A 115,343-nucleotide genomic window follows, 5' to 3' on the forward strand; every position below is an offset into this window, starting at 1 on the left:
ATTAAATGTGGTCCAATTGTCTCACCCATTGATTCAGAAGCTAGGTATGCGATGCTCTGCAACGTTTTCCCAAGCCCCATATCGTCAGCCAATATTCCGCCCAGATGATAATTGCTCAATGACTTGAACCATTGGAACCCTGTCAGTTGATAGTTGCGTAATGAGGCCTGAAGTGTTTCAGGGAGCTCATATATCTGTTCCTCCGGTGATTTAAGCTGATTCAGCAGCTGTCGAAAAGCTGGGTCATAGTTTTTCTTTGTATCGATTAGTTCATCAAGCTGTGTCCCCCTGAAAACTGGCATATGGACATTTCCGTTAAGGACGTCATCTTTATGAATTTCCATATCATCAAAAAACCGTTTCATGGAAGAAAACTCTTCCCCTTCCAATGACAGCAATTCACCACTGCCAAGGCGATAGTAACGTTTCTTTTCGATAACTGCATTAAGAATTTCATTGATTTCCGAATCATTGACACCGTTTATATCAAAGCCAATTTCCAACAGATTTGCTGAAGATTCAAGACGCACACTCGTCGTTGGCATTGGGGCATTTTCCACAATCATTCCACGAATATCCTGCGTCAGGAACAGTTCGACATAATCATCCAATAATGGCAGAACATAATATAGAAAATCATATAGCTCCTCTTCATCTGATTCAATATATAATTCCTTGCCGTTATAATGAAAGTTTGCATGTTCGATCAACTGCATAATCTGCTGTTCTTTATCTACATCACGAATAATGATGACATCATTATTCTCTTTTCGCCCTGTAAACGGGTCAATCAGCTGATCACCGTAATGATACTCCAGTTTCCCGGTAATCCAATCGGCTTTCATTTCAATATATAATTTTGCCCTTAACGGGAGTTGTACTATCTCAGCTTTAATCGTTTCCTCAACATCAACGTTGCCGATTTTTTTTAAGGAAGGCATGACTTCCGATAAAAAGGTGTCCGCCTGTGCCTTTCGAATTGGGAGCTCAAGGTCATTCATGCCAAATCGGGAAACTTCCTCGAGTATGTGTACCTGCTCTTTTGCAGGAAAATAAAATACTCCCTGCTGAAATAGAATTTCATATAACTGAAAATAGGTTGCCCCTTCGGCATCTCCTATTTTAAGCATCAAATCATCCCGTTCATTCTTCGTCAGTGAAAAGTTAAATGGCAAAGAATCCTTCTCAATCGAAACATCACGAAAACTTCTATTTTTTGCCTCAACTGTAAAATCCCTTTCGGACAGCTTTTCCAACAGCTCTTTGGCCGCGAGTGGTGGAATCGTTAAATATCGTTTGTCCCCATTATTTCCCTCCGCGTTAAAGGTATGGGAAAAATCATGATAAATTTCTTCATTTCGTTTGATGGCAAAAAGCATCTCAAATACTTCATAATCCTTTTGCAGAAAATAATGATTGTCAGGATTATATGCGAATTTTTTTGTGAAGTAATGATCACGCCCCTGAAGGACATCCCTCAAAAACCCGAAAGCATTCTTTACAACATAGCAATGCTTTTCACCAGTCCGTATTTCGAGCTGGAGGTTCTTATCGAATGTCCATTTACAATAATACTCCACATACATCGGAGTCTTGTCACTGAAGACTTCTGAAGTTCTATTCTGTTGCGGGACCTGACTTAAAGCTTGTATAAAGCTGTTTGTCAACTGATAATTCGGCTTCACCGGCAGACTAGGTGAATTTGTCTCCTTATTCACAATACTGATGAGTGTGGCAGCTATATGTTTGCATGATCCGAACGTTTCAAAGGCTGGACAGTCACAATAGGTATCGATGGAACCGTTGTTAAAATTCTTCATGTTGATTTCTACAAAGTAATCTTCCGAACCATGTACCGTTGCAGTCCAAACAAGGTAATTTATATCATATAAAAGATCGCTCACTTTATTTTGTTTGTAATAATCCAACCCACGCTTATAGATGATTCCAGGGAACAGTTTCTGGATGTTTATATCACTTAATTTTTTCAAAATACAAGGAACCCACCTTCTAGTATCTGATTTTATTATTGTATACGAGATTGGCATCTTTTAAAAATAATCTGAACTTACTTTTTCAGAACTTTCAAGACGAGAAATAAATATAGAATCATGGCTGTAAACACCGACCCAGCCGAGGCCATGTAAATAGCGGCATAGCTGTAAAAGGAAGCTACCTGCCCAAAGACTACTGCACCAATCCCTACTCCAAGATCAAAGGAGGAAAAGAACGTTGCATTTGCCATGCCTTTCCGATTGCCTGGTGCCCGATCAACCGCCCATGCTTGAAGTGCTGGCTGCACTCCGCCAAACCCTAGTCCAAATAAACTCCCTGCAATCAATAATGTCATCGTATTGGGCAACCAGGATAGAAGGAACATAGAGATTAGAATAAGAAGTGTGCCCGGCAAGAATATGTATATATGCCCCTTCCGATCATATAGTTTCCCTGCAAATGTTCTGGATAACATTAAAAATAAAGCAAAAACAAGAAAATATAACTGGATGCCGGAAACATTCTGTTCGATTGCATGCAATGGAAGAAATGTAGCTATTCCCCCGAATGCGATGGTGATAAAAAAGAGAAGGATGGAAGGCTGTAATGCTGTTTTTTCAAAAATATCGAATTTCATTGTTTTCGTTTTATGTGGTGATTCTTCCACTGCTTTATAACGTATCTTTGCAGCAAATATAAATGCAACGATTCCAAAAGCTGCACAAATTAGGAAAAGTTGTGAAAATGGAATGATCCCAACGAGAGTCAACCCGAGTGCCGGACCAAATGCCAGCGCAATATTACCGGAAAGACCGAAGTAGCCCATGCCTTCTCCCCGTTTTTTCGGTGGAATAAGATCGGTCGCAATGGTACCTCCTGCTGTAGTCGAAAGTCCCCAGCCGATTCCTTGCAGCATACGAATGATAATTAAAAGAAACATACTTGCTGTAAAAGAAAAGGCACCAATGGAGAGAACAAACATAGCAAGTCCGGTCATATAGACAAAGCCCCGCCCTTTGGATTCCAATGCATGACCAGCATATGGTCGGATGAGCAAAGCAGAAAACGTAAAAACACCTACAATGATTCCTATCATTTGATCACTTCCGCCGAGTTCCTTAACAAATAGCGGAATCGTTGGCAATGTCATTTGGAAGCCGAGGAATACAAAGAAGTTTGCAAAGCATATGAGCAAGAAATCACGTGTCCAAATTTTATTTTGTCCGGATAATTCCTGTGTCCTTGTCTTCTGTTTCATAAAAAGCTCCCTTTATCCATTAATAATAGAATATTATACAGGAGTCTTGGAGCAAATGAAATGAAACGAATGACATGGGTTGTTTATTTGTCTAATGATCTAGACTTGGCAAACTTGCATCTGTATGTGAAATTATTTTCTGAAGGACAGTAAATTTGTACACTGCGACGTAACTACCGCACTGCAGAGATGGGCTTCTGCAACCGCAGAGCCGTCGCCGAAGCTACATATCTTATGTTGGACTTAATATCAATTGGTAAATATAAAAAGCAATTAAACTTACCAAAATAGCTTATGATTCGGATAGTATGTACGTTTCCATATAATTGAAATATGGTATAATTTATTTAAATAGTAAATATACTAAATAGGCCCAGCTGTCACTGGGCCATTAGATAAGCGGTTCCCTAAAGCTGGAATCGGCTGTTTTTGTGCAGAAGGCCTCTCCCTAATAAACTTTAGACGGTTCATAGGGACGGCCTATTTTTTATTGACCAAGGTGGCGACCAATGCGAGCAATGCAATTAGAAATGTTCCAAAACTTCCAAGCACCATCATTACTTCATACATGCTCATAGGCATTCCCCCTCTCTCTTTGAAAACTGGTATTCGCCAGAAACTTAACAGCGAATGCCTTTGTTACCGAAAAAGGGTTAGCCGACCCATCCCTAACAGAACATTATCTCCGTCTATTATAGCATAATCGACCATAAAAACAGAACACATATTCTGTTTTGGATTAAATTGATTCGATTGGACTACTTGTCATTATTCGCCAATCACACCACAAGCAATTCTATCTCCTGCATCACCAGCTGGCTGGGAAACGTAATCGTCCGCTTCTGAATGAATCATCAATGATGTTCCCTCATCTGTATACAACGTGTTATCCTCATCCATTTGCGATGTAACCATATCTGCTGTAACTTCTACATCTACCGTACCATCTTCAGCGATTTCAATATTCTGCAAGTCTCCTGCGTGCGGTCCTTCCGGGTGATCAAATCCATGCTCTGCGTTCGTAGGGTTATAATGGCCGCCTGCAGATTCAAAATCAGGTGTTTCACACTTTCCAGCCTCATGAATATGGAAACCTTTTGTTCCAGGTGGAAGATTCTCGCCGACTAGATGAATATTAACTCCACTATCATCTTCTGTAATTGTTGCGGTAGCCACCATTTCTCCATCTTGATTCATCATAGAAACCAACACTTCTTCTTCAGCTGTGGCATTTCCTCCCTGTTCCTCTCCGGTATCCATATTATTTTCCGGTGAAGATTGTTCCTGATTTTCCGTCTCCTGATCTTCCTCATTACCAGTTCCACAAGCGCTTAAAAATAAAGCAATTACGATGATAAATAGAACAGTTGTCCAACGATTCATTTGCTTAAGCTCTCCCTTCAGAAGTTTTACTATGTATGTTTCACAAATTAATAGGATGTTAAACATATTTCAATGTACACGGTTTAGAAAAATAACGTCGCCAAGCCTTTGGGCATATGCCTTAGTTGCACTTATACAAGTAAGAAAGTTTACTTGCGAACAAAAAAACTGATCCAATAATCGGATCAGTTTTTTCCAAAATCTATTTATTATGCAACTGCTACTTCTTTTTTCACTTTATCTTTAATGATTGGCGTATGATTTCTTAAGAATGGAATGACCCATCTGTCCAAACCAAAGCGTCCTGCGTTATATCCAGCTGCTAGAAGGAATACTGTAATTAGTACCATTTGTGCATTTGTGCTTACTGTTCCACTGAATAGGAAGGCAAAGTTCATTGTAATACCCATTAACGCTGCAAAGTTTGTAAAAATTCCAAGAATAAGTGCGATACCTACTAATAATTCGCCCCACATAACCATAAAAGTGAAAAGTCCTGCGTTTGGCAATGCTGCTACTTCTAGGAAAGATCCCCACCAAGCTTGAACTGTTGCGCCTTCTCCTGTAGAGTTGGCAATTGCACCTTGAATGAATCCACTTGCGTCAAATTGTCCACCTGTTATTTTTCCTAAACCACCCATAAACCAAGCATATCCAATATATACTCTTAGAATAGTCCAAATTCCTGCTGCTACCTTGTTATTACGAATGAAGTCCATAATCATTACATCCATCTCCTTGTTTATATTAAATTTTTATTGACATGTTCATTGGTTCACAATATATTGTAAAGGTGTTCCTTGGTACATTAAAAGAATACCATGGTTTAATGCTCTTGCAAATAGAATTGTGAATTAGTTCACAATTTAGAAACAAATTTATGTCTATTATTTGAACATCGACACGTTAATTACAGTTGTTATGATGTTATCCCCTTATGCAATAAGCGTTCCGCGCTCTTTTTTATTTTAAGACAATCGACCCAAATAGCATAATAAATAGCTCTACTTTCGCACCAATAAAATAAGTTTAAACGTTTAACTGGGGCGAACTCAGTAAGCCACTCTTAATCACCTTGCTAGCATTAGTAAAGCTAAAGCATTTTCTAAAGGCTATTTTCATACTATTGGTTGCTTTAAAAGTCTCGCAGTTTCTGTAGACTACGACATAACTCCATCTATTCTAGATTTCTATCCTGTTAATGAAACTAGTTACAAAGATTTCCTCAACCGGTTTCGTAGAGCTGTATGATGCTATTTTCCGTAGCAATTTTCTAACAAGCTTTGGGAAATACACGGAGACTTCTGCGGGAGCAGAGGCATCGGTGAGACAGCGCAGCGCTTTAGCGCAAGTTGGCTCACCAGCCGCCCGCGAAAAGCGTAGTGTATTTCCCAGAGCGATAGCCGAAGTAACTTGCTTCCATTATCAGCTACAACGTAAATAGCAATTACGGCGCATTTTATATCAAATGCGAAAATTGAGTAACTTTATTGAAACCTATTGACAATTCAATCGTACTACTTGATGGGAACTTACAGATTTACTGAATAACTAGCAAAGGTGGGAAATACGAATGGAAAAGATGTTAACGATCCATGGACTGGAGAAATCCTTTAAAGAAAAGAAAGTGCTGAAAAACATTTCATTTGAAGTACACAAGGGAGAAATCATGGCTATCCTTGGACCAAATGGCGCCGGTAAATCAACTACGATTCGTAATATTATGGGGATTATGTACCCCGATTCCGGAACCATTACATTCCATAATTATAATGGCAGCGATATTCCAAGAAATAAGATTGGTTATCTACCAGAAGAGCGGGGCCTTTACAAAAATGTTAACGTGATGGATATTCTGCTGTATTTGGCCAATCTCAAAGATTATCCACTTGATAAAGCGAAGGAACGGATAATGATGTATTTGAAAAAGTTCGATCTGGAAGGGAAAGAAAAAGTCTCTGTTGAAGAACTTTCCAAAGGGATGGGGCAAAAGGTTCAATTCATCGGATCCATCATTCATGAACCCGAGCTTCTCATACTTGATGAACCATTCTCTGGACTCGATCCTGTCAGCCAGGAATTGTTCAAAGAAGAAATCCGCGGCCTCGCCGACAACGGAACTGCTATTTTACTTTCCTCGCACCAAATGAATCTCGTGGAAGAAATGTGTGATCGTCTGTTTATGATCCAGCGGGGAGAGAAGGTTATCTATGGCACTCTGGAAGATGTCAAAAGGAAGTATGCAAATTTCAAATGCACCATTCATGGGGAAAACAATATCGATGAGCTGCAGGGTATCCCTGGTGTACTTCGCGTAGAACAAAAAGATGAGGCTTCGATTTTGCATCTAAATAACCATGTGGAACCATCTGCATGGCTTAAAAATCTACCTGATCATCTTGTGATTCACGAATTAAAAATAAATCGGATTTCGTTGCATGAGATATTCATTGATATTGCAACAGATAAGAATTTATTAAAAGAAGAAGGTGTTATGTATGCGTAACTCGATGAAAGTTGCCAAATGGGAAATCAAGAGGAATATGAAGAACAAAACCTTTTTGATTGGATTATTCATATCCCCGATACTTTTCCTCGTTTTCATGTTTATCGGGAGTTTGTTTGGCTCTGAAAGCGAGGAAACAGAGACCACTCAAGTTTTTGTTCATGATCAAATAGGTGTTTATCCTGCACTGCAAGCGATCGTTGAACAAAGTGGCTTGAATTGGGAAATGCAAACAACGCAATTAAGTGAAACAGAAGTCGCAGCCATGGAGAAAAGTGAACATACCGCCTTTATCTTCATTGATAATCGTGCCTTGGAGGACGGTGTTGTTCCTGTTTATTTAAGTGAGGAGATCAATCCATTTTTCATGAATCAAGTTCAACTGTTTAGCGAACCCCTCCATGCATTGAAAATATCCGAGCTCGGGTTATCCGAGGAAGAAACAGCGACTGTTCTGCAAGGCATTTCCTTTATGGAAGCAATAGAAGATAATGCTTCTTTTGAGGAATCTGTTGAAGAAGCAGAAGGATTCGGTGGTGAGTCATTGGAGCGTCTCGTCCCGGGTATCTTTGCGGGAATCATTATGCTTTCAATCGTATTTACGGGGATGGCGATTTTTCAAAGCGCATCACAGGAAAAGAAAGACAAGATTGCAGAAATTATACTTTCATCCGTAACACCAAGCGATTTGATGCAGGGAAAAATCATTGGATACTTTGTATTGGGACTTATACAAGTGGTTGTCTTTCTGGGATTGATTTTTCCGTTTGTCCTATGGAGAACGGATATCCCGGTCATCGAATACCTATTTGTGCCTGAAACATTATTATTGGTCAGCATTGCCATCCTCAGCTATTTAATGTTTGCTGCCATCTTCGTTGGGATTGGTGCCACAATGTCTGACATCTCAACGGCCGGTAACTTTCAGGGCATGGTCATGATGCTTCCGTTCTTACCTTTTATTATGATTGGACCAGTACTGAACGACCCAAATGGTCTTGTTGCACAAGTCGGTACGTATATTCCATTTACAGCTCCAGGTGTATTGATTATGAGGCTTACGATGCTTGAGGAATGGCCATGGATCGAGATTATCATTTCGCTAGCTGTTATCCTCATCAGCATTCTCATTTTCATGAAACTTGCAGGTAAGATATTTAAAGTAGGGATTCTCATGTACGGGAAAAATGCCTCACCTGGTGAAATTTGGAAGTGGATTCGTGCTTAAAAATGGCAGAATGGAAATGGATCACATCGGACACTACTCATCTTTAATAGTTGAACGTTTTATAACATTCTCGATTTTTGAGGTAGAATAAGCCCTATTCGAAAATTTTGTCCTTTCCCTTCTTTACGAATATATACTATAATAAAATTAGAGTATGGTAGAATTTGCTTACGAATTAAGGGGGAATTGTTCATGCTAATCGCTGTAATTGCCGTTTGTATCAGTCTTTCTGTTAGTCTCATCATTGCAAGTGAGGTATGGGACTGAATTTTTTCATCTGACTAATTAATACTACTTATGTTTTGCTAATGAATGGCAGGCACCTAAAAGGTGCCTGCCATTACGTATGTTAGCCCATTTACATTACTTCCTGTTTTCGGGGTTAACCGCATCTGTTTTTCTTCTATGAATTATTTAGGTCACCTTTATTTTCATGTTATTGTGTTATTAATCATATACTTATATGAACGGTGATGATTTTAAAAATTATAAGTGCTCTCAGCTTGTAACCTTCAAGGAGGATGAATATGAAGATAATCGTCTTTCACGGCTCAACCCGTGTTAATGGGAATACAGAGTACTTAACTTACCAGGCGGTCCCTAAAGAAAAAGGGACACATATCTATTTACGTGATTACAATGTGCGCCCTATTATTGATCAACGTCATGATGAAACTGGATTTGCAGTCATTAAGGATGATCTTAAAGGACTTATTGATCAAATGCTTTCACATGATGTCATTGTTTTCTCAACACCGATTTACTGGTATAGCATGTCAGGCCCTATGAAAATTTTTATTGATCGGTGGTCTCAGATTTTAAGGGACTCCAGCTATACGCATTTTCGTGAAGAATTATCGAAAAAGAAAGTCTACCTTGTTGCTGTCGGGGGAGATACTCCAACAATCAAGGGATTGCCACTTGTCCAGCAGTTCAACTATATATGCCAGTTTTACAATATGGCTTTTGGCGGTTATGTCATCGGGAAGGCAAGCAAACCGGGCGAAATCATGAACGATAAAGCAGCTTTAAAGCAAGCTGCGATGCTGATTAGATAAACTGCTTCACTAGGTCTTTTGGATAATCATATGAAAAGCGTGCGTGGTGAGTGATGGTTTTCAGCACGCTTTTTTGTTGTGCAGTCTTTTATTGCTTTTTACACATGAAAGTCCCAATAGGTTTCCAACACTTTTACTTCAGAAATGGTTACCTCGTTGACCTGTTCTAAAATATTGTTCATTATTCTTTTACCGTTATGATTGTCAACATTTAATCTATCCATAACTTCGTTGGCAGAAACAGCTACGGTCATTATTTTTTGGTAATGTTTGGCCGACATCCTTCTTTTCTAATAGATAAATCAAATTATAATAACTATTTTGCTAGTCTATTAGAATGGTTTTTTATCATATATGTTTACTATCTACTTGTTAAGGATAATCATAACTATTATGATTAATTTAATAGTTATGATTTCATGATTAAAAGGAGGAAAAAATGAAAAATTTTCGCAATTCACTGATTGGTATCTGTTTCCTGCTCTTTTTATCTTTTTTACTACCGGCTACAGCACATGCCAATGAAGGACAAACCTATGAGGTCAGTACAAACATTTTAAATGTACGAAGTGAACCAGCTGCTGATGCAACAGTAGTAGGTTATCTGAGTAAAGGAAACAAAGTAACAGCATTCCAGGAAAAATACGGTTGGATTCAAACGTATTACGGCGGAAAAGAGGCATGGGTGGCGAAACATCATCTCGTTCCAGTTGGAAACATGAGCAATTTAAATCAGACCGTTACCCAAACATCCGAAAATTCGATTACCGTTACAGCTGGCAATGTCAATGTTCGTTCTGGCCCTAGTATGGATCATTCTATAATTGGATCTACAGGCACAGGAAATACATACAAATTAGTGGAAACAGCAGGAGATTGGCATAAAGTTGACATAGGGGACGGTTCATTCGGTTGGATTGCTGCATGGCTGACTGATGCAGCAACTCCTCAAGTGGCATCTACATCAGTCAATGCTAACGACAGCACGGTTAAGCCAGCAGCGAGCGGATCATTGGAAGGTTATACCATTGTACTTGATCCTGGTCATGGTGGGAGAGATCCGGGTGCAATAGGACTTGGGGGGATATATGAAAAAGATCTCGTTTATTCTACTGCAACGAAAGTAGCGGATCAATTAAGAAATGCAGGTGCAACTGTTATTGCAACAAGAACAGGTGACTATTATGTTTCACTTAATGAACGGGTTCATATAAGCAATGCTTCTCATACAGATGCATTCGTCAGTTTACACTATGATTCTTATCCAGCCCTTTCTGTAAAAGGAATCAGTACGTATTACACAACGAACTATGATCGCGATTTGGCGCAGCAGATTCAATCATCCCTAGCATCATCGGTAACGCTAAATAACCGGGGAATCATGCAAGGCAATTATCGTGTACTAAGAAATACAACTGCACCATCCGTATTGGTTGAGCTAGGGTTTATATCCAATCAAAGTGACCTTGCCATTATCCAAACAGCAGACTATCAACATAAAGTAGCAGAAGCAATAACAACCGGACTCATCAACTACTTTGATTAAGGTGCACTGTCACTCCCCGAATATTGTCAGATTTTGTCGTTTGGGGAGTGACGGTTTTTTATTTTTTCGCATAAATCATGCTCAAAATATCATTGAATTGATGGGTTTCTACCTGATAGCTATTTGCTTCAAGCCATTTTACTAATAATGATCTGTCACCATAAAATTCGTCTTCGATTGATTGAACTGCTTCTATATTTCCCTGACTGCGAAATGCATCTATCACCCGAGACCGGTGATCCTCATTTTGAAACATTAAATCTGCAATACATATCTGGCCGTTCTCCTTAAGAACACGATTCATCTCCTCTAATGCAAGTAATTTATCTTTATCTGGCAAATGATGGAGGGCATAGCTCGAAACAATGCCGTCCACACTATGATCAAGTAATGGTAAAGCAAGAAAATGACCTTTTCTAGTTTCAATTTCTGGGTACTTTCCGTTGCAGGTTTGAAGCATTTTTTCTGACTGATCAACACCAATTACATGAACTCCCCTTGCGATGAATTTTGAGCCAAGGTTCCCTGTCCCTATTCCTATATCCAAGCATACGGATTTATGTTTCAACTCCATGACTTCTGCCACTTTTTCCAGGGCATCATCGTAATCCTGATGAACATTGAACACATAGCCATCTTTTTTTATATAGTTCTCATACTCATCAGCCCAGTCATCAAATTCCCACTTATCCTCCCAATTTTTCCGGGAATCTTTCAATTTCTTCAATTGATTCGCCAATTTAAAAATGGCTTCCATATCATCTTTTTCATCCTCTGTACTTCCTATCATTTGATCGATTGTTGTAATCATATCCTTAAGCTCCAACCACTGCTCAAATAATGCCGAACGTTGGAGATTTAAATATTCATTGATACTCATCTCAGAGTTTTCAAGAAGATCTTTTATGCGTTCCAGTCCTAGTCCTACTTCTCTTAGGGCCAAAATGGTACTTAACCGCACGACATCGTTTTCAGTGAAATACCTGTAATCATTTTCCTTGTCTTTCTTTGGAAAGATCAATCCCTTTTCCTCATAAAACCGAATTGCTCTCGGTGTCGTATTTAATCTCACTGCCGCTTCCTTTATATACATCAAAATCAGCTCCCTCACCCATACTATAAACGTTAACGCAGCGTAAAAGTAAACAAGAAAATCATTCGACAAAATTCGGGGAGTGACAGGCACCCCTATGGTATACTATATGCAATTAATTTATAAGTGAGGTATTAGTATGGATGAGAAACTTCAAGTAATCATTGATGATACGGCTGATAAGTTTAAGCTTGAAAATCATACGCTCAAAAGGCATCATATCTTCCGGGAAGAAATCGAGTTGCATGAAACGTCGTATATTTTTAATATGGAATGGGTCCCAAATGATGCAGAGGAATTTGATGAAGATTATAATCCACCAGGCACAGTCAGCATTGATGTTGATCTCGAGTCCAAATTGGTGAAACGCATTATTTTCGTAGATGGTGTGAATAAGACAGAGGCTGAATTCCCACCTGCAGCAAGCACAGAACTTACTATCGAATGGATTGAGGAACAAACTGGTCTTGAGTTTGGCCGCCAGTTCAAGCTTGTACACGAAGAAGAAAAAGAATTGCTGTTTCAGGCAGCTGTGGATAATGTCGCTGTCTTTCCTTCAGGCTCCATTGAGGTGGAGTATAACGAAGAGGGCAAGCTTTCTTTATTCTCCATTGACGGTTTCTTCCCGAATGAAGACCAATTGAACTGGGAGCCATTTTCACTTACAGCTGAACTCGTAAAACCTATTGCAAAAAAACAATGCAAACTACTCGAAATCCCGTTGGAAGATAAAGAGAAATGGGAGAGTGTATATGGTACCGCAACTGTATTTGTATCAAACGATGGAAAGCGTACGTTATCTTTTGACGAGGTCGAACGTCCAAATTCCTATATAGATAAAGATACTGTCATCGAGTGGCAGGAGCCATTACGCGAAGGCTTTACAAAGCGCCCAGTTGATCTCTCTTTGGAAGCCACTCCAGAAGAAGTATTTTCAACAGAAAAAAGCACGAATAAAGTAGTTCTGACGGTTGATGATCAACAACAGGCAGAGGAAACGAGCAGGAATTTTCTTCGCAGTGAATTCCCTGAAGAAAGTGGACAATGGAAGCTATCTGGATTATGGCCTGAAAAAGGCTATATTTTTGCTGAGTTAAAACCCGCAGCTCCAGACGTTCGCGTGATTGACAGAAGGATCAAGTTAATTATCGACAAAAACACCTATCAACCAGTAGATTATATCGATAACAGTGTGATTGTGGATATGTTTGAGCACTTCGAAAAAGCTGCACAGCCAAAGTTAACATCTGAAGAGGCTTTTGAAAAATTACAGCAACATATTGAAATTACACCCGTATATGTTTTTGATAAAAAGCAAAATAAGTATATTCTATGCGGCAAGATTGACTGTGCTTATGGCGTAGATGCTGTCACAGGTGACGTTGTCATGTTGGATGAATTATAACAATTACATCAGGGGGGATTTAGTATCACATCACCCCTCCAATGATTCGTACAGCAAACAATCGCTAGTTGCGAACATCAGAATGTAGGCCTTATACGGCGAGAAAAATGGTTGGCGCCAAAAAAGAACCCACTCCCGGTCACAACAGCCCGGAAGTAGGTTCTTTTTCATATTACAAATCATCAAATCCATTCAAATCACTGGTCTTCGTATACTGCCTTGACTTCTGTTCAAAGAAGTCGGTCTTGGTTCCATCGAAATTATCCACATAGGCACGGATCCATTTCATCGGATTATCCACATGTTGTGGATAAATCTCACTCAATCCCATCATTCGTAGCATTTTATTGGCCCGATATTTGATATATCCAGCCATCTCATCTAGATCAATACCTTCGACTTCTGCTAGTACATAATTGGACCATTCTATTTCCAATTCAACGGACTCCTGAAAATGGTTATAAATCCAATCGGTAAATTCAGCAGTATTGTATTCCGGGTTTTCTGCCAAAGCAGCCCGGAACAGCTCTGCAATAAAACGTCCATGCTCCAACTCATCCCGATTAATATAGCTAATCATCGTTGACGTGCCGACCATTTTATTTTGTCGGGCCAAATTATAGAAAAAGGCGAATCCCGAATAGAAAAACATGCCTTCCAATAATGATGTGTAAACGAGTGTTTTTAAAATATTTTCCATTGTTGGGTTATCCACAAAGTTATTATACTGCTCCATAAGATTCGCATTCCGCGCTAGCAATACTGAATCTGTTCTGCCAAGCTGAAACGCCTTATTCTGCTCATCCAGCGACACAACCGATGATAAGACATAGGAATAGCTTTCATTATGAACGGCTTCCTGCTGAGCGATCACAGCCATGATTGATTGCACGGAAGGATCTGTTGCATATAAAGATAGTAACAGTGCTGTTCTTGTCTGTGGTGCATCCAATGTGGATAACAGGCCGATTATTTTGAGATATGCATCTTGTTCTTCCGCGGTCAGACTGGAAAATTGTTTGACATCACTGGACATGTTTACTTCATCCGCCTGCCAGTAATTCCCGACCAGGCGCTTATACATTTTATGCCAATGTGGATAGGCAATATCGTTCCAATTCAATATACCACTTGATTTCCCGCCAAATAGTGCGGTTGATTTATTTGGGTTTAATGGTTCCAATGTTTTAGCCTTTTCAAGCAAAGCTCTTGGCATGCTGCAGCACTCCTTCCACCCATGATTCAACTTTTGTTTCCTGACTTCCTCTTGGCGACTGTTCAATCTTCAGGCCGCTCCATTTACTTCTATAAAATTTCCTTAGTTTATCCACAGCTTTGCAAAATAGGTCGTCCCCGCCGAATTGGGTATCTCCCGTTCCAAATACTGCGATATTGTCCGGTTTGTAACCAATTTCGAGTACGAAATCCTTTACCTCATCCGGTGTTCTTCCCATTTCCCAGGTGAATGTTCCGATAAACAGATAATCATAGGATTTGGGATCAAATGGCGCGTCAATTCCAATCCGGTGGTTATCCACAGAAATACCTTCCTTTGTTAACTTGTCTTCCACTAATTCAGCAACTTCTTTTGTATTTCCACTGTATGATACATATGCAATGAGCGCCCTCAACTTTGACACCACTCACATTCTTCGACATCATTAGATGTTGAACGAACATAATACGTTGTTTTGAGTCCTTCCCGCCATGCTTGTAGGTGGAGATCAAGCAACACAGATGCCCGGATTGTATTTGGCACATAAAAGTTGAAGGATATACTTTGATCAATATGCTTCTGTCTGACGGCATTCTGTTTGACTGACCAGCGCTGGTCAACGATATAGGCCGAACGACGGTAAATATCATACGTACGGTGATTCAGTTCCGGTGCTGTTACAGGGATTTTAAAGTCTTTTTTCTCTTCATTGTAAAACACATTGAAAATCGGATCGATGCTTGCAGTTGAACCTGCGATCATTGCTGTTGTCGAGTTAGGTGCGACAGCCATTAAATAGCCATTACGCATGCCGTTGCGTACAACATCTGCCCAAAGTTCCACCCAAGATTCACCGCTATATCCCTTTTCCTCAAAATAAGCTCCTGTGCTCCATTTACTTCCTTCAAATGCTGGATAACTGCCCTTTTCCCTGCTCAGTTCCATACTATTTTTAATCGTTAAATAAGCAATCTTTTCATACAGGCTATCCGCATAATCAACCGCTTCCTGAGATTCCCATTTTATATTTTCAACTGCGAGCAGATGATGCCATCCAAACGTGCCAAGTCCAATTGCACGGTATTTTTTATTCGTTAGCTCCGCCTGTTTGATTGGCAATGTATTAATATCAATTACATTGTCCAGCATGCGCACCTGAATTTTTATGAGGCGTTCTAGGATATTATCAGGAACTGCCTTTCCGAGGTTAATCGAACTTAAATTACAGACGACATAATCACCGGACTTATATTTTTTTACAATTGTATTTTCGTTTTCCAGAAATTCCTCCACAAATTGTGTCGGGGACTGGTTTTGCGTAATCTCGGTACATAAATTGGAGCAATAAATCATTCCATTATGTGAATTGCTGTTCTGTCTGTTTACTTCATCCCTGTAAAACATAAACGGTGTTCCTGACTCAAGCTGTGACTTCATGATTCGTTTCATGATGTCGATAGCAGGTATTGTCTTTTTAGAAAGGCTGTCTGATTGCACACATGCTTCATATTTCTCGCGCCATTCGCCATTTCCCTTTTCTTCATCATAAAAATCCTCTAGTGAAAAGCCCATAACCTGGCGCACTTCATGGGGATCGAATAAATACCAGTCACCACGCTTGTCCACTTGTTCCATGAAGTAATCTGGCAAACACACCCCTGTAAAAATGTCGTGGGCACGCATACGATCGTCTCCATTATTCAGCTTCAAATCAAGGAAGGATTCAATATCCATATGCCACACATCAAGATAAATAGCGATGGCACCTTTTCTTGTCCCGAGTTGATCGACACTTACTGCTGTATTGTTTAACTGTTTTATCCAAGGGACAACACCACTGGACATTCCTTTAAACCCTTTAATCGAGCTTCCTCTGGCTCGGATTTTGCCCATATAGACGCCAATTCCTCCACCATTCTTCGATAGCTTAGCGATGTCGGTATTGCTGTCATAAATTGATTGCAGGCTGTCATCCACCGTATCGATGAAGCAACTAGACAGTTGTCCATGCGTTTTTCCCGCGTTTGTAAGGGTAGGTGTTGCGACTGTCATATACAAATTGCTCAAAGCCCAATATGCCTCTTCAACCAGCTTTGTCCGCTTCGATCGATCCTCATCCTGCATCAAATACATCGCAATGATCATCCATCGTTCCTGTGGCAGTTCATAAATACCTTTGTTGTGATCTGTTGCCAGATAACGTGTAGCAATAGTGTATATGCCTAAGTAGTTAAATAGGTAGTCTCTATCAGGATCAATCAGTTTCTCAAAATGTTCCATCTCTTGTTTCGTATATTTAGAGAGAATATTGGAAGCATAAATACCTTTATTTGTTAATACTTCCACTAATTCATAAAGTGATCCATATTTATTATCCGGATGATAGTTTCGATTGGCTGCTGCCTTGCGATACAGCTCCTGCATATAAATTCTCGCTGCTGCAAATGTCCAATCCGGGTTACCTTCATCGATATTTTCCAGTGCGATTTTAATCAGGATGTCAGCTGATTTTTCCAGCGTTGTCTCCGGCTTAATAGCTTTCACAGCCTTTTCTGATAGTTGCTCTGTTTCAATTGATAGACCCTTCGCTGCCTCATTGATAATCTGTTTAATCATATCCTCATTTGTTCCATTTACGGTAATCATGATTTCTGCCTCCCATTATGTTTATATGTAACACGAAAAAGCCGTTCTTCCCAACGGATGAACGGCTATAAAACGACAGAAATATTAAATCCCTATCGTTTCATAGACTCTCATCCCGGAGATATGAAACTTGAAGTAAAGGCAGGTCTCCTGACTTGTGCATCACTTTACTAGAGTCCTTCCCGTATTGCCTCATCACCTGAAACACACAATACAGTGGAATTCTCGTTCATCCACACTTACAGTTGCGGGGACAGTCCCGGCTTCTCACCGGGTTCCCTTTTAAGACATATGATGTAATGTCACCTTTGCTCATAACACAATATATAGTATTAAATTTTCATAAATATCCCAATATCTTGTATAAACACTACCATATACATTATACGAAAGCAACCATTTTATTCCGGTTATTGCTAAAGTAATCGTTTTGCTTTAGCTGTACTTATGCAGGCTGGTAGGTTTTATCCTTTTCCAATTTACTTAGAAAAAACATGGTATACCCCTTTGTTGCATAAAAAACACGCCATTCGTTTTACTAAATGACGTGTTTCAAAAAGAGAATGATAGAATAGATTATCCGAGCACTGCACGGTCATCACCAAACTGTTCGCCGCGAATACGCTGGAATTCCTGCATAAGACGCTCGACAGTTAACTCCTGTTTGGCTTCTCCTTGCGCTTCAAAAATAATTTGACCTTTATCCATCATAATCAGCCTGTTCCCAAGATCAAGGGCCTGCTGCATATTATGTGTCACCATTAATGTTGTAAGTCCTGATTCCCGAACCACTTTTTCAGTAAGGGATGTAATCAGTTCTGCACGTGATGGATCCAATGCTGCAGTATGTTCATCAAGCAGCAAGATATTTGGTTCGGTAAAAGTAGCCATTAGTAAGGAAAGGGCCTGTCTTTCACCACCGGAAAGCAATCCTACTTTAGCCGATAAACGATCCTCCAAACCAAGGTTGAGTGTTTTCAGGTGATTGCGGAACATTTCTTTCCGTTTCTTAGTTACACCCATTTTCAATTTTCTTCGCTTATTACGTGAATAGGCCATAGCCAGGTTTTCCTCAATTGTCATCGTTGGTGCGGTACCTGCCATTGGATCCTGGAAAACTCGGCCGATGAAAGCTGACCGTTTGTATTCCGGGAAATGAACGACTTGTTTGCCATCAATAAAAACATCTCCCACATCCGGGGGAATATTACCGGAGATAACATTCATCAGGGTGGATTTACCAGCTCCGTTACTTCCGATGACCGTAACAAAATCGCCTAGTTCCAGTTCGAGATTGATTCCATTTAACGCTTTTTTCTCGTCCAGGGTACCTTCATTAAAGGTGACGGAGATATTAGCTATCTTAAGCATGGTTTTTCCCTCCTGACTCGGCACTTAACTGCTGGCGCTTCAGCATTCTTCGCTTCTTTTCTTTTCTCATCTGGAGTATTCGTGGACCTACCAATGCAAAAATGACAATAATCGCAGTGATCATCTTCATATCTCCCGTTTCCAAAAAGTCTACACGAAGTGCCAATGTGACAATGATACGATATATAATTGCCCCACCAATAACTGCCAACGTTGCTCTGGCAATTGTCTTCGTACCGAACAGCGCTTCCCCGATAATAACGGATGCTAGCCCAATTACAATCATTCCGATACCCATGTTTACATCCGCAAAGCCACCAAGTTGGCCAATTAACGCACCAGAAAGGGCTACAAGTCCATTTGAGATACCGACACCGACGATCGTCAAATTATCAGTATTAGCAGACAAACTCCGTATCATTCTTTTATTGTCGCCAATCGCCCTTAATGCCAATCCTACTTCGGTTTTTAAATAGTAATCCGTTACGAACTTAATTACAATCGTTACAACAAGCATAACGAATACAATTCCCCATGTTTTAGGGAATCTTTCCAATCCAAGTGTACTGAGCAGTCCATTTAATGCCGTATCGATCCCTGTCATTGACCAAAAGGAGCTTAACTGCGTAAATACGGTAGATTCATTAAGCATCGATAACGTTGGCTGTCCCAGAATTCTTAGGTTAATAGAATAGAGTGCCGTCATCATCAAAATTCCTGAAAGTAGTGCATTTACCTTACCTTTCGTATGTAATAATCCAGTGATACATCCAGCTATAAACCCTGCAAGCAATGCAAATATTGTCGCAAGGACAGGCGGCACACCATTTACAATGGAGAGTGCGGCTACAGCTGCACCAGTAACAAAGCTCCCGTCAACTGTCAGATCAGGAAAATCCAATACACGGAAGGTTAAGTAAACGCCCAAAGCCATAATGGCATATATTACTCCTGATTCTACAGCACCGAACATTGATATAAACATAGGTCTTTCCTCCCGCTACATGAAGTAAAATCATTATAAAATCTGTTGGCAAATGGTAAAGGGTGAACAGGAAATAACAGCGCAAGTGCCTTGATCACCCACTCCATTAGCTGCAGTTATGAGAATATTTGTCTCTTAATCTATTAGAAAAAATTTGTTGTCACGAAGCCTTTCGATGACAGCCTCGTTGCACTTCACTTATATGCTTTCTTATCAACCAAGTAAAAGGGACCAGATAATCACCTGGCCCCCAGCAAAGCCTATTAGTCTATAAATTGTGCCATATCGTCCCAATCTGTATTCCACTCAATCCCTTGTTCTTCTGCAGCTTGCTTATTTAGAAACAACTGGATTTCTGGTGGGTATTCAGCTGGGATCTCATTTGGCGTCTTCTCACCAGTCAGGATTTCAGCGGCCATCTCGCCTGTACGGTAACCGATCGTATGGTAATCAATTCCGAATGTCGCGAATCCACCACCAGCCAATGAATCAGGTTCACCAACGATAAGCGGAATATCCTGATCATTTGCTACACCCACAACACTATCCAAAGCGGAAACTACTGTATTATCTGTAATAATGTAAAACACATCTACCTCTTCTACAAGAGTCGTAGCAGCTTGTTGAACTTCGGCTGAATTTGCTACCGTACGCTCAACTACTTTCAGACCATACGCATCTGCAGCTTCTTTGACAGATTCAACCTGGTTTACGGAATTCTGCTCACCAGCATTGTAAACCATACCTATTGCTGCACCTTCAAAATAAGTACTAATGAATTCAACAGTTGCTTCAATTTGATCTGGATGTAAATCAACTACCCCTGTAATGTTTTCACCTGCTTCATCCATCGAAGGAACAAGACCGGCATCTACAGCGTCTGTAACCGATGTGAAGACGATTGGAATATCACTTGTAGCTTGCAGAGCACCAAGTGCACTTGGAGTTGAGTTGGCAAAAATTAAGTCCACATCATCTGCAACAAAACCATCAGAAATCGGTTTTACATTGTTTTGGTCATTTTGTGCACTTTGAAAATTATACTCCACTTCAAGACCAGCATCTGCCAAAGCATCCTTAAACCCTTGGTAGGCTGCATCAAGTGATGGATGTTCCACTATTTGTGTCGCTCCGACTTTATATGTATCTTCACTCTCTGAAGATGACCCTTCAGCATCGTTATCATTGCCACAGGCAGCCAAGCTAATTAGTGCAATCATCAATACAGCTAGTAGTAATTTTTTCATATTCGTTTCCCCCATTCGACGTTTGTCGTTTTCTAAATATTTAAACGTGATTATATCATACTATTTAACCATTTGCGACAACTTTTTTACCGTTCTAAAAAGTTGTTTTTCCCTTTTACCAAAATCAAGCGTTATCATTCCTCCTTTCCTAAAGCATTTTAGAGACAACCTTGGAAAAGGCCGTCTCTAATATACTAATCGTTTCCTCTATTTGGATGCTCTACGTATTTTCCATAGTCCGGAACAGCCATCTCTTTAAAGTTATTCACAAGCTTCTTGAGACCAGCAGATAATTCCTTTCCAGACATAGGCCTTCCATGTCCCGTCACTGCAGTAGCAGGATTTAATCCAGCAAGCTTGGCGACCGATATTTCAGCCTGCTCCCAGTCCGGTGTGAAATAACGAGGTGGTCCGTTAACTTCTTTCGTTTGCATCATTACCTTTAATAATTCATCCTGCTTCACTGTTATAAATGCATCTCCTGCTATTAATGTATTATCAGCTTTTCGGTACAAAGACACATGGCCTGGCGTGTGCCCTGGCGTATGCATCCATTCCCAATCAGGCAACCCTGGTACCGAACCATCCTCTGGTAATAATGATATGTTATTCCCCAAATTGATTGGCTCTTCAGGGAATAACCCCGAAATTTTGGCAACCAATCCACCCTCTACAAGTGGATCAGGGTCTGGATAGCTTCTTTCTCCCGTTAAAAAAGGATGCTCTAATGGATGCGCAAAAACAGGAATATCCCATTTTTCTACAAGCTCATTCGCAGCGCCAACATGATCAAAATGTCCATGTGTTAAAATCAGCGCTTTTGGCTTTGCGTTTTTTCCGAATAATATTTCCGCCTGTTTTATTATTATGTTGGCTGACTTTGGCATACCTGCATCGATGAGGATCCAGTCATCCGCTTTCCCTATAAAGCACAGGTTTACAATCTGGTTTGTTAAACAATGTACATCTTTGGTCACTTGTGTGAGATTTCCACTTTCAACAGATGTCATTGGCATATATTTGTCATGATTTTTGTTGTCCGACAATTGAATGTTCCTCCTTGCAATCGCATCTTGTAAAAGTTATGCCACTAACATCCAATAACTTGTAGTTCATTTTAATGTTTTGGTAGCTTATTTTCATAATGGTTTCTCTTCACTTCGCCCTTCCCATGCCTGGTTGTTGCTAATTATATTAATTAGTATTGCAACAGAGGTATTTTTTATTCTGCCGGCAAAATACGATTCACCTGACACCTAATATTGAAAACGCATCTTAAGCCTAAACCTTTGAGCGAATATATGAGTTGCGCTTATTCAATTAAATTGCCACAATTGGTTTGGAGCGCTTCTTTTGGCAACTATGTGCAGTCTCTATTTAGATCGCACTGTTAGAATTAATGCCGTTATCGTTATCAACCGTTTCGCCAAATACATATACCTTTTCCACATATATTTGATGCCATAGCATGAACATTAAAACGTTCCATATCTTTCTGGAATAGTCCCTTTTACCTGCAGCATGGCGATCAAGCAGGTCGAGGATGACGGATTTTTCCAAAATATAATCTGTTTCACTTGTGAGAATAAGTTCTCTTGCCCAACTATATAGACTGCCTCGTAGCCAGTTTTTGATCGGTACCGGAAATCCGAGTTTTTTCTTGTTTTGAACATGTGCAGGCACAAATCCGTTTGCAGCCTTCCTCAGAATGGACTTTGTTGTTCCATTTGCTATTTTATACGCAACAGGAATCTTGCTTGCCACTTCAAAAACTTCCTTATCTAAAAAGGGGACACGAAGTTCCAGTGAGTGCGCCATCGTCATTTTATCGGCCTTCAGTAAAATATCTCCTGGAAGCCATGTATGCATATCAATATACTGCATCTTTTCCACAGGATCACTGTTTTTAACACGACTGTAGATATCTTTCGTCAGCGATTGATACGTATGCGTATGGCTATAATTTTTTAGCAGCTTCATCTTCTGTTCCTCTTCAAAGATCTTCGCATTTCCAATATATCTCGCGCTTAATGGAGTCGTACCTCTTTCGAGAAAGCTTTTTCCCTTCATCCCTTCTGGCAAGACAGCAGCAATCCGATTAATCGCTTGAAGTAGCCATTTTGGCATGTGATTAAAATACTTCAATGATTGTGGTTCACGGTAAATATTATATCCACCAAATAATTCATCCGCACCTTCTCCTGACAGAACGACGGAAACATGTTTGCTCGCCTCTCTTGCAACGAAATAAAGTGGGACACATGCTGGATCTGCCAAAGGATCGTCCATATGCCACATTATTTTTGGCAGATTCTGTACGAATTCTTCTGCGGAAATCACATATGAGATATTTTCTACACCAAGCTCGTCAGCACTTCTTTTTGCTGCATCAATTTCCGACCAGCCCAGTTCTTCAAATCCTACAGAGAATGTCTTAATCGTTGGATGAAATTGCTTTGCCATTCCTACAATTAGCGTGGAATCAATCCCCCCCGAAAGAAACGAACCTACAGGTACATCACTTTGCAGATGCATTTGTACGGAATCAAGCATCACTTCCCGTACCCTCCTAACGATTTGAGTTTCGTTTCCGTGCTCAGCATTCAATCTCGCATGGAAATACGGCTTGCTTTTTAACGGGGTTCCCCATTCTTTTATAAAATAATGTCCTGCAGGCAATTTTTTTACCGTTTCTGTCATTGTTAAAGGCTCCGGCACATATTGAAACGACATATAATGCTGAATAGCCACTAAATTGAGAGACTCCATTTGATTCAGACTGGACATGCTTTTCTTTTCGGAGGCAAACATCATTTCATTCTCATTTTCCACATAATAAAAGGGTTTAATGCCAAAACGATCACGCCCACCATACAGTTTTCTTTCCTGAACATCCCAAATTGCAATGGCAAACATGCCCCGAAGAAGTGAAAAGACCTCTGTACCTTTATCTAAAAACAAATTTGCAGCTACTTCCGTGTCCGAATTCGTATGAAAGGTATAGCCCTTTTCCATTAATTGTTCTTTGATTTGCATATAATTATAAATTTCGCCATTAAATACCATTCGATAACGATTATCGCCAAAGTTAAAAGGCTGGTGTCCCCCTTCCATATCAATAATGCTCAGTCTTCGGAATGTGAGCGCTATGTGTGAATCGTGATAGTAACCTTCGTCATCTGGACCTCGATGTTTTAATAAATTATTTGCTTCTCTAATAGCTTTTACGTGTTCCTCGCTAAATTTAGCCCCTTTATTCAGTAAAACTCCTAAAAATCCACACATATTGTTCACCTTCCATTTATTTATTTGACTACTTGAAAGCTTTCCAGCATATATTCAAATCTTGCGCCATGTCCCTCTGCAGCTTCAAGGAAGTATACCTGCTTCACGACAAATACCTGACCCTCATATTCATCGGTAATATAATATCTGTGGACAGGTGTATCCCATTGATGACCCGTCTTCCCAAATTCATTCGTATACGCTGGTCCTATCGCCTGAACGAGTACGGACTCAATTGGTTCTGTAATCTGTTCTTCTTTAACTAATTCCATATCACCGTCATTTTCAACTGTTTCTCTAATATATGCTACTACCTCTTCTGTTGTTGTATTTTCAACACGGGTTATTTCCATATATACATCTGGATACATATCCCCGAGCGTTTCTTTTGTTTCAATTCGATCACTTGTTTCCCCTTCGACCATCTTGTAACGATCTTCGTCGATATAGATGATATAGCGCAGTTCCTCATTGGTTTCCAATTGCAGATTTGTATCTTCCTTTTGTCCTTCCAGTTCGATTTCTTCTTCTTTTTCTTCCACAAACATCTCTTTTAGGTTCTGTATCATCGCCTGGCCTGTATCTGTCATGAAACCGAAAATCAGAATAGCAATTATAGCTGCCGTACTTAACCCAGCAATAACAAAGCCCTTCCCTCTGCCCTTTCTTTGGAAAGTCTTTGTGTCTGATACGGACGAAAACAGCTCCTGATCGATTCGATTCCAAGTTACTTCCTTTAGTTCTGCTGCATCATCCGTATGCTTTTTTAATAATCGTACTATTTTTCTGTCCCTATTATCTTTACTCATCAGCCGCACCCCCTATTACTGCTTTCAACTGTTGTCTCGCTTTATAAAGCCTAGACTTAACCGTATTCACATTCAGTTCAAGAACTTCTGCAATTTCTTTCTCTGAAAAGCCGTTTAAATATTTTAAAACAAGGACGGTTCGGTGATGTGGCCCCAATTGATCCATAGCTGATTCAAGCTGTTCAAAATCCTGTTCTTCCTCCAGTCGGTAATTCAAATGGTCGAGTAACTGTTCACTCCCACTATTTATTGCTTCCTTAGACTTTTTCTTCATATATCTTCTGCTTTCATTGATTAATATCTGATAAAACCATGGTTTGAAAGGCATGGCAGTATTATAGGAATCGATATTCCGGTAAACCTTGATAAAAGTTTCCTGTACAATATCAGATGCATCACTCGTATTATTTGTAATAGCATAGACCGTGCGCAATGAATAGTCAGCATAACGGTCATATAGTTTTTTAAAGGCCTGCTGGTTCCCTTTTTTTATCTTTTTGATGAGTTTAACTTCATGTTCAGCCAACAGCCATCCCCCCTTTTAAATCGTTCTATATTATATATACCTTTTCGACTCGCAAAAAGTTTTCATTTGAACAAAAAAAAATACCGAACACGACTTTTTATCGTATTCGGTATTGCTATATTATTTATTCATGCTGGAGAAGAAGTCAGATAAAGGATCTTCATCTTCTTCAATTGGTTCCTCTTCATGCAATTCGAGGCCATCCACATTAAAATCATCCAGGTCCATTTCCTGGCTTGGTGTTTTTTCAGACCCGTTAGTGGTGTCTTCCTGAAGGTACAAGGCTTCATCGATATTGCTTGTATTGCTGTTCAGCGCAGCAAGCAAGGTAGTTGCACGCATCGGATCGCTTAATAGATGAAACAGTATACTTCCGATAAGTGCCTCTGAATGCTCGTGCTTCAGCCAGCTTCTCTGTTCCTTCGTAAGCTGCTTTGGCAATGGAATCGTAACTGTTTCCTTTTCCTTTACGAAAGTCTCATTGACCCCTTTGAGAACAAAACCGGCAATTTTGCTTGAAAAATTTCTGCGTTCGGTTTCCTTCAGATTCTGCAATTGTTTTAATAGATAATCAGGTGTATCAGAGGGGACTCGAAAGGTAATCGACTGTCCACGCTCTATACTATTTTTCGACATGATCTCACCCTATTTATTTTGCTTTTGAAGTCACTTTTTCTTCTTTTTTCGAACCTTTTTCAGCTTTTTGAATAAAATCACATATTAATTTATAATAGGCATTTGCCATCATCCAAATACTTTCATTTTCATCTTCAAAGAATTCAATATTATAGCCGTCCAGTTTATTGTTCAGTGCTTTAATATAGTCTTTAAGAACTGCAGACCCTCCACCTACAAAATAGCAGATTTCGGATTGTGAATTTTTTGCCCATACATTTCTTAGGAAGCGGTATTCCTTTTTCGCGAGTTCAAGCAAGATATGGTCTGTAATATCATGTACATTCGTTCTGCTTCCTTTTACCATAATGTGATGTCTATCATTTTTTCTTGTAATGATATCCACTACGTCACGTCGGCTGTCCAATTCAACACCATGCTTCGAACGAATTTCTTCTCGAATAGCTTCCAATGACTCAGAAACTCCCAAATTAAATCCTTGGGCCTTATCATCATCCACATTCCTGTTTCGGATAACCGCGATATCTGTGGATAATCCACCAATATCCTGAATTAGAATTTGTTTATCAATTAATTCTTTATTTATTACTTTTAAATCATTGTCCATAATTAGATTTACATACGCAGCAAAGCCTTCTGGATATACTTTTACTTCATCAAATTTAATATTTACCTTTTTACCTTGGTGTTTAGGTGTAACAAGAAATTCAACCTGATGTACAGAACCAAGAAGCTGTGAGCGGTACCCTACATCTTTTCCTTCTTTCACTTCTCTTAATGGAAGTCCTGTTCCCAATGTATAGGTTGCATCTGTTACGCCATTTTTTTCCATGAAGTCATCTGTGCTGACAGCATCCAATGCCAATGCAGCAAATAACATGATTAATGTTTGATCTTCCTCAGATTTACTGCTTCCTGGATCAAGCTCCTCTGAATTGCTCGTTTTCGTTGCCAAGTTACCGACACGATAAATAATATTATTTTCATCCAAAGCAGGGGAGTGTACCCGAATGTGGATATTTTCCAATACATCTTTTTGATCCAATTCTTCAATTCCGATTACAGGACGATCTTCTAAATCTGGTGCAATAACATTGGGAATATACAGCTCATTTTCCAATTTACCAAAATTACCTTTTAAAGCATCATTTCCAACATCTACCGCCGCGATTCTCGATTTTACCATTTCTCAATACCCCTCTCTTATTTTACCTATACTGATAGAATAATTGTTTTTCATAAAATATACAATGAGCCTATGTATGTATTCTTATTTGTTTACATGTACACATTTTGCATTCGTTGATATAACAACATACATACGTGTTTGTATACATGTTTACTTATTTGAAAACAAGATTACTTTCAAAGTATACATGTTTACAATTTTGTAATCAACTATTATCATCTCTTAAAAAATACAACACCTCTCCCCTCCCCTATTTAAAACTATTAGATTAAAAATACTTTGGAGTACTAAAATGAGTGATTTATAAACCAGAATGCAAGTCCTTTGCGTAATGGTCGGTCCACGAGCTCCAGCATGAAGGAGATTCATCTGTCAATGGAAGATACTCACCTGTCCAATATAACCACAACTCTAGCTAATAGACTGATCGACTCTATTTACAATAATAGAAAATCGGCCTTCTATAAACACAAGAAACTATCAATTTAGAACTAAGACTTAAAATATTTATATTTTCTAACTATATTATTTAGAATTATGGTACTATTAGATAAGAATAGGAAATATTACCCAAATGCATGGCACGGGAAAGCAATTGCAAAATCGTTATGAAAGGATACCCTATTATGTATAAATTAAAAGCCTTTATAATTGGTATTTTTATATTTTCAATGATTGTTGCTATTGCAGCGGGTCCTATAGATATATCTATTCCATTCTATTTTCAGGTCTTTTTCGTGTACTTATTGTTCACCACACTCTATTCACATCTTAAAACGGTTGTAAAAACAGGTAATGTCAATTTAGACTATAGTATTTCGTATGGGCTTTCATTTGTATTGATCGCTGGTCCATTAGGCCTATTTTTATTTGAGATTGTTAATCGTTTTTACGTCTACTTTTACCGAAAAAAGACCGGTACGGCAGATGAAGATGAGTTTTTACATACCTTTTATAATATTGGAGGGCCGGCACTGCTCCATTCATTAGGGTATTTTATATTCTTTGGATTATATCCTTATGTTGAGGGGATACCTTTTGGTTACTGGGGACTGCTCGTTGCAATCGTCGCCTTTACAGACCTTTTATCTTCCCTATTGCTGCTGACCATTTTTCATATATCAGGGAATACGCATACAGGCCAGGAAGCATGGGATTTTATTAAAGGTAGAAGCATTTTGGATACGATGAAAAAAGCTGTTTCAAATGGATTATTGTTTATCTTCCTTTTGGAGCAACGATGGGAAGTATTATTTGCCTTGTTTATACTGAATTACCTCGTGAGCCGGTCGGCCGTGCTTCAGTCCAAAACCATCCAACATAAGATTGAGAGGGATCGTTTTGAACAAATGGCCTATACCGATTTCCTTACAAAGGTCCATAACCGTACCTATATGAATAAAATTATGAATGAGCTTGATGATTCCGATGAAGAAGTAGGCATCATTGTAAGTGATATTGATACGTTTAAACGCATCAATGATACATATAACCATGCAGTAGGTGATTGTGTTATACAGCATTTTGCAATGAGACTAAAAAGCTTTTTAAGGGATGATGATTACCTCTTTCGGAGTGGTGGCGAGGAATTTACCATCATACTCAGAAACAGGGATTATAAAGAATGCATGAACCTCGTGCAAGAGCTTCAAAAAGGCATTGAAAACACACCAGCAGTGGCTGAATTCCGTTCCAAACGGATCACCATCTCCTATACCGCTTCATTCGGATTGTACTATTATAAGTCCAATCCACAAACGGACATTAAGAAAGCATATATTCATGCTGATGACTTGCTTTTTAATGCAAAAAATGAAGGGAAAAATCAAGTTTCCGTTAAAAACGGCATTATCGATTTGCCATTATCAGCCAGATACTGTTCAACAACCCAAAAAGAGAAAGTTAATATATAACAAAGCGCGGGGCGCTGCAAAAATATACACTCCTTCACCTGAAAAAATCCCCTTACTTAGAAATCAGTAAGGGGATTTTTCCAATTAGACTACTTTTGTTTTTTTAATTTGTTTACTTCTTAACTGACCGCAGGCAGCATCGATATCGGCGCCGTTTTCCCAACGGACACCACAGTTAATGCCTCTTTCCTTAAGTGTTTCAAAGAAGGTCTGGATCGTTTCAGATTGACTGCGCTGATAATCAATATGTTCATCAACTGTATTATAAGGAATTAGATTAACATAGGCCAAATGACGATGGTCTTTAATTAGATTCGCCAGTTGAATTGCTTCTTCCTTATGATCATTGACATCCCTGAGCATAATATACTCATAGGTGATCCGCCTGTTTTTCTTCTCCAGATAGTAATCCACAGCTTTCATTAGCTTTTCTATCGGGAATGCTTTATTTATCTTCATAATACTTGTACGCAGCTCATTATTCGGTGCGTGAAGGGAAATCGCTAAGTTAACTTGGATATCCTTGTCAGCGAACTCATATATTTTATGAGCAAGTCCACTTGTTGAAACAGTAATATGTCTTGCACCGATATTAAGACCACGATCATCGTTAACAACGTACAGGAAGTCCATCAGATTTTCGAAGTTATCAAACGGTTCTCCAATACCCATGACAACGATATGACTTACGCGCTCATCATCACCTCTTGTATCCAGGTGTTTTTGAACATTCATGATTTGTTCCACGATTTCGCCACTGCTTAAGTCACGGCTTTTACGAAGTAGTCCACTTGCACAGAAGGTACATCCGATGTTACAGCCGACCTGTGTCGTTACACAGACAGATAGTCCATAGTGAAAACGCATCAGAACGGTTTCAATTAGATTCCCATCTTCTAGTTTAAATAGGAACTTTATCGTACCATCTTTTGACTCCTGTTTGACTTCTTCCCCCATTGTATGCAGGACAAAGTTATCTTCAAGCAGTTTGATGGTTTCCTTATTCACATTTCCCATTTCATTAAAATCTGAAATACGCTTTTTATATAGCCAGTTCCATACCTGATCTGCCCGGAAACGCTTTTCTCCGCGCTCTAAAAGCCATTCTGTAAGCTGTTCATATGTCAATCCATAAATGGATGATTTACTCATTGTTTACCCTCATTTCGATTCATTGCTGTTACTATATTACATATTACTCCATCTAACGACGTCTCGCAAATGGTTTTTGCGGGATTGTGTGTGTTAAACGTCCATATGTGTGTTGTAAAGCGTTCTAATTCAACACACTACTAGTTTTTTGGCAGAATACTTTTAATCGCATTCTAGGCAGGAATAGACTGTATTAAGCGAGACAGCTTATCATACGTAAAAAAGAAGACAGCAACAAGCCTTTGAAAGTAAAAAAATGTGCTGTGGAAGAAAATCCACAGCACATCTCTTTTCCTATTATGGCAGCTTTGTTTCACCCATTAAGAATAGGTCACACTCTCTCGCAGCTGCTCTTCCTTCGTTAATTGCCCATACAATTAGGCTTTGTCCTCGTCGGATATCTCCTGCTGCAAATATGCCCTCCACGTTTGTCGTGAATTTCCCGTATGCAGCCTTAACCGTAGTGCGTGAAGTAGTTTCCACATTCAGCTGTTGAATAAGGTCCTGGTCCGGTCCTTTAAAACCAATCGCAACGAGCACAAGATCAGCAGGCCAAACTTGCTCCGTCCCGGGAATCTCTTCACGAATCTTTTTGCCATGCTCATAGCGCGTTTTTACGTTAATGGTATGCACTTCTTTTACATGTCCATGTTCATCGCCGACAAACTTTGTTGTTTGCACGGCATATGCACGTGGGTCTTCTCCCTGAAATGCTTCAGCTTCTGCATGACCGTATTCCACCCGGTGGATTTTAGGATATTGTGGCCAAGGATTTGAATCTTCGTCACGAAGCAGGTTTTTTTTCTCATAAATATCGAATTGTGTTAGATTTTTACAATTATGTCTGACTGATGTGGCGAGACAGTCCGTACCAGTATCTCCACCACCGATTACGATAACATCTTTGTCAGCAGCAGAAATATAGTTTCCATCTTCTAAATTGGAATCTAGCAAGCTTTCTACATTCGCATGCAGGAAATCCATAGCACGGTGTATTCCTTTAAGATCACTGCCCTCGACTTCCATTTCACGATGTAGTGCTGCCCCACCGCAAAGAATCGTTGCATCAAATTCAAGCTTCAGATCTTCAATCGAAATATCTTTTCCAACTTCTGTATTGGTAATGAATTCAATACCTTCCTGCTCTAAAATGGTTACGCGCCTCAAAACGATATCATAAGAAAGCTTCATTTCCGGTATACCGTATGTCAAAAGGCCTCCAACACGTTTATCCCGCTCAAATACAGTAACAGAGTGGCCTGCTTTATTCAGCTGGGCAGCCGCCGCAAGTCCAGCTGGCCCTGAGCCGACCACTGCAACACGTTTTCCGGTACGGATTTCAGGAGGGTTAGGGAGTACCCAGCCTTCCTCAAATCCTTTTTCAATAATAGACCGTTCCACCGTTCGAATAGCAACAGCGGGTTCATTGATTCCGAGAACACAAGCACCTTCACATGGTGCCGGACAGGCAATACCAGTAAATTCCGGAAAGTTATTCATTTGATGTCCCCGATCAAGTGCTTCTTTCCACTTACCTTCATATACAAGTTGGTTCCACTCGGGAATAAGATGATAAACGGGACAACCTGATGTCACACCATTTATTTCCATACCGGTGTGACATGTTGGTACGCCACAGTCCATACAGCGTGCTCCTTGCTGTTTTACCTCTTCTTCTGTCATCGGAGCAGTATAGTCATTCCAATCTTGTATTCGCTCATTTAGATTCCTTCCCGGACGGGTTTTGCGATCATAATCCATAAATCCAGTTTGTTTCCCCATCAAAAGCCCCCTCTTCTTTATCATGTATTTCAATTATTTTAAAACAATCCCAGGATTGAGCCCTGTTTCTACTCTTCTTTCCTTCTCTTTGAATCTATGATTACTTTCTTCAAAAGCCTGCATTTCTGCGTCAAATTTGTTTAAGCCGCTTTTCAAAAGGAAATCAATCCGATCCCTCATGGTTACATATGCTTTTGGGATAACCCGTACAAATTGTTTTGAATATTTTTCCCAATAAGCAAGAATACGTTCAGCGTGCGAACTGTCTGTATACTTCATATGATTTTGAATCAGGCCATATACGGTTTCCAGCTCATCCGGGGCATCAACTGCTCCGATATGGACCATAGCCGGATTAATCATTTCCCGAAAACTGTTATCCTCATCGAATACATATGCAACACCGCCGGACATACCTGCTGCAAAATTTCTGCCTGTTGCCCCAAGAACTACTACGGTTCCACCGGTCATATACTCACAACCGTGATCACCGATCCCTTCCACAACAATCGTTGCACCACTGTTCCTCACCGCAAAACGTTCACCTGCCACACCGCGGATATATGCTTCTCCATCTGATGCTCCATAAAAAGCAACATTTCCGATAATCGTATTTTCCTCCGGACGGAACGTTACAACTGGAGCAGTCTTTACAATTATTTTACCTCCGGACAACCCTTTACCGACAAAGTCGTTGGCATCACCCGTAAGGTTCAATGTCATTCCCCTCGGTATAAAGGCCCCAAAGCTCTGTCCAGCCGATCCATTGAAATTCAATTTTATTGTATTTTCGGACAAGCCAGCAATCCCGTACCGTTTGGTGATTTCACTGCCGAGAAGTGTCCCAGTTACACGGTTAATGTTACGAATTGCCACTGTAAATTCAACCGGTGTCCCATCCACTATTGCACGCTCGCATATAGGAATGAGTTCCTGGTAATCCAATGTTTTTTCAATTTCATGATTCTGTGCTTTCGTAGCATATTGATCGATTTTAAATGGCAGCTCCGGACGATAAAGTAACGCTGACAAATCAAGTGTTCTGCCCTTCCAATGATCGATTTGCTTCGCTTCAAGGATATCTGACCTTCCAATCATTTCGTTAATCGTTCTGAATCCTAGCTGCGCCATAAGCTCTCTTGTTTCCGCTGCGATAAAACGCATAAAGTTAACGACATGCTCCGGATCACCAGTAAATTTCTTTCTTAATTCCGGATTCTGTGTAGCAATCCCAACCGGACATGTATCCAAATGGCAGACACGCATCATGACACATCCTAAAGCTACGAGTGGTGCAGTCGAGAAACCATATTCCTCAGCACCTAGCAATGCCGATACGACGACATCTCTGCCAGTCATCATCTTTCCATCTGTTTCAACGGTAATGCGGTCACGCAAACCATTTAATAAAAGGGTTTGATGTGTTTCAGCCAAACCGATTTCCCACGGCAGCCCAGTATGCTTCAAGCTCGTTCTGGCAGCTGCACCCGTTCCACCATCATAACCGCTAATCACGACATGATCGGCTCGTCCTTTTGCAACACCAGCTGCAATCGTCCCAACGCCTACAGCTGATACAAGTTTTACACTAATACGAGCATGGGGATTTGCGTTTTTCAAGTTATAGATAAGCTCGGCCAAATCCTCAATCGAATAGATATCATGATGTGGCGGTGGAGAAATTAATTCAACACCAGGAGTTGAACCACGAACTTCCGCTACCCATGGATACACTTTTTTGCCAGGCAATTGGCCACCTTCACCTGGCTTTGCCCCTTGAGCTACTTTTATTTGAATTTCATCCGCATTCACTAAGTAATTACTATTGACGCCAAATCGCCCCGAAGCAACCTGTTTGATAGAACTTCTTCTCAAATCGCCATTGTCATCACTTGTATACCGATCAGGCGATTCCCCGCCTTCTCCCGTATTACTGCGACCACCAAGACGGTTCATTGCAATGGCCAATGCTTCATGTGCCTCTTTACTTATCGATCCAAAGGACATGGCTCCTGTTTTGAATCTTCTAACAATTACTTCGACAGATTCTACTTCCTCAATCGGTATAGGACTACGTTTCTTAAATTTGATCAATCCACGAAGTGACTGCAGATTATTCGTTTCATCCGTCAGCATTTTTGAATACGTTTTAAAGAGATCATAATCATTGGTGCGAACCGAATGCTGCAACGTATAAATTGTCCGTGGGTTATACTGGTGATCCTCTCCATCTTCACGATATTGGAATTCATCACCTGCTGCTAACGCCCTGTCGCCACCGCGATTTTCAGTAAATGCATTCTCATGCCGCATCAATGTTTCTTTTTCAATTATATCGAGTCCTATTCCACCAAGACGTGATGCAGTTCCAGTGAAGTATTTTCCGATAACTTCTTCATTGATTCCGACAGCTTCAAAAATTTGGGCTCCACGATAACTCAAAATGGTAGAGATACCCATTTTTGATAATATTTTAATAATTCCTTCCGTCACAGCGATTACATATCTCTCCTGGGCCTGTCTTTCCGTCATGCCTTCCAGTTCTCCATTTTCCAATAAAGCGGTAAATGTATCAAAGGCGAGATACGGATTTATTGCTTCCGCCCCATAACCGATCAAGGCGGCAAAATGATGTACCTCTCTTGGCTCTCCGGATTCCACAAGCAGGCTGACCTTCGTACGAATCCCTTTGCGTATCAGGTGATGATGTAAACTAGAAACAGCGAGCAATGCCGGGATAGCGGCCTTATCCTCTGATACCCCTCTATCAGAGAGGATAAGCAACGTTACACCTGCATCGATAGCAGCATCAGCCTTCTCAAACAAAGCATCTAATGCGGATTCCATTTTGCTAAGTCCTTCTTTGGCATCGAATAACGTAGATAATGTCGTTGTACGGAATTCATTCAATTGCTGTTCACGTAATTTCTCGAGTTCCGTGTTCAGTAAGATAGGGGTTTCCAGTCGTATGTGCCGGCAGTTTTCGGCGCGAGGCTGAACGAGATTCCCTTCTGCTCCAATAGTTGTCTCCACCATTGTGATAATTTTTTCCCGAATGGCATCAAGTGGCGGATTTGTTACTTGCGCAAAAAGCTGCTTGAAATAGTTATACAAAAGCTGTGGTTTTTTTGACAGAACAGCCAGCGGTGAATCATAACCCATGGACCCAATCGGATCTTTTCCATCTGATACGAGCGGTTTCATGATTTTATTAAGTTCCTCACGCGTATAACCAAATGCCAGCTGTTGCTGTAATAAGGATTCTCCGCGATAGACAGGCTTTATCGTATCTGTTTCCGGAAGATCTTCCAGGTTGATTTTGTTTTCAAGCCACTGTTTATATGGCTGTTCGGAAGCTACCTGCATTTTTATCGTTTCATCAGGGATGATAACTCCCTTTCCCAAATCTATAAGCAGCATTTTACCAGGAGTCAATCTGTCTTTATAAAGAATGTCATCCGCAAAAATATCAAGTGCACCAACTTCTGAACCAAGCACAACCATGCCGTCCTTTGTAACATAATATCTTGCCGGACGGAGACCGTTTCTGTCCAGACATGCCCCAATTTGATTCCCATCTGTAAATACTAATGCCGCCGGACCGTCCCACGGCTCCATTAATGTACTATGGTATTCATAAAAATCACGTTTTTCATCTCTAATTTTTTCATCATTGGACCAAGGTTCCGGTACCATCATCATCGCCGTATGCGCCAATGATCTTCCTGATAAATGCAAGAACTCAAATGTATTGTCAAAAATGGAGGAATCACTGCCTTCCGTGTCCATGACAGGCAATAGTTTCTCCAAATCTTCTTCGTCGAAATTTTCAGAAACACAGAGGTTTTCCCTGGCCTGCATCCAATTTACATTTCCACGTAATGTATTAAATTCTCCGTTGTGTATGGTGTATCGATTTGGGTGAGATCTTTTCCAGCTTGGAAAAGTATTCGTACTAAAGCGTGAGTGCACCAATGCCAGTGCAGATTTGAAATCTGGATGATTCAAGTCAATATAAAAGGCATCCAATTGTTCAGGAACTAGCATTCCTTTATAGACAATCGTGCGAGTCGATAAACTGCAAATATAAACATCTTCGTATTCTTGCTGCGCTGCTACTACTCTTTCAATGCATTTACGAATGATAAACAGTTTTCTCTCAAAAGCCTCTTGATCTTTGATATCTTCCGATTTTTGGATGAAAAATTGGCGGATTGCAGGCGCGCTCTTGGCCGCAACTTTACCAATGAAGGATTCATTTGTAGGAACAGGACGCCATCCTAAAAAGGATTGTCCTTCTTCTTCGATCATATTTTCTATAATTTTCCTGCACGTCATGCGAAGCTGTCTGTCACGAGGTAAAAATACCATCCCTACTCCATAATCTCCTTCGCGTGGAAGGGAGATGTTTTCCTTCGCACACTGTTGCTGGAAGAAGCGATCTGGTATTTGTGTTAAAATTCCTGCCCCATCTCCTGTACTCGTATCGGCGGATTGCCCGCCACGATGCTCCAAATTACATAAAAGATTTATCGCATTTTGTACGATATTATGGGATTTCTTTCCGTTAATATTTGCTATCATACCGATTCCGCAAGCTTCATGTTCAAAATCTGGTCGATATAGCCCCTGTTGCACTGGATATCCATTTCTTGTCATCACAACAGCTCCTCTCTCGTATTTATCATGTAAAAGGAGTAAAAACCTAATAATAGAAGGAATACTCTCTTCATGTTAGGTTATTATATCATAAAATATCCGTTAACATAAAATTCAGATTACATTTTCTTGCTAGAATATATGGAATTTATAGAAAGAAAGCGTTATCATTAAAGGTTGATTGTAGTTAATTAAATGTTGATTTTACGCGGGGTTATAAGGGTTTTAACAAGATTTAGTAAAAAAATTGACATTTTTTTGAACAAATCAAAAAAAAAGCTAGGTTTAGGCTAGCTATTCTTCTCTTTTTAATTGCAATATATTTAATTCTGGTGGGTTAAATAGCCGGAATTTCAGAAAGGATATGGCATCACTGCTTCCCAGTCCTGTGCTGACATATTGTTTTGTTTCCTTGTATTCCCATAAACCTTTTACACGGTCTTGTGGCGGTAAGAAACTGTTTGGCTGATACCAAGGCTCTGGAATGAACAGCGCACCGATGAACGGCAATCGAATTTGTCCACCATGATAATGACCCGCAACAATTAAATCAAAACGGCGCCACAAAAAATTGGGATTGTTTTTAATATGATCGATTCGGATATCAGGAATGGGATAGTGGTTAAGAGCGATTACTACATCATTATCCCCGATTTCATCTAGCACGTTTAAATCTTTCCATAACACCGAACGGTATTTTACATAGTGCTCATTCCTTACATAATTGGGTTGAACAACACCATTGACTCTTACTGGGCTATCGGGATCCTTCAGAATGGATAGCTCAAAGTTCACAAAGTATACTTGTGAGCCCTCAATGGACACCGTCTCTACAGACTCCAACAATTTTACTCCTCTTTCCTCCATTCCATCTATAAAATCGCTTTTCTCGATGACTCCATCCAGTTGATAGCTATCAGGGTCAGCATTACCAGGGACAAACCATGCATTTTCTTTATTGCTAATGCCCTCAAGCAAAGCATAAAAGGCCTCGTAGGTTGTACTATCCCTACTGTCCAACATGTCACCCGTAAAAACAATAGCATCATAATCGATTGCGTTAATTTCTTCAATTAGTTTCTTTTGATTTTTACCGAATTGTTTTTCGTGCAGGTCAGAGATTTGAAGAATTCGGAAACCTTCCAATTGGTTTGGCAAATTTTTTATGCGAATTGCTTCTTCTCTTACTGTTACTCGATTATTGTCCCAAAATGTATATACGATGATGATGGTAAGTAGACCTATCAGTAACCTTCCAGCGCTTTTTATCAACATGATCGTCTCCATTATCTACTAAATTTATAAATGAAAGCACACTTTCTATCAGTATGCCTCAATGTATGGCTTCCAATTGATTTCTTAATAGATTACTGAACATTTTTTTCTTTTCATTGGATAATTGAGCGAAGCCACCTTGCTGAATGATTTCCCCTTCCTCCAGAACAACGACTTTGTCCGCATTCCGAATCGTTGATAGGCGGTGAGCAATCACGATGATTGTCATCTTTCCTTTTAGCCTATCCAGTGCCTGCTGGATTTTGGCTTCATTTTCGGTATCGAGCGCACTTGTTGCTTCATCCAATACAAGAATGGAAGGCTCCCGTAAAATGGCGCGTGCCAATACGAGGCGTTGCCGTTCGCCACCGGACAGCTTAATCCCTCTATCCCCTATGAGTGTGTCCAGGCCATCTGGGAGTTTTTGGACAAACTCCGCAGCAGAGGAAAACTCCAACGCTTCCCAGATTTGTTCTTCACTCGCATCAGCCTTTACTAGGACGAGGTTTTCCCTAATCGTCGTATTGAACAGGAATGGGTCCTGGGGAACATAGCTAATTGCTCTCCTTAAAGATAAAAGTTTTTCTTTCGTTAACGGAACATCATCAATGAGTACCTGGCCCTTTTCAGGCTGGTTCAGTCCCATTAAAATGTCGATGAGCGTACTTTTCCCGGCACCGGAACGTCCAACAAACGCTGTCATCTCGTTTGCCGGAATAACGACATTGATGTCTTTTAATGCATAGCTGGAATTAACTTTTTGATCATACCGGAAGGAAACCTGTCTGCACTGTATACTTTGATTGATTGATAGAGGTTTCATCTCCTCATTTACTTCCATTTCAAATTCCCTTGAGATTTTGCAATCATGCTGCAACGCTTTAACTGCTCGAAATGAGGGGATTGTGGTCGCAATTTGCTCCAACGAAGACTGAATCCCTGCCACGGTAGGCCATAGTCTAGAAAAAACAACAATGATAAGCATCAGCTGGGCAGCCTGGGCATTAAACATCATCACTGCAATATAAATAAAAATCGCAATCAAAACTGCTGACGCAACTTTATAATATAATTGCGATGTTGATTTCAGTCTCGTATATTCCACTTGTTCCGCTTCCATCTTTTTCGTGACTGAATCAAACCACTTTAATCGTGATTGTTCCAGTGTATTACTTTTTACATCTTTTATTCCATTCACTTGATCGGTGATTCCACCAAGAAATTCCTTGCCTATTTCATAATTTCTGCTTCCCAAATCAAGCGACCTTTTCAAAAATTTCCGATTGAAAAAGAGGAGAACGAGCCCACATAGAAGAACGAAGGTAGTAATGGCAGGAGATAATATAAATGCTAATCCTATTTGAACAAATGAAAATGCGATGGATGAAATAAATTGTAAGACAGAATAGGCACCAACCGCAGAACGAGCAATTTCACCCGTTAAGATATTTATCAGATCCGATTTCCTGTTTTTAACGAAAAATTGCCAGTTTGCATGAAGCAAGGATGTATACGTCTCCACACGCATATACCTTAAAAATCCCTGCTGTATCATCGTATTCTTCACATTCAGCTGACGTTTTAAGATGTTCTGTCCAATTACAATGAACACATAGATTCCCAGAATAAGCGGCAGACCAATAGAAGGAGGTATCGTATGAAAAAAATTCAGTGAGCTTAAAATCGGAATTTCACCAACATTCATATTTACAATTCCGCTCATACTGATCAGTGGGACCAACAGTAGAATTGCTACGCCATCCAGTAAGCCAATCCCAGCCATTGCAAATAGATTAATATAGACAATTTTCCCCGAATAAGCATGAATTTGTTTTAGAAAATAAATAATGGATTTCATTGGTCTTTCCCCCTATGGTAGTGCGTGTTTTCTCGTCTTTCTCCACGCCCATAGAAACGGTCTTAACGGGAAGTAGAGAAAATGAAACGCTTTCGGTAATGGCAGTGTTTGCTGATCTTCTGGATATGGGTAGAGGAAGCTCATGATAAAGAAAAACTTTTGCCGATAACCCATTAAAGCAAACAAATAACGTTTATGATAGCGGGATATCGCTTCTGGTACTGGATCTGTATGTAGATTTATCTTTCTTTCCAGGTAGAATACCGCCTGTTGTGCTAGTTTTTTGGAATACCTTGTGAATGCAAGTAACTTCATTTTACGATTCAGCTTTACATGCAATACATCTGCAGCCAAAATTATCGCTTGTCCTCCAACCCTTTGATAGTGGAATTTCTTTAATAGTTTATAAACTCTATCCCAATCGATATCTTGCTTTATTAGCTGCTGGATATCGACCAGCCAACGAAGGCGTGACCATCCATGACGCGCACCATGGGAAGTTAGAAATAAAAATAAGTCTTCTTTCGCCAGTAAATAAACCGGAAAACTTGTCAGATCGCTTATTCGCTTACGTTCCCATAATGCTTTAAAGCTCGGTTCCCTAGCAGGTCCAGGATTCAACCGCCAATGGATTTCAAGCTTGATGTTCGTTTGAGGATGAATATAGGTAACATGATGATGGCGCCAAGTCCAATCGCCTAACACGGTTTCAATATAATCGTCTTTTTGGTAGCCTTGCTCTAAAAGAAGCGCTTCCGCTTTTGAAAGTTGCTTCATCGGAATGATAAAATCCAAGTCACTGGAAGTACGGAGAGAAATATCGCCATAAAGATCATGAGCCAGCATGGGACCTTTCAAAAAAATCACCGGGATATGCATGTTTGAAAACAATCTGCTCACCTGCTCCATGACGCCACTTAATTGAAGCATTTGAAAGGTGTTTCTCTTATATAGTTGGGAAATATGTTGAATGACATAGGAAGGTATGACATCTTCTCCAAGCCCTTTTAATTTTGAATAAAGGACCGGGTATACACGATGATGTTGACTTAAATCGATAAAATCGCCCCAATTAATAGCTTTGAACATCTCGGAGTTAATTAGAGTAGGATCATCATATTTCAGTAATTCGAGAATAAGATGCACTTCCTTGGGTATGTCTGCAGTATTTAAATTCAGTAGATTCTTCATTGTTTTCCCCTTATCTATCAGACGTTTTTAGCAAATTTACGAACGATTGTAAAACGCTCCATTCCTTCTTTGCCTGTAATATAAAAAGGACCACTGCGAAGCCATGCATGCGCAATTAATTTTCCGGATTCATCTTTTGCAGTCCCAAGATAAAGCGTGCTCTCAATATGCCGTTTCTCAAGCATCTTCATAGCGGCCATCGCTTTCACAAGACATTCACTCTCCCAGAATGTATAGCGACTCATGAGATGGATTGATTGTGATATAGCAGCCAGTGTTTTCCTAGTTTCAGGATTAAGCTCGAGAGATGTTTCATCCATTTGATTCCCTAAAGAGGGTGCCACTTTCGAGAAGGAAGCGAGCTTTAAAACTCGAGCCCATGCTAAGTAAAAGTATGATTCAACTAAGAGCATTTTCGTTTCTTTGTTTAAAGCTAAAAAAACCTTTAGTTTTTTCATAATGGCCTTTCCTTTCTTATGATGCGAGCTCATCTATAAGTGTAATCAGTCCCTCAGCATATAAGAGGTTAATAAAAGACATTACCTGCTCCTCACATACGCTTTCATCCACATCATACTGGGAAATGAGTGTAGCAATAAGTTGTTGAATGGCAATTGGTTCTTTCATTCCGTCCCAAATCTCCCCACCAATATCTCCCAAGTTATAGTACTTACCATTTTGAATGCTGAGCATGACTTTTTCCCCGTCCATATCACTGACAATATTGCCTTCTACCTGACTTACAACATCTTTTACAGAAACAGTCTTCATCATATAACTCTCTCCTTACTGTTAAATTTCGATAACATCACATCTACCAACTCATGGGCTGTAAATCGATTGCTAGGTCTGCGTAACTGGTACAAATCTATCTTATTAACGATGTTCGCTGTTGTTTCGAAATGCCATTCCATTAAGCCTGAGCGGGAGATAAGAAAGTTTCGGTATGTGTGCGTAAATAAAGTGTGTAATCGCTCCAGATTTTGAATTGGTGACATCTCAATTTCATCGCTATCGTTTCTTATTAGTTCAACAACTCCAGCAAGGGGTATTGGTTCGGATACAAATTGATCTGTAACCGGGATAGCAAATTTTGTTTCCCTATCAATGATTGGCCTTAGTCCTTCCGATTCCATCCCAAACTCTGTTAAACTTTCCTGCCATAACTTTTGCTGTGGATAAGCTGGAGTTACTATAGGTATGCCTCCATTGGACAAAGATACAGGTATGACATCATCACTAAGAAGTTGATAGCCTCTGTTTAAGAAAGCAGAGGCCAGTGTTGATTTTCCCGCTCCTGAATCTCCTACGATTGCATATGCTTTGCCATCAATCGCGATCGCGCTGCCATGCAGGGGCAGGATTTTCCGCTGCATTAGTAATGCTCCCATACAGGTGCCTAGAATGTAGAGACGGATTTGGTCTTCTTGGGCGTTTTTGTATGGTGAGACAGTTATTGTAGTACCGTTCTCGATTTTGAAGATGGCTACTTCCGGGACCTGGAACATGCATAGGTTTGGTTGGACGTAGAAGTAGTTGTTTGGTGTTGAAAGTTTTGACCATTCTCTGGATAATTCATCTTCCTTAATTACTACATCAGAAACACTTTCAAATTCATGTATTAATTCTGTGAATTTAAATTCACTTCTAATCTTCAAGTCAAATGCCTTATAGAAAATTGACTTCGATACATCTCTCATCAATCTTAGTCACCTACTTTACGAAGTAGCCCTTATACTCAGATTAAGTCTAAGGGCTTTTTTAATTTTAACTTAAGCAACTTGCATTTGACTTCCCCGGATGGGTTTCTTCTTTGCCATCTGATACATCAAAGCAATCAGCGTTTGCATTTCCCGGCCCATTCATCGTCATACTAATATCAAGCACCTCTAATATTGGCCTGTTCCATTCTTTTTTCACGTTTATCACCCCCTTAAAAACGTTTTATAAAGCGATATACAATCAGGCTACGTGTTAATAATTTAAACTCGTTGGTGAATATCAATTCTTGCTTAGGATCAGTTCCTATCTTTAATAAAGCATCGTTTATTACTTCTAAATTAATAAAGTCACCTAACTCTTTATCATTCGCAATCTCTTGTAATTCATTGATAAAAATACCCCAACCAGGAGTCATACGATGCACGACATCGGCGCCCTGTATCCCACGGACACTCTGGTTAAGCCTTACGTTATCAGGTAAAAGGCCTTTCATAGACCTGCGTATAATTGATCTGTCCATTCCACCAATAACATATTGATCTTTTGGTAAAGATAAGCAAAATCGGATAACATTTAAATCATTTGTAGGGTCTCTATTCCATAGTCCATAGCGCAAAGAAAGCTTTGTTTCTGCTACACCACTTTTATTCCAAGGAAATAATTGTTGATAATAATTCTTTCTATATTCCGTTAGATTCTGAGGACTGCTGTTTAAATCAAATCCATATGACTCCAGCTTTTCAAATACTTGCGTCTTGTGTGCAAATGACGGGTTAATAAAAGTGGGAAATAGGGAAATAGAACGTTCCTTTTTAACAGCTTGAGAAATTGCCCTCTTGGCAACAAACGGAATCATTACTGACTTTCCTGTACCAAAGTTATTGCAATACGCATCTAACTCCTTATAAAGTCGGATCAAATGTGCTTTTTTTAATAAATCTGTATAAAAATTGTATGTTAAATTCATCGATCCCCAGGAAATAGAGTGATTCCCCCTCGCACCATTTAGAAGCACTTTTACTCCCTTTTGTTGTGCCGTTTCATTTATCCCTTTCAACCAGAAAGAATTTTCGAAGAATTTATACGGCATTTCCATAATGTCTAAGAAGTCATCTACTTCTGACAAGGAATTTCTTCCATTAAAATCTAAATAGTTATCAGATATATTTCCAACATGATTAACAGTCTCTTTTATATATGGTGTTTCATTAGCTATATAATGACTTGAAGTCCAATCTGTAAAACTATCTTCTGGCACGTAACTGAATGTATGTAATGGTTTCTGTTGGCCTTTTAATGCTTTTGCTGCGAAACTAACGACTGATCCTGAATCCAATCCACCGCTTAATTGAGAACCAACTTCCCCATGTGTACGAAGCCTAACGTGGACCGCCTTCTGAAAAAAATCACGAAATGCTTCTTCATATTCTTCATTTGAATTGAGCTTCAACTCTTCTTTAACGTCAATTGTGCAATATCTAGATAGGGATACGTTACCCTTACTAACTGTAATGCTATGTGAAGGTGGTACTTGATGAATAGATTTATAAACGGTCGAAAACATATCAACTGCTTCTACCATCGTTGGGATTGCCAGAAATTCAGCTAGCCACTCTTCATTTAGTTCTTTCTTAACATAAGGTAAAGTGAACAATGGATTGATTGTTGTTGAAAATGCAAAACTATTTTCATTACGATAAAAATAAAGGGTTCGCGCTCCGGAAAAATCCCTTGCTCCGAATAGTTTTTGATTCTTCTCATCCCAGATCATAAAGGCAAAGTCACCCTGCAAATATTTTGGCGTTTCCTCCCCCCATTTGGAATAAGCCAGTAAAATCAGCCTGCTGTCCGGTATTGTTTTTTGTTGCTCCCTGTTTATTTGCAGCAGTTGGAACAATTCATCCCGATTGTCAATAATCACATCTGCTGTGATTGCGAGCTGGCGGTCGTAATCGTAGTATGGCATTTGCTCACCAACAGATTCTGGTGTGATCCATTGGGCATGGCAGCCGAGGAAGATGTTTTGGTTAGTCCAGGTGTGGATTGCGTCGGAGGGAAAATGTTCAAAGGAGTCCACTAATTTGTAACTATCTTCTTTAGAGATAGGTTTTTTATTAAAATGTAAAATACCAGTAATTGCACCCATTTTTATCCTCCAAGTAATTAACTAAGATACAGCTTTGTTCTTTATAGAGAACTCCATGTATATAAATTAGCATTTTATATATTTCCTGTCAATATGTCATTCTAAATAAACTAATAATGGTACCCCTTATACGAGAAATGTATAAGGGGTCAATTTTATAGTATTGTTAACGAGATAAATATAAAAATTTAGCTCTTATGAAGATGAACCACCTCATCCTCATCTACAAAAGTAGCATCGACATCTCTAATTCCAGGTCCTTGCATCGTCATATTAATATCTAAAACTTCCAACACCGGCTTGTTCCATGCTTTCATTTTCCTCACCTCCTTAAGAGTGAAATGTTTGTAAATATCTAAAAACTATTAAACTGCGCATTAATATCCTAAAATCGGGATCAAACGCGCACTCTTCTCGTGGTCCTTCTTTAACTTTAGAAATTGCAGTTTTAATTACTTTTACATTAATAAATTCAGAAATAGTAGAGTCCTTTATTAATCGCTGTAACTCTTCTAAAAATAAGTTCCAATCTGGTGCCATTCGATGAATCCAATCTGCCCCTTGTATACCTCTAATTTTTTGATTTAATCTAACATTATTCGGGAGGTACCCTTCTGTTGCCTTTCTAATTAGGGCACGATCTACACCGTTTTTAACATATTGCTCTTCTGGTACTGATAAACAATACCTAATGACTCGAATATCATTAGTCGGGTCTCGGTCCAATAGTCCGTACCGTAACGATAATTTTGCATTACATGTATTTGTTGTATTCCAACTAAAATCATCTTGAAAGTGATTCTTCCTAAAGTCGTATATATTTTGTTTCGAAAATCCTTTATAGTCTATTCCTTTCTTTTGTAGCCTATCAAATACATTTGTCCTCATTGCAAAATCTGGATTTATTAACATTGGTAGCTCATAAGATTCATTTGTTCTCCTTTTATTAGTTGGGTAAGCCTTATCTTTTATAACCGAAAATATCCTAAACTTATCAAAAACTCCTATATTTTTACTATATTTATTCACTTCAAAATAAAGTTGAATCCATTTTCTCTTCTTTAATAAAATAGCATAATAGTCTAATGCTCTTCCCCAGGAAATCCCTAGATTACCTCGCGCCCCATTTAACATAATCCCTATACCCTTTTGGCTTGCATGTTCATATATTCCTTTTATCCAAACGGAATTTTCGAAAAATTTATAAGGCATCTCCATAATTTCGAGCCATTCATCAATCTCTGATATGGGACTCTTACCATCAAAGCTCAAATAATGTTCATTAATATTCCCTACATATTGGACAGTTGATTTGATAAAGGGCCTTTCATCAGCCATTCTATGGTAAGGTGTCCAATCAGTAAAATCTGCTTCAGGGATATAACTATAAGTATGTAACTTTTTATTCTGATTAAGTAAAGATTTCGCTGCAAAACTGACAACAGAACCCGAATCAAGTCCACCACTTAAATGTGATCCAACTGGGTGGAACGTACGCAACCTTGCATCTACTGCCTGTTGAAATACATCTCTAAATGCTTCAATATAATCTTTTTCTGTCTTAAACTTTACTTTATTTCCTAACTCTAAAATATTATATTTTGAAACAATTACTTTACCTTCTACTACAGATATAGTAGAAGAGGGTGAGAGTTCCTTAATAGATTTAATGACAGTTATTGAAGTATCTATTGTGTCAATCATATTTGGTATAGCCAAATAATCAGCAAGCCACTGTTCATTTATCCTTTTTTCAATAAAAGGTAATGATAATAATGGTTCCATAATTGTACAAAAGGCAAATCGATGGTTTTGATTGTAGTAATAAAGTGTTCTAGCTCCAGAAAAATCCCTAGCTCCAAATAATTTTTGATTCTTTTCATCCCAAATCATAAACGCAAAATCACCTATTAAATGTTTGGGTACATCTTCTCCCCATTTTGAGTATGCTAGTAGAATAAGTTGACTATCAGGTATAATTTTCCTTTTCTCTCTATCTACTTGTAATATATCAAACAATTCTTCGCGATTATCAATAATAGCATCAGCAGTAATAGCCATCTGTCTCTCATTATCGTAAAAAGGTAATGGTTCACCTACTGACTCTGGGGTGATCCACTGTGCGTGGCAACCTAAGAAAACGTTCTCTTGCTGCCAAATCATTGCGTCATCATCAGGGAATTTCTGTAATGCTTTCATAATTAGAAAACTGTGGTTACTTGGTATTGGCTCTTTGTTAAAATGGTAGATTCCGGCGATTGCACTCATTTTTAATCTCCGATACAAATTATTTATAGTACCTATGCTCTTCATTTTGTTCCTAATTAAGAACACCTATTGTTGAGTAGGCTAATTATCTTAGAGAAAATTATTACTTTATTACTATTTCTAATTAATTCACGTTTAAAAGTGAATAGCTACATAACCGACCTTTCTAGCTTGTTATCAACAGATACTAATCTACCTTTACTTATCTTAAATACTATGTCGCAATTCTCAATTGTACTAAGGCGATGTGCAATAATTATCAATGTCTTTTCACCCTTTAACCCATCAATCGCCCTCATAATCTCCTTTTCTGTTTCATTATCTAATGCAGATGTAGCCTCATCCATAAATAAAATTTCAGGATTATGGTACAATGCCCTAGCAATCCCTATGCGTTGACGTTGTCCTCCAGATAGACGGACTCCCCGCTCGCCAACAGATGTTTCTAATTGATCAGGAAGGGCTTCAACAAATTCTTTCAATTGCGCCTGTTCTAACGCTCGCCATACTTCTTTATCATCAATATGGTTCGCTTCAATCCCAAAAGCAACATTTCCTCGAATCGTATCATCTGATAGAAAGATGGTTTGGGGAATATAGCCGATTTTTTGTTGCCACAATGTTCTTTGATTATGCAAGTTTTTCCCATCTATTTCAACACTCCCTTTTTCTGGTTGAAATAAACCAAGGATAATATCAACAAGTGTTGTTTTACCCGCACCTGACTCACCTATGAACGCAACAGATTGACCGATAGGAATATTTAAAGATATATTTTGCACAGCGCATTCCTTTTGATTAGGATATTGAAAAGAAACATCATTTACCCGTATGGAACTTTTAAAAGTCTTCTCCCCATTATTAACCTCTACTACATTTTCACTTAAAGATAAATTCTCCTCTTTATTCATAAAAAGATCCTCATAAACTACATTTAGTGCCGGCAAACTATATCGTATTGTAGTTATCAAGGCAACTACTCGATTTATTGAAGGCATAAGTCTAATTGCAGCCATCGCAAAAAGTGCCATCATTGAAATAAGCTGAGCAGTATTTGTTCCTTGTAAAATTATAATTAACATTACGAAAAGGACGACAGCTATAATTAATGTTTCAATAAAATACCTTGGTATGACTTCCAACATTTTCATATATCTAATATTATTGCGATTAATCTGACTTTGTTCTTTGTAAGACTTAATAAAATAGGCTTCCTTTCCAGATACTTTAACTTCTTTACTAGCCCCTAGTCCTTGATTAACCCATTTAATCATCGCACCACTTACCTTTTGTTGCTCGACTCCCAGTTGATCTATTTTATTTCTTTGTAGTTTAAAAAATAAAAAAACACTTCCACCTAATAGGATAGAAGCTGTTATCATAGCGATTGGTGCTGTAAAGAATAGCAGAATCGAGATACATATTATTACAAGTATTTCCGTAAGCAATTGAAAGCCTGAAATGACAATTCCCTGAAATACTCTAGGTACTTCATTATTTACATTTCTCAATAAGTCCGCTGTGTTTCTTTGTAGGTGAAATGTATAAGGCTTTGTTAAATATTCTTGAAACAAATCACGAGACAGGTTAACTTGTTGATTTGTTGTGACCCTTACTTGTAAGTAATTAAACAGAAGCAAGTATAAATTTTTGAAAACAAATACGGAAAGTAGTAAAGCTACCAAAAAAATGATAAAACTATTCGATGATTGGAAACCAAATAATTCATACACATAAGCTAAAATCGCTTGATCCTGGATTATTTCCGGATTTGTTACAATACCAACAAATGGAGCAATCAATCCAATCCCAATCGTTTCGAATATGGCTGCTATGATCATCATGAAGAATAGAATGAGTAGCTTTTTCTTTTCCTTTTTATCTAATAACTCCAACAATTTATTAAATATATTCATTAAGATATTCACACACCTTGTCTATGGCTTAGTTAACCATATTTTTAATACATTTTTTATTTCAAAATGAAATATAAAACATCTGATACATATAAACTATCTCATCCATTATTTCACATCAGAATATCTAGTCGTTTCTAGTTATTTGTGTTTATTTATTATTTTCCACTATATATTATTACGTTGCTATCATAATAATTTTAATAAAATTATGGAATCTCCTTTTAAATTTCACCAGCCAAATAAAGAGATTGATATTCTTAAAAATACATATTTTTTTCAGTATAGTGTAATATTTTGAAGGACATTTAAAGTTTAATATATACTTGTTAAAATCTGAATCTCCCATTATTATTGCTAGAGTATTATACTTTTCAATATATGTTAGATCACTCAATACAACATTTTGCATATGGCTTAGAGTACTGATTAAATAATCATTCGTTATTTTATCTATAGCCTCAGAAACATTATATTTATAGCATAAAGAAACGCCGAATTTTCTATTGTCCAGTAGATAATTATATAGGTCTTTATCAAAAACTCTAGACAATGATTCCCTTTGCCGAATATTATAGTTATACAGTGGATCGTCTATAAATACTATTGAATTAATTTGAGTAAGTAGCAAAAAATTTAAACGTGCATCTTCACCTTTGTTTCTTCTTTCATCAAATTTGATATTAGTATTATCTAAGATTTCCTTTTTATAAAGTTTGTTAAAACAAGCCATAAGGCTATAATCCTGAGAACTTAATAATTTTGGAATTATTGCGGTCTCAATAGTTTCTTTAGTTATTACACAGTTACTCTCTTCCCAAACAGGTGATATTGTTACAGTATTTTTAATTTGATTAATTATAGTAAATGGACAAACAACTATATCAGAGTTGTATTCTAACAAAGCATTCAATAATAATTCAAACATATTTTGATTTATCGTGTCATCAGGATCAACAAAACCTATATATTTCCCATTAGCAGCATAAATTCCTTTATTTCGTGCAGAAGATACCCCTGCATTATCGCTATGGATAACCTTTATTCTGTTATCATTTGCAGCGTATTCATCACAAATTTCCCCACTTCTATCTGTCGATCCATCATTAACAAGTATAAGTTCATAATTATTAAATGATTGCGCTAATATTGAATCTATACAATCCTTTAAGTAGCTTTCAACGTTATAAACTGGAACAACTATACTTATAATTGGGTTCATTAGTTTTTCCACCCTCTTAAACAAATTTATTATTAGAATACCTTCATACATTCTACTAACTTATTTTTAAAATATTTCTATTACTTTTATTTCATCCGAGCAAGAATATTGCTCACCCTATTCTAATTATAATTTCATTCTCATATTTTATATCTTTAACATCATTTACATTCCATCCCTCTTTTATATCCCCAATATATTTATTTTTTACAGGAACTTTTTCAACAGTTCCTTGAAGGAACCATTCATACTCTATATCAATATGCCCTATGTCTATAGCTTGATATCCTAAAGTTGATAAGTCATAAGCTAATACAGTAGCTGTAGGGCCAAGAGCGATTAATATTAATATTGCACTATCTTGTTTTTTCACTTCCTTTAGAATTTCGTCATACTTTTTGTAAGCATTGGTCACTGGGCAGATTATTCTATTGATAGATCGAACATTATTAAATAGATCATTTCCCAGACCTAATTTACTTTGTGCACCTTCAACAATTAACACATCTCTGTCATTCCACAGCTCTTTGAATTTTGCAAATCGTACTCTTGATTTACATTTATCTTTATAATCTATATATAAGCGCGTTACAAGTGAGTCATAATATTCTTTTTTCTTATCAATCATGTTATAAATTTTATTGCGATTGCTTCCTAGATATTTATACCAATAGTTTTGGGCATTATCGTTAAATGAATAGAGTTCAACAAAGACGTTGGGTATACATACAATATGATTCTCTTGATTACTTGAAATTATTTCCTTTAATCTACAGTTTATCTCTATTGAATTGGTTTGAAATGAAAGATCCCTTCCCATCATTATTCCAAACTCCCCATCCCCAAACCTACTAACAGAACACCTATTATTGATTATTTTGTTTAGTGTTGCATCAGTATTATGTACTATAGGTGGCTTTACTATTAAAGATATTAGTTGATTATATTTAACAGTAATTAATTCTTTTATTTTTAAAACCATATAATATCCCTTTAATAGGTACTTTTTCATACTACTCTCCTTCTTCCTTTAATATTAATTAGTAATTTATAAAAACGGGCGTTTATCTTAGTAGCTATTATAAGAAGCTTAACGGTTTTAGGATACTGCTTTTGTCCTACCAACATTTCTTGATTCCGATAAGCATCCATTCTCCTTATGAATGATACGAACTCTAGAATCTTTACTCGCATATTCATCACAAATACCCCCACAGCTGTCTGGTGATCCATCGTTGACAAGAATTAGTTCAAAGTCACCAAATGTCTGTTTTATAATACTTTCAACACATTTATGGATGTAAGGCTCTACTTTATAAACAGGAACAATTATACTTATTTTTGGATTCATTTCTCAAATTCCTCATTTCAAGCAATATAGTCTAATAGCTTCTTTATTTCCTCAGTAGTGTTTACAGTCGAACTTTTTAAGTTGTTAGACAAGGCAACACATTTAGATGGATTTTCAATTAGATATTTTATCTTTTCGTATAGTTCTCCATCGTCCAAATTCACAATCAAACCATCATAATCATCAGTAATCTGCTCGTTTGCTCCTAAAAAATTCGTAGTGACTATTGGTCTCCGCAGACATCTTGCTTCCGCTAAAGTTAAGCAGTAGCCTTCATGCCTAGAGGTTTGCGCATATATATCTGATTTTTCTATAAACGGATATGGATTTGTTCTTGCTCCCATTAATATAAAATCATCATTTAAGCCATACTTTACTATTAATCTTTCATATTCTTCTCTTTGATTACCTTCACCAATACAATACCACCTCACCTCATACCCACTCCTACGTAATCTTGATAAAGCCTTTATAGCAACATCCTGACCTTTTTCCTTTGACAGTCTACCAACTGTTACAATTTTTATTCCTTTATAATCTTCATCAAAATTGGCTTCCTCTTTTGACATTTTACTTATTAGTTGATAGGAAACAATATTCATAAATACCTCAGCTTTATCAAACACACTTGGAATTTTTTCTACCAGCTTTTTTCTTCCCTCTTTGGAGACAACAAAGATTTTATCAAATTTTCTATATAACCTTTGATATAACTTTTTATTAATAATGTGTTTAGAAACATCAAAGTGGACCCAAGATATTTTCTTTTTAGCATTTACTTTATTCGCAATATAATAATCGATAATATCTGTAGGACCTTGATAAGAGATTGCAATATCAAAATCTTCCTCATGATATGGAATAGCTTTAAAAATATTTTTATAATATATGTATCTATCTTTTAATAGTTTTTCAGATAAAATATATGAATTTATAAAAGCTGGGATTTTGTGAAATACCCTATTCTGGATGTAATAATTTACAGTTTCTTGAGGTGGCTGCATAACTATTGTTTTTACATGTTTAAACCATGTTGCTTCCTTTACTTTTACCCATTCTGGAATAAATTGCATAAACCCCCCTTTTTTTTCCAATAGCATCAGGGTGATATCATATTTATCTTTTGGTATAGCATTAAGCAGGGATAGAAGAGATTTTTCTACACCACCTATATTCATACTACTTAACATAAATACTATTTTCTTCATTCTTTTATCCCCCTGGTTATAAAATCTAATCACAACTAGTTTGGTAAGAACCGTTTATTAACTTAAGATTTTTTTATTCCGTATTGATACCTTTCCTATCTGGGTTTCATTAATTAGCTTCATTTGAAATTGATCATTCTTTAAAATCTGCAGTATCGCCAAAATCATTTGTTGCTCGTCAAAATTTATAATTATCCCTTTTTTATTGTTAGACAATTGTTCATTCGCACCAGTGAAGTTAGTGCTAACAATAGGGTTATTAAAACACCTGGCCTCGGCGAGCGTAATACAATATCCCTCATGACGGGATGGCTGAACATAAATATCACACTGTTTCATAAAAGGATAAGGATTGGGATAAGCACCTAGCAGGATAAATTCTTTTTCTACACCATGCTTTTTTATAAGTTGTTCATATTCTTCCCTAGCACTTCCTTCTCCAATACAATACCATCTAACATTAACACCATTTTCTTTCAGTTTTGCTAGTACTGGAATAATTAAGTCCTGGCCTTTTTCTTTGCTTAGTCGGCCAACAGTAAGAATTCTAAATCCGGTAAAATGATCTTCAAATCCCCTTCCTTTGTTCGCCATTTCTAATACAAGTTGCGTTGAAATCCTATTAGGAAAGGAATCTATCCTTTTTTCTAAATCCGGTAATTTATCGATTAGCTTATCTTTTCCTTCTTCTGAAACAACAAATAGCTTATCGAATTTATGATAAAGCTTTGATGCAAACTGCCTATCAAATCCAATCTTCGTCACATCAAAATGAATCCATTGAATTTTCTTTTCAGCTTTGATTTTATGAACAACAAAATAGCTTATGAAGTCCATTGGACCAGCATAAGCAACAGCTATGTCATATTCAGCTTTAAATTCAGGGACATTTTTCAAAATATATTTAAAAAGCAATCTTTTACTTTTTAAAACTCTCGATACTAAGGTTATTATTGTAAAATTAAAACCCTTAATTAACTTTCCTTTTTTTAGAAGACTTATTGCAATTTCCTTTGGAGGATTGTTCACCATATCTTTTATTCTTGAGTATTCTTCTACATATTCCACGTTAACTTCACTTGGTATTGATTCTAAAAACCCCCCATATTTTTCTAGCATTAATATAGTTATTTCATACTTTTCTTTTGGCATTTCTGCTATCATGTTTAGCAGTGCTTTTTCAGTTCCTCCAATATTCATATTTATTACCATAAATATGATTTTTTGTTTCATTGATTTATTCACCTTCATCCTATTAGCTCATATAATTTGTTTATCTCTTGCACATTACCTTTCTTCTCTTTATGTAGGTTCTCAACAATGTCTTCTTTTAGCTCTCTATCCTTAATTAATTTTGTAATCCCCTTAGCTATAGCCTCTGAATTCATGTCGACGATAATTCCGTTCTTTCCGTCAACGATTTGATTATATACGGTGTCAAAATTCGTGCTCACTATTGGTTTGTTTAGCATACGGGCTTCTGCTATCGCTAGCCCAAATCCCTCGTACCTTGAAGTCTGCACATATATATCACTATTTTTAATATAATTATAGGGATTTGATTGTGTACCCAACAATATGAATATATTATCTAGACCCAACTTATAAATTTTTTTTAGTAATTTTTTTTTCAAATTACCTTCACCAATTACATACCATTTAAATTTAATGCCGTTTTGTTTTAACTTAAAACAAGACTCAATTGCTAGATCATACCCCTTTACTTCCACTAGCCTGCCTATAGTCAATATTTTTATACCATCATAATTATCATTAAAACAACTAGGTTCGCAAGCCATTGACTGTATAAACTTTGATGAAATAATGTCATAGATAACGACAGTTTTTTCCTTAGCAATTGGCATTTCCTTTATAAAAATATTCTTATTATAATCGGAGACTGCAATAACATGGTCATATTGTTTATAAAACTTTTCATCATAATGCTTATTGTAGGGTGCTAATTTATAATCTGTGTTAACCCAACATAATTTCTTCTTTGCTACTACTTTTTCAGCCACGTAATAGGTTGGAGTTCCTTGACTATAAGCAACGGCTATATCATAGCTGCCCTTTAAATTTTCTAATCCCCTTGATAACCATTTCCAACTTATCTGGGCTTTATGCATTCTTTTTCTGTAAATTGGGATTCTTAAAGAAAGCGAAATCCCTAGTCTAATATAAAGCTCCTTAAAGCTTTTATTTTTTACTATTCTATTTATCTTCTCCTGCATATTTATGAAGAGATTTGGTACCTCCAAAACTTTCACTTCTTTTGGAAGTTGGGGTAGATACAAACCTCTAGGGGAGAATAATAATAGATCAACATCATATTTATCAAAGTTAAACGCATTAAGTAATGATATTAGGCTTTTTTCTGCTCCACCACTGTTTAAAGAGTCTATTACAAATAAGACCTTCTTTTTCATAAAACTTTTCTCATCCCTCTTTCAGATATCATAATATCCTTTAAATACTCTTTAGAAAACACTATCTTTTCTTGTAAAATCTTTTCGCTTTCACCGTGATTGACCTTACTTAAAAGTTTTCCTGAATCGTAGTTTTCATCAATTAATCTATCTCCCAGTTTCATTTCAATCAAAAAGTCCCTCATTCTAGTGTTTATGGATTCATTTCTATTTATAATTGCAAAGTTCTTCCTATATAAAACCGAAAAGACGGCTGCATGGTACGAATTAGAAATTACAAATGCAGCATCTCTTATAAGGGATATAAATGTATCAGGACCAACATATTTAAAATATTTATCAGCATACTTAATATTTCCTGGATTGATACTGTATATTTGATAACCTTTTTCTTTTGCTATATCCATTGCAACCTTTTTTATCAAATTGCTATTATCAAAGTCATAAATAAGAATATAGTTCCCATTGAATTTTTGGTTTCCAATCTTATTCCACTCTTCCCTGGTTAATAGGAGGGTAGGATCTACCACATTCACCGCCCTTGAAATACCCATACTCCCTATGATTTTTATCCCGCTTTTTTCCCTGACACTTATTTCATCTAATCTTTCTAAGTTCTTTTTAACAACTGGTGTTATTTCTGGTGAAATGGAATCAGTTGCAAAACTTGCGGCATAAGACGCCTTCACCTTGTCTTCTGGAGCAAAATTTAAATAAAATGCAGGATCTTTCCCATTCTCAAAAGAACTGTTCCAAATTTGATCACTACCGCATATATAGGCATCTGCAATGGGTAGGTTTTTCTTCAGATCTTCATTAGAATAATAATGGAAATTCGTTAATCTTAGATACGTTGTAGTAAATTTATCAAAAGATTTCTTTCTTCTTAACCCCTGTAATCTACCAGGTAATTTAAGCGTTAAATATATAAATTTAGTGAATACACTTTTCGCCCATTTGGGGTTATCAATACTTAATAATTTATAATGATTGCTTAAATAATTTGGTTTATAATCTATTATTTCTACATCGTGGCCACATTTCATTAAATACTTCATCAATGCATATGCTTGCAATGACGCCCCATGATTGTAAACATCGTGACAGGTAATTGTATAAACCTTCATAATATCCTCTCTTTCATTGAATCTATCCTATTACTTCATATAATTTATGCAGTTCAAAACTATTATGATGATTAATTTTCAAACAGTTATCAGCTAGCCTATTTCTTAATGACAGATCTTTGTACAAGCTCACTACCCCATCAGCAATTCCCTCTCTAGACAGTTCGCATATTGTTCCATCAATTCCATCTCGAATCTGACTTTGTGCAGTCGGATAGTTCGTTATCAAAACAGGTTTCCCAAGAATCTGAGCTTCCCCTACAGTAACTGCCTTACCCTCATATCTCGATGGCTGGACATAAAGATTGGCTGCCTTCATATATGGATATGGATTCGTTCTTTTACCTAACAGGATAAAGCTTTCTTTAAGATCGTTCTCAGCTATTAACTGACGAAGCATTTCTTCATCTCCACCATAGCCAACGACATACCAAGCGATATTGTTATACCCTTTGTCTTTTAATAATCTTAGTGCTTTAACTGCATTATCGATCCCTTTTGCATGGGATAACCGAGCTACGGTTATCACTTTAAACCGTGAATCACTATCCATCGGATTCTCACATTTTTCATTAGCCAGTGTTTTGACAATATCTGGAGCCATAATATTCTCCATGACAAATACCTTATTTTTCAGAATCGGATACTTGTTAATAAAAGCTTTTTTACAATCCTCTGAAACTGCCACTATATAATTAAATTTATTCCACATTTCTAAATCCATTTTTATATCTGTGTCTACGGTTGAAAAATCTGTATGTATCCAAGCGATTTTTGTCTTTGCTTTAACCTTTTCAGCAACAAAGTAATGTGGCCATAAATAACTGATTGCAACATCGTAGTTTTTTTTTGATTTCGGTAGAAAGGGTAATGCGTATTTCCACATATATTGCATCTGTTTATAGCCATTCTCAGGTGATCTATTTATGCTAGCTCGATACTTTGCCACTAACCGCACAAGGGCAAGTGCTAATTGACCAGCCTTTATGTTATCGCTTATAGACATACGGTAGGTTTTATAGGCCTTTGATTCCGCGATTAAATTTGGTCCAGATGGAAGCAAATCCATAAATTCTCCAGAATGACTATACAACATTAGATCGATCTTATAATTATGGTAATCAAAATTAGATAACATACTAATTAAGCTTCTTTCCACTCCCCCAACTTCCATATCAAAGGAGGCGATTAATATATTTTTCATGTTTGTCACCAGCTTTTAATTTGTAGATATTCATGAGTTTTGTAATAGCCTCCGTTAGAGAATATCCGTTGTTTTCAAATCCATCTATAATTTTTTTAATGTTTTTTTCCTTATTACTCGCTACCTCTACAATTTTATCTGCCCAAACGTCAGGTCCATCAGTTAATGAAAGGCTTGATACCAAACCAATATTCAAATCTGCTTCCGGTTGAATCGACTCAGATACAATACAAGGGATACCACTTGCCTGTGCCTCCAATAAAACCAACCCTAACCCTTCATATAAGGACGGAAAGACGAAAGCATCCATACTATGCAACATCGTTGATATGTCATCTCTTATTCCAACAAATCTTATATTTTCAAGGAGTCCTTCTTGGTTAGCCTTTTCTTCTACTTGCTTTCTTAAATCACCATCTCCAACCAGTAGTAACTTAATAGAAGGATCCTTATTTAATAGACTTTTTATTATTTGTAATAAAAAGAAGTGGTTTTTTGCCTCTTTAAAGGTGCCAATATGGCCAATAATAATACTTCTTCCAAAACCTTCTTCTATTTTAAATTTCTTAACTTCTGCTAAGTGATTTTGTAAGAATATCGAATAATCAATAGCATTAGGAAAGTAGGAATACTTCTCCTTAATCAGAGTTTGTTCTCCAAACAAATAACTTCCTGCAGCATTGCTACATGCTAAAAGGTTTGTCGAAAAGGCTTTAATAATAGGTCTCATCAATCTAATATAAGTTTTTCTGTAAAAACTTTCACTATTGTCTAATGTTGTATGGGCATGAGAAATTCTCACCTTTACACCCGCCAAATAAGCTGCGACATTTGCGATGCCACAATGAAATAATGTGTGGGAATGAACCACTTCATATGGTCCATATTTCTTAATCACTTTGTAAATTTCCTTGATGGAATTTGTTTTCGACAGCTTTATAACTCTACCACCAAGTTTTCTTATTTCCTCGTCATAGTGAGCTTCCTGGTCACTATAAGAAATGAAATCAAACTGTACTTTTTCTCGGTCAATAGTTCTATAAATATTCATGAGTAATGTTTCTGTTCCGCCTCTATTCATTGCTCCAACAACTTGAAGGATTCTAAATGACTTTTTACTATTCATTTATTTTTCCCTCGTCAACAAACTTATCTGATTTAGTTTTCTCAATCTCCTTTTCATTCCTCCACCTCGCAAACTCAATAACAGACTTAAATTCCGGCAATTGTTCTTTCTCAACACCGGATTCCCTCAACTCATTTACAAAATCTAACCATTCACCCGTTATTGCTTGCTCATTTTGTTCATCCTCGGAACCAATTAACTTATGAATATCTACATTTAACACACCAGCAATCTTCTCAATGATTAACACGGATGGATTCCGATTTAAATTGCGTTCAATATTGCTGAGATATGACTTGGATATATTCGCTCTTTGGGCACACTCAGATAAAGTGATACCTAATTCTTTTCGGATTCTCTTTATATTTTCACCTATCATTTTTTATACCTCGTGTTTTCCTGAAATCAAATAGCTCCGATTACGGATGGAATTGGTTACTGTTTCTCTAATGCATGTAATAATCCGTTTTAGCTCTCCTCCAGATAAATTCGATCCAGAAGGAAGACAAATTCCCTTATGAAATAACATTTCAGCAACATGATCGTTCTTCCCATGAGCATAGTACCTTGCCCCTTTGAAAAGTGGCTGTAAATGAAGTGGTTTCCAAACATGTCGAGCTTCAATATTTGCCTTATTCAATTCTTCCAGCAATTGACTGACTGTTACACCTGCAACGTTCTCATCAATAGTCAGTGTCGTTAGCCAGCGATTACTTTTTGTATCTTGCAACTCTGGCATAAAGTGGAATCCAGCAAGTTCCTTTAACGCATAGTGATAAATATCAAAAATGCTTCTTCTTGCTGCTACGCGGTTTTCTAAGACTTGTAATTGGGTCCTTCCGACACCAGCCAATAAATTACTCATTCGATAGTTAAATCCGATCACACTATGTTGATAATGTGGTGCAGGATCACGGGCCTGACTTGCTAAAAAGCGGGCTTGATTAATTGCTTCCATGTCATTGGAAACAAGCATTCCGCCACCTGAAGTAGTAATGATTTTATTGCCGTTAAAAGAATAAATACCAAATTTCCCAAACGTACCCGAGGGCTTTCCTTTATAGGTTGTGCCTAATGACTCCGCTGCATCTTCAATAACGGGAACACCATATTGATTACACAACGCAATCAATTCATCCATCTTTGAACTTTGACCATACAAGTTAACAACAATTACGGCCTTTGGTAGATTTCCTTCATGTACCGATTCCTGGAATGCTCTCTTTAATGCTTTCGGAGACATATTCCACGTCTCTCGTTCGGAGTCTATGAAAACTGGGTCTGCTCCTTGATAAAGAATCGGATTTGCACTTGCAACAAAGGTGAGTGTCGAACAAAATACTTTATCTCCCCTTGTCACCCCTAATAAAGAAAGAGCCAAGTGAATTGCTGCAGTTCCTGAACTGACTGCAACAGCATCTTTGACCCCAACTTTTAAGGCTATTTCCTTTTCAAATGCATCAACGTTTGGTCCTAGTGGCGCTATCCAATTGGTTTCAAACGCTTCCGTAATATACTGCTGTTCTCTCCCACTCAAGTGCGGTGGAGAAAGATATATTTTTGATTTTGTCAATAAATCCACCACCTTATCCTTCATCTCCTATTTACTCAATATCCTTTGTATTATTCTTGTTGGGGATCCAACTGCCTTGCTATAGGCTGGTATATGTTCAATTACGGTAGAACCCGCTCCAACCACTGACCAATTGCCAATATGCTTCCCAGGTATAATCGTGGCAGAAGACCCGATATGTACGCCTTCTCCAACCGTCACATTGCCTGTTAACGTAGCATTTGGTGAAATATGCGTGAAATTGTCAATCCAATTATCATGTTCAATAATGGCTCCTGTATTGATAATACAGTGGTTACCAACTTCAGCTTTGGCATTAATAACTGCATTTGGCATAACGACCGTTCCGAAGCCAATTGTCGATGATGGGCTAACAACAGCAGAAGGATGAATAACGGAAAGATAGTTTTCCGGTAATAAATGTAATGATTGAACTACCTTTTTTCTTATTTGATTATCTCCAATTGCAACAACCACTTTGGTATCTTTCCTTAGTAGTTTGACTAAGTAAGAAATAGGGGCATGAATGATTCCCAATGTTTGAAACCCTTGTTTATATTTATCATCCAGAATAGCAACGATCTCATATTCCTCATTCATAAAAATCATTTCCTGTATGACTCTGCTATGGCCGCCATCCCCCAAAATGATGACTTTCATGCTATAGCACTTCTTTCGAGCCTGTAAATTTCATCATCGAGACCGAATCCTGTGAATGAATTCCTTCTTTTTTCAATACTTTTATAGTTGTTAGAAAAAGAATCTTGCAGTCAAGAAGAAGACTTTGGTTTTTGACATACCAACTATCCAATGTAAATTTCTCTTCCCAAGTAATCGCATTTCTGCCATTCACTTGTGCCCAGCCCGTCATTCCAGGTCTTACCATATGACGCATTCGCTGCTCTTCGTTATACAATGTTAAATATTCCATCAATAATGGCCTTGGTCCTACCAAACTCATATCTCCTTTGAGAACATTGAATAACTGCGGAAGCTCATCCAGGCTATACTTCCGTAAAAAGGACCCTAATCGTGTTAAGCGTTGTTCGTCATTCAGTAGTCTGCCTTTCCTATCTGTTGCATCTGTCATCGTTCTGAACTTATACAGTTCAAATGGTTTCCCATTAATACCGGGTCGCTGCTGTTTAAATAAAATCGGTGCTCCCATTGCAAGTCGTATCATGATTGCTGTTAAGAGAGTTACCGGCGACAGTATTAATGTTAAAAGGAAGGAAATTAATACATCCATGAACCGTTTCACTAAGCGTTCACTCCTTTCATTTTTTTATATCCTGCTTATGAACAGGTGCTTGATTAGTTGTAAATAATAAGCTTTGCTTCATATCATTTACAATCTCCATGACGTTGACATCTTTTGACTGATTACCTTTTTCGTATACAGTCATTAAAATATCCTGTAATTGTTTCTGTGTTAAGTGCATGGTTCGTAACCTCTTTTTTAGACATTAAAAAAACCAGCTGCATAACGCACTGGATTTCTGTCATTTCTTATATTCTGTTTACTGAAAGCCTTGTTATAGCCATTAGGATTATGATATTGCCATCGCCACGAATCCTTACACATCTGCTCAATTCCACGCATCGCTTGCCAGTTAAGCTCATCTCTTGCCTTGGCAGGGTCGGCATAACACGTACTAATGTCACCCGAACGCCGGTCTGTCAATTCATATGGAATGGGTCTCCCAGAGACTTTTCTAAACGTTTCTACCATTTCCAACACACTGTAACCTATTCCTGTGCCTAAATTATAAGCCTCAATACCTTTTATAGACTGCACTTTCTCCAAAGCCCTTAAGTGACCGATCGCTAAGTCGACGACATGAATATAATCTCTTACACCTGTTCCATCTTTCGTTGGATAATCATTGCCGAAAACCTGTAATTGTTGTCTTTTTCCGATAGCGACCTGCGATATATATGGCATGAGATTATTCGGAATTCCATTTGGATCTTCTCCAATCCGGCCACTTTGATGAGCACCAATTGGGTTGAAATATCTTAGTAATGAAATGCTCCATGAGGGGTCTGAAAAAGCTACATCTCGAAGAATTTCCTCAATCATCTGTTTCGTACGTCCATATGGATTGGTCGCTCCCAGTTTGCTGTCTTCTTTAATCGGCACTTTATCTGGTGTTCCATATACCGTTGCGGATGAACTAAACACGAGGTTCTTTACACCGTATTCCTGCATTACCTCGCATAGAATAACTGTTCCTGTTATATTGTTTTGGTAATAATAGAGTGGAACGGAAACAGATTCACCTACTGCCTTCAGACCAGCAAAATGGATCACCGACTCAATTTTATTCTGTTCAAATACTTCTTTAACACTTTCTCTATCCAGTAAATCCACGTGATAAGCTTTCATTGTTTTTCCCGTAATCTCTTCCACTCGAGTTAAAGCTTCCGGATTACTGTTCGCGAAATTGTCCAGTACAATAACTTCATAGCCTTGATTGAGTAGCTCGACACAGGTGTGACTTCCGATATATCCGGCGCCACCTGTTACTAGAATCGGCATATACTTCCTCCTTTACCAGATTAAATAATCACTTCTGTATAGGATATTAAGAGTTATCACACTCTCATAAAAATAATATAAAAAGTAACAGACGAGGATGCCAAAATAGACAAACTTTTGGTCCCTTTCCCGAAAAAGCTTCGGTAACCAGGAAATGAGAATCAGTCCGTAAAGCTGAAAATAAATAGATAATCTCGCAAAGATCCATTCTTGTGTTGCGATTACCATAAAAACAAATCCAATCAATGCCATATTTACGATGAAATCACTTTCAGGGAAAAGTTTCTTTAACTTGTTTCTTCCTAAATAGGCTATAAACAGTGGTGCTGCTTCTACGGCTACCCGAATCATATTTGCTCCACCCTCAGCAAAATCGGCATACCCACCATATTGTGTATCTTCAATTGCCGAAAATAATAATGTAGTAAACTGCTCATAACCGATAACGACGATTACTGAAAATAGGACAAGGCCAATCGTAGCTTTAGACCATGCCTTAAACCGAACTAGAAAGTACATCGGAAGTAGGATGAGTGCAGTTTGATGGAATAAGGAGGCTATAACAACAACAAACGTATATTTCCACCAATTTCCGTTGATCAGAAATTTAATTGCAGTAAAGGCAATTGCTGCTGCAAGCACCTGTCTGATTCCGTTCATCGAGACTAAGAATAAGCCACCTGTTATATAAACGTATAGACTAAGTTCAACCATTCTTGAATAGTTGTATAACACGATAATAATTAATAGATTTGTTAATAAGGCAGAAACAAAAATCATGATTTGCGGATCTTCCGATATATAATTTTTCAGTACCATTTGAAATACTCCGAATCCAATATCTTTCTGCGACAGGATGTATTCCCATGTAAACTCATTATCCGCATAAATGTTTATATAATTGAACGTATCTCCTATATTTGACCGAAGACCCGAAATGAATGCCAACGTCGTTAGGGCACCAAATAGCAGTAGTTTATTTGGCTGTACGGAAACAGATATTCCTGGATTCATTACTGGTTTTGCAAAGTATCTTGCAAAAAATGAATACATAAATACCATAGCAAGATTTATCCACAGTAAAGTCATTTGCTAAACCCTTTCAATTTAAAACTCATAAGCTAACTTTCCTAGTTTTGGATGTTATGTAGAGATATAACATCGTCCCAAATGGTATTGCTAGAAATGTTAATACTTTATTTGGTGTTTCCTGTAAAAAGGTGGTGTTTTTGCTTAATAGACTGCTGGATACATAGTGTATGGCTTGCCTAAACTTAAATGAATTGGTAACAAACGGTAATTTCATGAGCTCTTTACGATAAAATGAAAAGCCCAATGGATTCGTTCGATACTGTTTTAGCATATTCTTTGAAGATCCATCTGGAAGATATTCCACACAGCATAGTACCTCATTCATTAAAAGCATTTCATAATCCTTATCCAACATGTAATACTTGTAAGCAAGCCCGACATATTTCTCGCCTTTAAAGAGAGGATAAGGATATTTCCTTGTTAAATCTGAACGGTAGACAAGTTTCTTATCTCCTTTAACTCCATGCTTGCTGTATAGATCAAATAATGTCGATTGTTCTATTTGTTCTGGTAACCTCGTGCCAATGACAGCCCCACTCTGATCAGCATCCAAACCAATCATGCCACTTACCTGATCCGTTACAGATTTGTTCCAAAAGGAAAGGATCTGTTCAACAGCATCATCTGGCATATAATCATCCGAATCAATACAAACATTTAGTTCCGTATCAATCATGTCATATGCAGTGTTATGTGCACCATGCATACCTTGGTTTTCCTGCCAATGATAATTTATTTCTACAAGATTATCTTCCATCCAAGCTTCTACTAATTCTTTCGTATTATCCGTCGATCCGTCATCAATGATTAACCAAATAAAGTCTTTGCATGTTTGCCTTGTAAGACTTTCATAACAGTGATGAAGACAATAGGCTCGATTATAGGTAGGGGTAAAGATCGTTAATTGTTTCAAACAGCTTCACTCCCTAAATCTAAATAGGAATTTTGTGTGAGTTCAGCAGTTTTCCTGATATCATAGCCCTTCTTAGATAAAGCTTCCTGGTATACTTCCCGTCTAGGTTGCTTTTTTCCTAAATCAATCATTTTCTTCATCCATATGTATTTATCTGATAAAGGTAAATATTGAACAAGATTAAGACCCATATCCACTTCTTGTGTTATTTCATTTGATATCAGACAAGGTAACCCTGCACCTTGAGCTTCTATTAATGTGACCGGCAAACCTTCATGCAACGAAGGGAAAACAAACATATCAAAAGCCTGTAGTAAGTTATGTATATCTTCTCTTACACCAAGAAAATACACCTTTTTCTCTAATTTCAACTGATATACTTTACCCATTATCTTCTGTTTTAACGGACCATCACCTGCCAGTAGTAGACAGGAGTTCGGTATTTTTTGATGGATTCCTGCGAATACATCGATGAGAAAATCATGATTTTTTTGATGTGCAAACCTTCCTACATGCCCTAAAACGAATGTATCTTGTTTAATGTTCAGTTCTTTTCTGACTATGTTTCTTGTATTGGCAGAAAATCGAAATCTATCTGTTTCGATTCCATTGTTTAAGAGTGTAGCCTTTTCCGAGTGATGCTTATATAACCATTTAGCCGCTGCCTGTGAACAAGCATATAAATGCGTTGCACTCGAGGTAACATAGTTTCCCGCATACCACTTGTAAGCCCTGGATAAAAATCCACCTTCGCTCATCGTGTTATGACTATGGGCAATCCTTATTGGAATGTTTGCTTTTTTGGCAGAACGAAGGACAAAGCCACTCATTTTATCGAGATGAGAATGAACAATTTTATATTCCTTATGCTCTTTGAAAAAAAGCTCGAGATCGCGAACGTACTTACGATGACCAGATTCTGTCACATAGGGGATTCGATGTACATTCCCACCCATTTGCATAATTTCTTTGTCAAAAACACCTTCTTTACAAGTAAGGAAATCAAATTGGACTTTTGATCGATCCATATTTCGATACAAGTTCATAATCAGTGTTTCTGCACCGCCGCGATTCATATTTACGACGACATGCAGTATTCTCAATGGACCGCCCATTCCAACTCCTCCTGTTCCGCCATGAAAGATTGATATATTGGCTTTTTTTCAGATAAAACTTTATTGATACTATATTTTTCTATAATCAGATCTCTAGCATTCTTCGCAAATTCTTTTTGCGTATCCGTCATCTTAGCAAGGGATAACACTTTATTTGCAAATTCACGTTGTTCGGAATGACGCATAAGCCAACCGGTTTGATTGTCAATTACCAGCTCCCGATGCCCCCGATTATCTACCGCCACAACAGGCAGTCCGCATGCCATTGCCTCCATGACATTAACTGGCAATCCCTCACGTAAACTGGAAGCAACTGCGATATCGCACATTGGCACGATTTCGTCAAGATCCTTTCGAAAACCCAAGAACTCAACCATATCGCCAATACCAAGTTTCACGGCTAACTCCTGGCAGTGTTCTAGAAGGGCACCCTCCCCAGCTAGTAAAAGCTTTGCATTTGGGACGTGATTTTTCAGCAACGCTGTAACATGAATCAGAAACTGCTGATTTTTATTTTGATTAAATTCAGCAGCATAAAACAACAAAAAGTCATCGGCCTGATAGCCAAATGACTTCCTACGTTCTGCTTTTTTGTCGGCAGTAACCGGTTTGAACTTTTCCGTATCTACTCCAACACCATGCACATGTTCAATGGCAGCCGCTTTAAATCGGTGGTTTAATGCCAGCCGGTAATCTTCTTGATTAATCGTTATTAAACTATCTGTATACCTTGATAGATACCATTCAATTGGGTAATAGAGCAGCCAGTTTACGAACGGTGCACCTTTACAAAAGTGAAAGCCATGCGCGGTATAGATAACCTTTGTTCCTTTTTTTCTCGCCTCTTTTGCAGCTAGACGGGCAAGTACGCCACCTAATGGGGTATGACAGTGTATCATTTTATAATTATTTTCATCAATGATTTTCTTTAATTGTTTGTATGCATTTATATTTGATCGATGAAATGGGGAACGCTCGATGGCAATATTATATTTGTTATCGGTATATGGTAAATCTAGATTACCTGCTGCAGCCACATCCACTTCCCAGCCTTGATCCTTAAACCATTTCATATATGGCAGGTGAAATGCCTTGAAATGATAATCAACGGTTGCGCAATATAAGATTTTTTTGACCATCGAATCCCCCCTCTCCATTGAATTATTTTGCCAATTCTGTTTCGACTATTCCTGTAAGGTAATCCAGCAATTCTTTCCTTAAATCGTCCCGTTGTAATGCAAATTCAATTGTTGTCTGGATAAAACCCATTTTATCTCCAACATCATAACGATTCCCTTCAAACTCATAGGCATATACCGCTTCTTGTTTATTCAGCGCTGCAATTGCATCTGTCAGTTGGATTTCATCTCCAGCTCCTGGTTTTTGCGTGCTTAAAATATCAAATATTCTTGGGCTAAGAATATATCTCCCTAAAATAGCCAGTGTTGAAGGTGCTTCTTCCAGCTTGGGTTTTTCAACTAAATGGCGAACATTATATAACCGATCTTCCATTTGACTCCCATCCACAATTCCATATCGGCATACATCTGCTTCTTTCACTTTCTGTACGCCTAAGATGGAAGTATTGTAGTGATTGTATTGATCGATCAGTTGTTTCAGACTAGGTGTCTCTGCCTTTACAATATCGTCACCTAACAGCACGGCGAATGGTTCATTGCCAATGAACTTTCTTGCACACCAGATTGCATGCCCGAGCCCTTTTGGTTCTTTCTGACGGATATAATGAATATCCACTAGTTTGGATGGCTTTTGAACTTCACTTAATAGATCAAATTTTCCTTTTTCTATCAGATTCTGTTCCAGTTCAAAGGAATGGTCAAAGTGATCCTCGATAGCCCTTTTTCCTTTTCCCGTTACGATAATAATATCTTCGATGCCTGCTTCAACAGCTTCTTCAATAATGTATTGGATTGTTGGTTTATCAACGATCGGAAGCATTTCCTTTGGCATTGCTTTAGTAGCTGGGAGGAATCTCGTTCCTAGACCTGCCGCTGGTATAATTGCTTTTTTGACTCTCATTTCGCTATCCCTCCTTCTTAAATTGTTAATACCTTTCTTGATTCATCGGCTACCACGTTATTCGCTAAGTTGAGTAACTGTTCTCGTAATGTTCCCGCATCCAAATCGTTATAGTTTGCTATTATGTCATTTATTTCATCGATGTAAAGGTCTGTTGTTTTTCCTACATAGATCTTCGGATATACTTGCGAATTCTCTACTTCACTCTCTTTCAATAACTCCTCAAATAGCTTTTCACCAGGCCTTATACCTGTGAATTCGATTCCTATTTCCTCAATCGAATTCCCTGATAGTTTAATTAAATTTCTGGCCAAGTCTACTATTTTCACCGGGTCTCCCATATCAAGGACAAATATCTCGCCGCCATTGGCAAGTGCACCCGCTTGAATCACTAGCCTTGAAGCCTCCGGTATCGTCATAAAATAACGAACCATTTCCGGATGTGTGACAGTCACTGGACCACCATCTTTAATCTGCTTTTTAAATAATGGGATAACGCTTCCTCTGCTTCCCAATACATTGCCAAATCTAACGGCAACAAATTTCGTATCACTATGTTTATCCATATCCTGGACGACCATCTCTGTCAGTCGTTTTGATGCCCCCATTACACTCGTTGGATTGACAGCCTTATCTGTCGATACCATGACGAAAATGCCAACACCATTCCAGCTGGCCGCCTTTGCCACATTCATTGTTCCAATAATATTATTTTTTACCGCTTCTTCCGGATTACGTTCCATTAAAGGAACATGCTTATGTGCAGCAGCATGGTAAACAACATCAGGCTTATACTTTCGCATCACAGCTCTCATCTTCTTCGCATCCTGTATGTCAGCGATCTCCGTAACAAATTCAATTTGGCTAGTTTTAAATTTACGCTTCAATTCCATTTCAATGGAGTAGATACTGTTCTCCCCATGCCCAAGTAAGATCAATCTTCCTGGATTGAATACGGAAGCCTGCCGTGATATTTCTGAACCAATGGAACCACCAGCACCAGTAACCAAGACAACTTTATTGGATATATATTCAGAAATGCTTACGATATCCATATCAACGGGATCCCTTCCAAGCAAGTCTTCCACTTGGACATCACGAAACTGGTTGACGGATACTTTGCCGGTTATTAAATCCTCTAAAAACGGTAAAATTTTAGTTTGTGCATCTGTTTTTGCGCATTCCTGAAAAATCGTATTTAATTCTTTTTTACTAAGTGAGGGAATCGAGATAATAACATTATTAATCTTAAGTTCGTTAACGGCACTCGCGATGTCCCTTACTCCACCGACGACAGGAAGCCCCAAAATGTCAAGATTTCGTTTTTTAGGATCATCATCAATAAAAGCTACTGGTAATAAATCCCCTTCATTCTTTCTTAATAATTGCCTGGCAACCATCGTACCCGCTGACCCGGCACCAATAATTAATGTGCGTATTTTGTTATCGGATTTGTTCATAATGGAATCACGATAAATTCTCCACAAGAATCTGGATCCTCCAATTAAAAACATATGGAGAAGCCACGTTACAGCAAGGAATTTAAACTGGACATCCTGTATAAAAATAAACTGTGTTATCATGACTGTAATAGCCGACAATGAGACTACTTTAAGAATACTTAATAATTCCTGGATACTCGCATATTCCCAGACCTTTTTGTATAATTTGTATCTTGCTGAAAATAGATGATGACAAAACAAAATCGTAATACAACTGATGATAAGCAGGGGAGTCATGGAGAGAGATTCACTTACAAGGAAAATGCCAATAAAAAATGCAGTGAGTACAATAAAGGAATCAACAACTAAAAATAAAGAAATCCTTTGTCTATATGTCATATCCTTCCTTCTTTCATGGGTCTTTTAAGTAAATATTTATGTATAGATTGGGCATCTAACCCACCCTCACATCACACTACCGACAACGAACGCGTCTAAGGTTTATTTAAAACCCACAGCATAACCGAGTGCCTACATTGATACAGGTGAGTAGACATCACCATAACGTTATAAAACATCAATAAAGTAATTAACTTTCTTTATAACGAACACAACTAGCAGAAAACTTTGTTGTCACTACGATTTTAGGTGACAGCCTTCGATGCGCCTATGTATTAAGAAAGTTTTTTTTGCTTTCTTAACTTTAACAGAATTGCTCCATTCTACTTTTCATTAATAATGACTCCCAGCAAATTAGCATGTGCCAAATCCAGTATTCGTTTTGCTTCAACGGCTTTATCCATTTCCGTCTTACCACGATGGAGAACCAATACAGCTCCATCACATTGATTGGCAAGCACTCTCGTTTCGGTCGACTTTAAAATTGTCGGAGAGTCAATGAGTACAATGTCATACATGTCAGCTACATCGTGTAAAAGACTCGCCATATCATTACTTCCTAATATTTCAGTTGGATTTGATACGTCAGGACCACTCGTTAATATATCCAGTTTCCCTATATCCGTAAAAGTGATTGCTTGTTTAAGGGAGATCGCTCCTTTTAACACATCTGTCAATCCAGTTTGATTCTGGATTTTAAAGACTTGATGTAACATTGAATTTCTTAAATTGGCGTCAATTAAGAGAACTTTTTCTTTTTGCTGTGCTATCGATACAGCCAGATTTGCTACTGTTGTCGATTTGCCTTCGTTTTCGCCAGGGGATGTAATAAGAAAGACACGACTTTTCTTCTCCTCCATTAAAAACTTAAGATTTGTGCGTATCGTTCTAAATTGATCTGCAATGACGGAATCGGCGTTCAAATATGTGACAAGTTGTATTTTCTTATGCTTTTTAGGAAGCCTCTTGTTTAATACCAACTGATTCACCCCTTACGCTGGTCTGCTTTCTTTTAGCTCTTTTCGCAACAAATCTTTTCTTATTCATATTTGTGACTACCCCTAAAACAGGTACCCCCAATATTTCCTCCACTTCGCGCTCTTTTCTTACTTTCCCATCCAAGGAATCCATTAGAAATATCAGTCCAACTCCTATCGTTACTCCAAATATAAAGGCAATTATAGTAAGACGGTTTTGCGATTCATTGATAGGATAGGGATTGATCTTCGCAGGTGATAGTAGCTGGACTTCTGAATAGTTTAATATATTTACAATTTCACTTTTAAATGACGTTGCTGTAGCGTTAACAATATCTGCTGCCAGGCTTGGATCCCGGTCTGTAACGGAGATTCTGATTACTTGTGAATTATCAATTCTTTCGATCTCAATTTGGCCTGCAATCGATTCAGAAGGTCTCGTCAGATTCAGTTCTTCTTTCACATTTTCCATTATGATTGGGTCTTTAATTAAAACCATCAGCGTATTCATATCCTCACTGCCAGCCCCTAAGATGATTCTTGTGGAGGATTGATAAAACGGTGTGTAATTATGGTTACTGTAAAAGTGTCCTGCCAAAGTTGTTAGAAGCGTTATTACGACAATAATCCAGAAACGTTGTTTGATTACATCGAAATAATCTTTTAAATTGATCTCATTCGTTTTATTCATTTGATTCACCCTTAGCTTTTGTTGGATATATCGATTTGTTCACTATACCCAAATATATTCTTTATAACGAACAGTATGATAAAAATAAATCGACTATTTTTCATACATGCAATTCAATCCCGGCTACAATTAACAGTTTAGTTCATTATAAAGAACAAGTCAACATCTTTTTTGTAAAATAAATAACATATTTAGTTATATATATCCCTTTTATTCTCAATCAAGAACACAGCTAAATAGTACTATATACACATAAGGCAAGTCAAGTCATTTTCGGAAAATTCAGCGATACATTCTGATTCATCAGTGGAAGACGTAAGCTAATCATTGGACTCTCTCACCTAAAACCAGTATCATTTCTTACTAATAAAGGAGTGAACACGTATGCCTGTAACGAACATCAATACATTCAATAACATCCCCTTATCTGTTTTGGACCTAGCACCTATAACAGAGGGAAGTGATGCTACCCAGTCTTTCAAGGAAAGTGTACAGTTGGCCCAGCATGTTGAAAAATGGGGTTTCAACCGTTACTGGCTCGCTGAACATCATAATATGCCTGGAATTGCCAGTTCTGCAACCTCCGTACTGATCGGGCATATTGCCAGTAATACAAATCGGATGCGGGTTGGAGCTGGTGGAGTTATGCTTCCTAACCATGCAACATTGGTCATTGCAGAACAATTTGGAACTTTAGAGTCGCTTTTCCCGGGACGGATTGATCTAGGATTGGGTCGTGCACCAGGAAGTGATCAGGCTACAGCCTATGCCCTGCGCCGCACACTGAATATGGGACCGAATGATTTTCCAATGCAAGTCAATGAACTGCAAGATTATTTCTCGGATGAGCCAGTGTCACGGGTGCGTTCCGTACCAGGTCAAGGGTTAAAGATTCCGCTTTGGCTGCTCGGTTCAAGTGATTTCAGTGCTCGACTTGCTGCTCAAAAGGGATTATATTTCTCCTTCGCAAGTCACTTTGCACCGGCATATACAATTCCTGCACTGAAGCTTTACCGTGATAACTTCCAGCCATCCGATACACTTGAAAAGCCGTATGCAATGGTCGGGGTAAACGTAATCGCAGCAGATACTGACGAAAAAGCACAGTATTTAGCAAGCTCCCATCGACTGCAATTTTTAAATTTACGACGCGGAGAGCAAACAAAATTACTTCCTCCGATTGATAATATCGATGAAGTATGGTCACCAATGGAGAAAGCTACTGTGGAAGAATCACTCGATCCAAGAACAACTATTGTCGGAAGTCCGGAAACAGTGAGAAAGGGGCTTGCCGCATTCCAGGAAGCTACCCAAGCGGACGAAATGATTATCAGTTCCCAGATTTATCATCTGGAGGATCGCTTACGTTCCTATGAAATCGTAGCTAATTTAATGGATTAATTTAAAAAGAAGAGGCCACTGAAAATTAATTAATAATCAGTGACCTCTTTTTATGCTTCCTGACTAAGAAGGGCTTCACTCAGGGTGGTCTACAAATTCTGTAGACTACTGCCTTTTGCTCAAAATGAAAGTTAAAATAATATAGCAAAGTCTCCAGTAAACGCAACAGCCGCTACTGAAGACTCATTTAATTCCTTCATCTAATCTGCTTTCTTCTCCAATAATCGCTTAATTTCCTGCAATTCATTTTGTACTTCTTCCAACTTAATATCGGTCGGAGTCGGCTTTTCTTCACGACTCGCCTCCTCCACACTACCAACGACAACACCGACAAACAAATTAATAATTACGAATGAGCCAATAATAATAAATGTAACGAAATACAACCAGGATGTGGGATCCTCCGCTAGAATCGGTCTCATCACACCACTTGCCCACGATTCTAAGGTGATTACCTGGAACAGTGATAATAAAGAGTCATGCAATGTACCGAAATATTCCGGCGCAATCGACCGAAACATCATCGTTCCAATCACTGCGTAAATGTAGAAGAAAATTCCGAGTAACAGCATGATCGTACCCATCGAAGGGATTGTTAGCAGGAGTGCGTTTACCATACGGCGAAGCGAAGGGATAACCGATACTGCTCTGAGAACACGAAGTACTCTCAGGATCCTCAAGACGGTTACATAATGGGCTCCAACCAAGAGATGACTGCTTCCAACAATTACAAAATCGAATATATTCCATGGATCCTTGAAAAAAGACCCGATTGACTTGCTTCCAATAAGCCTGATCAGTATTTCAAGCGTGAAAACCCAAAGTAAGAATTGATCTACTATGTATATCCAATCATAAAAGTTATTCTCGAAATAGGAGTAAGTCTCCAATCCTACCAATATAGCATTGATAATAATTAAACCAATAATTATATTCATGAAAAGCGGGTGCTCGGAAATTTCCGCACACTTTTTTCTAAATTTGTTCATGTATATCGTTTCCTCCCCCTACATGAATATTTTACTTTCTAACTGTAGATATGTCATCTATTCTCTCTCTGGCTAAGTACTTTTCTATGAGGGAGCATTGCCGGTAGGTCTGTATAGTGCGACTACGAGTAGCGATCCCGGACGGAAGCAGAAGCACATGTTTTGAAAATAAGTCCCATTTTGTATCAACTCCGATATTATACAACATAAATCATCATTTCAGGATTAGTTCCCATTCAAATAAGGGTATAGGAAAACAGATAAGGAGTGAAGGAATATGAAGAAGAAAAAGAAGCCGATTATAGGCATAACAAGTTCTATTCTGGATATAGAGTTGAAAGGAGAGGTGAATCCTGCCGTTCATACCAATCATCAATATGTAAAAGCAGTAACAGAAATTGGCGGCATTCCTATTGTTATCCCCGTTTCTAACGAGGACATGGCAAAAGCGTATGTCGATATATGTGATGGCATTATTTTTACAAGTGGGGAAGATGTTGATCCAGCACGATATAATCAAGAACCGGAAGAGGAATTGCAAGCAATCAACTTCGCAAGGGACGAGACCGAATTACCCCTAGTAAAATATGCAGTAGATAAAAAAATTCCTATCATGGGTACATGTCGCGGATTGGCCATCATTAATGTCGCGCTTGGAGGGACAATGAAACAGGATTTGGAATCTGAACATCATCAGGAGGCTTATCGAAAATTGCCAACCCATGAAATTCATATAGAAGAAGATAGCCAGCTTTATCATTTATTTGGGCAAAAGAAAGCAATGGTAAACAGCAAACATCATCAGGCCGTCGATAAACTGGCAGATTCTCTCAGCATTGCAGCCATTTCAGATGATAATGTTATTGAAGCTGTTGAATCGAACGAAGAAGATCAATTCATCCTTGGTTTTCAATTCCACCCCGAGGAATTATTTGCGGTTGATTCCAAAATGCTTAATCTGTTAATGCGTTTTAGAGAAGCATGCGAAAAGAATGCAAGCTAGTTCCCAAGTTAGATTATGGTGCACGACGAAGAGGGCCCAGCTATTTACTGGGCCCTCTCCAAATTTTCATTTTATGCTCTTCTGATATTTCGCATGACAAATCTGCTTTTGGGTATGGAAGGCATTCTGACCATACTATAGCTTAAGTCCTGTTTTGGAACATCATAATCCATTTTGCCGGCTAAATAGTTAAGACTTGTTTTCATTAGTTGCACGGTAATCCATTCCCCGGCACAGCGATGGCCTATATCGTAATCGCCACCACCTTGAGGGATGAAATTAAATGGGCTTCCATCCCAATTGGCAAATCGCTCCGGCCAGAAAACATCGGGATACTCCCATCTTTTTGGATCATGATTTGTTCCATAAATATCAAGCAAGACCAGTGTCCCTTTTTTAAATTGGTGATGTTTCCAAGTGAAATCGTTCTTAACTGATGCACCAAGAAATGGACCAAACGGAAAATATCTTCTGACTTCCTGAACGAACATCTGACTGTAATTTGACTCATCAGCAATCAGTTTATCTCTTTTTTCAGGATTTTCATACAATGCAACAGCTCCAAAGGTAATAAATCTCCCTATAGCCACGATCGGCCGTAATATATTTAGCACTTCCACGGCTGCCGTTTTTATATCTAGCAAATTTCCGCTCAGGTCTTCATGCCAGGCAATCTGGTACAGTGCTGTCTCTTCATCTGCATCCATTTTCCCTGTACGAACTTGTCTAATAATGTAAGCAATCCATCTTTCCGCTCTTGTGCGTGCTTTTCTTCCTTGCCAGTGCCTCGGTCCAACTGCGCCGAAAGCATCAATCATCGCACTAAGGTCCTTCGTTCGAATCTCCAAATCTTTGGCCCATAAAGGAACGCCTGCCCACTGACAGGCAACCCTGCACATGATCTCTTCCGCTTCATCAAATAAGATAATTGTATCCGTGGCCAACCACTTCTCTAACGCGACTTCCCATTGCTTATGCGTAATTTCATCCAAAACCTTCAACCGTTCCGCTGTCATTAACGACATAAACATGGCTTTCCGATGACGATGTGCCTCGCCATCCAAGCCTTGTACGCCACCTTCCCCAAACAAACTTTTTTCAATCCTTTCTGGGGCAACTCCATTTCTCTGAAAACGTTCTGTATCATAAAATAGCTCCACTGCTTCTTCTCCACTTATACAGATTGCTTTTTTTCCAAGAAATCGTGTTTCAAAAATCTCCGTATTAAATTTCCGCATTCGATTAGGTATATAGTCATATCCTTCTTTCAACAATGCCAGTGCCTGATCGATACCTTCCTCTTTTGGAATTGTATTTGTCGATACCATATACGTGATCTCCTTTTTAGAAAACTTGATTGTCACCAAGCCTTTAGGTGACAGCCCTTCGTTGTACTTATGCAGTTAAGAAAGTTTTATACTTCCCTCTATTGCGAATAAAAGCATGTTACGGGTAGTTTTCCCAAGATACTACGATATGAAACAATTACAAAACCGTGCATTAAGAACTGAAAATTGTATAACAAATTAACTCAACTTTCGCACCTATAAATTAAGTTCAACCGTTAAATTTAACTTAATAACCAGATTTGATATAAACTGTGAAGCGGGATAGGTAGCTTCGGCGACCGCTCTGGGAAATACACTGCGCTTTCCACGGGCGGCTGATGAGCCCCTTCATGCTTACGCATTTCAGTGTCTCACCGATGCCTCTCTTCCCGTAGGAGTCTCCGTGTATTTCCCAGAGCTGTTTTTAGTTTTACTGAGGAATTAACTGTATTCCAATAGAGATAAAACTCATCTTAGCTTTATAATTACAGGCAAGCGGAGGGCTGTAACTAACTGCGGAAAAAGACGTATTCAAATTCTTTGTGTACCCGGAGTGTTCCATACAGGTGAAACATATGTTTATGGGAGCATTATTTGTCAATTGTTTTAAAAAGCTAAATGCACCAATAGTCTATCCCAAAAGCATCTATTATTGAAAAAATCCATACCAGCAGCCGTATACACGTAGACTCTGCGGGAGGAAAGGCATCGGTGAGACACCGCAATGCGTAAGCACGAGGATGGCTCACTAGTCGACCACGAACCATAAGTGTATACGGGCTGCGGTTGCCTGAGAAACTATTTTCCATTATCAGTGCTTTAGATTTAGCATAAAAAGAAGTTACGCCACCGTTTCCATCAACTGCGATGAAAGTTAAGCACTGTATCTCCAACTCTTCATTCTACCAATGCTTATCAATTTACCATGCAAAAGTTGAAAAAAGAAGAAGCCGATTGGAAATAGTCCAATCGGCTCCTTCTTTTTTAGCTTCCTGATTTGATACGTTTGGCAATATCGACCATACGTTTTGCTTGAACTTCAACTGCCGGTTTTACTTCGCCAACAATATTCCCGTCCTGATCAACTGTAGCACTTGCTCCATATGGATTACCACCCGTTGTGAATAATACTGGATCCGTATAGCCCGGAGCTGCAATAATAGCCCCCCAATGGAACAATGACGTGTAAAGGGAAAGGATACTTGCTTCCTGTCCTCCATGGCTATTTTGGGCAGAAGACATGGCACTGACTACCTTATTAGCAAGTGCTCCTTTTGCCCATAGCCCACCTTGCATGTCGATGAATTGTTTCAGCTGTGATGCATAGGCGCCAAATCGTGTTGCCGTACTGAAAATAATTGCGTCGGCCCATTCCAGATCATCGGATGATGCTACAGGTACATCTTTTGTTGCATCATAATGTGCTTTCCATAAAGGGTTTGATGCAATTGCTGCTTCAGGTGCAAGCTCCTCTACTTTTAACAGTTTTACTTCTGCCCCTGCAGCCTTTCCAGCTTCCTCTGCCCACTTTGCCATCTGATAATTAGTTCCGGTAGCGCTATAGTAAATTATTGCAAGTTTTACATTATCCATGTGTATTCCCTTCCTTCATTAGATTCATCCTTTACTTTTTCCTAATCACAGCTTAATATTCTAGGTGTTCAGGAGAAAGAAACTGTAAAAATAAGGAGGGTACAGCTAACAAATTATAAATGACTTACATTTTAAATAACAAAAAAGGGCAAGCAACCTATTCCATTAGATTACTCCCCTTTTTCATCCTGCCTATTGTCTAAAACATCTTTCAATTCATCCTCAACCGTCGAATCGGCCATCTTTACTCCTGCTGAGTACGCTGCCCTTGTAATCAGATGTCCTGCTACCGGAGCAGTCAGAAACACAAATACAATCCCGAGAAGCAGCCGGACACTGTAAAAACCTTGTTCAACGGCAAAGTGTATAAATGCTCCAAGAAGTGTCAGCAATACTGCTAACGTCGAACTTTTAGTCCCTGCATGTGAACGCGTATAGACATCAGGAAAACGAATAATGCCTATTGCACTTATCAGCGCCATAATAGACCCAACGAGCATGAAAAGCGCTGCAATAAATTCAATCATCACGTTTCCGTTCAATGATGACACCCCTCTCAATATATTTAGAGAAGGCGATTGTACTAATAAAGGCTAAAATAGCCAAAATAAGAATAACCTCCAGATAAGCTTTTGTACCTTGTAAAACAGATATAATCGCAATGGCAGATACAAGCATGACACCAATCATATCAAGGGCGACAACCCGGTCAGGAAGACTTGGACCAACAATGATACGGTAGGCACTAATTGCGATAGCTATTCCATACAATGCAAGAGAAGTATATAGCATGGCACCAATCATTATCTCGTCACCCCCATAATTGCTTTTTCAAATTTTCCTAACGAGCGCAAGAGCATTATTTTTGAATCATCGACATCCATCGCATGAATGTAAAACGCATCTCCCTCCGGTGTCACTTGAATGACAACAGATCCTGGAGTTAACGTCAAAAGTAGAGCGAGGGTAGTAATTTCCCATTCTCCCCTCAAAACCGTCTCATATTTAAAAATACCTGGTTTAATACGTATTTTGGGACTGAGAATATGTCTTAGGACAAGCATCGTGGACTGAACGAGCTCTACCGTAAAAATGAACACCAGCTTAATCAATGCAAAGAAGCGACTGAGATAAAACCGGTCACCGAAGAAACGATGCATCAGGAATACGATAATAATACCAACCAAATATCCCATTACAAGTGTAGTGAATTTCAATTCATCTTCATCACTGATCAATGTCCAAAGTACTGCGATAAATACATTTAATAAAAACTGGGCAGGCATTCCAGTTCCACCTCCTCATGGATCAATTACGGTTCAACACTGCATCGATATATAGTTGCGGATTCATTAGCGTATTTGCTGCGTCCAAAACGTAGGGTGCAATTGCTTCTACTCCCAACCCTAATACAATTGTTCCGCCACTAAGCAGCATGCATGGTATGATCCAGCCTTTTTTCATGGGAACTTTATCTTCTTTACTGATAATCGTTTCTCCCCAGAAACTGTTGAGGAATATCCGAAGCAGCGAATACAGCACAAACATACTAGAAATAAAAGCCAGTGCCAGCAGGATATACGATCCCGTTTCAATTGCACCCTGGCCGATGAGCACTTTCCCGATAAATCCACTGAATGGGGGAATTCCGGCAAGAGAAAGCATGACGATGAAGAAAATCCAACCTAATGATGGATAATTCCGTATCAATCCACTCATATGGTCGATTCTCGTTTCTCCAGTTACAACAATCATTGTACCTGCAAGTAAGAAAAGAAGCGCTTTGACAATCATGTCATGAATCAAGTAATAAATGGATCCTTCGAGTGCTGCTTGTGTTCCAATCGCAAGTCCAACCAATATAAATCCAACTGCAATAATAACATTATAGGCAACAATCTGACGTATATCCTTATACGCTATCGCCCCAATGCTACCACCAATTAACGTTAATCCCGCCAATATTCCTATCAGTGTGTGGGTAACTGATGGTTCGTGATAAAACAACAGCGTAAAAATACGAATCATAGCGTATATCCCCACTTTTGTCAGTAAGGCTCCGAATAAGGCTGCAACTGCTGTAGCTGGTACACTGTACGCGCCGGGCAGCCAAAAGTAGAGTAACAGACCTGCCTTCAGTGCAAAAACAGTCAAAAATACGATACTTATTACGGTGAGCAAAGGAGTTTGACCGGATTCTGCTATTCTCTCTGATAAATGAGCAAGGTTCAATGTACCAACTGTCCCGTATAAATAAGCAATTGCAATCAGGAAAACCCAGGAAGATACTACATTAATCACAACGTATTTTACCGATTCACTAAGCTGTGCTTTCCTTCCGCCAAGCGTAATAAGTACATAAGAGGCCAGAAGCATGATTTCAAAGCAAACATAAAGATTAAATAAATCTCCCGTCAAAAAGGAACCGTTCACTCCGGCGATTAAAAAGTTAACAAATGAATAGAAATACATATTTTCAATAGCTTTTCCAACGGATGAAAATGCATAAAGCAGACAAATTGCTGTTACGATACTCGTAGTCAGAACAAGAATGACCGAGAAAGAATCAGCTACGAACAAAATACCATATGGTGGTTCCCATCCTCCAAAATCCAGTCTGAGTATCCCTTCCGTTTGAATACGATTTAATAAATACACTGCTATACCAGCATTTACAATCATGACAAGAAAACTGACCCATCTTTGAAGTTTGATGTAAGGACGCAGGAAAATCAAAAGGATACCAGCGATTACAGGGATAATCATTGGCATTACCAATACATTATTCATGTTTCATCCCCCGCAGTTCATCCAGTTTATCTGTTCCTGTTTCCTGGTACGTCCGATAGGCCAAGACAAGGGCCACTGCCGTTACAGCAAAACTGATAACGATGGAAGTAAGGATGAGTGCCTGGGGCAATGCATCCACAAAAGTCCCATTGCCTTCACCAAGTATAGGAACACTTCCGATTTTCAGGCCTCCACCCATCGTCATAATCAGTAAATGGGCTGCATGCGATAGAATTGCTGTCCCCAATATTACCCGGATGAGACTCCTTGATAAAATTAAGTAGGTAGCAACCGTTACTAATACACCTGCCAGGATGGTTATTAACGTTTCCATAATTTATACATCCTCACTAATACTTAAGATTATTGTAACTACGACTCCTACGACGACGAGTGCCACCCCTGCCTCGAAGATCGTAACAGTGGTCAGTTCTGTTTTTCCGAAAAAGGGAAGATCAAAATACGCAAAAGATTGGGTTAAAAACGGTACATCAAAAAATATAGAGCCAAAAGCCGTACCGACAGCAAGAAGAGCTCCAAAGGCCGCAATCTTCTTAAAATCAACTGGTATTGCTTTTTGAACCGTCTCTATATCATATACAATGAATAACAATACAAGAGCAGAAGCCATGACAAGACCACCAATAAACCCTCCGCCCGGACTGTGATGCCCAGATAAAAACAAATATATTGCCAAGGTAAGGATGATGAAAACAACTACCTTTGATACGGTTCTCAAAATGACATTATTGATTTTCAATGTGCTCATCCTCCTTTTTGGCTTTTAATCGGATGAAAGTATAGACACCAATTCCGGCTATAAGGAGCACCACTACTTCAAGCATCGTATCAAGTGCACGGAAATCTCCAAGAATTGAATTAACAATATTATTTCCACCTGCAAGTTTATAGGAATCCTCAAAATAGCTAGAGATCGACTCAAACAATTTGCCGTTTTGAACAGCCAGTGCAATTACTGTAAATATAACACCTACTGAAACGGAAATGATTAAATTTACATTCCTCGATTTGCGCGGAACATCTTCTTTTTGCCATTCCGGAAGAAAATAATAAGCTACAAGGAACAATACAGTCGTAACTGTTTCCACAACCGTTTGGGTTAACGCAAGATCAGGGGCACGGAATAGCACGAAAAATGCTGCTACACCATAACCAAGAATACTATTCAGCAAAATGGCTGTCAGTCTTGATTTTGCAAAAAGAATTGAAATCCCTGCAATCATCATTACAAAAGTCAGGATCCATTCAAATTCTGTTATTGGTGCATTGCCGGAAATATCAAATGCATAGGTGCCTGTATAGATTATTGTTCCGCCGATAGCCACAATAAAGAATAGATAGATATAAACCATATAGTCCCGTAAATATCCAGTCATATAGCTGTTTGTAAAGGTAGTGGAGCTTTCCTCCATGAAAGAAATCACATAGCTGTATAACGAATTGAAAGACCATTTATCATCGAAAATCTTATAAATGCCCATCCAATACGTTCGAAATCGATATAGCAGTATGCCAGCAACCACGACACCGATGGTCATCCATATTTCCCTATTGAATCCATGCCACGCATAGATAGAGACTCCGAGGCCTTCAGTGGCAAAGGAGGGAAAAATACCAGCCATGGCAGGCGTCAGCAAATAGTCTCCCAATAGGTTCGGGAAGAAGAATATTCCCACTACAGCAAGTGCCAATATTCCTGGTGCAATCAGCATACCTACTGGAGGTTCTTTCGCCGGATGCTCAAGCTTCTCCTCCTGATATGGACCAAGGAATGTTTTGAAAACGATAATCATGGAATAGACAAATGTAAAAATACTCGCCACCCATGCTATAATCGGAATTAGTGTCCCCCATGCATCCAGTGAAAAGATGCCTGCTTCATGGATAGTCAGTGCCGCGGTGAAGAACATTTCCTTACTTAAAAATCCATTAAAGGGCGGTAATCCTGCCATGGAAAAACTGCCAATCATAGCGATTGTAAAGGTAAAGGGCATCAAGGTTGCCAGGCCCCCAAGCCTCCTGATGTCCCGGGTTCCTACTTCATGGTCGACAATCCCGATCACCATGAATAAAGCTCCTTTGAATGTCGAGTGGTTAACTAAATGAAATAACGCGGCAAAAGTAGCCTGGGTGTAGACAACCGATTCCGTGGAATAACCAAAGTAAAGTGCAGCAGAACCCATTCCGAACATACTCATAATCATACCAAGCTGACTTACTGTCGAGTAAGCTAGCAATGCTTTTAAATCCTTCTGACGAACCGCATGGAACGATCCCCAGAATAGCGTCACTAACCCAACGCCTGTAACAAGCCAAAACCAAATTGCCTCTCCACCGAAAACAGGTGTAAAACGGGCAACAAGATAGATTCCTGCCTTTACCATTGTTGCAGAGTGTAAATATGCGCTGACCGGTGTAGGAGCTTCCATCGCATCAGGAAGCCAGATATGGAAGGGGAATTGTGCAGATTTGGTAAAAGCGCCAAGCAACAGCAACAGCATCGCTGGAATAAATAAATGATGACTGGCAAAACCACCTGCACCAGCTATTACTTCCCTAATACTCCATGTACCTGTCATGACATAAATCATAATGAAACCAACAAGCATTGCAATCCCGCCGCTTACAGTGATCAGCAACGATTTCTTAGCGCCTTCACGTGACCGTTTTCGCTGATACCAAAAGGCAATCAGCAAAAAGGATGATATACTCGTCAATTCCCAGAACACGTACATAACCATCATATTATCGGACATGACAACACCGAGCATTGCCCCCATAAACAGCATTAAATACGTATAGAAATGCCCCAATGACTCCTTAGACGATAAATAAAAAATAGAATACAAGATGACAAGAGATCCTACTCCTGTAATTAAAAGCGCAAGTATCAGACTGAGGCCATCCAAATAGGCAGCAAAATTAATTCCATAGGATGGCATCCAATTGATCGTGTGGGCAAACGTTTCTCCTCTCGCAATAGAAGGGATAAACCTTGCAAGATAAATAAATAATATGGTAGAAACGAGCATGGCAAACCAGCCAATATGTAATTTTACAATTTTTTTATATAAAAAAGGAATCATTGCAGCCGCAATAAAAGGAACCATTATTGCTATAATCAACGTTGACAAGTTTTTACCTCCATTCGGAATACAGTCCGTCCCATCACCTGAAAAAATCGCGGGAAAGTAAACTGGAGTTACAGAATACATACTATTAAGGTTTAGGTTTAGGTTTGTTCAAAAATTACTGTTTTTAAAAAATACAGATGGCTATTAATAATCCTAAGCACCGACCGGTTCGTTAGGACATTGAGGTATGAGTATTTAGAGCGCAGGCACGCTGGAAATTGTGGGATGATTAGGTGTAAAACCAAGATTGACGTACTTTATTTTTGATAGAATCATTAGAAATGGATACATATTACCACTATAATTATACAGGAAAATCAGACTTCCGCACATTTAAAGTTAATTTTATTAACAATACGAAATTAACTGGAATAAATATGCATAATCACGTATGCTATAAGGGTCAAATACTGTATTGCTATTTCTAGTTGAATGATTTAGTTACACATATGTAAATAAGAACGTTTTTATCCTCTCCTTGCTGAAATTATATATTTTCATTTTAAGGTTCACGAACAGGGAATAACGTGTTAGAATAATACAGTTTGATTGATAGAAGCAAAAACAAGTCAATCTTTACGCTTTATATCATGTGAAATTAGAACCAGGGCATACCTTTTCAAACCTTCCATGAATATATCGCCAATGAATATTTTAAGAGGTGAAATTGCCATTATGAAAAAAATCAGAGGTCGTATGGATGAAAGCATTCTCGTGTGTGTATATTATGGCCCCAATGGAGAGCGTTTGATCAAACGTGGACACAAGTTGTCTCAAATTATGGATTGCCCGCTATATGTCTTGACCGTAGATACACTGCCATATGATGAATTTGATGCCGAAAAGTCAGGGTATATCGATAGCTGGAAGGAACTATGTGAGGATTTGGATGTCGAGGAATTCATTATCCGTGACAATGAGAAGCGCTCATCCGTAAAAGCGATTGCAGAAGTAGCACACAATCATAATATTACGCAAATTATTATTGGACAGAGCCCTCAAAACAGGTGGGAAGAAATCACAAAGGGTTCTTTTGTTAATGTATTGCTTCGAGAAATGTCCTTTATCGATATCCATATTGTATCTATCGACCGGACACTTAAGAGTACAGAAGACATGACGTTTGAAAAAGGCGTGCGCGGATTCTTGCAAAAGGACGAAAATGATAATTACAGATTAACCTTTGCAAGATCAAAGGATAATCTGTATGAAGGTATTTTCTATAAAGAGATCGGTACAGATTTTAATAATGGTGTGTTTAAATTCATTAATAATAAAGGGAAAACTTGTCAGGTCCATGTTACGGAAGATATCATAACAGGCAAACTGACAGACCCGCCAAATGTGAAAAAATAAAGAACAAAAGCGCAGAAGATCATACATGTCACTGCGCTTTTGTTCTTGTCTAGGAAGCAGCAATCAATTCTTACACGCTGACAGCCACATCCAGCTACTCATACATATGTGGAACTCGACTGGTAAAAATCGGAACTTCTTTTCGAATAGCTTTCACCATGTCCAGTGAAAGTGTCTCCACTAACGTCTCTTCTTCTGTCTCACTTCCGATTTTCAGAGGATTCCCTCTAGGGTCGATTATCATCGATGTTCCTGCGAAGTCCTCTCCACTGTATGAACCTATGCGATTGCATGAAACTACAAAAAATTGATTTTCAATGGCACGAGCTATCTGGAGTGCCTTCCAATGGTCCTTTCTCGCTGTTGGCCATTCTGCAACCACATACATAACCTCTGCACCTTTTAGTGCCAAGCTTCTCGCAAGCTCAGGGAATCTTAAATCATAGCAAATAAGGAGACCCATTTTAACTCCATCCAACTCAAAAACCTGTACTTTCCTTGTTCCACCCGTCAAATATGCAGGCTCATTCAGCATCGGTACGAGGTGAATCTTATCGTATTCATAGATGTGTTCTCCATCGCGGTTAACAACAATGCTCGTATTATAAAATTTTCCATGCTTTTTATTGGCAACAGAACCACCGATGATATTAATATGGAATGTACTTGCCAGTTTCTTTAAAAAGGATGTTGTGGGTTCTCCATCCACATCTGCATGTTTTTCCAAATCATCAAGTGTATAAGCAGTTGTCCACATTTCAGGCAGTACGATAATATCCGGACTTTCCTTTTCAACCGTCTCCTTCACCCATTTTTCCACTCTCAATCGATTGGCTTCCGGATTCCCGGGTACAATATCCATCTGATAAATTGCATGTTTCATCCATAAACCCCCTTGTGTGTGATCACTGGCACCACCCGAATTTTGTTTATTATTTACGGCTACTTAAACCAGCCCTTTTCTTTCAGCCTCGAAATGGCTTCGATGCGATTGCTGACATTCAGTTTGTCCATAATCGTCGATACATAGTTGCGGACCGTTCCATTTGTTAAATAAAGCTGACTGGCAATTTCTTTCGTATTTTTTCCATCAGCAATGAGTTTAATTACCTCTTCTTCACGTTCTGTCAGTGGGTTTTCCTCGGCAAAGGCCATATCAATCAATTCTGGAGCGTATACATTGCGGCCGTCCATAATGACTCGGATAGAGTCTGCCAATTCTTCACTTGGACTGTCTTTAAGCAAGTATCCGCTTATCTTGGCTTTGCGGGCCCGTTCAAAATATCCCGATCGGGCAAACGTAGTCAATATGATAATCTTACAGGAGGAATTCTTTAACTTTTCAGCTGCATCTAAACCTGTCATAATCGGCATCTCAATATCCATGATGCATATATCGGGATTATGCTTCTCCACCAATTCTAGCGCTTCCTGTCCATTTCTGGCCTGCCCGACCACTTCCATATCTTCTTCCATGTCAAGAAGAGCCCCTAATGCACCAAGCAATAAACGTTGGTCTTCCGCTATTACGATTCGAATCATAGTGAATCCCCCTGTTCCATCTGTTTGATAACACGCGGAACCTGTAACGTCAGTTTCGTTCCATTTTCTGAGCTCAAATGTAAACTGCCATTGACAAATTCAAGTCGTTCCCTCATTCCGATAATGCCATTTCCTGCCATAGGGAGTCTATTTTGAATACCAGTTCCATTATCCTGAATGGTAATCATCCATTCTTTAGCAGAACGTATAATGGAAATATTGCATTGTGTTGCTCCACTATGTTTTACTACGTTCGTAACTGCTTCTTTCACACACATACTTATTACATTCTCAACGAGCAAGGGCGTGTCGGTAAGTTCCAGGTCCCCTTCCACATGCAATTTGATTTGAGCTGCACTTAAAAACTGCCGTACTCGAACCATCTCATCCTTTAATTTCGTACCCTTCATACCTGAAACAAGTTCTCGAACTTCCTTGAGGGCCATCCTTGCTGTCTGATGAATATCCTTCAGTTCCAATTCTGCCGTCTCTGGTTTCGTATGTAATAATTTTCCTGCCAGCTCACTTTTCAAACCGATTAATGAAAGCTTCTGTCCCAATGTATCGTGTAAGTCACGGGCAATTCTTTCGCGCTCTTCCACTACAAGCAACTGAGCAATTATATCCTGGGCATCTTCCAATTGGTCCTCGAGCTTTTCCTGCTTATTTCGGTTATACATGTTGAATGGAAGCAGGATTACACCGATAAGGCAAATAATGATGAAAGGAAACTGTGAAAAAAGAAGTTGCGTCTGAGTAAAAAAACCAATTGTTATAGCCACAATCGTACTGACGAGATGTACGACATACAATGTGATAAATCCTGCTCTGTTTCGAATGTTACCAATAAAAAAGGCAAGAAAAAGAGAAAAATAAACATAGCCGAAATACAATGTCATACCGATACTTATGGCTATTTCTATTCCTACCGATACGTAAACTGTCCAGCCTTCTTTAATAAAAGCAAGACGATAGGTGACAAAAAATAGTAAAATCAACAGTATTCCGATGATGACTTCTGCTGGAGTTGAAGAACGAAATATAAAATAAAACGGAAGGAGACAAAATGCAATCCAAGCATAGAGGGTAAGTCCTGTGTTTTTCGGGAAAATCTGGTACCACTGTTGCAAACTAATCTCACCTTCCGATACACTAATTTTTATTTAGTATAACTCAACTTTTGCACTAATAAAACAGGTTAAACTTAGAAAGCCATTAATAGTCACCTTGCTAATTTGAAAAAAGTAATGCTGTTTTTCGTGATTTTAGTTGCTTTATAAGCGTTGCGTTTTAGATGAACTCCGAGTTAACGGCTATATATGTTAGATTTATAACGCTGGTTATGCAAAAACAGTTACTTCGGCAACCGCTCCAGTTCATCCAATGTCAACTTAAGCAGCGTATCTCCAACCATCGTAAGTTTACCATGTCACTTACACTTTGCCCAAAGTTTGAGTATAACAAAAACCCTTCACATGAGACATGGAAGGGTTTTAAAAGTTAATTATTTATTTTTGCTCGAAAGAAGTTTCTCTCGTTTTTAGGGTGATGCCGGATTTTTCGGTTTTCGCATTTTTCTGCATCTCTTTGAATTCTTTAAAGCTGACAAACGATCTGCTCGCCTGGTCGTACAATCTGAAACGGATTGATTTCAGGCTGGTTTTTAATGTGATTGTAGTTGCCTGATGCAATGGTGGTGTCGATTCATGAGCCTTTTCCAAGTTATAGTTCGGAACTCTCGGGCTTAAATGATGAACATGATGGTAGCCGATACTTCCCGTAAGCCATTCGATCACTTTCGGAAGCTTATAATAGGAACTTCCATCAACAGCTGCTTTTACATAATCCCACTCGTCTTCATTCTCAAAATAGGAATCTTCAAATTGATGCTGTACATAAAATAACCATATACCTGCTGCACCTGCAATAAAGAGAATTGGCAACTGGACCATAAGAAATGCCTGCCAGCCAATGACAAGGATCAGTGCGGTATAGATTGCTGCGATTGAAATGTTAATTAAATACGTATTGAGACGTTCTTTTCTTTTAGCGCCTTTTCTGTTGAATCGGTTGGATATTAAGAATAGGAACACGGGACCCAAACCAAACATTATGATTGGGTTACGGTAAAGTCTGTAGCTTAATTTACCCCAGAATGATGCATCAGCATATTCTTCTACTGTCATTACCCATACATCACCTGTACCACGTTTATCAAGGTTACTACTTGTAGCATGGTGAATGGAATGATCCCTTTTCCACTTTTCAAAAGCAAAGTGCGTTATAATGCCTGTAATTGTACCGACAACCCTGTTTGCTTTGGCATTTTTGAAAAAGGACATATGTGTACAATCATGAAATATAATAAAGATACGGATGACAAAACCTGCAGCAATCACAGAAATTGCCAAGGATAACCAAATAGATATCGCTAGGCTCTGATAGGATAGGAACCAAAGCAGGATAAACGGAACAATAGAATTAATCAGTTGAATGATGCTTGCTTTTGTATTTGAATTGGCAAAGGGTGCGACGCTTTTTCTCAATTGGGCTTGTTTTTGTTTGCTCATACTTGTCCTCCTAAGATTACATGTTTCTTTCCCCTATTATATGGAGAATAGAATTGTTTTATAAGTCATAAACGTCATGAATACATATGACAAATGTCATATGTCATGCATGCATATAAATTCATAATCTGGTTATTGGATTGGATTGGCTGCTTCTATTCCAGATTTAAATGCTGCATGAACTCCATACTTCCCAGTTTGTACGGGGAATGTGACCCCCTAAAACATTCGACATATTTCGGGAAGTGACAGGCACCGCAAAGAATATTAGAATGGTGTTAGGAGTGTTTTTTCTGAGGAGGTGGATAGTGGTGGATACGTCAAGGATAATTGCTAAATTGCAGGATCGGATGCCGTCTATTATGGGGCATGAACATTTCAAAAAATCTGCTGTTCTGGTGCCTCTTATTGAGAAGAATGGAGAGACGAGCATTTTATTTGAAGTAAGATCGATGCATATGCGCAGTCAGCCTGGTGATATTTGTTTCCCGGGAGGAAGAATTGATAAGGATGATCCTGATTCAAGGCATTGTGCAATCAGAGAAACAACCGAGGAATTGGGTATTCGTGCAGATGCCATAACAGATGTAATTCCACTGGATTATGTGGTGAACGACCTGGGCAGAATCATTTACCCTTATGTTGGAAGGATTACCGACCCCGAAAATATTGTTCCAAATAAATCCGAAGTGGAAGATGTTTTTACCGTTCCTCTTTCTTTTTTCCAAAGTACCGAACCAGAGAAGTTCAAAGTTAATTTCCAAATTTATCCAGAAGAGGATTTCCCTTATCATCTAATCGTTGGCGGCGAAGATTATAATTGGCATGTACGACATATTGATGAACTTTTTTATCAATATGAGGGAAGAGTAATTTGGGGTCTGACCGCAAAAATACTGACACACTTCTTAACCTTACTGAATGATTAAGTGCTTAAGCAATAGAACAGCCTGATAAGAATTATCAGGCTGTTTCCAATTTACATCCATCTTCAAGCACTCTTGCTTTCCACATCAATATCAATAAACCTGAAATAAGGAAGAAGCAATCCTGCCAAGGAGACGATACATATAAGGCTACCTATTAAGATATACAATGGCCGTACTCCCCAGACTTCACTCAACAAACCACCCACGATAACACCAACTGGCATCATTCCTCTTATAATGAGCAAACGAACAGAGAAAACTTTTCCCATCAAATGGTTTGGAATAGTCAACTGATTGATTGTTGTATTATGAACACTGAAGACAGCCATGACGATTCCTGCAATGATTTCTGTAACAATTGCAAATGTTATTGAATGGGTTATTCCCAAATTGATATAGGTCAGCCCGCCAATCACAAGAGCACCAAGCATGAGAACCCTTCGACTTTGAAAATGGATCCTTCCTGCAAGCAGGGTACCCAACACATACCCTAATGGAAATCCGGACATAAAGTATCCGTACATGGCATAATCCCCATTCAGCTCATCGGTTATGTAAGGAAGGTTCGTTACCATCGTAACACCGACCCCAAATTGAACAAAAGCAAGAAAGATCCCGAGCCAAAGTATCGTCTTCTGTTTGAAAAAATAACGAATCCCCTCTGAAAATTGTTCAAGCCATGTTCTCCGGACTGTTTCGATATTTCTTTCTTCCTGTATAAACAGCAATAGCAGTCCACTACCGAGGAGCAAGAAGCATACAAGGGCCAGTGTTACATGTACACCTATATACTGAATGACAACTCCAGCGAGTACAGGTGCGATAAATGTCATTAGCCTTACAGTGCCATCTACATATGCGTTGGCTGTACTCAGCTGATCCTTAGAAACAATCGTAGGCAGGATTGCCTGATTGGCCGGTACATATAATGGTGTGATTAATCCGATAACCAACTGGACTGCAAAAATATGCCATGGAACCAACGCTCCAAATGTGTATGCGATAAGCGGGATAAGAAAAATCAAACCACGGCTGCATAACGCTGCAACCATAATCCACTTTCTGCTCCATTTATCAATAAAAGGACCAATAAACAGCTGTAAAGCGAGTGATGGCAGAAAATACAGCAGCCACATGCTTCCTAAAGCCATTTTCGAGCCTGTCAATTCATAAACGAGCAATGAGTTACAGAACGTACCGAATGCTCCTCCCAGTTCAGAGGAAGCATTTCCTACCCATAAAAATGTAAATGAACGGTTTCTGAATATACGCAATCGGTCACCAGTTTCTTTTCGTATTCCAGGTTATTCTTGCTGCAGGATTTTTAACTATTGTACCTTCTTAAAAATGTCTTTTCAATAGTAGTCCATTCGTAAATAAATAAAAGACACATGAAAGATTTTTCTCCCATGTGCCTCTTTCGTCATATATCCCAACCTATCGTGACTGGCAGGACACTGACGATCTCTTTCTCATATTTTTCTCGTTCTTCTTGATTCATCCAAATCTGAATGCTCCCATGGTCCTCGCTCGTTCGGACGAGACGGCCAATACCCTGCCTCAGGCGAAGCAGCATATATGGTGCATCGACTTCTTTCATCGGGTCTTTTGCATGATTCCTTTTTGCCTGAAATACAGGATCTTTCGGCGGGAATGGCAGCGATGCAATGATTACCTGTGTCAATGCTTCCCCAGGGACATCAAGCCCTTCCCATAGGTGGTGCGCACATAACACGGAATTCTCATCACGTTGAAACTGTCTCACTGTCTCACTAATTTCAAGATCGCCTTCATAAAGCATTTCAAATGGCCATTGCTGATCTTTGGACCAATTACGGAATAAATTCATCTCCTCTGCAGTGGAAAAGAGAATCAATGAATGACCGTTATTTTCCTCTAACTGAATTTTGATTTTTTCCCACTTGGAAGCCATATCCAGCGCTACATGTCCATTAATCTTCATTTGCGTGTCATAATCAAATGGTGATTCCACGGAAAAGGAATCAAATTTCTCTATTCCCAGGCTACCGGCCAGATAAGAAAAATCTCCGCTCTGTGATAACGTAGCTGATGAAAAAACAATGGGGATGTTTTGCGTGAATACTTCTCTTTTCAAAACATCTTCCACTAGACGTGGCATAATCACCAGACTGGTCGTCGTTTCACTTTCTTCCAGCCAATAAATTCCTTCATCATCCTTTAGCAGAATCGATAGGCCATAGGAAAAATACTCCAAGTATTCTTCAATAATTTTTGTATGGTATTCATCTATTGTAAATAATTCAGAATCAAATACCAGCTGTTCAAGCAGCTGCTGGACCATATCATTCAAACTTTTTGCCATTTTCAGCATGGTTTCTGTCCGGGGAATTTCCTGACGATTGGATCCTTCCACGGTTTTAGCCGTATCTCCAAGCAAATCAAACCATTCATCATTCTGTGCCAGGATATCCTCCACGAGTAGCAGTGATTCTTCACGGACGTCCTGTCCCATATAACCGGTAAGCACATTTGTCAAATTTTCGAAATTGAAACGGTACGTCAATCCTTTTTGTGCTGCAAATTCCAATAAGTGCCCTTCGTCAAACACAACGGAACTTGCTTCAGGGAGCAGTGGCATTTGTCCTTCACGCTTACGTGAATCCTTCGTCCATACATGTTCCATATAGAAATCATGAGAACAAATGATAATATCTTTTGCATGTCTGTAGTATTCCCGATTCAATGTTTGTCCACTTCGGTGCCGCCAATCACAGGTAGAACATTGCTGAAGGGGATCCCAGGCGATTTTTTCCCATTTTTCATCCGGCACCCAAGGATATTCCTTCCGATCTCCGTAACGCTCAAAGGTTTTCATTACAGCACTCGTATCAAATACAAAATCTGGTATTGCATCATGTACGCTCAGAATATCCTCATCATTCGTCTTGTTAGCCAATGGATCGAGCTTCTTAATACACACGTAATTTTCCCGGGCTTTCGCCAAACGGACATCCACTTTGAGACCGAGTGCTTCCTCTAGTTTTTCAATATCTCCGCCTTTTTTCACAAGCTGCTCGATCAGCGTCTCATCGGCACACGAAATAATCGCAGGTTTCCCTTTGTAACGTGCGTAACAGATGGCATACAGCAGGTAAACAAGTGTCTTCCCTGTCCCTACACCAGCTTCAGCAAATATCGTATGCTTATTTTTAAATGCCTGTTCTAATTGAAAGGCCATATAGATTTGTTCATCACGAAGTTCATACCCTTTTTCAGGCAATATATCATAGAATACATCTCCGACATAATCACCTAAACGATCAAAAAAATTCTCTGTCTTTGAAACTGTAAATGGCAGTGACGTATTTCTTGTCATAACATACTCCTCTTTGATATCTATCCTATTTAACTTCTATATCAATAAGCTTTTATACTAGCATACCTTATAAAACTACTGCAAATGTATAGCAGTTTCTGTTCGTTAGAAAACCTGGTTGTCACTAAGCCTTTCTTGACAACCTTAGTTGCACTTATGTAGGGGTAAGTTTCTATTTTCTTACCTGCAAAAAAACATTGCTATTTATTTTTTCAATTGTACAATAACAATTAGAACGTCAAAATATGGAAAAAGGTTCTGACCTGACAGAAAGAAGGAAATATATTGGAAAAGGCATGGAGCAAAAATAAACGTACTACCCAATCGGAAAACCAAACAGTATATTCTATTTTATTTATTATCGGAACATGTCATCTTTTAAACGATTCCCTACAGGCTGTTATTCCAGCGATGTTTCCAATTCTGGAACAATCTTTAGGGCTGTCGTTTACCCAACTCGGACTCATTGCATTCACATTAAATATTGTCTCCTCCGTCATGCAGCCAGTTGTTGGTATGTATACGGATAAACATCCCATTCCATACGCATTGCCTATTGGGCTGACAAGCAGCATGTTCGGCATGCTCGGACTTGCTATGGCACCTAATTTCTGGACAATTCTTTTAAGCGTATTCTTCATCGGCTTGGGATCAGCCATTTTTCATCCAGAAGGTTCTCGTGTAGCTTATCTTGCTGCTGGCAACAGAAGAGGGCTTGCCCAATCCATCTACCAGGTTGGCGGTAACTCCGGACAAGCACTGGCTCCTGTCATCACGGCACTAATTCTTGTTCCATTAGGCCAATTCGGCGCAATCTGGTTTACAATCATTGCTTTTATAGCCGTACTGTTCCTATCTTACATTGCAAGGTGGTATGCTGGCCAAATAAAAGCATTCGCCAGTAAGAAAAAGATTCGAAAAACAGTTAAACCTAATAAAAGTGTGTCCAAAGCGATAAAAGGAGCACTCATTGTACTCGTACTCCTCGTCTTTGCGCGATCCTGGTATGCCGCTGCCATTTCTAATTTCTATGCGTTTTATGCCATTGACAGCTATGGACTCACCATCGCAAAGTCACAAGCATATATTTTTACCTTTTTGGCAATGGGGGCTGTCGGAACTTTCCTTGGTGGACCTTTAGCAGACCGATTTGGTAAGAGAAATATTATTCTTTTCTCGCTCATCGCTGCTGCACCACTTGCGTTACTGCTACCACATGTCGGGCCGATCAGTGCCATACTTTTACTGGGAGCAACAGGACTGATATTAATGACCAGCTTTTCAGTGACGGTTGTGTATGCACAGGAACTCATTCCGGGCAAAATTGGAACGATGTCCGGTCTGATTGTTGGATTAGCATTTGGAATGGGCGCTATTGGTTCGGTTGCCCTCGGATCGTTTATCGATATAATCGGCTTAACACCAACTATGATTAGTATTTCATTCTTACCATTTTTAGGATTTTTAACATATTTACTTCCTTCTGATGAAAAAGTCAGCCAATGGTATACCTAAAATGAATGAACTGCCACTGCCCCTTTTAAATGGAAGTGGCTTTGTTCTATTCAATAATAAAAGAAATATACATATAATCACACACCTATGTCTTTAAACAGAAAGAAGGGATTATATGCAATATTTTTATACCGTCCAACCTGGTGATACGGTATTCGACATCGCCAGAAGATGGGAGCTTCCACCTGCATCCATTATTGCTGCCAACAACCTAACTGCCCCTTACACAATCTACGTTGGGCAACAGCTATCCATTCCAAAAGGAGTAAATGTTTACCGCGTAAGGACTGGAGATTCCGTTTACCGGATTTCTCAGTTTTACAAAGTACCAGTTTCTGTCATTATAGAGGCGAATGAGCTTCAAGCTCCGTATGTAATTTATGTTAATCAATTACTTAAAGTACCACCTGGAATTCCTTTTTATATTGTTCAGCCTGGCGATACACTATTTACTATAGCTGGAAGATTTAATGTCATTACGGACGGCATCAGGAATACGGAATTGATTCAGCAGGTTAACCAATTACCGACAACGACGATCATTCCCGGGATGATGCTGCGTATCCCTTATGCTCCCCCAGGTGGAGAAGGATTAATTGCATACACAACCAATATTAGCGGGGAGTTCGAAATTTGGGTCTACAACCCCCGAACCGGATCCACATCTCAGCTGACAACTGGGTTAGGGGCTTCCTTTTCTACGCCAGAATGGTCACCAGACAGCCGAAAAATCGCTTTTATCGGGAGAAACAGAATCATCTATGTTATTGACATGGAGACAGGTTCCATCGCATCGATTGATCAACTTGGCGAAAACGATAGTCTACGGCTGGATTGGTCACCAAACGGAACAACAATCGCATATTCGGTAAGAAATCAAATTTTACTTTATGATATTGCATCCCATCAGGTACAATCCATCCAACAGCCAGGTGCAACAGATGTTCAATGGTTCCCAAATGGAACGGAACTGCTTTTCCAGGCACGTGATGCAAATGAGATCAGCCAGCTCTATCGAATATCTCGTGATGGTACAGGGCTGAGAAGAATAACCAATAATACTGCTGGACCACATAATGATGTACGGTTATCTCCGGATGGAACCTTTGTCCTGTATACAACTCCTGGTGTCAGTATTTCTCTCATTATTACGATTGAACTGGCAACTGGCAATATGTTTGGATTAGAGGGTGGTCCACTAGCGAAAAACTATTATCCGAGATGGAATCCAAATTCTAGAATAATCGCTTATAGTGCAACAGCATATGAAGATCGGGGATATTTCAATCAGATCAGAACCGTAACGAGAGAAGGTGAAGCTGAAACCATTCACGCACTATCCAATTGTTTTGCCACACCAGTGACCTGGTCTCCTGATGGAAGAAAGATTGCCTATCTTTCTGGTTGCAGTGAACAGGAATTTGCCCGTGAAATGTGGGTGATTGACTTGGATCACCCCGTCCCAATCAAATTGATTGAAGGAGCTTTCATTACATCACTCCAATGGTCTAAAACGCCAGTTGATCATTTCCTGCGGCGAACTTACACAAGTCAGACGTATCGTATCCGATTTCGGTATCCTTCGAACTGGGAAAGGGTAAATGATGAGCGCTATGAAGGCCCTGATGGATTTTTCCAAGTTTCAGCTATCGCAGGGGAGAGTTTGGAAGAAGTATGCCAGGGAGAAGCATTTCAGCAGTTAATGCCATATGGTTCTCTGCCACAAATCATTCCGACAACCATCCAGAACGAAGAAGCTTGTTTTATTTTCCCATCTGCAGATCAGCCTCCTGAAATGAATCGCCAGGCTGCATTAATCGTTACCTATCCTGTGCCAATTGTAATTGGAGATACAGCATATAACTTCCTAATTTTGTGGGTCCATGAAGCACATATTAGGGAAATAGCATCCACATTATTATTCTTATAAAACAGAAATGACACATGAGAAGTCTGCCCACGACTCATGTGTCTTCCTTGACTATATCTATTGGAACCCCTCATGTTTATCGACAAAATTCGGGTAGTGACAGTGAACGGATTATTCCTGTTCTACCAAGACTTGCCTCATGCTTCCTTTATTTTGGAAGTTGGTATGCCATGAGAATGCTTTTTCCAGCACATGAGGGGTCTGCCCTCCACGCTCAAGTGCCTCATGATAGTAATCCCATAGCTGTTCTCGGTACATTGGATGGGCACAGTTTTCAATGATTAATGGGACACGTTCTCTTGGTGCCAAACCACGAAGGTCTGCGTAGCCTTGCTCTGTTACAACGACATCCACATCATGCTCTGTATGATCAATATGCGATACAAACGGAACGATACTGGAGATGTCCCCGCCTTTAGCGATTGATTTCGTCACGAAAATTCCCAACCGGGCATTACGAGCAAAGTCACCTGAACCACCGATTCCATTCATCATTTTTGTACCGCTGACATGTGTCGAATTCACATTTCCATAAATATCAAATTCCAATGCCGTATTGATGGATATCAACCCAAGTCTGCGAATGATTTCTGGCTGGTTGGAAATTTCCTGCGGCCTCAAAATTAATTTATCCCGATATTTATCAAAGTCACGGAATACCTGCTCCATTTTTTCATCTGATAATGTTAGGGAACATGCAGATGCAAAGTTAACTTTACCAGCATCAATTAAATCAAATACCGCATCTTGAAGCACTTCCGAATAAACGACCAAATCTGTAAACTCGGAATCAACCATGCCATGGAGCACCGCATTGGCAACAGATCCAATTCCAGATTGTAACGGCATCAATTGTTCCGTCAATCTCCCTGCCTTGATTTCAGAACGTAAGAAGTCTAACAGGTGATCTGCCATCATCTTCGTTTCCTCATCAGGAGGCACGATCGTGGACGGGGAATCCATTTGATTCGTAAAAACAATTCCTTTTAGTTTTTTCTTATCTAACGGAATTCCCAATGTACCGATTCGTTGATCAACTTTAGTCAATGGAATCGGCTCGCGTTCCCCTTGCTTGCCAGGGCTATATATATCATGCAGCCCTTCCAATGCTTCAGGTTGCGCCAAATTTAACTCAATAATAATGTTTTCTGCAGTTTCCGCAAATGACAGTGAATTACCTACAGAAGTGCTTGGGATGATGAACCCATCTTCCGTAATAGAAATCGCTTCCAATATCGCATAATCTACACGATCAATCACATCTGCACGCAATAACTCTGACGTATGTGACAAATGCTGATCAACAAATAAATGCTCCCCTGAATTAATTGCTTTTCTCATAGAAGGTTCTGCCTGAAAAGGTAAACGCTTATGAACGATACCTGCTTCGGCAAACATCTTATCAATATTTGAACCTAGTGAAGCTCCCGTGTATACGTTTACTTTAAAGTCCTCCCCATTTTCAGCCCGCTTGACCAGTGCTGTCGGTACTGCTTTTGCATCCCCAGCACGAGTAAACCCACTTAATCCCAATGTCATTCCATCTTGGATCCAAGAGGCGGCTTCCTCTGCAGAAACGACAAGATCATGCAATTCCGAATCATGTATGCGCTTTAATTTTTCTCCCATCTAAAGCCCTCCTTAAAAATATTACCACTAAGTTAATTTTAACTAATTATGTGAATTTATAGTAAAAAGTGGAGGATAAGAGAAAATATTTGATTAAAACAATGAGATTCCCGGATAAGGCAGAATTTTAAATTCAAAAACCTAACAGTTTTCGGAAATAGCTGGAATACGATTGACTGACAGGGATCCTATCCCCATTGTCCATTGCGAGCAAAAAGGTGGAATGGCTATCTGGAAATATTTCCTTAATATGGTTAACATTTACGATGAAAGAACGGTGGCAACGAATGAAGTTCTCTCTCGGCAGCATATATTCAAATTCCTGTAATGGATTGGAGTGTGTGCCGGAATAATCTTCTGAAATAACATGTGTCTTCCGATCCTTTGATTCCAGGTATTTAATATCCATAAATGGGAGTGGCTTCCAACCATCACCACTTTTCACAGTTACAACTGATTTACCTTCTGTATATGCAGGGTATATGGCCAAAACACAACCTTCCAGCCGGTCTTCGTAATGAAAGGGTACAGCCATTCCGTGATAGGGAACTCCAAGGACATCACGGTCAACAAACTCTGATACTTTCTGCTCTGTTTCAATTGCTTGATGTGCGAGTGTTCCTTTTTTGATTGGATCGCCCTTTTTTATCTTTAAATCAATTCGCTTGCTTCTGCGATAATAGAGATATTCATTCGTGTCGGAAATTGCGATTGAAATCTCATCCGAAAAAAGCTCCCCAATTACATCCAAAAGTGAATTCAAGGTAAGTTGCTGCATGTTCTTCTCCTTCCCGTAAGTGCCACTGACACTCCCTCCTTTTTGAACCCCACGACAATATGTCATTCCTATTTATTTAATAAAGTAATAGGTTGTAAGTAGTTCCTTCTACATTATCTTATCTTATTTTCCATCAGGTTACACTTAAAAAAGTAACTTTAGAGTTCGACATGATTCGGGTGATGACAGGGACGGCCAACTTTGGTAATCTAGTATGTGGAGAACACGAAAGCGTTTCACAACATAGGGGGGTAAACATGAAAAAATTAGTTATCATAGGAGGAGGGTATGGTGGAATCAAGATCCTCTCGGGTCTATTGGATCAGCCATTACCTGAAGACATACATATTACATTAGTAGACCGTAATCCATTTCGTTCTTTAAAAACAGAGTTCTATACAATTGCAGCGGGAACGGTTGCTGACCAGGATGTACGCGTGGACTTTCCCGATGATAAACGAGTAAATTATGTATTTAATGAAATTATAAAAATCGATACCGATCATGATCAACTATTATTTGATGATCCTGAAGCAACCATTCCGTATGACTATTTGGTTATTGGCTTAGGCTGTGAAGATAACTATCATGGAATCCCTGGGGCAGAGGAATTCACAGAGAGTGTACAGACATTTACAAAAGCCCGTCATACAGGGGTTGCAATCGGAAACTTAAAAGCTTATGGAAAAGTATCTGTAGTTGGAGCAGGCCTTAGTGGTATTGAAGTAGCCTCTGAAATTAGAGAGAGCCGTCCCGACCTAAATATTAGAATACTTGACCGTGGTAATACGGTTTTAAAAGCGTTTGATTCAAAAATTCAAAATTACGTAGAAGAATGGTTTGTCAGAAATGATGTCGATGTTATTCATAATTCAACTGTTGAATACGTGGAAAAAGACGGCGTATGCAATAATGGGGTTTGCTATATTAATGATGTAACCATCTGGACTGCAGGAGTACAGCCAAATCGGCTTGTAAGGGAATTACCTTTTGAAAAAGATGATCAAGATAAGGTAGTCGTCAATGAATTTTATCAAGTCCCCCAAAAGCAAAATATTTATGTTGTCGGCGATTGTGCATCAAGTGAATATTCACCAAGTGCCCAGCTTGCGGGACTTCAGGGCGAACAAATTGCTGAAATATTATTGGCAGTCTTGAAGGACAAAGCACCAAAAAAACCCAAACCATTAAAACTGAAAGGCACCCTCGGATCACTCGGAAAGTCAGATGGCTTTGGAAATATGGTGAAAACTCCGATGACCGGTCTTCTTCCACGCCTTGCCAAATCCGGTGTACTATGGTTGAATAGGCGACATTAAGATTGGAGGAATCAGACATCTGATTCCTTCTTTACATAAAATTAACCTTAAGTTAGCAGTTACTTAAAATCTATACGCTATGATGGAACTAATGAATACGATTCCTTAATGGAGGTGTCGCATGCGATTCCTTACAAAGATCGGTATCAGTCTTATAGTGGTAATGATTTATTTTTTTTAACTCTGTCTAAACGGTACTATCATATTGGGACATTGAAAAAGGAAAGCCAATTAACCCCCGGCTTTCCTTTTCCTATCTGCATAAGTACAACTTTGGCTGTCACGGCAAGGCTTCGTGACAGCCAAAGTTGTTCTATTTCTTCAATGACAATTGATTCAGCACTTCATCAATAGCAAAGGCTACACCGTTTTCGATGTTTGTCTTCGTCTCATAGCTGCATAAAGCCTTAATGCCGGGAGCTGCATTTCCCATCGCCACTCCGCGTCCAGCCATTTTAAGCATGCTTTCATCATTCCAGTTATCACCTAAAGCCATTACTTCTTCCATTTCAATTCCTTTACTTTCTGCAAAGCTTTTTAAAGCAATCCCTTTGAGTGCCTCAGGATGGTTAAATTCAAGGTTAATATCACCAGAAGATGTAATCTCAACCTGTTTTTCACTTTGCAGTTTCGTGCGGACTTCAGCCAGCTTCTCTTTTTCAAGTGAAAAGGCAAGTACCTTATAGATAATGAGATTTTCTTTCATAAAGATTTCATCATAATCGTCTATAAAATGCACGGGTTCGGCCTGAAAACGAAGTGCCGCTTTCTCACGAACTTCTTCCTCGGATATTTGCGGATTAGCTGATTTCATAATATCTATAAGAACTTCCATGAAATACTGTCTGCTTACCGAGTAGATGCCTTCATTTGTAAAAAATTCAATATACATATCTGCACTTCTGGCGACTTCGAGAATTTTTTTAGAAATGGCATGCTCCAATGGGACACTTCGAAGTTCCTCGGTATTCTCAGAATAGGTGATAGCACCATTCAAGCTTATGATCGGACACGTAATCCCTGCAGCAAGAAGTGGCTTTCGAGCAGCCTCATAGGACCTGCCTGTCGCAACTACAAATTGTATTCCTTGAGCCAGCGCCGATTTGATGGAATCGGCATTTTCCTGGCTTACGACACCTTCTTCATTTAATAATGTTCCATCCAAGTCTGATGCAATTAACTTCATTTCACACGCCTGCCTTATTAAAGAGAGTTATACCTATACTATAACTCACTTAAACCAGCTGAATCCAATACTTGCTCTGCCTGCTTAATTTGTTCTTCCACTCTTCGTTTCGCAGTTCCTCCCGCTACATCACGTGCATTTACAACCGTTTCAGGAGTCAGCACATCAAAAATATCGGATTCAATCAGTTCTGAAAATGATTGAAATTCATCCAGCGTTAGATCAAGTAAATACTTACCATTATTGATGCAGTTTAATACGACCTGACCAACAACAGCGTGGGATTCTCTAAACGGCATTCCTTTTCCAACAAGATAATCAGCAAGGTCTGTTGCATTGGAAAAGTCATTTTTCACAGCGGCATACATATTTTCCTTTTTAACATGCATCGTATCAATCATTGGTGCAAATAAGGCCAATGCACCTTTTAACGTTTCAAATGTATCGAACATGCCTTCTTTGTCTTCCTGCATATCTTTATTGTAAGCCAAAGGCAGTCCTTTTAATGTTGTAAGCATACCGATTAGATGGCCATATACCCGACCAGTCTTACCACGGACAAGCTCTGCAACATCCGGGTTTTTTTTCTGGGGCATCATGCTGCTTCCGGTTGTGAAGGAATCATCCAGCTCCACAAAATTAAATTCAGCACTGGACCATTGAACAAGCTCTTCACATAATCGTGATAGATGTGTAGAAATCAACGAAGCATTTGCCAGAAATTCTACGACAAAATCACGGTCACTGACAGCATCCAAGCTATTTTCACAGATGCCATCAAAACCTAATTTGTCTGCAACAAACTGACGATCGATTGGAAAAGTCGTCCCAGCCAATGCACCCGCTCCAAGCGGTGATTTATTCACACGTTTCAAACTGTCCATCAGTCTTTCTGTATCACGTTGAAACATGAATACATATGCCATCATATGGTGTCCAAATAACACAGGTTGTGCACGCTGCAGGTGCGTATACCCAGGCATCACGGTGTCAAGATTTGCCTTTGCCTGGTTAATAAGAGATTTCTGGACAGCGGCAAGCAATTGGATGGTTGTACCAATCGCATCACGTAAATAAAGACGCATATCCAATGCCACCTGATCATTTCTGCTTCGGCCTGTATGAAGCTTCCCACCGACAGCACCAACTTCCTCAATCAGAAGCTTTTCGACGTTCATATGAATGTCCTCATGCTCCTCGCTAAGTTCAGCTTCACCAGATTCAATCTTTTCCAGAACAATCTGTAATCCTTCAGCAATCTTGTCAGCATCTGCTGCAGGAATAATCCCGCAGACCTTCAGCATTTCCACGTGGGCTAGACTACCCTGTATATCATATTTCGCCAGTTTTTTATCGAACGTAATGGATGCAGTGTATTCATCCATTAACTGATTGGTTGGTTTTGTAAAACGTCCGCCCCATAATTTCACTAGTTAACAGCTTCCTTTACTTCAAGTTTGACTTTCTCAATTGATTTTTTCTTGCTATGCGTTCCATTGACAGACGCATGAACTTTCGTTGGCAGTCCCCACAACTTGATGAAACCAAGTGCAGCATCATGATCAAACGCATCGCCCTTATTATAAGTTGCCAAATCAAAGTCATATAATGAATTTGCTGATTCACGACCAATTACCTGTGCCTGGCCTTTATATAATTTCAATCTAACGGTTCCTGATACATGTTCCTGTGTTTTGGTTATAAATGATTGCAGTGCTTCCGTCAGTGGAGAATACCATAAGCCATTATATACTGTCTGTGCCAGTTTTTGTTCAACAACAGGCTTGAATTCGGCAACCTCTCTTGGCAATGTCAATGCTTCCAGCTCCTGATGGGCAGCAATTAATGTCATTGCAGCAGGTGCTTCATAAATTTCTCTTGATTTAATTCCGACTAGACGATTTTCCACGTGATCGATTCTGCCGACGCCATGCTTTCCTGCAATCTCGTTCAGTTTTAAGATTAAATCATCCAATTTCATTTCCTTGCCATCCAAGGAAACAGGTTTTCCCTGATCAAATGTTATCTGAATAACCTCAGGCGTATCAGGTGCATCAACTGGATCTGCAGTCAGATCATAAGCATCCTTAGGCGCCTCTGCCCATGGATCTTCCAAAATACCACATTCATTACTTCTTCCCCAAAGGTTTTGATCTATACTATATGGGCTATCCAAATTGATTGGAATCGGAATATTATGCTTTTTCGCGTATTCAATTTCTTCATCACGGGACATTGCCCATTCACGTACAGGTGCAACAATTTTAAGTTCAGGGTTTAGAGCTGTAAATGCCACATCGAATCGTACCTGGTCATTTCCTTTTCCAGTACATCCGTGTGCAACAGCAACTGCGCCTTCCTCCTCTGCAATATCAACAAGGATTTTTGCGATTAATGGACGGGAAAGTGCGGAAATCAGTGGGTATTTCCCTTCGTATAATAAATTAGCCTGTAACGATGGCAATACATATTCATTTGCATAAAGTTCTTTCGCATCAATCACATATGATTTGATTGCCCCAACATCCAATGCTTTCTTTTTAACAAAATCTAAGTCTTTTCCTTCACCAACATCTAGTGCAACTGCAATTACATCATACTGATATTTATCTTGTAACCATTTAACTGCAACGGAAGTATCAAGACCTCCGGAATATGCTAATACGATTTTTTCCTTCGCCATTTTATATTTTCCCCTCTCAAATGTGCTATTAATGAATTATTATGCACCATTTTGCATAATAATTCAATAGGTAATTGTGATTTTATTAAAAAATATTTATTTTAAATATTCTAATATATTGTTTCAAAACCAAATTTTATTTAGAAACTGACTTTATGAAAATTATCTATTTGCTTCACATTAATTCTTGAAGGGGGAGAATGTCCGTCTGTTAGTATGGATAAATAAAAATAACCAATTCAATCTCTTTATTCACACTAAACTACTGTGTATAATAAGATAAATAGAAGGAAGGAGAATGTACATGAGCATTCCAAAACCATTAGTTCAGTTGAATCAATCATTTATTGTGACCACCGTCGTATTAGCGTTAGTTATTCACCCTGTTCTTTTACTCTTACCATTTTTAAATGGCTTGTATACTATTATAACGAAAAAGAATCCTATCATCCTTTTTAGTAGGCGTTTTTTGAAAAAGCCTCTGAATCAGTATATCCAGGAGGACAGGGATCAGCAAATTTTCAACCAATGGATCGCCACTATCTGTATTGGCTTATCTCTGATTTTCTTTTATCTGAATCTAACCATACCTGCAATTATATTTAGTATAATGGTTCTGGCTGCTTCAGGCATTGCTCTGATGGGCTATTGCATTGGCTGCACCATACGCTACCGCTACATGATGTGGCGCAAATCTTGAGAGATTTTGGGTGCACTGTCACTCCCCGAATTTTGTCGAAGATTCTTTTATCATTAGCGTATACGCAATCACTTAAAATGCCAAGGGTACTTTTCCACAGTATCCTTGGCATTTTAAATCTTTATATCGTTTTAATTGCTTCCGGTATGGGAGTATTACCCGAAATCAAATCAAATCCCTTTCGGAAGGTGTTATGTTCCACCAACGAAGCGATGACCACTTTGGCTACATCCTCTCGCGGAATAGAGCCTCTTTCCAGGTTTTCAGCCGCAGCAACCTTATCCGTACCCGGCTCATTCAATAACCCACCCGGTCTTACAATTGTGTAATTCAGATTGCTTGCCTCCAGCATTTTATCTGCAAAATGCTTCGCAACCATATATGGTTTAATCGGACTATCTGCCCAACTATCTCTGTTGTGTGCCTGAAACGCGCTGACCATGACAAAACGTTCTGCACCTGCCTTTCCAGCGGCCTCCATCGATTTGACTGCTCCGTCCAAATCAATCAACAATGTTTTATCTGGTCCGGTACTGCCCCCTGATCCAGCTGTAAAGATGACGGCATCTGAACCTTTCACCGCCTCTGCAATTTCATCGACACTTCCTTCAAGATTTGCCAGTACCGCATCAACACCGGATTCTTTCAATACTTCTACCTGTTCTTCTTTCCGCACCATTGCTTTTACCGTATGTTCATCACTATCCTGAAGTAATCGTACAAGATGCTTCCCTATCTGTCCATTAGCCCCAATTACCAGAACCTTCATCCTAACATCTCCCTTTACTTAGACTATGATTCTAATGCCATTATTTCAAAATCGATGGTAAATCACAATGAATGTGTTTCGAATTTGATAGTTTACATAAGAAGTGAAACCAAAATAGGTGCAATAAATGATACGACAATGGCACTCAAAACCATTGCAACTGAACTTATGGACCCCTCCAACTGGCTATGCTCCATAGAATGTGCAGTTCCCATTGCATGTGACCCACTTCCCATTCCAACACCTCGTCCAATAACATGGTCAACCTTAAATAATTTGAATACGAGCGGGCTCATGATAACACCACCTATTCCGGCTATAACTACAAAGACTGCAGCTAGCGACATGACCCCTCCCAGGGAATCTGCGATAATCATTGAAACAGGTGTTGTAACAGATTTAGGGACAAGGGAGTAGATGATATAGTCATCGACCCCACTCCACCCTGCAAGTAGAATACCAGAAGCTACTCCAATGGTGGATCCGGTAATTGTTCCGCAAAGGATTGGTACAATCAATTGCTTCAGTAGGTTTCGTTGCATGTAAAGCGGGTATGCCAATGCCACAACAGCCGGGCCAAGCAGCTGATTAATCCACTCTCCACCCACCATATAGGTATCATATGGTATGTCGAAAACAGCCAAAATCATGATAATTATAATGGAACCGAGGAAAATCGGCAGCGTAAGTGGGGAAACAATTTTCTTATGTAATTTCCAAGTAAATAGATATACTGCCAGCGTTCCTACTATCGCAGTTATACCGATTAAAAGATTACTCATGCTGTAATTCCTTCTTTCTAATAATCCATTGACTAACTTTGGCAGAAATCCCTATAACTAACGCTGTACTAACAAGGATAATTCCGATCACCAACAAACCTTTTCCAGTAAAAATTTCAAGATAATTGATCACTCCAACCGTTGCAGGAATGAAAAATAATGTTAAATGATTAACAAACAGTTTTGTCCCTTCCTCTATCCAAGATAATTTAATTATATTTGATAAAAGCAGAATCAAAAGGATGATCATGCCAACGACACTGCCTGGAATAAACAGATTAAGTGTTTGCTGGATCCAATCGCCAATCAAAAAAATAACATATAATATAACAATATGTAGGATAACTTTATCTAATCTGAGCAAAATGTGACACTCCTATGTATATATGATTTATTCATTATAGCAAAAATAACACAAAACGAATCTAATATTGGTAAACAGGATTTAAAACGGAAGATAAGAAACGTATTTTCACAATTCAGGAATTATCCTCAAGTTTGGTCTATAGCTGATTATTCGTATAAAAAGCTTTACTAAGACCTTAGTTTTTGAGAACTATCCTAGTAACGTCTATTTTGTTGGCGAGCGCTTAGACTTGGGTCTAAGACCTCGAATAGACGGAGCTATCTTAAGTGCACCATTAATTACTGCCATGATTTATAATTTCGTATTATCCAAAAAAGCCCCCTGTCATTTCTGACAAGGAGCCTTGTACTTCATTCTATCCAAATCTTCCAGATATATAATCTTCGGTTCTTCTGTCTGCAGGATTTGTAAAGATATTATTTGTATCATCATATTCTACAACTTCTCCATTTAGGAAGAAAGCTGTTTTATCTGAAATACGTGCAGCCTGCTGCATGTTGTGTGTCACAATAATAATGGAATACTCTTTTTTCAATTCACCTACAAGTTCTTCAATCCTTAATGTCGATTTAGGGTCAAGTGCAGATGTCGGTTCATCCATTAAGATTACATTTGGTTCAATTGCTAGACAACGGGCGATACAAAGACGCTGCTGCTGACCACCTGACAATCCATAAGCATTTTCATTCAACCGGTCTTTAACCTCGTCCCAAATGGATGCTCCACGAAGGCTTTTTTCCACAATTTCATCCAACACTTTTTTATTCCGGATACCGTGAATCTTCGGCCCATATGCTACATTTTCATAGATTGACTTAGGAAATGGATTTGGTTTTTGAAATACCATTCCTACGTGTGTTCTTAAATCTTCCACTTTAAAAGACTTATCCAGAATGTTTTTACCTTTATAAGTGATTTTTCCTGTTGTACGAACCGTTGGAACCAATTCCACCATCCGGTTTAATGTTTTAATATAGGTTGATTTACCACAGCCGGAAGGTCCGATAATTGCGGTTACCTCTTTTTCATAAATAGATAGGTTAATATCTTTTAATGCATGTGTTTTATCATACCAAAGATTTAAATCTTCTGTGTCATAGACAATTTCATTCGTCTTCGGTGCACTTATATTTGATTTAACGTTAACGTCCACCTTAACTTTTTTAGACTTTGTTAAAGGACTCATTATCTATTCACTCCTTTATGTTGATCAGTGTAAAAAACTAATACCGTTGCTGATATTTATTTCGAATATAGATAGCAATTGAGTTTAATAGGAACAACAATACCAATAGGACAATGATTGTGGCCGCAGCCAAATATGCATATTCTTCAACAAGGGAGGAGTCAAGTGTCCAGTAATAGATTTGCATTGGTAGAGCTGTAAACGTATCAAACAATCCTTCAGGAAATGGAATCAGCAATGCCGGAATTCCAAGTACAGTAAGTGGTGCTGTTTCACCAATCGCCCTTGAAAGTGCCAGGATGGACCCTGTCAGAATACCAGGTAATGAAGCTGGCAGGATGATATTTTTTACTGTTTGCCATTTAGTAGCACCCATTCCATACGATGCTTCACTTAAATGCTGAGGTACTGCACGAATTGCTTCTTGGGCAGAAACGATAACGATGGGCAACACGAGTAGAGAGAGCGTTAATCCGCCCGCAAGCACTACATTTCCCAAACTCATCGCTCTTACGAAAATAGTCAGTCCTAAGAGACCATATACAATCGAAGGTACTCCCGCTAGATTTGAAATATTAGTTGCTATAAAAGATTGAAATCTGCCTTTTTTTGCATATAGCTCCAAATAGATTGCAGTTCCAACACCCACAATTAACGTTACAGGAATTACGATGAGCATAAGCCAAGAAGTACCAAGGATTGCTCCCATTATTCCAGCGCGTTCAGGTGCGGTTGATAGTCTGCCAGTTAAAAAATCCCAATTAATCCAGGCTGCACCCTCTGTAAAAATACGAATAAAAAGAATAGCCAGTACAATCAGACCAAATAAAGTCGCTGCCAAAAACAGTTGTTTTAAAATATTATTTTTTATTATACGGGAAGACATGCGTTTTTGCAGTTGAATTTCGTCAAGATATTTCATTTTAATATTCCTCCCTGAACTTACGAGAGATGTATCTTGCAAGCAAATTCATAATTAATGTAAATACAAATAGCGTCAGTGCTACTGCATATAAGCTATAATATATAGTCGATCCTGCGGGTGCATCCCCACCGGCGACTTCAACAATATATGCAGTCATCGTCTGCATAGATTGGGTAATGTCGAAAGTAAAGTTTTTGGAGCTTCCACTTGCAATCGTAACAATCATCGTCTCACCGATCGCACGGGAAATCCCAAGCACAAAGGAGGATATAATTCCAGATAATGCAGCAGGAATTACGACCCTGAAAGTTGTTTCCAGTTTTGTTGCTCCCAATGCCAGTGCGCCTTCACGCATGGAATTCGGAACGGCATTCATCGCATCTTCAGAAAGAGATGCAATCATTGGAATAATCATAACGCCCATTACAATACCAGGGCTTAGTATATTTGTTGCTCCTACAGCCGGGAAAATTTCTCTAATAATCGGTGTCACAAACGTAAATGCAAAGAATCCATATACAATTGTTGGTATTCCAGCAAGTATTTCCAATAGTGGTTTAATCGTTCTTCTAACTTTATCTGAGGCATATTCACTTAAATAGATTGCAGACATTAGTCCAATAGGTCCTGCTACAATCATCGCAATCACGGATGATATTACTGTTCCAGCTACTAATGGCAAAATGCCAAACTCAGGGTTCTGACTCAATGGTCTTAGCACAGTCCCTGTAAAGAATTCCCAAATTGGAACCCTCTTATAAAATTCGATTGATTCAGCTAATAACGTATAGATAATTCCTACTGTTGTCAGTAGAGAAATAGATGCAATAATGATGAGAATTGCAGGAATCATCTTTTCCGTTATATTGGAAAAATTCCTCTTCCTTTTCTTATCAGCAATCATTTCTCTGACATTAACAGCGTTTTTTTTGTTCAAATCGCTGCTTGCTGCCATTTTATCAGAGCACCCCTTCCAGCGCTTTAAAAGTCACAATAAGATGAGAGCAATACGTAATGCTCTCATCTTATTGGTTTTTAGTTTCAATTATTAAAATGTGTCTTATTTAAGAGCTTCTAATTCTTCAGCATATCCTTGAACTTCTTCTTCAGGTAGTGGTGCAAATCCAGTTTCGCCAGCGAAAGTATTAACACTTTCAGCTACATAGATTGCAAAGTCAAGTACTTGTTCTTTTTCTTGAGCGTTGTTCAAGTTCAAATATGTGAATACTGGGCGCGTGAATCCTGCATAGTCGCCGTCTTCAGCAATAGTGTCAAGAGATGGTGCAACAGGTCCATTTCCAAAATCAATACTTACTGCATTAAGTTGGTCTTGGTTGCTGTTGTAGTAACCAAATCCAAAGAATCCGATTCCGTTAACATCTTCAGACACAAGTGTTACAAGTGTTGAATATTCTTGTTGTAAATCTGTTTTATCAGATAGATCTTGTTTTTCTAAAATGTTTTCATAGAAGAACTCATACGTACCATGGTTTTCGTTTGGACCATACGTGTTAATTTCTTCTTCAGGCCAATCTGAATTGATATCTGACCAGTTTGTATATTCTCCAAGGAAGATATCTACAACTTGTTCGTCAGTCAATTCTGTTGCCCAATCGTTTTCAGGACTTGTAACGATCGTTAAACCATCCAAAGCAACTTTAAGCTCCATTACTTCAATTCCAAGTTCGTCTGCTTTAGCTTGTTCTTCTTCTTTAATTTCACGGGAAGCATCATTAAAATCTGTTCCATTCTCTACTAGGAATTTTTCAAAACCAGCACTTGTTCCAGCGCGACTAACTTCAACAGATACTCCAGGTTGTTCATTAATCATGTATTCTTCAGCAAGTCTAGCCATTAATGGATAAACTGTACCAGAACCGTCAATTACTACACTACCATCTAATTCAGCTGATCCAGTTTCTGTTTCTTCAGCATCATCTGCTGCTTCTGTTGTATCTTCGGAAGCTGTATCTTCAGATCCTGTATCTTCAGTGTCTTCCCCGTCAGATCCTCCACAAGCTACTAGCACTACTGCTAATGCTGCAACTAGCAGGAACATTAAATACTTTTTGAAATTCATTTTGAAATTGTCCTCCCCTAATTATGAACTATTTTGTTTGTGAGCTATTTTGCTCTCAATTGATAGTATAGTAGCGAAATGTTAAGAAAGTATGTGTCGAATGTTAAGGTTTTGTAAAGTTACTAGGAAATTAGACTTAAAATTAGACAAAAAAAGTCAGGAATAGACTAAAAAACCACGTAATATCCGGACTGGACGCCGTTTTTCGAAAAATATCGTTATTCCAGGGAAGCTTGACTGGTATTTTCATCCATCCAATTTCCTATAAGTAATCTTCTAAACTTTGTCGCTATCGTCACTCAAACGTGAAATAAGAATCAATGACATCAACCCGATTATTGTCAGACAGGCTTCGTTACACTTTGTGGAGATAGGAAAAAAATAAGAATCTGCAAAGTTATCATTTGCAGATTCTTATTCTGGATGAATTTCAGCCAATACTTGTGGCCAGCTGTCGTAAGAGGCCTTTATATTCCAGCGATAGCGTTCTTCCTTCCTTTCATTTTCATCGATACCATCAACAATAAACTTCAACGTTGGAATAGTTCTCGAAAGCGAATCAATGTAGCGCTGTATGGCTGATGCATGTTTGTTACGGAAAGTTGAGATAGCTATCATACCCACATCTTTTTCTTTTACAAGCTTGTCGAGTCCTTTCAAAGGTGTATCTGCACCTACATAAATAACTGGATAACCGTTTTCTTTTAAAAATAATGTAAATAGAAGTAACCCGATCTGGCGGTTTTCTCCTTGAGGACATAAAGCCATCACTTTTGGCAGGGTTGATGACGTTTCAAACACACGAAAGAAGTTCGTAAACCGCTGTAGGACAATATTGCTTATCATATGCTCCTGTGCGATGTGTAATTCTCCTTTTTCCTGTGCATTTCCAACCTTAAACATCAATGGCCCAATGATTTCATAAAATACCGTACGATAGTGGAATTGGGAAAAGCACAGATCGAGCAAAGAATGGCAACGTACAGAATCCATATGGCGAACTGTATCATACAATTCCTCTATCTGTGTCTGATAATTTCCTTCAGCATGCTTCCCTTGCAAGGTAGGTATATTGCCCTGTTTTTCTTTAATGGCGTGGAGCTGCTTCACTGCCTGACTTACTTTCATTCCATTTTCATGCACTTGCTTTTTTAACCACTTTAGATCATTTATGTTGTCTTCCGTGTAGACACGGTGCCCGGATGCTGTTCGTTCCGGAGTGATTGCATGATAGCGTGTTTCCCATGAACGAATCGTAACAGTAGGCATATCTAATATTTTGGATACTGCTTTTATATTGTACATTGTGGAAAACCTCATTTATTCGTATTAACCGTCATTTAGCCCCACTTCAAGTGCAAAGAACATGCATGTTTAAGAGGTTCCACCTTAGACGTCAGCTTCTAAACCGCAACCTGCATTTATATAAAAGAACTTCGATCCTGAGTAAAGCGTTTTACTTTATAAAAATTATATATTATCTACACGTTAATTGTATCCCACTCGTGGTTTAAAATCAAAATGGTTAAAATCATATAGACAAGCATCTTGTCCATTCGTCAGTTTTCCATCCTATTAACGAAAAGATCCTAGAGTATTAGATGAAGCAAGACCACTAAGCCACGAGCGGTTAATCCAACATCAACGTGAGCAGTATATCTACAGCACTCCTACTTCTACCAAGACTTATTTGTCGATTTCACACTTCTTAAATTAAGTATTTATTTAAATAATGATTGACTTTTTAATAGATTAATATTACGATGTATAAACAACTTTATAAGCTTAACTCTTATTGAGAGTGGTGGAGGGACTGGCCCGTTGAAACCCGGCAACCTTTCAGGGAAATAATTTTCCCGAAAAGGTGCTAAATCCTGCAAAATACAAATGTATTTTGGAAAATAAGAGGGGACTGCAATCTTAATACGCAAATGCCTCTCTTCCTAAGAGAGGCATTTTTTGGTAGGTAAAGAACAGAAGCAAGGGCGGATTGATCACCCCAGACAAGCTTAAGCAGAAACTACCAGTTGTGTTCTTTGCTCATAGGTAGTTTCTACTTAAGACCTCGAGGGGGGTCCGCTTTCCGCTGGACGTGGCCGTTTATGTATAAGAATTAATTGCTGCCGAAATATTTCCATTACTCATAAAAATAAACTTACCTATCATTATATATACAACGTATTAGGCTTTTTAGTTCCCTTAAAGGTAAAGGAGTGGTCATCATGTCAATCGCAGCAGTCAAAGGAGCCCCTGGCCATTACCGGATCGGGGAAGGCGTTCTTAAAGAACTGGATCGTCTTCTTTCAGAACTGTGTATAAAGAAAGTGCATATCGTTTCGGGCAAGAAAGCATGGCAGGCAGCCAAACCCTATCTTCCTGATGAAGTCAATTTGCTGGATGAAAGTCTTCTCACATTTATTGAAGGTCACTGTACGATTAAAAAAACAGCTGAATTAGCAGAAACGTTCACTGCAGATCATGTGGATGCCGTTATCGGTATCGGAGGAGGGACCGTCCTCGATATTGCCAAGGCCTCCGCTGCCCAATCAGGAGTTAAATCGGTACTGATTCCGACGATAGCAGCCACCTGTGCAGCATGGACGCCATTGAGTGTTTTCTACCATGAGGATGGGAAGCATTCACATTATACAGAATTTCCTGTTGCCAACACACTCGTGCTCGTGGAACCAGAAATCATTGCCAAAGCACCACTGAAATATATAAAAGCGGGCATTGGGGATACGTTGGCTAAATATTACGAAGCAGATGCACTTGTAGATGCTTTTTATAAAAATGAGGAACTCCCTGTTTGGTTGCAGGTTTCTCAATTTACTGCTAAGGTCTGTCGCGATATCCTTTTGAAGGATGGCAAAGCAGCAATTCAATCTGTTGAGAGTGGCACTGTATCCGACGAACTTATCCGCGTAATAGAAACGATTATTCTTACCGGGGGCATGGTTGGTGGATTTGGAAATAAAGCTGGCAGAGTTGCTGGCGCTCATTCCTTTCACAACGGGTTAACCGAAGCAGAAGAAACCTATCATTTCCTGCATGGTGAAATTGTGTCCTATGGCACTCTTCTGCAACTCGCTTTGGAAAAGAAAGAAAATGAATTGAAAAAACTGCTTGGCTATTATGAGGAATGGGGATTTCCAGTTAACTTGAAAAGTTTTTCTATTGATCCCGATAACAAGGAGCTCTTAGATAGAATTATCGCAAAATCCTTACTGCCCGAGGAATCGATCCATTTTATGGATATAGAAATAACAGAAGATAGTGTTCTGGAAGCATTTATTAACGTAGAAAAGGTAACACACCGACAAAAAGAATTATTACAGAAAGAGGGATTAAGATGAGAAAAAGCATTTTTCTAGGAATTAGTTTATTATTAATCGGATTACTGGCAGCATGTGGAGGAACTGATGAATCAGCCGATCTTTTGACTGACGATAAACTGACAGTGGGTGTAACTGCTGGACCACATGAAGAAATATTAGAAAAAGTGGCAGAGCTAGCTGCTGAAGAAGGGTTAACCATCGAATCTGTAGTATTCAGTGACTACGTTATGCCGAACGTTTCCTTATCAGAAGGTGAAATTGATATCAACAGTTTTCAGACTGAACCATTCTTTGATCATATGAATGAAGAACGTGGACTCGATTTGATTAAAGTGGCAGATACGGTTACATTCCCAATGGGCATCTATTCAGAAGAAATTGGAGATATAGCGGAATTGGAAGAAGCTTCACGCCTTGCACTTCCTAG

General features: G+C 38.8%; 99 protein-coding genes, 3 pseudogenes and 2 riboswitches (2 of these 104 only partly in view). Of the genes and pseudogenes, 17 read left to right on the plus strand and 85 right to left on the minus strand.

From position 1 onward, the window contains the following. From MN204_RS02120 to MN204_RS02140, 5 genes are all read right to left on the minus strand, one after another. A protein-coding gene (locus MN204_RS02120; RefSeq protein ID WP_249869415.1) for a DEAD/DEAH box helicase crosses the window boundary here: on the minus strand, nucleotides 1-1,991 show its 5' portion. 1,195 nt of this gene lie to the left of the window's left edge; the window shows 1,991 of its 3,186 coding nt (coding positions 1-1,991); it begins with the start codon at nucleotides 1,989-1,991; its stop codon lies beyond the left edge, outside the window. Nucleotides 1,992-2,068: 77 nt separating this feature from the next. Next, the gene (locus tag MN204_RS02125; RefSeq protein WP_249869416.1) at nucleotides 2,069-3,253 is read right to left on the minus strand and encodes an MFS transporter; all 1,185 of its coding nucleotides are present in this window, start codon (nucleotides 3,251-3,253) and stop codon (nucleotides 2,069-2,071) included. Between the two features lie 480 nt (nucleotides 3,254-3,733). Then, nucleotides 3,734-3,829, minus strand: coding sequence for a putative holin-like toxin (locus tag MN204_RS02130; RefSeq protein WP_249869417.1), 96 nt, complete (start codon nucleotides 3,827-3,829; stop codon nucleotides 3,734-3,736). Nucleotides 3,830-4,021: 192 nt separating this feature from the next. After that, nucleotides 4,022-4,636, minus strand: coding sequence for a superoxide dismutase family protein (locus MN204_RS02135; RefSeq protein WP_249869418.1), 615 nt, complete (start codon nucleotides 4,634-4,636; stop codon nucleotides 4,022-4,024). Nucleotides 4,637-4,845: 209 nt separating this feature from the next. Continuing rightward, a complete protein-coding gene (locus MN204_RS02140; RefSeq protein WP_249869419.1) occupies nucleotides 4,846-5,361 on the minus strand; it encodes a DoxX family protein in 516 nt (171 codons plus the stop codon). An 848-nt stretch (nucleotides 5,362-6,209) separates the two neighbouring features. Here MN204_RS02140 and MN204_RS02145 point away from each other — a divergent pair. The 3 genes from MN204_RS02145 (at nucleotide 6,210) to MN204_RS02155 (ending at nucleotide 9,428) form a co-directional block, all read left to right on the plus strand. Next, the gene (locus MN204_RS02145; RefSeq protein ID WP_249869420.1) at nucleotides 6,210-7,142 is read left to right on the plus strand and encodes an ABC transporter ATP-binding protein; all 933 of its coding nucleotides are present in this window, start codon (nucleotides 6,210-6,212) and stop codon (nucleotides 7,140-7,142) included. Next, on the plus strand, nucleotides 7,135-8,370 hold the full coding sequence (locus MN204_RS02150; protein WP_249869421.1) for an ABC transporter permease: 1,236 nt from the start codon (nucleotides 7,135-7,137) through the stop codon (nucleotides 8,368-8,370). The genes MN204_RS02145 and MN204_RS02150 overlap by 8 nt, the downstream gene beginning before the upstream one ends. Nucleotides 8,371-8,897: 527 nt before the next feature. Then, nucleotides 8,898-9,428 (plus strand): flavodoxin family protein, encoded by a 531-nt coding sequence (locus MN204_RS02155; protein ID WP_249869422.1) that lies wholly within the window; start codon nucleotides 8,898-8,900, stop codon nucleotides 9,426-9,428. A 98-nt stretch (nucleotides 9,429-9,526) separates the two neighbouring features. Here MN204_RS02155 and MN204_RS02160 read toward each other — a convergent pair whose 3' ends face one another. Further along, nucleotides 9,527-9,709 (minus strand): hypothetical protein, encoded by a 183-nt coding sequence (locus tag MN204_RS02160; RefSeq protein WP_249869423.1) that lies wholly within the window; start codon nucleotides 9,707-9,709, stop codon nucleotides 9,527-9,529. A 158-nt stretch (nucleotides 9,710-9,867) separates the two neighbouring features. On the opposite strand from MN204_RS02160, the gene MN204_RS02165 reads away from it, so the two are divergent. Continuing rightward, nucleotides 9,868-10,974, plus strand: a complete 1,107-nt coding sequence (locus tag MN204_RS02165; protein WP_249869424.1) for an N-acetylmuramoyl-L-alanine amidase family protein — start codon at nucleotides 9,868-9,870, stop codon at nucleotides 10,972-10,974. A 58-nt stretch (nucleotides 10,975-11,032) separates the two neighbouring features. On the opposite strand, the gene MN204_RS02170 is transcribed toward MN204_RS02165, so the two are convergent. Next, on the minus strand, nucleotides 11,033-12,067 hold the full coding sequence (locus tag MN204_RS02170; RefSeq protein WP_249869425.1) for a MerR family transcriptional regulator: 1,035 nt from the start codon (nucleotides 12,065-12,067) through the stop codon (nucleotides 11,033-11,035). 139 nt (nucleotides 12,068-12,206) lie between these two features. On the opposite strand from MN204_RS02170, the gene MN204_RS02175 reads away from it, so the two are divergent. Further along, nucleotides 12,207-13,472 (plus strand): hypothetical protein, encoded by a 1,266-nt coding sequence (locus MN204_RS02175; RefSeq protein ID WP_249869426.1) that lies wholly within the window; start codon nucleotides 12,207-12,209, stop codon nucleotides 13,470-13,472. Between the two features lie 172 nt (nucleotides 13,473-13,644). On the opposite strand, the gene MN204_RS02180 is transcribed toward MN204_RS02175, so the two are convergent. From MN204_RS02180 to MN204_RS02235, 12 genes are all read right to left on the minus strand, one after another. Further along, a complete protein-coding gene (locus tag MN204_RS02180; protein ID WP_249869427.1) occupies nucleotides 13,645-14,688 on the minus strand; it encodes a ribonucleotide-diphosphate reductase subunit beta in 1,044 nt (347 codons plus the stop codon). Further along, nucleotides 14,669-15,115 carry a flavodoxin gene (locus MN204_RS02185; protein WP_249869428.1) on the minus strand — a complete coding sequence of 149 codons (447 nt, stop codon included), beginning with the start codon at nucleotides 15,113-15,115 and terminating at the stop codon, nucleotides 14,669-14,671. The genes MN204_RS02180 and MN204_RS02185 overlap by 20 nt, the downstream gene beginning before the upstream one ends. After that, nucleotides 15,100-17,334 (minus strand): ribonucleoside-diphosphate reductase subunit alpha, encoded by a 2,235-nt coding sequence (locus MN204_RS02190; protein WP_249869429.1) that lies wholly within the window; start codon nucleotides 17,332-17,334, stop codon nucleotides 15,100-15,102. The genes MN204_RS02185 and MN204_RS02190 overlap by 16 nt, the downstream gene beginning before the upstream one ends. 123 nt (nucleotides 17,335-17,457) lie before the next feature. Beyond that, a riboswitch (cobalamin riboswitch) is annotated at nucleotides 17,458-17,659 on the minus strand. A gap of 251 nt (nucleotides 17,660-17,910) precedes the next feature. Further along, nucleotides 17,911-18,705 carry an ABC transporter ATP-binding protein gene (locus MN204_RS02195; RefSeq protein ID WP_249869430.1) on the minus strand — a complete coding sequence of 265 codons (795 nt, stop codon included), beginning with the start codon at nucleotides 18,703-18,705 and terminating at the stop codon, nucleotides 17,911-17,913. After that, nucleotides 18,698-19,690, minus strand: coding sequence for an ABC transporter permease (locus tag MN204_RS02200; RefSeq protein ID WP_249869431.1), 993 nt, complete (start codon nucleotides 19,688-19,690; stop codon nucleotides 18,698-18,700). The genes MN204_RS02195 and MN204_RS02200 overlap by 8 nt, the downstream gene beginning before the upstream one ends. 263 nt (nucleotides 19,691-19,953) lie before the next feature. Further along, nucleotides 19,954-20,937: an ABC transporter substrate-binding protein gene (locus MN204_RS02205; RefSeq protein ID WP_249869432.1), complete on the minus strand. Its 984-nt coding sequence runs from the start codon at nucleotides 20,935-20,937 to the stop codon at nucleotides 19,954-19,956. Nucleotides 20,938-21,131: 194 nt separating this feature from the next. Then, on the minus strand, nucleotides 21,132-21,953 hold the full coding sequence (locus MN204_RS02210) for an MBL fold metallo-hydrolase (RefSeq protein WP_249869620.1): 822 nt from the start codon (nucleotides 21,951-21,953) through the stop codon (nucleotides 21,132-21,134). A gap of 361 nt (nucleotides 21,954-22,314) precedes the next feature. Beyond that, entirely contained in the window at nucleotides 22,315-24,222 is a 1,908-nt protein-coding gene (gene asnB / locus MN204_RS02215; protein WP_249869433.1) for an asparagine synthase (glutamine-hydrolyzing), read from the minus strand. Nucleotides 24,223-24,242: 20 nt separating this feature from the next. Continuing rightward, nucleotides 24,243-25,031 carry a hypothetical protein gene (locus MN204_RS02220; protein ID WP_249869434.1) on the minus strand — a complete coding sequence of 263 codons (789 nt, stop codon included), beginning with the start codon at nucleotides 25,029-25,031 and terminating at the stop codon, nucleotides 24,243-24,245. Then, on the minus strand, nucleotides 25,024-25,557 hold the full coding sequence (locus tag MN204_RS02225; RefSeq protein ID WP_249869435.1) for an RNA polymerase sigma factor: 534 nt from the start codon (nucleotides 25,555-25,557) through the stop codon (nucleotides 25,024-25,026). The genes MN204_RS02220 and MN204_RS02225 overlap by 8 nt, the downstream gene beginning before the upstream one ends. 120 nt (nucleotides 25,558-25,677) lie before the next feature. Next, complete coding sequence (locus tag MN204_RS02230) at nucleotides 25,678-26,193, minus strand: hypothetical protein (protein ID WP_249869436.1); 516 nt, start codon at nucleotides 26,191-26,193, stop codon at nucleotides 25,678-25,680. Nucleotides 26,194-26,206: 13 nt separating this feature from the next. After that, nucleotides 26,207-27,379: a ParM/StbA family protein gene (locus MN204_RS02235; protein ID WP_249869437.1), complete on the minus strand. Its 1,173-nt coding sequence runs from the start codon at nucleotides 27,377-27,379 to the stop codon at nucleotides 26,207-26,209. A 629-nt stretch (nucleotides 27,380-28,008) separates the two neighbouring features. On the opposite strand from MN204_RS02235, the gene MN204_RS02240 reads away from it, so the two are divergent. Further along, nucleotides 28,009-29,295, plus strand: coding sequence for a GGDEF domain-containing protein (locus tag MN204_RS02240; RefSeq protein WP_249869438.1), 1,287 nt, complete (start codon nucleotides 28,009-28,011; stop codon nucleotides 29,293-29,295). Between the two features lie 84 nt (nucleotides 29,296-29,379). Here MN204_RS02240 and rlmN read toward each other — a convergent pair whose 3' ends face one another. From rlmN to gltB, 3 genes are all read right to left on the minus strand, one after another. Beyond that, nucleotides 29,380-30,447: a dual-specificity RNA methyltransferase RlmN gene (rlmN, locus tag MN204_RS02245; protein WP_249869439.1), complete on the minus strand. Its 1,068-nt coding sequence runs from the start codon at nucleotides 30,445-30,447 to the stop codon at nucleotides 29,380-29,382. Nucleotides 30,448-30,744: 297 nt separating this feature from the next. Beyond that, a complete protein-coding gene (locus tag MN204_RS02250) occupies nucleotides 30,745-32,229 on the minus strand; it encodes a glutamate synthase subunit beta (protein ID WP_249869440.1) in 1,485 nt (494 codons plus the stop codon). Nucleotides 32,230-32,262: 33 nt separating this feature from the next. Next, nucleotides 32,263-36,888: a glutamate synthase large subunit gene (gltB, locus tag MN204_RS02255; RefSeq protein ID WP_249869441.1), complete on the minus strand. Its 4,626-nt coding sequence runs from the start codon at nucleotides 36,886-36,888 to the stop codon at nucleotides 32,263-32,265. A 266-nt stretch (nucleotides 36,889-37,154) separates the two neighbouring features. Between gltB and MN204_RS21445 the strand changes: the two genes are divergently transcribed. Then, nucleotides 37,155-37,229, plus strand: coding sequence for a hypothetical protein (locus MN204_RS21445; protein WP_368858642.1), 75 nt, complete (start codon nucleotides 37,155-37,157; stop codon nucleotides 37,227-37,229). A gap of 193 nt (nucleotides 37,230-37,422) precedes the next feature. Here MN204_RS21445 and MN204_RS02260 read toward each other — a convergent pair. The 34 genes and pseudogenes from MN204_RS02260 to MN204_RS02425 form a co-directional block, all read right to left on the minus strand. After that, nucleotides 37,423-38,175, minus strand: a pseudogene (locus MN204_RS02260) (metallophosphoesterase); the annotation flags it as partial. Nucleotides 38,176-38,221: 46 nt separating this feature from the next. Further along, nucleotides 38,222-40,021 (minus strand): ABC transporter ATP-binding protein, encoded by a 1,800-nt coding sequence (locus tag MN204_RS02265; protein ID WP_249869443.1) that lies wholly within the window; start codon nucleotides 40,019-40,021, stop codon nucleotides 38,222-38,224. 12 nt (nucleotides 40,022-40,033) lie between these two features. After that, on the minus strand, nucleotides 40,034-41,212 hold the full coding sequence (locus MN204_RS02270; protein ID WP_249869444.1) for a nucleotidyltransferase domain-containing protein: 1,179 nt from the start codon (nucleotides 41,210-41,212) through the stop codon (nucleotides 40,034-40,036). Nucleotides 41,213-41,229: 17 nt separating this feature from the next. Then, nucleotides 41,230-41,670: a lasso peptide biosynthesis B2 protein gene (locus MN204_RS02275; RefSeq protein WP_249869445.1), complete on the minus strand. Its 441-nt coding sequence runs from the start codon at nucleotides 41,668-41,670 to the stop codon at nucleotides 41,230-41,232. A 16-nt stretch (nucleotides 41,671-41,686) separates the two neighbouring features. Beyond that, a complete protein-coding gene (locus MN204_RS02280; protein ID WP_249869446.1) occupies nucleotides 41,687-41,986 on the minus strand; it encodes a lasso peptide biosynthesis PqqD family chaperone in 300 nt (99 codons plus the stop codon). After that, nucleotides 41,983-42,915 (minus strand): HPr kinase/phosphorylase, encoded by a 933-nt coding sequence (locus MN204_RS02285; protein WP_249869447.1) that lies wholly within the window; start codon nucleotides 42,913-42,915, stop codon nucleotides 41,983-41,985. Before MN204_RS02285 ends, MN204_RS02280 begins: the two co-directional genes overlap by 4 nt. Before the next feature lie 64 nt (nucleotides 42,916-42,979). Beyond that, nucleotides 42,980-43,132 (minus strand): paeninodin family lasso peptide, encoded by a 153-nt coding sequence (locus MN204_RS02290; protein ID WP_249869448.1) that lies wholly within the window; start codon nucleotides 43,130-43,132, stop codon nucleotides 42,980-42,982. 13 nt (nucleotides 43,133-43,145) lie between these two features. Continuing rightward, nucleotides 43,146-45,080, minus strand: coding sequence for an asparagine synthase-related protein (locus MN204_RS02295; protein WP_249869449.1), 1,935 nt, complete (start codon nucleotides 45,078-45,080; stop codon nucleotides 43,146-43,148). Nucleotides 45,081-45,268: 188 nt separating this feature from the next. Next, complete coding sequence (locus MN204_RS02300) at nucleotides 45,269-45,397, minus strand: paeninodin family lasso peptide (RefSeq protein WP_249869450.1); 129 nt, start codon at nucleotides 45,395-45,397, stop codon at nucleotides 45,269-45,271. 13 nt (nucleotides 45,398-45,410) lie between these two features. Then, nucleotides 45,411-47,348 (minus strand): asparagine synthase-related protein, encoded by a 1,938-nt coding sequence (locus tag MN204_RS02305; RefSeq protein WP_249869451.1) that lies wholly within the window; start codon nucleotides 47,346-47,348, stop codon nucleotides 45,411-45,413. A gap of 149 nt (nucleotides 47,349-47,497) precedes the next feature. Further along, nucleotides 47,498-49,264: an ABC transporter ATP-binding protein gene (locus MN204_RS02310; RefSeq protein ID WP_249869452.1), complete on the minus strand. Its 1,767-nt coding sequence runs from the start codon at nucleotides 49,262-49,264 to the stop codon at nucleotides 47,498-47,500. Between the two features lie 178 nt (nucleotides 49,265-49,442). Further along, a complete protein-coding gene (locus MN204_RS02315) occupies nucleotides 49,443-50,486 on the minus strand; it encodes a glycosyltransferase family 2 protein (RefSeq protein WP_249869453.1) in 1,044 nt (347 codons plus the stop codon). Nucleotides 50,487-50,598: 112 nt separating this feature from the next. Continuing rightward, entirely contained in the window at nucleotides 50,599-51,498 is a 900-nt protein-coding gene (locus MN204_RS02320) for an SP_1767 family glycosyltransferase (protein WP_249869454.1), read from the minus strand. Nucleotides 51,499-51,606: 108 nt separating this feature from the next. After that, nucleotides 51,607-51,837, minus strand: a pseudogene (locus tag MN204_RS02325) (glycosyltransferase family 2 protein); the annotation flags it as partial. A gap of 17 nt (nucleotides 51,838-51,854) precedes the next feature. Then, nucleotides 51,855-53,045 (minus strand): glycosyltransferase, encoded by a 1,191-nt coding sequence (locus MN204_RS02330; RefSeq protein ID WP_249869455.1) that lies wholly within the window; start codon nucleotides 53,043-53,045, stop codon nucleotides 51,855-51,857. Between the two features lie 57 nt (nucleotides 53,046-53,102). Next, nucleotides 53,103-54,278 carry a glycosyltransferase gene (locus tag MN204_RS02335; protein WP_249869456.1) on the minus strand — a complete coding sequence of 392 codons (1,176 nt, stop codon included), beginning with the start codon at nucleotides 54,276-54,278 and terminating at the stop codon, nucleotides 53,103-53,105. Between the two features lie 14 nt (nucleotides 54,279-54,292). Next, nucleotides 54,293-55,474 (minus strand): glycosyltransferase, encoded by a 1,182-nt coding sequence (locus MN204_RS02340; protein WP_249869457.1) that lies wholly within the window; start codon nucleotides 55,472-55,474, stop codon nucleotides 54,293-54,295. Beyond that, entirely contained in the window at nucleotides 55,471-56,601 is a 1,131-nt protein-coding gene (locus MN204_RS02345) for a polysaccharide pyruvyl transferase family protein (RefSeq protein ID WP_249869458.1), read from the minus strand. The genes MN204_RS02340 and MN204_RS02345 overlap by 4 nt, the downstream gene beginning before the upstream one ends. Nucleotides 56,602-56,623: 22 nt before the next feature. After that, a complete protein-coding gene (locus MN204_RS02350) occupies nucleotides 56,624-57,805 on the minus strand; it encodes a glycosyltransferase (protein WP_249869459.1) in 1,182 nt (393 codons plus the stop codon). Further along, the gene (locus tag MN204_RS02355) at nucleotides 57,777-58,931 is read right to left on the minus strand and encodes a glycosyltransferase family 1 protein (RefSeq protein WP_249869460.1); all 1,155 of its coding nucleotides are present in this window, start codon (nucleotides 58,929-58,931) and stop codon (nucleotides 57,777-57,779) included. The genes MN204_RS02350 and MN204_RS02355 overlap by 29 nt, the downstream gene beginning before the upstream one ends. Beyond that, nucleotides 58,924-59,310 (minus strand): helix-turn-helix domain-containing protein, encoded by a 387-nt coding sequence (locus MN204_RS02360; protein WP_249869461.1) that lies wholly within the window; start codon nucleotides 59,308-59,310, stop codon nucleotides 58,924-58,926. Before MN204_RS02360 ends, MN204_RS02355 begins: the two co-directional genes overlap by 8 nt. Nucleotides 59,311-59,313: 3 nt before the next feature. Beyond that, nucleotides 59,314-60,516 (minus strand): DegT/DnrJ/EryC1/StrS family aminotransferase, encoded by a 1,203-nt coding sequence (locus MN204_RS02365; protein ID WP_438804678.1) that lies wholly within the window; start codon nucleotides 60,514-60,516, stop codon nucleotides 59,314-59,316. Nucleotides 60,517-60,531: 15 nt separating this feature from the next. Next, nucleotides 60,532-61,164: an acetyltransferase gene (locus tag MN204_RS02370; RefSeq protein ID WP_249869463.1), complete on the minus strand. Its 633-nt coding sequence runs from the start codon at nucleotides 61,162-61,164 to the stop codon at nucleotides 60,532-60,534. Between the two features lies 1 nt (nucleotide 61,165). Beyond that, nucleotides 61,166-61,765 (minus strand): sugar transferase, encoded by a 600-nt coding sequence (locus MN204_RS02375; RefSeq protein ID WP_368858636.1) that lies wholly within the window; start codon nucleotides 61,763-61,765, stop codon nucleotides 61,166-61,168. 16 nt (nucleotides 61,766-61,781) lie between these two features. Next, nucleotides 61,782-61,946 carry a YwzD family small protein gene (locus MN204_RS02380; RefSeq protein ID WP_249869464.1) on the minus strand — a complete coding sequence of 55 codons (165 nt, stop codon included), beginning with the start codon at nucleotides 61,944-61,946 and terminating at the stop codon, nucleotides 61,782-61,784. Between the two features lie 86 nt (nucleotides 61,947-62,032). Continuing rightward, nucleotides 62,033-63,046 (minus strand): annotated as a pseudogene (galE, locus tag MN204_RS02385) (UDP-glucose 4-epimerase GalE); the annotation flags it as partial. Between the two features lie 12 nt (nucleotides 63,047-63,058). Continuing rightward, entirely contained in the window at nucleotides 63,059-64,135 is a 1,077-nt protein-coding gene (locus MN204_RS02390; protein WP_249869465.1) for an EpsG family protein, read from the minus strand. Between the two features lie 25 nt (nucleotides 64,136-64,160). Then, nucleotides 64,161-65,051 carry a glycosyltransferase family 2 protein gene (locus tag MN204_RS02395; protein ID WP_249869466.1) on the minus strand — a complete coding sequence of 297 codons (891 nt, stop codon included), beginning with the start codon at nucleotides 65,049-65,051 and terminating at the stop codon, nucleotides 64,161-64,163. Beyond that, nucleotides 65,048-66,166 carry a glycosyltransferase family 1 protein gene (locus tag MN204_RS02400; RefSeq protein ID WP_249869467.1) on the minus strand — a complete coding sequence of 373 codons (1,119 nt, stop codon included), beginning with the start codon at nucleotides 66,164-66,166 and terminating at the stop codon, nucleotides 65,048-65,050. The genes MN204_RS02395 and MN204_RS02400 overlap by 4 nt, the downstream gene beginning before the upstream one ends. Further along, complete coding sequence (locus tag MN204_RS02405; protein WP_249869468.1) at nucleotides 66,151-67,305, minus strand: glycosyltransferase family 4 protein; 1,155 nt, start codon at nucleotides 67,303-67,305, stop codon at nucleotides 66,151-66,153. The genes MN204_RS02400 and MN204_RS02405 overlap by 16 nt, the downstream gene beginning before the upstream one ends. 22 nt (nucleotides 67,306-67,327) lie before the next feature. Further along, the gene (gene galU / locus MN204_RS02410) at nucleotides 67,328-68,206 is read right to left on the minus strand and encodes a UTP--glucose-1-phosphate uridylyltransferase GalU (RefSeq protein WP_249869469.1); all 879 of its coding nucleotides are present in this window, start codon (nucleotides 68,204-68,206) and stop codon (nucleotides 67,328-67,330) included. 17 nt (nucleotides 68,207-68,223) lie between these two features. Next, nucleotides 68,224-70,047, minus strand: a complete 1,824-nt coding sequence (locus MN204_RS02415; protein ID WP_249869470.1) for a polysaccharide biosynthesis protein — start codon at nucleotides 70,045-70,047, stop codon at nucleotides 68,224-68,226. A 323-nt stretch (nucleotides 70,048-70,370) separates the two neighbouring features. Continuing rightward, nucleotides 70,371-71,036, minus strand: coding sequence for a CpsD/CapB family tyrosine-protein kinase (locus MN204_RS02420; RefSeq protein ID WP_249869471.1), 666 nt, complete (start codon nucleotides 71,034-71,036; stop codon nucleotides 70,371-70,373). Continuing rightward, on the minus strand, nucleotides 71,002-71,715 hold the full coding sequence (locus tag MN204_RS02425) for a YveK family protein (protein WP_249869472.1): 714 nt from the start codon (nucleotides 71,713-71,715) through the stop codon (nucleotides 71,002-71,004). Before MN204_RS02425 ends, MN204_RS02420 begins: the two co-directional genes overlap by 35 nt. Before the next feature lie 384 nt (nucleotides 71,716-72,099). On the opposite strand from MN204_RS02425, the gene MN204_RS02430 reads away from it, so the two are divergent. Continuing rightward, the gene (locus tag MN204_RS02430) at nucleotides 72,100-73,116 is read left to right on the plus strand and encodes an LLM class flavin-dependent oxidoreductase (protein WP_249869473.1); all 1,017 of its coding nucleotides are present in this window, start codon (nucleotides 72,100-72,102) and stop codon (nucleotides 73,114-73,116) included. Between the two features lie 200 nt (nucleotides 73,117-73,316). On the opposite strand, the gene MN204_RS02435 is transcribed toward MN204_RS02430, so the two are convergent. Beyond that, on the minus strand, nucleotides 73,317-74,105 hold the full coding sequence (locus tag MN204_RS02435; RefSeq protein WP_249869474.1) for an ion transporter: 789 nt from the start codon (nucleotides 74,103-74,105) through the stop codon (nucleotides 73,317-73,319). Nucleotides 74,106-74,382: 277 nt separating this feature from the next. Here MN204_RS02435 and MN204_RS02440 point away from each other — a divergent pair, with 277 nt between their 5' ends. After that, nucleotides 74,383-75,108, plus strand: coding sequence for a gamma-glutamyl-gamma-aminobutyrate hydrolase family protein (locus MN204_RS02440; RefSeq protein ID WP_249869475.1), 726 nt, complete (start codon nucleotides 74,383-74,385; stop codon nucleotides 75,106-75,108). A 71-nt stretch (nucleotides 75,109-75,179) separates the two neighbouring features. On the opposite strand, the gene cypC is transcribed toward MN204_RS02440, so the two are convergent. The 9 genes from cypC to MN204_RS02485 all read right to left on the minus strand — a co-directional run bounded on the left by cypC (nucleotide 75,180) and on the right by MN204_RS02485 (nucleotide 83,974). Next, nucleotides 75,180-76,436: a CYP152 family fatty-acid peroxygenase CypC gene (gene cypC / locus MN204_RS02445; RefSeq protein WP_249869476.1), complete on the minus strand. Its 1,257-nt coding sequence runs from the start codon at nucleotides 76,434-76,436 to the stop codon at nucleotides 75,180-75,182. Between the two features lie 984 nt (nucleotides 76,437-77,420). Continuing rightward, complete coding sequence (gene wrbA, locus MN204_RS02450; RefSeq protein WP_249869477.1) at nucleotides 77,421-78,029, minus strand: NAD(P)H:quinone oxidoreductase; 609 nt, start codon at nucleotides 78,027-78,029, stop codon at nucleotides 77,421-77,423. Nucleotides 78,030-78,199: 170 nt separating this feature from the next. Next, nucleotides 78,200-78,571, minus strand: a complete 372-nt coding sequence (locus MN204_RS02455) for a Na+/H+ antiporter subunit G (RefSeq protein ID WP_306798552.1) — start codon at nucleotides 78,569-78,571, stop codon at nucleotides 78,200-78,202. Beyond that, nucleotides 78,549-78,833 carry a Na(+)/H(+) antiporter subunit F1 gene (locus MN204_RS02460; RefSeq protein ID WP_249869478.1) on the minus strand — a complete coding sequence of 95 codons (285 nt, stop codon included), beginning with the start codon at nucleotides 78,831-78,833 and terminating at the stop codon, nucleotides 78,549-78,551. Before MN204_RS02460 ends, MN204_RS02455 begins: the two co-directional genes overlap by 23 nt. After that, nucleotides 78,833-79,315 carry a Na+/H+ antiporter subunit E gene (locus MN204_RS02465; protein WP_249869479.1) on the minus strand — a complete coding sequence of 161 codons (483 nt, stop codon included), beginning with the start codon at nucleotides 79,313-79,315 and terminating at the stop codon, nucleotides 78,833-78,835. Before MN204_RS02465 ends, MN204_RS02460 begins: the two co-directional genes overlap by 1 nt. Before the next feature lie 22 nt (nucleotides 79,316-79,337). Beyond that, nucleotides 79,338-80,819 carry a Na+/H+ antiporter subunit D gene (locus tag MN204_RS02470; protein ID WP_249869480.1) on the minus strand — a complete coding sequence of 494 codons (1,482 nt, stop codon included), beginning with the start codon at nucleotides 80,817-80,819 and terminating at the stop codon, nucleotides 79,338-79,340. Further along, on the minus strand, nucleotides 80,812-81,153 hold the full coding sequence (locus tag MN204_RS02475; protein ID WP_249869481.1) for a Na(+)/H(+) antiporter subunit C: 342 nt from the start codon (nucleotides 81,151-81,153) through the stop codon (nucleotides 80,812-80,814). Before MN204_RS02475 ends, MN204_RS02470 begins: the two co-directional genes overlap by 8 nt. Nucleotides 81,154-81,156: 3 nt before the next feature. Further along, the gene (locus MN204_RS02480; RefSeq protein ID WP_249869482.1) at nucleotides 81,157-81,579 is read right to left on the minus strand and encodes a Na(+)/H(+) antiporter subunit B; all 423 of its coding nucleotides are present in this window, start codon (nucleotides 81,577-81,579) and stop codon (nucleotides 81,157-81,159) included. Continuing rightward, nucleotides 81,566-83,974, minus strand: coding sequence for a Na+/H+ antiporter subunit A (locus MN204_RS02485; protein ID WP_249869483.1), 2,409 nt, complete (start codon nucleotides 83,972-83,974; stop codon nucleotides 81,566-81,568). The genes MN204_RS02480 and MN204_RS02485 overlap by 14 nt, the downstream gene beginning before the upstream one ends. Before the next feature lie 675 nt (nucleotides 83,975-84,649). Between MN204_RS02485 and MN204_RS02490 the strand changes: the two genes are divergently transcribed. Beyond that, nucleotides 84,650-85,330: an adenine nucleotide alpha hydrolase family protein gene (locus tag MN204_RS02490; RefSeq protein ID WP_249869484.1), complete on the plus strand. Its 681-nt coding sequence runs from the start codon at nucleotides 84,650-84,652 to the stop codon at nucleotides 85,328-85,330. A gap of 94 nt (nucleotides 85,331-85,424) precedes the next feature. On the opposite strand, the gene MN204_RS02495 is transcribed toward MN204_RS02490, so the two are convergent. From MN204_RS02495 to desA, 4 genes are all read right to left on the minus strand, one after another. Continuing rightward, entirely contained in the window at nucleotides 85,425-86,213 is a 789-nt protein-coding gene (locus MN204_RS02495) for a carbon-nitrogen family hydrolase (protein WP_249869485.1), read from the minus strand. Between the two features lie 59 nt (nucleotides 86,214-86,272). Continuing rightward, nucleotides 86,273-86,872 (minus strand): response regulator transcription factor, encoded by a 600-nt coding sequence (locus tag MN204_RS02500; RefSeq protein WP_249869486.1) that lies wholly within the window; start codon nucleotides 86,870-86,872, stop codon nucleotides 86,273-86,275. Continuing rightward, nucleotides 86,869-88,002: a sensor histidine kinase gene (locus MN204_RS02505; RefSeq protein ID WP_249869487.1), complete on the minus strand. Its 1,134-nt coding sequence runs from the start codon at nucleotides 88,000-88,002 to the stop codon at nucleotides 86,869-86,871. The genes MN204_RS02500 and MN204_RS02505 overlap by 4 nt, the downstream gene beginning before the upstream one ends. 378 nt (nucleotides 88,003-88,380) lie before the next feature. Further along, a complete protein-coding gene (gene desA, locus MN204_RS02510; RefSeq protein ID WP_249869488.1) occupies nucleotides 88,381-89,442 on the minus strand; it encodes a Delta(5) desaturase DesA in 1,062 nt (353 codons plus the stop codon). 311 nt (nucleotides 89,443-89,753) lie between these two features. On the opposite strand from desA, the gene MN204_RS02515 reads away from it, so the two are divergent. Then, complete coding sequence (locus MN204_RS02515) at nucleotides 89,754-90,371, plus strand: NUDIX hydrolase (RefSeq protein WP_249869623.1); 618 nt, start codon at nucleotides 89,754-89,756, stop codon at nucleotides 90,369-90,371. 62 nt (nucleotides 90,372-90,433) lie between these two features. Here the strand turns inward: MN204_RS02515 and MN204_RS02520 are convergent, their stop codons facing one another. Continuing rightward, on the minus strand, nucleotides 90,434-91,645 hold the full coding sequence (locus MN204_RS02520) for an MFS transporter (RefSeq protein ID WP_249869489.1): 1,212 nt from the start codon (nucleotides 91,643-91,645) through the stop codon (nucleotides 90,434-90,436). 149 nt (nucleotides 91,646-91,794) lie between these two features. Continuing rightward, nucleotides 91,795-93,729 carry an ATP-dependent DNA helicase gene (locus tag MN204_RS02525; RefSeq protein ID WP_249869490.1) on the minus strand — a complete coding sequence of 645 codons (1,935 nt, stop codon included), beginning with the start codon at nucleotides 93,727-93,729 and terminating at the stop codon, nucleotides 91,795-91,797. Nucleotides 93,730-94,014: 285 nt separating this feature from the next. On the opposite strand from MN204_RS02525, the gene MN204_RS02530 reads away from it, so the two are divergent. Together MN204_RS02530 and MN204_RS02535 are read left to right on the plus strand one after the other, a co-directional pair. Next, nucleotides 94,015-95,244 (plus strand): MFS transporter, encoded by a 1,230-nt coding sequence (locus tag MN204_RS02530; protein ID WP_249869491.1) that lies wholly within the window; start codon nucleotides 94,015-94,017, stop codon nucleotides 95,242-95,244. Between the two features lie 115 nt (nucleotides 95,245-95,359). After that, nucleotides 95,360-97,174 carry a LysM peptidoglycan-binding domain-containing protein gene (locus MN204_RS02535; protein ID WP_249869492.1) on the plus strand — a complete coding sequence of 605 codons (1,815 nt, stop codon included), beginning with the start codon at nucleotides 95,360-95,362 and terminating at the stop codon, nucleotides 97,172-97,174. A gap of 111 nt (nucleotides 97,175-97,285) precedes the next feature. Here MN204_RS02535 and scpC read toward each other — a convergent pair whose 3' ends face one another. After that, nucleotides 97,286-98,803: a succinyl-CoA:acetate CoA-transferase ScpC gene (gene scpC, locus MN204_RS02540; protein ID WP_249869493.1), complete on the minus strand. Its 1,518-nt coding sequence runs from the start codon at nucleotides 98,801-98,803 to the stop codon at nucleotides 97,286-97,288. A gap of 133 nt (nucleotides 98,804-98,936) precedes the next feature. Then, the gene (locus MN204_RS02545; protein ID WP_249869494.1) at nucleotides 98,937-99,581 is read right to left on the minus strand and encodes a LytTR family DNA-binding domain-containing protein; all 645 of its coding nucleotides are present in this window, start codon (nucleotides 99,579-99,581) and stop codon (nucleotides 98,937-98,939) included. A 257-nt stretch (nucleotides 99,582-99,838) separates the two neighbouring features. Between MN204_RS02545 and MN204_RS02550 the strand changes: the two genes are divergently transcribed. After that, nucleotides 99,839-100,900 (plus strand): NAD(P)/FAD-dependent oxidoreductase, encoded by a 1,062-nt coding sequence (locus tag MN204_RS02550; protein ID WP_249869495.1) that lies wholly within the window; start codon nucleotides 99,839-99,841, stop codon nucleotides 100,898-100,900. A 313-nt stretch (nucleotides 100,901-101,213) separates the two neighbouring features. Here the strand turns inward: MN204_RS02550 and MN204_RS02555 are convergent, their stop codons facing one another. From MN204_RS02555 to MN204_RS02565, 3 genes are read right to left on the minus strand one after another with little or no spacing between them, the layout of a single operon-like run. Further along, nucleotides 101,214-102,086: a Cof-type HAD-IIB family hydrolase gene (locus MN204_RS02555; protein WP_249869496.1), complete on the minus strand. Its 873-nt coding sequence runs from the start codon at nucleotides 102,084-102,086 to the stop codon at nucleotides 101,214-101,216. A 38-nt stretch (nucleotides 102,087-102,124) separates the two neighbouring features. Next, complete coding sequence (gene argH, locus MN204_RS02560) at nucleotides 102,125-103,516, minus strand: argininosuccinate lyase (protein ID WP_249869497.1); 1,392 nt, start codon at nucleotides 103,514-103,516, stop codon at nucleotides 102,125-102,127. Continuing rightward, the gene (locus tag MN204_RS02565; protein WP_249869498.1) at nucleotides 103,516-104,769 is read right to left on the minus strand and encodes an argininosuccinate synthase; all 1,254 of its coding nucleotides are present in this window, start codon (nucleotides 104,767-104,769) and stop codon (nucleotides 103,516-103,518) included. The genes argH and MN204_RS02565 overlap by 1 nt, the downstream gene beginning before the upstream one ends. Before the next feature lie 304 nt (nucleotides 104,770-105,073). Here MN204_RS02565 and MN204_RS02570 point away from each other — a divergent pair, with 304 nt between their 5' ends. Beyond that, nucleotides 105,074-105,469: a DUF4395 domain-containing protein gene (locus MN204_RS02570; RefSeq protein WP_249869499.1), complete on the plus strand. Its 396-nt coding sequence runs from the start codon at nucleotides 105,074-105,076 to the stop codon at nucleotides 105,467-105,469. Nucleotides 105,470-105,590: 121 nt separating this feature from the next. Here the strand turns inward: MN204_RS02570 and MN204_RS02575 are convergent, their stop codons facing one another. The 8 genes from MN204_RS02575 to MN204_RS02610 form a co-directional block, all read right to left on the minus strand. Beyond that, on the minus strand, nucleotides 105,591-106,238 hold the full coding sequence (locus MN204_RS02575; protein WP_249869500.1) for an SDR family oxidoreductase: 648 nt from the start codon (nucleotides 106,236-106,238) through the stop codon (nucleotides 105,591-105,593). 92 nt (nucleotides 106,239-106,330) lie between these two features. Beyond that, entirely contained in the window at nucleotides 106,331-107,020 is a 690-nt protein-coding gene (locus MN204_RS02580; RefSeq protein ID WP_249869501.1) for an LrgB family protein, read from the minus strand. Then, the gene (locus tag MN204_RS02585; RefSeq protein ID WP_249869502.1) at nucleotides 107,013-107,384 is read right to left on the minus strand and encodes a CidA/LrgA family protein; all 372 of its coding nucleotides are present in this window, start codon (nucleotides 107,382-107,384) and stop codon (nucleotides 107,013-107,015) included. The genes MN204_RS02580 and MN204_RS02585 overlap by 8 nt, the downstream gene beginning before the upstream one ends. Nucleotides 107,385-107,742: 358 nt before the next feature. Then, entirely contained in the window at nucleotides 107,743-108,573 is an 831-nt protein-coding gene (gene pstB, locus MN204_RS02590; protein WP_249869503.1) for a phosphate ABC transporter ATP-binding protein PstB, read from the minus strand. 37 nt (nucleotides 108,574-108,610) lie between these two features. Further along, nucleotides 108,611-109,495: a phosphate ABC transporter permease PstA gene (pstA, locus tag MN204_RS02595; RefSeq protein WP_249869504.1), complete on the minus strand. Its 885-nt coding sequence runs from the start codon at nucleotides 109,493-109,495 to the stop codon at nucleotides 108,611-108,613. A 1-nt stretch (nucleotide 109,496) separates the two neighbouring features. Next, nucleotides 109,497-110,453 (minus strand): phosphate ABC transporter permease subunit PstC, encoded by a 957-nt coding sequence (gene pstC, locus MN204_RS02600; RefSeq protein WP_249869505.1) that lies wholly within the window; start codon nucleotides 110,451-110,453, stop codon nucleotides 109,497-109,499. 105 nt (nucleotides 110,454-110,558) lie between these two features. Then, nucleotides 110,559-111,578 carry a PstS family phosphate ABC transporter substrate-binding protein gene (locus MN204_RS02605; protein WP_249869506.1) on the minus strand — a complete coding sequence of 340 codons (1,020 nt, stop codon included), beginning with the start codon at nucleotides 111,576-111,578 and terminating at the stop codon, nucleotides 110,559-110,561. 414 nt (nucleotides 111,579-111,992) lie between these two features. Next, entirely contained in the window at nucleotides 111,993-112,883 is an 891-nt protein-coding gene (locus MN204_RS02610; RefSeq protein ID WP_249869507.1) for a MerR family transcriptional regulator, read from the minus strand. Between the two features lie 484 nt (nucleotides 112,884-113,367). Next, nucleotides 113,368-113,486: riboswitch (SAM riboswitch) on the plus strand. A 314-nt stretch (nucleotides 113,487-113,800) separates the two neighbouring features. Between MN204_RS02610 and MN204_RS02615 the strand changes: the two genes are divergently transcribed. Both MN204_RS02615 and MN204_RS02620 read left to right on the plus strand, forming a co-directional pair. Continuing rightward, entirely contained in the window at nucleotides 113,801-114,934 is a 1,134-nt protein-coding gene (locus MN204_RS02615) for an iron-containing alcohol dehydrogenase family protein (RefSeq protein WP_249869508.1), read from the plus strand. Then, nucleotides 114,931-115,343: the 5' portion of a MetQ/NlpA family ABC transporter substrate-binding protein gene (locus MN204_RS02620; RefSeq protein WP_249869509.1), read on the plus strand. It continues 397 nt past the right edge of the window; 413 of the gene's 810 nt are visible here — the first part of the coding sequence; it begins with the start codon at nucleotides 114,931-114,933; its stop codon lies beyond the right edge, outside the window. Before MN204_RS02615 ends, MN204_RS02620 begins: the two co-directional genes overlap by 4 nt.

The sequence above is a fragment of the Oceanobacillus saliphilus genome, from assembly GCF_023522835.1.
GTDB classification, from domain to species: domain Bacteria; phylum Bacillota; class Bacilli; order Bacillales; family Amphibacillaceae; genus Oceanobacillus; species Oceanobacillus saliphilus.

What these genes read in the sequence shown, in the direction of transcription:
- MN204_RS02125 (WP_249869416.1), bottom strand. Translation starts at nt 3,253, where the DNA reads ATGAAACAGAAGACAAGGACACAGGAATTATCCGGACAAAATAAAATT.
- MN204_RS02130 (WP_249869417.1), bottom strand. Translation starts at nt 3,829, where the DNA reads ATGAGCATGTATGAAGTAATGATGGTGCTTGGAAGTTTTGGAACATTT.
- MN204_RS02135 (WP_249869418.1), bottom strand. Translation starts at nt 4,636, where the DNA reads ATGAATCGTTGGACAACTGTTCTATTTATCATCGTAATTGCTTTATTT.
- MN204_RS02140 (WP_249869419.1), bottom strand. Translation starts at nt 5,361, where the DNA reads ATGATTATGGACTTCATTCGTAATAACAAGGTAGCAGCAGGAATTTGG.
- MN204_RS02145 (WP_249869420.1), top strand. Translation starts at nt 6,210, where the DNA reads ATGGAAAAGATGTTAACGATCCATGGACTGGAGAAATCCTTTAAAGAA.
- MN204_RS02150 (WP_249869421.1), top strand. Translation starts at nt 7,135, where the DNA reads ATGCGTAACTCGATGAAAGTTGCCAAATGGGAAATCAAGAGGAATATG.
- MN204_RS02155 (WP_249869422.1), top strand. Translation starts at nt 8,898, where the DNA reads ATGAAGATAATCGTCTTTCACGGCTCAACCCGTGTTAATGGGAATACA.
- MN204_RS02160 (WP_249869423.1), bottom strand. Translation starts at nt 9,709, where the DNA reads ATGTCGGCCAAACATTACCAAAAAATAATGACCGTAGCTGTTTCTGCC.
- MN204_RS02165 (WP_249869424.1), top strand. Translation starts at nt 9,868, where the DNA reads ATGAAAAATTTTCGCAATTCACTGATTGGTATCTGTTTCCTGCTCTTT.
- MN204_RS02170 (WP_249869425.1), bottom strand. Translation starts at nt 12,067, where the DNA reads ATGTATATAAAGGAAGCGGCAGTGAGATTAAATACGACACCGAGAGCA.
- MN204_RS02175 (WP_249869426.1), top strand. Translation starts at nt 12,207, where the DNA reads ATGGATGAGAAACTTCAAGTAATCATTGATGATACGGCTGATAAGTTT.
- MN204_RS02180 (WP_249869427.1), bottom strand. Translation starts at nt 14,688, where the DNA reads ATGCCAAGAGCTTTGCTTGAAAAGGCTAAAACATTGGAACCATTAAAC.
- MN204_RS02190 (WP_249869429.1), bottom strand. Translation starts at nt 17,334, where the DNA reads ATGATTACCGTAAATGGAACAAATGAGGATATGATTAAACAGATTATC.
- MN204_RS02195 (WP_249869430.1), bottom strand. Translation starts at nt 18,705, where the DNA reads ATGCTTAAGATAGCTAATATCTCCGTCACCTTTAATGAAGGTACCCTG.
- MN204_RS02200 (WP_249869431.1), bottom strand. Translation starts at nt 19,690, where the DNA reads ATGTTTATATCAATGTTCGGTGCTGTAGAATCAGGAGTAATATATGCC.
- MN204_RS02205 (WP_249869432.1), bottom strand. Translation starts at nt 20,937, where the DNA reads ATGAAAAAATTACTACTAGCTGTATTGATGATTGCACTAATTAGCTTG.
- MN204_RS02210 (WP_249869620.1), bottom strand. Translation starts at nt 21,953, where the DNA reads ATGCCAATGACATCTGTTGAAAGTGGAAATCTCACACAAGTGACCAAA.
- asnB (WP_249869433.1), bottom strand. Translation starts at nt 24,222, where the DNA reads ATGTGTGGATTTTTAGGAGTTTTACTGAATAAAGGGGCTAAATTTAGC.
- MN204_RS02220 (WP_249869434.1), bottom strand. Translation starts at nt 25,031, where the DNA reads ATGAGTAAAGATAATAGGGACAGAAAAATAGTACGATTATTAAAAAAG.
- MN204_RS02230 (WP_249869436.1), bottom strand. Translation starts at nt 26,193, where the DNA reads ATGTCGAAAAATAGTATAGAGCGTGGACAGTCGATTACCTTTCGAGTC.
- MN204_RS02235 (WP_249869437.1), bottom strand. Translation starts at nt 27,379, where the DNA reads ATGGTAAAATCGAGAATCGCGGCGGTAGATGTTGGAAATGATGCTTTA.
- MN204_RS02240 (WP_249869438.1), top strand. Translation starts at nt 28,009, where the DNA reads ATGTATAAATTAAAAGCCTTTATAATTGGTATTTTTATATTTTCAATG.
- rlmN (WP_249869439.1), bottom strand. Translation starts at nt 30,447, where the DNA reads ATGAGTAAATCATCCATTTATGGATTGACATATGAACAGCTTACAGAA.
- MN204_RS02250 (WP_249869440.1), bottom strand. Translation starts at nt 32,229, where the DNA reads ATGGGGAAACAAACTGGATTTATGGATTATGATCGCAAAACCCGTCCG.
- gltB (WP_249869441.1), bottom strand. Translation starts at nt 36,888, where the DNA reads ATGACAAGAAATGGATATCCAGTGCAACAGGGGCTATATCGACCAGAT.
- MN204_RS02265 (WP_249869443.1), bottom strand. Translation starts at nt 40,021, where the DNA reads ATGAAATCCATTATTTATTTTCTAAAACAAATTCATGCTTATTCGGGG.
- MN204_RS02270 (WP_249869444.1), bottom strand. Translation starts at nt 41,212, where the DNA reads ATGAAGAATCTACTGAATTTAAATACTGCAGACATACCCAAGGAAGTG.
- MN204_RS02275 (WP_249869445.1), bottom strand. Translation starts at nt 41,670, where the DNA reads ATGAAAAAACTAAAGGTTTTTTTAGCTTTAAACAAAGAAACGAAAATG.
- MN204_RS02280 (WP_249869446.1), bottom strand. Translation starts at nt 41,986, where the DNA reads ATGATGAAGACTGTTTCTGTAAAAGATGTTGTAAGTCAGGTAGAAGGC.
- MN204_RS02295 (WP_249869449.1), bottom strand. Translation starts at nt 45,080, where the DNA reads ATGGGTGCAATTACTGGTATTTTACATTTTAATAAAAAACCTATCTCT.
- MN204_RS02300 (WP_249869450.1), bottom strand. Translation starts at nt 45,397, where the DNA reads ATGAAAGCATGGAACAAGCCGGTGTTGGAAGTTTTAGATATTAATATG.
- MN204_RS02305 (WP_249869451.1), bottom strand. Translation starts at nt 47,348, where the DNA reads ATGAGTGCAATCGCCGGAATCTACCATTTTAACAAAGAGCCAATACCA.
- MN204_RS02310 (WP_249869452.1), bottom strand. Translation starts at nt 49,264, where the DNA reads ATGAATATATTTAATAAATTGTTGGAGTTATTAGATAAAAAGGAAAAG.
- MN204_RS02315 (WP_249869453.1), bottom strand. Translation starts at nt 50,486, where the DNA reads ATGAACCCAATTATAAGTATAGTTGTTCCAGTTTATAACGTTGAAAGC.
- MN204_RS02320 (WP_249869454.1), bottom strand. Translation starts at nt 51,498, where the DNA reads ATGAAAAAGTACCTATTAAAGGGATATTATATGGTTTTAAAAATAAAA.
- MN204_RS02330 (WP_249869455.1), bottom strand. Translation starts at nt 53,045, where the DNA reads ATGAAGAAAATAGTATTTATGTTAAGTAGTATGAATATAGGTGGTGTA.
- MN204_RS02335 (WP_249869456.1), bottom strand. Translation starts at nt 54,278, where the DNA reads ATGAAACAAAAAATCATATTTATGGTAATAAATATGAATATTGGAGGA.
- MN204_RS02340 (WP_249869457.1), bottom strand. Translation starts at nt 55,474, where the DNA reads ATGAAAAAGAAGGTCTTATTTGTAATAGACTCTTTAAACAGTGGTGGA.
- MN204_RS02345 (WP_249869458.1), bottom strand. Translation starts at nt 56,601, where the DNA reads ATGAAGGTTTATACAATTACCTGTCACGATGTTTACAATCATGGGGCG.
- MN204_RS02350 (WP_249869459.1), bottom strand. Translation starts at nt 57,805, where the DNA reads ATGAAAAATATATTAATCGCCTCCTTTGATATGGAAGTTGGGGGAGTG.
- MN204_RS02355 (WP_249869460.1), bottom strand. Translation starts at nt 58,931, where the DNA reads ATGAATAGTAAAAAGTCATTTAGAATCCTTCAAGTTGTTGGAGCAATG.
- MN204_RS02360 (WP_249869461.1), bottom strand. Translation starts at nt 59,310, where the DNA reads ATGATAGGTGAAAATATAAAGAGAATCCGAAAAGAATTAGGTATCACT.
- MN204_RS02370 (WP_249869463.1), bottom strand. Translation starts at nt 61,164, where the DNA reads ATGAAAGTCATCATTTTGGGGGATGGCGGCCATAGCAGAGTCATACAG.
- MN204_RS02380 (WP_249869464.1), bottom strand. Translation starts at nt 61,946, where the DNA reads ATGCACTTAACACAGAAACAATTACAGGATATTTTAATGACTGTATAC.
- MN204_RS02390 (WP_249869465.1), bottom strand. Translation starts at nt 64,135, where the DNA reads ATGACTTTACTGTGGATAAATCTTGCTATGGTATTTATGTATTCATTT.
- MN204_RS02400 (WP_249869467.1), bottom strand. Translation starts at nt 66,166, where the DNA reads ATGGGCGGTCCATTGAGAATACTGCATGTCGTCGTAAATATGAATCGC.
- MN204_RS02405 (WP_249869468.1), bottom strand. Translation starts at nt 67,305, where the DNA reads ATGGTCAAAAAAATCTTATATTGCGCAACCGTTGATTATCATTTCAAG.
- galU (WP_249869469.1), bottom strand. Translation starts at nt 68,206, where the DNA reads ATGAGAGTCAAAAAAGCAATTATACCAGCGGCAGGTCTAGGAACGAGA.
- MN204_RS02415 (WP_249869470.1), bottom strand. Translation starts at nt 70,047, where the DNA reads ATGACATATAGACAAAGGATTTCTTTATTTTTAGTTGTTGATTCCTTT.
- MN204_RS02425 (WP_249869472.1), bottom strand. Translation starts at nt 71,715, where the DNA reads ATGAATAAAACGAATGAGATCAATTTAAAAGATTATTTCGATGTAATC.
- MN204_RS02430 (WP_249869473.1), top strand. Translation starts at nt 72,100, where the DNA reads ATGCCTGTAACGAACATCAATACATTCAATAACATCCCCTTATCTGTT.
- MN204_RS02435 (WP_249869474.1), bottom strand. Translation starts at nt 74,105, where the DNA reads ATGAACAAATTTAGAAAAAAGTGTGCGGAAATTTCCGAGCACCCGCTT.
- MN204_RS02440 (WP_249869475.1), top strand. Translation starts at nt 74,383, where the DNA reads ATGAAGAAGAAAAAGAAGCCGATTATAGGCATAACAAGTTCTATTCTG.
- cypC (WP_249869476.1), bottom strand. Translation starts at nt 76,436, where the DNA reads ATGGTATCGACAAATACAATTCCAAAAGAGGAAGGTATCGATCAGGCA.
- wrbA (WP_249869477.1), bottom strand. Translation starts at nt 78,029, where the DNA reads ATGGATAATGTAAAACTTGCAATAATTTACTATAGCGCTACCGGAACT.
- MN204_RS02460 (WP_249869478.1), bottom strand. Translation starts at nt 78,833, where the DNA reads ATGATTGGTGCCATGCTATATACTTCTCTTGCATTGTATGGAATAGCT.
- MN204_RS02465 (WP_249869479.1), bottom strand. Translation starts at nt 79,315, where the DNA reads ATGCCTGCCCAGTTTTTATTAAATGTATTTATCGCAGTACTTTGGACA.
- MN204_RS02470 (WP_249869480.1), bottom strand. Translation starts at nt 80,819, where the DNA reads ATGAATAATGTATTGGTAATGCCAATGATTATCCCTGTAATCGCTGGT.
- MN204_RS02475 (WP_249869481.1), bottom strand. Translation starts at nt 81,153, where the DNA reads ATGGAAACGTTAATAACCATCCTGGCAGGTGTATTAGTAACGGTTGCT.
- MN204_RS02490 (WP_249869484.1), top strand. Translation starts at nt 84,650, where the DNA reads ATGAAAAAAATCAGAGGTCGTATGGATGAAAGCATTCTCGTGTGTGTA.
- MN204_RS02495 (WP_249869485.1), bottom strand. Translation starts at nt 86,213, where the DNA reads ATGAAACATGCAATTTATCAGATGGATATTGTACCCGGGAATCCGGAA.
- MN204_RS02500 (WP_249869486.1), bottom strand. Translation starts at nt 86,872, where the DNA reads ATGATTCGAATCGTAATAGCGGAAGACCAACGTTTATTGCTTGGTGCA.
- desA (WP_249869488.1), bottom strand. Translation starts at nt 89,442, where the DNA reads ATGAGCAAACAAAAACAAGCCCAATTGAGAAAAAGCGTCGCACCCTTT.
- MN204_RS02525 (WP_249869490.1), bottom strand. Translation starts at nt 93,729, where the DNA reads ATGACAAGAAATACGTCACTGCCATTTACAGTTTCAAAGACAGAGAAT.
- MN204_RS02535 (WP_249869492.1), top strand. Translation starts at nt 95,360, where the DNA reads ATGCAATATTTTTATACCGTCCAACCTGGTGATACGGTATTCGACATC.
- scpC (WP_249869493.1), bottom strand. Translation starts at nt 98,803, where the DNA reads ATGGGAGAAAAATTAAAGCGCATACATGATTCGGAATTGCATGATCTT.
- MN204_RS02545 (WP_249869494.1), bottom strand. Translation starts at nt 99,581, where the DNA reads ATGCAGCAACTTACCTTGAATTCACTTTTGGATGTAATTGGGGAGCTT.
- MN204_RS02550 (WP_249869495.1), top strand. Translation starts at nt 99,839, where the DNA reads ATGAAAAAATTAGTTATCATAGGAGGAGGGTATGGTGGAATCAAGATC.
- MN204_RS02555 (WP_249869496.1), bottom strand. Translation starts at nt 102,086, where the DNA reads ATGAAGTTAATTGCATCAGACTTGGATGGAACATTATTAAATGAAGAA.
- MN204_RS02565 (WP_249869498.1), bottom strand. Translation starts at nt 104,769, where the DNA reads ATGGCGAAGGAAAAAATCGTATTAGCATATTCCGGAGGTCTTGATACT.
- MN204_RS02570 (WP_249869499.1), top strand. Translation starts at nt 105,074, where the DNA reads ATGAGCATTCCAAAACCATTAGTTCAGTTGAATCAATCATTTATTGTG.
- MN204_RS02575 (WP_249869500.1), bottom strand. Translation starts at nt 106,238, where the DNA reads ATGAAGGTTCTGGTAATTGGGGCTAATGGACAGATAGGGAAGCATCTT.
- MN204_RS02580 (WP_249869501.1), bottom strand. Translation starts at nt 107,020, where the DNA reads ATGAGTAATCTTTTAATCGGTATAACTGCGATAGTAGGAACGCTGGCA.
- pstB (WP_249869503.1), bottom strand. Translation starts at nt 108,573, where the DNA reads ATGAGTCCTTTAACAAAGTCTAAAAAAGTTAAGGTGGACGTTAACGTT.
- pstA (WP_249869504.1), bottom strand. Translation starts at nt 109,495, where the DNA reads ATGAAATATCTTGACGAAATTCAACTGCAAAAACGCATGTCTTCCCGT.
- pstC (WP_249869505.1), bottom strand. Translation starts at nt 110,453, where the DNA reads ATGGCAGCAAGCAGCGATTTGAACAAAAAAAACGCTGTTAATGTCAGA.
- MN204_RS02605 (WP_249869506.1), bottom strand. Translation starts at nt 111,578, where the DNA reads ATGAATTTCAAAAAGTATTTAATGTTCCTGCTAGTTGCAGCATTAGCA.
- MN204_RS02610 (WP_249869507.1), bottom strand. Translation starts at nt 112,883, where the DNA reads ATGTACAATATAAAAGCAGTATCCAAAATATTAGATATGCCTACTGTT.
- MN204_RS02615 (WP_249869508.1), top strand. Translation starts at nt 113,801, where the DNA reads ATGTCAATCGCAGCAGTCAAAGGAGCCCCTGGCCATTACCGGATCGGG.